The 115,343-nt window shown below is 48.1% G+C and carries 94 protein-coding genes, 3 tRNA genes and 2 pseudogenes (1 of these 99 only partly in view); 44 read left to right on the forward strand and 55 right to left on the reverse strand.

Annotated features, from left to right (window positions below; genetic code table 11):
- Positions 1-500, forward strand: a pseudogene (locus BQ8005_RS02105) (RHS repeat domain-containing protein); the annotation flags it as partial.
- Positions 501-618: 118 nt separating this feature from the next.
- Here the strand turns inward: BQ8005_RS02105 and spt are convergent.
- Positions 619-1,806, reverse strand: coding sequence for a serine palmitoyltransferase (spt, locus tag BQ8005_RS02110; protein WP_075316880.1), 1,188 nt, complete (start codon positions 1,804-1,806; stop codon positions 619-621).
- A 193-nt stretch (positions 1,807-1,999) separates the two neighbouring features.
- Here spt and BQ8005_RS02115 point away from each other — a divergent pair, with 193 nt between their 5' ends.
- Genes BQ8005_RS02115 through BQ8005_RS02125 form a run of 3 tightly spaced genes read left to right on the forward strand, consistent with a single transcriptional unit; the run spans position 2,000 to position 5,270 of the window.
- Positions 2,000-3,049 carry a diacylglycerol/lipid kinase family protein gene (locus BQ8005_RS02115; protein WP_075316881.1) on the forward strand — a complete coding sequence of 350 codons (1,050 nt, stop codon included), beginning with the start codon at positions 2,000-2,002 and terminating at the stop codon, positions 3,047-3,049.
- A gap of 58 nt (positions 3,050-3,107) precedes the next feature.
- On the forward strand, positions 3,108-4,865 hold the full coding sequence (gene aspS / locus BQ8005_RS02120; protein WP_021848492.1) for an aspartate--tRNA ligase: 1,758 nt from the start codon (positions 3,108-3,110) through the stop codon (positions 4,863-4,865).
- A gap of 24 nt (positions 4,866-4,889) precedes the next feature.
- Entirely contained in the window at positions 4,890-5,270 is a 381-nt protein-coding gene (locus BQ8005_RS02125; RefSeq protein WP_021848491.1) for a GtrA family protein, read from the forward strand.
- 25 nt (positions 5,271-5,295) lie between these two features.
- On the opposite strand, the gene BQ8005_RS02130 is transcribed toward BQ8005_RS02125, so the two are convergent.
- From BQ8005_RS02130 to BQ8005_RS02140, 3 genes are read right to left on the reverse strand one after another with little or no spacing between them, the layout of a single operon-like run.
- Positions 5,296-6,180: a carbon-nitrogen hydrolase gene (locus BQ8005_RS02130; protein WP_021848490.1), complete on the reverse strand. Its 885-nt coding sequence runs from the start codon at positions 6,178-6,180 to the stop codon at positions 5,296-5,298.
- Positions 6,181-6,214: 34 nt separating this feature from the next.
- Positions 6,215-7,246: an agmatine deiminase family protein gene (locus tag BQ8005_RS02135; RefSeq protein WP_075316882.1), complete on the reverse strand. Its 1,032-nt coding sequence runs from the start codon at positions 7,244-7,246 to the stop codon at positions 6,215-6,217.
- 2 nt (positions 7,247-7,248) lie between these two features.
- The gene (locus tag BQ8005_RS02140; protein ID WP_075316883.1) at positions 7,249-7,788 is read right to left on the reverse strand and encodes a ferredoxin domain-containing protein; all 540 of its coding nucleotides are present in this window, start codon (positions 7,786-7,788) and stop codon (positions 7,249-7,251) included.
- Positions 7,789-7,985: 197 nt separating this feature from the next.
- On the opposite strand from BQ8005_RS02140, the gene BQ8005_RS02145 reads away from it, so the two are divergent.
- Entirely contained in the window at positions 7,986-9,080 is a 1,095-nt protein-coding gene (locus tag BQ8005_RS02145; RefSeq protein WP_075316884.1) for a Nif3-like dinuclear metal center hexameric protein, read from the forward strand.
- A gap of 5 nt (positions 9,081-9,085) precedes the next feature.
- Positions 9,086-9,916, forward strand: coding sequence for a zinc ribbon domain-containing protein (locus BQ8005_RS02150; protein WP_075316885.1), 831 nt, complete (start codon positions 9,086-9,088; stop codon positions 9,914-9,916).
- A gap of 87 nt (positions 9,917-10,003) precedes the next feature.
- Here BQ8005_RS02150 and BQ8005_RS02155 read toward each other — a convergent pair whose 3' ends face one another.
- Both BQ8005_RS02155 and BQ8005_RS02160 read right to left on the reverse strand, forming a co-directional pair.
- The gene (locus tag BQ8005_RS02155) at positions 10,004-10,525 is read right to left on the reverse strand and encodes an FHA domain-containing protein (RefSeq protein ID WP_021848485.1); all 522 of its coding nucleotides are present in this window, start codon (positions 10,523-10,525) and stop codon (positions 10,004-10,006) included.
- 38 nt (positions 10,526-10,563) lie between these two features.
- On the reverse strand, positions 10,564-11,712 hold the full coding sequence (locus BQ8005_RS02160; RefSeq protein ID WP_075316886.1) for an HU domain-containing protein: 1,149 nt from the start codon (positions 11,710-11,712) through the stop codon (positions 10,564-10,566).
- 143 nt (positions 11,713-11,855) lie between these two features.
- Between BQ8005_RS02160 and BQ8005_RS02165 the strand changes: the two genes are divergently transcribed.
- On the forward strand, positions 11,856-13,280 hold the full coding sequence (locus tag BQ8005_RS02165) for a capsule assembly Wzi family protein (RefSeq protein ID WP_075318846.1): 1,425 nt from the start codon (positions 11,856-11,858) through the stop codon (positions 13,278-13,280).
- Between the two features lie 71 nt (positions 13,281-13,351).
- Here BQ8005_RS02165 and BQ8005_RS02170 read toward each other — a convergent pair whose 3' ends face one another.
- Positions 13,352-14,605 (reverse strand): DEAD/DEAH box helicase, encoded by a 1,254-nt coding sequence (locus BQ8005_RS02170; protein WP_075316887.1) that lies wholly within the window; start codon positions 14,603-14,605, stop codon positions 13,352-13,354.
- Between the two features lie 340 nt (positions 14,606-14,945).
- Here BQ8005_RS02170 and BQ8005_RS02180 point away from each other — a divergent pair, with 340 nt between their 5' ends.
- The gene (locus BQ8005_RS02180; RefSeq protein ID WP_021848481.1) at positions 14,946-15,440 is read left to right on the forward strand and encodes a TlpA disulfide reductase family protein; all 495 of its coding nucleotides are present in this window, start codon (positions 14,946-14,948) and stop codon (positions 15,438-15,440) included.
- A gap of 124 nt (positions 15,441-15,564) precedes the next feature.
- Here BQ8005_RS02180 and BQ8005_RS02185 read toward each other — a convergent pair whose 3' ends face one another.
- The 3 genes from BQ8005_RS02185 to lon are packed head-to-tail and all read right to left on the reverse strand — an operon-like array spanning position 15,565 to position 20,317.
- Positions 15,565-16,689, reverse strand: coding sequence for an LptF/LptG family permease (locus BQ8005_RS02185; protein WP_075318850.1), 1,125 nt, complete (start codon positions 16,687-16,689; stop codon positions 15,565-15,567).
- Positions 16,690-16,709: 20 nt separating this feature from the next.
- Positions 16,710-17,840 (reverse strand): tRNA guanosine(34) transglycosylase Tgt, encoded by a 1,131-nt coding sequence (gene tgt, locus BQ8005_RS02190; RefSeq protein ID WP_075316888.1) that lies wholly within the window; start codon positions 17,838-17,840, stop codon positions 16,710-16,712.
- Entirely contained in the window at positions 17,837-20,317 is a 2,481-nt protein-coding gene (lon, locus tag BQ8005_RS02195) for an endopeptidase La (RefSeq protein ID WP_075318848.1), read from the reverse strand. The genes tgt and lon overlap by 4 nt, the downstream gene beginning before the upstream one ends.
- Before the next feature lie 176 nt (positions 20,318-20,493).
- On the opposite strand from lon, the gene BQ8005_RS02200 reads away from it, so the two are divergent.
- The 4 genes from BQ8005_RS02200 to BQ8005_RS02215 all read left to right on the forward strand — a co-directional run bounded on the left by BQ8005_RS02200 (position 20,494) and on the right by BQ8005_RS02215 (position 24,500).
- On the forward strand, positions 20,494-21,201 hold the full coding sequence (locus tag BQ8005_RS02200; RefSeq protein ID WP_075316889.1) for a tRNA1(Val) (adenine(37)-N6)-methyltransferase: 708 nt from the start codon (positions 20,494-20,496) through the stop codon (positions 21,199-21,201).
- A gap of 320 nt (positions 21,202-21,521) precedes the next feature.
- Complete coding sequence (locus BQ8005_RS02205; protein ID WP_075316890.1) at positions 21,522-22,715, forward strand: AAA family ATPase; 1,194 nt, start codon at positions 21,522-21,524, stop codon at positions 22,713-22,715.
- Positions 22,712-23,350, forward strand: a complete 639-nt coding sequence (locus BQ8005_RS02210; protein ID WP_075316891.1) for an HNH endonuclease — start codon at positions 22,712-22,714, stop codon at positions 23,348-23,350. Before BQ8005_RS02205 ends, BQ8005_RS02210 begins: the two co-directional genes overlap by 4 nt.
- Before the next feature lie 322 nt (positions 23,351-23,672).
- A complete protein-coding gene (locus BQ8005_RS02215) occupies positions 23,673-24,500 on the forward strand; it encodes a GIY-YIG nuclease family protein (RefSeq protein ID WP_075316892.1) in 828 nt (275 codons plus the stop codon).
- Between the two features lie 102 nt (positions 24,501-24,602).
- Here BQ8005_RS02215 and BQ8005_RS17305 read toward each other — a convergent pair whose 3' ends face one another.
- Positions 24,603-24,704, reverse strand: coding sequence for a smalltalk protein (locus tag BQ8005_RS17305; protein ID WP_159436189.1), 102 nt, complete (start codon positions 24,702-24,704; stop codon positions 24,603-24,605).
- A 127-nt stretch (positions 24,705-24,831) separates the two neighbouring features.
- Positions 24,832-25,326, reverse strand: coding sequence for an HU family DNA-binding protein (locus BQ8005_RS02220; RefSeq protein WP_075316841.1), 495 nt, complete (start codon positions 25,324-25,326; stop codon positions 24,832-24,834).
- Between the two features lie 653 nt (positions 25,327-25,979).
- Here BQ8005_RS02220 and BQ8005_RS02225 point away from each other — a divergent pair.
- The 5 genes from BQ8005_RS02225 to BQ8005_RS02245 all read left to right on the forward strand — a co-directional run bounded on the left by BQ8005_RS02225 (position 25,980) and on the right by BQ8005_RS02245 (position 30,840).
- Entirely contained in the window at positions 25,980-27,071 is a 1,092-nt protein-coding gene (locus tag BQ8005_RS02225; RefSeq protein WP_075316840.1) for a hypothetical protein, read from the forward strand.
- An 8-nt stretch (positions 27,072-27,079) separates the two neighbouring features.
- Complete coding sequence (locus tag BQ8005_RS02230; protein ID WP_075316893.1) at positions 27,080-27,544, forward strand: hypothetical protein; 465 nt, start codon at positions 27,080-27,082, stop codon at positions 27,542-27,544.
- Between the two features lie 215 nt (positions 27,545-27,759).
- Positions 27,760-28,071, forward strand: coding sequence for a hypothetical protein (locus BQ8005_RS02235; RefSeq protein ID WP_075316894.1), 312 nt, complete (start codon positions 27,760-27,762; stop codon positions 28,069-28,071).
- Between the two features lie 41 nt (positions 28,072-28,112).
- Positions 28,113-30,458: a BT4734/BF3469 family protein gene (locus tag BQ8005_RS02240; protein ID WP_075316895.1), complete on the forward strand. Its 2,346-nt coding sequence runs from the start codon at positions 28,113-28,115 to the stop codon at positions 30,456-30,458.
- Positions 30,430-30,840, forward strand: a complete 411-nt coding sequence (locus BQ8005_RS02245; protein ID WP_075316896.1) for a DUF5675 family protein — start codon at positions 30,430-30,432, stop codon at positions 30,838-30,840. The genes BQ8005_RS02240 and BQ8005_RS02245 overlap by 29 nt, the downstream gene beginning before the upstream one ends.
- 140 nt (positions 30,841-30,980) lie before the next feature.
- On the opposite strand, the gene uxaC is transcribed toward BQ8005_RS02245, so the two are convergent.
- Positions 30,981-32,387, reverse strand: coding sequence for a glucuronate isomerase (gene uxaC / locus BQ8005_RS02250; RefSeq protein ID WP_075316897.1), 1,407 nt, complete (start codon positions 32,385-32,387; stop codon positions 30,981-30,983).
- Positions 32,388-32,620: 233 nt separating this feature from the next.
- Between uxaC and BQ8005_RS02255 the strand changes: the two genes are divergently transcribed.
- The 5 genes and pseudogenes from BQ8005_RS02255 to BQ8005_RS02275 all read left to right on the forward strand — a co-directional run bounded on the left by BQ8005_RS02255 (position 32,621) and on the right by BQ8005_RS02275 (position 41,014).
- Entirely contained in the window at positions 32,621-33,682 is a 1,062-nt protein-coding gene (locus tag BQ8005_RS02255) for a LacI family DNA-binding transcriptional regulator (RefSeq protein WP_021848098.1), read from the forward strand.
- A 39-nt stretch (positions 33,683-33,721) separates the two neighbouring features.
- Positions 33,722-35,200: a tagaturonate reductase gene (locus BQ8005_RS02260; RefSeq protein ID WP_075316898.1), complete on the forward strand. Its 1,479-nt coding sequence runs from the start codon at positions 33,722-33,724 to the stop codon at positions 35,198-35,200.
- 247 nt (positions 35,201-35,447) lie between these two features.
- Positions 35,448-37,755: pseudogene (locus BQ8005_RS02265) on the forward strand (ABC transporter permease).
- Between the two features lie 126 nt (positions 37,756-37,881).
- A complete protein-coding gene (locus tag BQ8005_RS02270; RefSeq protein ID WP_075316899.1) occupies positions 37,882-38,559 on the forward strand; it encodes an ABC transporter ATP-binding protein in 678 nt (225 codons plus the stop codon).
- Positions 38,560-38,692: 133 nt separating this feature from the next.
- Positions 38,693-41,014 carry an ABC transporter permease gene (locus BQ8005_RS02275; RefSeq protein ID WP_075316900.1) on the forward strand — a complete coding sequence of 774 codons (2,322 nt, stop codon included), beginning with the start codon at positions 38,693-38,695 and terminating at the stop codon, positions 41,012-41,014.
- Between the two features lie 99 nt (positions 41,015-41,113).
- Here BQ8005_RS02275 and BQ8005_RS02280 read toward each other — a convergent pair whose 3' ends face one another.
- Positions 41,114-42,469 carry an MATE family efflux transporter gene (locus tag BQ8005_RS02280; protein ID WP_075316901.1) on the reverse strand — a complete coding sequence of 452 codons (1,356 nt, stop codon included), beginning with the start codon at positions 42,467-42,469 and terminating at the stop codon, positions 41,114-41,116.
- Between the two features lie 179 nt (positions 42,470-42,648).
- Here BQ8005_RS02280 and BQ8005_RS02285 point away from each other — a divergent pair, with 179 nt between their 5' ends.
- The 3 genes from BQ8005_RS02285 to BQ8005_RS02295 all read left to right on the forward strand — a co-directional run bounded on the left by BQ8005_RS02285 (position 42,649) and on the right by BQ8005_RS02295 (position 45,147).
- Positions 42,649-43,302, forward strand: a complete 654-nt coding sequence (locus BQ8005_RS02285) for an HAD family hydrolase (RefSeq protein WP_075316902.1) — start codon at positions 42,649-42,651, stop codon at positions 43,300-43,302.
- Positions 43,303-43,364: 62 nt separating this feature from the next.
- Positions 43,365-44,186, forward strand: a complete 822-nt coding sequence (gene panB, locus BQ8005_RS02290) for a 3-methyl-2-oxobutanoate hydroxymethyltransferase (RefSeq protein ID WP_021848091.1) — start codon at positions 43,365-43,367, stop codon at positions 44,184-44,186.
- Complete coding sequence (locus BQ8005_RS02295; RefSeq protein WP_075316903.1) at positions 44,167-45,147, forward strand: MFS transporter; 981 nt, start codon at positions 44,167-44,169, stop codon at positions 45,145-45,147. The genes panB and BQ8005_RS02295 overlap by 20 nt, the downstream gene beginning before the upstream one ends.
- Here the strand turns inward: BQ8005_RS02295 and BQ8005_RS02300 are convergent.
- The 4 genes from BQ8005_RS02300 to BQ8005_RS02315 all read right to left on the reverse strand — a co-directional run bounded on the left by BQ8005_RS02300 (position 45,123) and on the right by BQ8005_RS02315 (position 48,880).
- Entirely contained in the window at positions 45,123-45,494 is a 372-nt protein-coding gene (locus tag BQ8005_RS02300) for a diacylglycerol kinase family protein (protein WP_075316904.1), read from the reverse strand. The two genes, BQ8005_RS02295 and BQ8005_RS02300, sit on opposite strands and share 25 nt — an antisense overlap.
- 8 nt (positions 45,495-45,502) lie before the next feature.
- Entirely contained in the window at positions 45,503-47,719 is a 2,217-nt protein-coding gene (locus tag BQ8005_RS02305; RefSeq protein WP_075316905.1) for a RelA/SpoT family protein, read from the reverse strand.
- 220 nt (positions 47,720-47,939) lie between these two features.
- A complete protein-coding gene (locus tag BQ8005_RS02310; protein ID WP_075316906.1) occupies positions 47,940-48,389 on the reverse strand; it encodes a type I restriction enzyme HsdR N-terminal domain-containing protein in 450 nt (149 codons plus the stop codon).
- 107 nt (positions 48,390-48,496) lie between these two features.
- Positions 48,497-48,880: a nuclear transport factor 2 family protein gene (locus BQ8005_RS02315; RefSeq protein ID WP_021848086.1), complete on the reverse strand. Its 384-nt coding sequence runs from the start codon at positions 48,878-48,880 to the stop codon at positions 48,497-48,499.
- A gap of 167 nt (positions 48,881-49,047) precedes the next feature.
- Between BQ8005_RS02315 and BQ8005_RS02320 the strand changes: the two genes are divergently transcribed.
- The gene (locus BQ8005_RS02320) at positions 49,048-49,413 is read left to right on the forward strand and encodes a winged helix-turn-helix transcriptional regulator (protein ID WP_075318852.1); all 366 of its coding nucleotides are present in this window, start codon (positions 49,048-49,050) and stop codon (positions 49,411-49,413) included.
- Positions 49,414-49,423: 10 nt separating this feature from the next.
- Here the strand turns inward: BQ8005_RS02320 and BQ8005_RS02325 are convergent, their stop codons facing one another.
- Positions 49,424-50,299 (reverse strand): radical SAM mobile pair protein B, encoded by an 876-nt coding sequence (locus BQ8005_RS02325; protein ID WP_021848084.1) that lies wholly within the window; start codon positions 50,297-50,299, stop codon positions 49,424-49,426.
- A gap of 164 nt (positions 50,300-50,463) precedes the next feature.
- On the opposite strand from BQ8005_RS02325, the gene BQ8005_RS02330 reads away from it, so the two are divergent.
- Positions 50,464-51,369: a helix-turn-helix domain-containing protein gene (locus BQ8005_RS02330; RefSeq protein WP_075316907.1), complete on the forward strand. Its 906-nt coding sequence runs from the start codon at positions 50,464-50,466 to the stop codon at positions 51,367-51,369.
- 76 nt (positions 51,370-51,445) lie between these two features.
- On the opposite strand, the gene BQ8005_RS02335 is transcribed toward BQ8005_RS02330, so the two are convergent.
- Positions 51,446-53,947, reverse strand: a complete 2,502-nt coding sequence (locus BQ8005_RS02335; protein ID WP_075318854.1) for a hypothetical protein — start codon at positions 53,945-53,947, stop codon at positions 51,446-51,448.
- 82 nt (positions 53,948-54,029) lie between these two features.
- Entirely contained in the window at positions 54,030-54,857 is an 828-nt protein-coding gene (locus tag BQ8005_RS02340) for a GLPGLI family protein (protein WP_075316908.1), read from the reverse strand.
- A 228-nt stretch (positions 54,858-55,085) separates the two neighbouring features.
- On the opposite strand from BQ8005_RS02340, the gene BQ8005_RS02345 reads away from it, so the two are divergent.
- From BQ8005_RS02345 to BQ8005_RS02380, 7 genes are all read left to right on the forward strand, one after another.
- Positions 55,086-56,528, forward strand: coding sequence for a sensor histidine kinase (locus tag BQ8005_RS02345; RefSeq protein WP_075316909.1), 1,443 nt, complete (start codon positions 55,086-55,088; stop codon positions 56,526-56,528).
- A 6-nt stretch (positions 56,529-56,534) separates the two neighbouring features.
- The gene (locus BQ8005_RS02350; protein ID WP_075316910.1) at positions 56,535-57,218 is read left to right on the forward strand and encodes a response regulator transcription factor; all 684 of its coding nucleotides are present in this window, start codon (positions 56,535-56,537) and stop codon (positions 57,216-57,218) included.
- A gap of 435 nt (positions 57,219-57,653) precedes the next feature.
- The gene (locus tag BQ8005_RS02355) at positions 57,654-58,430 is read left to right on the forward strand and encodes an AMP nucleosidase (RefSeq protein ID WP_075316911.1); all 777 of its coding nucleotides are present in this window, start codon (positions 57,654-57,656) and stop codon (positions 58,428-58,430) included.
- A 4-nt stretch (positions 58,431-58,434) separates the two neighbouring features.
- Entirely contained in the window at positions 58,435-59,457 is a 1,023-nt protein-coding gene (gene holA / locus BQ8005_RS02360) for a DNA polymerase III subunit delta (RefSeq protein ID WP_075316912.1), read from the forward strand.
- A 978-nt stretch (positions 59,458-60,435) separates the two neighbouring features.
- On the forward strand, positions 60,436-60,906 hold the full coding sequence (locus BQ8005_RS02370) for a helix-turn-helix domain-containing protein (RefSeq protein ID WP_021846461.1): 471 nt from the start codon (positions 60,436-60,438) through the stop codon (positions 60,904-60,906).
- Between the two features lie 123 nt (positions 60,907-61,029).
- A complete protein-coding gene (locus BQ8005_RS02375; RefSeq protein ID WP_075316914.1) occupies positions 61,030-61,809 on the forward strand; it encodes a dihydroorotate dehydrogenase electron transfer subunit in 780 nt (259 codons plus the stop codon).
- On the forward strand, positions 61,797-62,708 hold the full coding sequence (locus BQ8005_RS02380; protein ID WP_075316915.1) for a dihydroorotate dehydrogenase: 912 nt from the start codon (positions 61,797-61,799) through the stop codon (positions 62,706-62,708). The genes BQ8005_RS02375 and BQ8005_RS02380 overlap by 13 nt, the downstream gene beginning before the upstream one ends.
- A gap of 92 nt (positions 62,709-62,800) precedes the next feature.
- Here the strand turns inward: BQ8005_RS02380 and trmD are convergent, their stop codons facing one another.
- The gene (gene trmD / locus BQ8005_RS02385; protein ID WP_075316916.1) at positions 62,801-63,478 is read right to left on the reverse strand and encodes a tRNA (guanosine(37)-N1)-methyltransferase TrmD; all 678 of its coding nucleotides are present in this window, start codon (positions 63,476-63,478) and stop codon (positions 62,801-62,803) included.
- A 106-nt stretch (positions 63,479-63,584) separates the two neighbouring features.
- On the opposite strand from trmD, the gene ligA reads away from it, so the two are divergent.
- Both ligA and dapA read left to right on the forward strand, forming a co-directional pair.
- Positions 63,585-65,582, forward strand: a complete 1,998-nt coding sequence (gene ligA, locus BQ8005_RS02390; RefSeq protein WP_075316917.1) for an NAD-dependent DNA ligase LigA — start codon at positions 63,585-63,587, stop codon at positions 65,580-65,582.
- Between the two features lie 103 nt (positions 65,583-65,685).
- Positions 65,686-66,579, forward strand: a complete 894-nt coding sequence (gene dapA / locus BQ8005_RS02395) for a 4-hydroxy-tetrahydrodipicolinate synthase (RefSeq protein WP_075316918.1) — start codon at positions 65,686-65,688, stop codon at positions 66,577-66,579.
- 286 nt (positions 66,580-66,865) lie between these two features.
- Here dapA and BQ8005_RS02400 read toward each other — a convergent pair.
- The 8 genes from BQ8005_RS02400 to BQ8005_RS02435 all read right to left on the reverse strand — a co-directional run bounded on the left by BQ8005_RS02400 (position 66,866) and on the right by BQ8005_RS02435 (position 75,056).
- Positions 66,866-66,939: transfer RNA gene (locus BQ8005_RS02400), tRNA-Arg, on the reverse strand.
- A 25-nt stretch (positions 66,940-66,964) separates the two neighbouring features.
- Positions 66,965-67,038: transfer RNA gene (locus tag BQ8005_RS02405), tRNA-Arg, on the reverse strand.
- Positions 67,039-67,065: 27 nt separating this feature from the next.
- Positions 67,066-67,139: transfer RNA gene (locus BQ8005_RS02410), tRNA-Arg, on the reverse strand.
- A gap of 76 nt (positions 67,140-67,215) precedes the next feature.
- Positions 67,216-69,522 (reverse strand): patatin-like phospholipase family protein, encoded by a 2,307-nt coding sequence (locus BQ8005_RS02415; protein ID WP_075318855.1) that lies wholly within the window; start codon positions 69,520-69,522, stop codon positions 67,216-67,218.
- 20 nt (positions 69,523-69,542) lie between these two features.
- Positions 69,543-69,827, reverse strand: coding sequence for a hypothetical protein (locus tag BQ8005_RS02420; protein ID WP_021846454.1), 285 nt, complete (start codon positions 69,825-69,827; stop codon positions 69,543-69,545).
- A gap of 156 nt (positions 69,828-69,983) precedes the next feature.
- On the reverse strand, positions 69,984-72,032 hold the full coding sequence (gene htpG, locus BQ8005_RS02425; protein WP_075316919.1) for a molecular chaperone HtpG: 2,049 nt from the start codon (positions 72,030-72,032) through the stop codon (positions 69,984-69,986).
- Positions 72,033-72,146: 114 nt separating this feature from the next.
- The gene (locus BQ8005_RS02430) at positions 72,147-74,678 is read right to left on the reverse strand and encodes an ATP-dependent Clp protease ATP-binding subunit (RefSeq protein ID WP_075316920.1); all 2,532 of its coding nucleotides are present in this window, start codon (positions 74,676-74,678) and stop codon (positions 72,147-72,149) included.
- Between the two features lie 147 nt (positions 74,679-74,825).
- On the reverse strand, positions 74,826-75,056 hold the full coding sequence (locus BQ8005_RS02435) for a hypothetical protein (RefSeq protein ID WP_159436190.1): 231 nt from the start codon (positions 75,054-75,056) through the stop codon (positions 74,826-74,828).
- Positions 75,057-75,438: 382 nt separating this feature from the next.
- Between BQ8005_RS02435 and BQ8005_RS02440 the strand changes: the two genes are divergently transcribed.
- The 5 genes from BQ8005_RS02440 to BQ8005_RS02460 all read left to right on the forward strand — a co-directional run bounded on the left by BQ8005_RS02440 (position 75,439) and on the right by BQ8005_RS02460 (position 81,709).
- On the forward strand, positions 75,439-76,509 hold the full coding sequence (locus BQ8005_RS02440; protein WP_075316922.1) for an IS5 family transposase: 1,071 nt from the start codon (positions 75,439-75,441) through the stop codon (positions 76,507-76,509).
- A 264-nt stretch (positions 76,510-76,773) separates the two neighbouring features.
- Complete coding sequence (locus tag BQ8005_RS02445; protein ID WP_075316923.1) at positions 76,774-77,349, forward strand: hypothetical protein; 576 nt, start codon at positions 76,774-76,776, stop codon at positions 77,347-77,349.
- A 7-nt stretch (positions 77,350-77,356) separates the two neighbouring features.
- Positions 77,357-77,653 (forward strand): hypothetical protein, encoded by a 297-nt coding sequence (locus BQ8005_RS02450; protein ID WP_075316924.1) that lies wholly within the window; start codon positions 77,357-77,359, stop codon positions 77,651-77,653.
- Between the two features lie 203 nt (positions 77,654-77,856).
- Complete coding sequence (gene gyrA / locus BQ8005_RS02455; RefSeq protein ID WP_075316925.1) at positions 77,857-80,388, forward strand: DNA gyrase subunit A; 2,532 nt, start codon at positions 77,857-77,859, stop codon at positions 80,386-80,388.
- Positions 80,389-80,428: 40 nt separating this feature from the next.
- Positions 80,429-81,709: a tetratricopeptide repeat protein gene (locus BQ8005_RS02460; protein WP_111936049.1), complete on the forward strand. Its 1,281-nt coding sequence runs from the start codon at positions 80,429-80,431 to the stop codon at positions 81,707-81,709.
- Between the two features lie 222 nt (positions 81,710-81,931).
- On the opposite strand, the gene BQ8005_RS02465 is transcribed toward BQ8005_RS02460, so the two are convergent.
- The 19 genes from BQ8005_RS02465 to tsaD form a co-directional block, all read right to left on the reverse strand.
- Positions 81,932-83,062, reverse strand: coding sequence for a universal stress protein (locus tag BQ8005_RS02465; protein WP_075316927.1), 1,131 nt, complete (start codon positions 83,060-83,062; stop codon positions 81,932-81,934).
- Between the two features lie 112 nt (positions 83,063-83,174).
- On the reverse strand, positions 83,175-83,456 hold the full coding sequence (locus BQ8005_RS02470; protein ID WP_021846446.1) for a hypothetical protein: 282 nt from the start codon (positions 83,454-83,456) through the stop codon (positions 83,175-83,177).
- Between the two features lie 188 nt (positions 83,457-83,644).
- Positions 83,645-84,478 carry a tetratricopeptide repeat protein gene (locus BQ8005_RS02475; protein ID WP_075316928.1) on the reverse strand — a complete coding sequence of 278 codons (834 nt, stop codon included), beginning with the start codon at positions 84,476-84,478 and terminating at the stop codon, positions 83,645-83,647.
- 19 nt (positions 84,479-84,497) lie between these two features.
- The gene (locus tag BQ8005_RS02480; RefSeq protein WP_075316929.1) at positions 84,498-86,327 is read right to left on the reverse strand and encodes a BatD family protein; all 1,830 of its coding nucleotides are present in this window, start codon (positions 86,325-86,327) and stop codon (positions 84,498-84,500) included.
- Between the two features lie 22 nt (positions 86,328-86,349).
- A complete protein-coding gene (locus BQ8005_RS02485; protein WP_075316930.1) occupies positions 86,350-87,051 on the reverse strand; it encodes a tetratricopeptide repeat protein in 702 nt (233 codons plus the stop codon).
- A 2-nt stretch (positions 87,052-87,053) separates the two neighbouring features.
- Positions 87,054-88,091 (reverse strand): vWA domain-containing protein, encoded by a 1,038-nt coding sequence (locus tag BQ8005_RS02490; protein WP_075316931.1) that lies wholly within the window; start codon positions 88,089-88,091, stop codon positions 87,054-87,056.
- A gap of 61 nt (positions 88,092-88,152) precedes the next feature.
- Positions 88,153-89,136 carry a vWA domain-containing protein gene (locus BQ8005_RS02495; RefSeq protein ID WP_021846310.1) on the reverse strand — a complete coding sequence of 328 codons (984 nt, stop codon included), beginning with the start codon at positions 89,134-89,136 and terminating at the stop codon, positions 88,153-88,155.
- Between the two features lie 12 nt (positions 89,137-89,148).
- Positions 89,149-90,222, reverse strand: coding sequence for a hypothetical protein (locus BQ8005_RS02500; protein WP_075316932.1), 1,074 nt, complete (start codon positions 90,220-90,222; stop codon positions 89,149-89,151).
- Between the two features lie 27 nt (positions 90,223-90,249).
- Positions 90,250-91,119: a DUF58 domain-containing protein gene (locus tag BQ8005_RS02505; RefSeq protein ID WP_021846308.1), complete on the reverse strand. Its 870-nt coding sequence runs from the start codon at positions 91,117-91,119 to the stop codon at positions 90,250-90,252.
- A gap of 122 nt (positions 91,120-91,241) precedes the next feature.
- Positions 91,242-92,237 (reverse strand): AAA family ATPase, encoded by a 996-nt coding sequence (locus tag BQ8005_RS02510; RefSeq protein WP_021846307.1) that lies wholly within the window; start codon positions 92,235-92,237, stop codon positions 91,242-91,244.
- 560 nt (positions 92,238-92,797) lie between these two features.
- The gene (locus BQ8005_RS02515) at positions 92,798-93,961 is read right to left on the reverse strand and encodes an HU family DNA-binding protein (RefSeq protein ID WP_075316933.1); all 1,164 of its coding nucleotides are present in this window, start codon (positions 93,959-93,961) and stop codon (positions 92,798-92,800) included.
- A 33-nt stretch (positions 93,962-93,994) separates the two neighbouring features.
- Positions 93,995-94,267: an HU family DNA-binding protein gene (locus BQ8005_RS02520; RefSeq protein ID WP_021846303.1), complete on the reverse strand. Its 273-nt coding sequence runs from the start codon at positions 94,265-94,267 to the stop codon at positions 93,995-93,997.
- A gap of 80 nt (positions 94,268-94,347) precedes the next feature.
- Positions 94,348-95,646, reverse strand: a complete 1,299-nt coding sequence (rimO, locus tag BQ8005_RS02525) for a 30S ribosomal protein S12 methylthiotransferase RimO (RefSeq protein ID WP_075316934.1) — start codon at positions 95,644-95,646, stop codon at positions 94,348-94,350.
- Complete coding sequence (gene ftsY, locus BQ8005_RS02530) at positions 95,643-96,602, reverse strand: signal recognition particle-docking protein FtsY (protein WP_021846301.1); 960 nt, start codon at positions 96,600-96,602, stop codon at positions 95,643-95,645. Before ftsY ends, rimO begins: the two co-directional genes overlap by 4 nt.
- Positions 96,603-96,732: 130 nt before the next feature.
- Entirely contained in the window at positions 96,733-96,891 is a 159-nt protein-coding gene (locus BQ8005_RS02535; RefSeq protein WP_005777897.1) for a DUF4295 domain-containing protein, read from the reverse strand.
- 12 nt (positions 96,892-96,903) lie between these two features.
- Complete coding sequence (rpmG, locus tag BQ8005_RS02540) at positions 96,904-97,092, reverse strand: 50S ribosomal protein L33 (protein WP_002560155.1); 189 nt, start codon at positions 97,090-97,092, stop codon at positions 96,904-96,906.
- A gap of 19 nt (positions 97,093-97,111) precedes the next feature.
- Positions 97,112-97,372, reverse strand: a complete 261-nt coding sequence (rpmB, locus tag BQ8005_RS02545; protein WP_002560154.1) for a 50S ribosomal protein L28 — start codon at positions 97,370-97,372, stop codon at positions 97,112-97,114.
- Between the two features lie 122 nt (positions 97,373-97,494).
- Positions 97,495-97,962: a CinA family protein gene (locus tag BQ8005_RS02550; RefSeq protein ID WP_075316935.1), complete on the reverse strand. Its 468-nt coding sequence runs from the start codon at positions 97,960-97,962 to the stop codon at positions 97,495-97,497.
- 24 nt (positions 97,963-97,986) lie between these two features.
- Positions 97,987-99,009 (reverse strand): tRNA (adenosine(37)-N6)-threonylcarbamoyltransferase complex transferase subunit TsaD, encoded by a 1,023-nt coding sequence (tsaD, locus tag BQ8005_RS02555; RefSeq protein ID WP_021846298.1) that lies wholly within the window; start codon positions 99,007-99,009, stop codon positions 97,987-97,989.
- Positions 99,010-99,213: 204 nt separating this feature from the next.
- Between tsaD and BQ8005_RS02560 the strand changes: the two genes are divergently transcribed.
- Positions 99,214-103,686, forward strand: a complete 4,473-nt coding sequence (locus BQ8005_RS02560) for a translocation/assembly module TamB domain-containing protein (RefSeq protein ID WP_075316936.1) — start codon at positions 99,214-99,216, stop codon at positions 103,684-103,686.
- An 83-nt stretch (positions 103,687-103,769) separates the two neighbouring features.
- Here the strand turns inward: BQ8005_RS02560 and proS are convergent, their stop codons facing one another.
- Positions 103,770-105,263: a proline--tRNA ligase gene (gene proS, locus BQ8005_RS02565; protein WP_075316937.1), complete on the reverse strand. Its 1,494-nt coding sequence runs from the start codon at positions 105,261-105,263 to the stop codon at positions 103,770-103,772.
- Positions 105,264-105,481: 218 nt separating this feature from the next.
- Here proS and BQ8005_RS02570 point away from each other — a divergent pair, with 218 nt between their 5' ends.
- A complete protein-coding gene (locus BQ8005_RS02570; protein WP_075316938.1) occupies positions 105,482-105,949 on the forward strand; it encodes a nucleoside deaminase in 468 nt (155 codons plus the stop codon).
- A gap of 78 nt (positions 105,950-106,027) precedes the next feature.
- Here BQ8005_RS02570 and BQ8005_RS02575 read toward each other — a convergent pair whose 3' ends face one another.
- Together BQ8005_RS02575 and BQ8005_RS02580 are read right to left on the reverse strand one after the other, a co-directional pair.
- A complete protein-coding gene (locus BQ8005_RS02575) occupies positions 106,028-107,560 on the reverse strand; it encodes a carbon-nitrogen hydrolase family protein (RefSeq protein ID WP_021846294.1) in 1,533 nt (510 codons plus the stop codon).
- Between the two features lie 30 nt (positions 107,561-107,590).
- On the reverse strand, positions 107,591-108,616 hold the full coding sequence (locus BQ8005_RS02580; RefSeq protein WP_075316939.1) for a threonine aldolase family protein: 1,026 nt from the start codon (positions 108,614-108,616) through the stop codon (positions 107,591-107,593).
- A 411-nt stretch (positions 108,617-109,027) separates the two neighbouring features.
- Between BQ8005_RS02580 and BQ8005_RS02585 the strand changes: the two genes are divergently transcribed.
- Complete coding sequence (locus BQ8005_RS02585) at positions 109,028-110,545, forward strand: sulfatase (protein WP_075316940.1); 1,518 nt, start codon at positions 109,028-109,030, stop codon at positions 110,543-110,545.
- A 102-nt stretch (positions 110,546-110,647) separates the two neighbouring features.
- Here BQ8005_RS02585 and BQ8005_RS02590 read toward each other — a convergent pair whose 3' ends face one another.
- From BQ8005_RS02590 to xylA, 3 genes are all read right to left on the reverse strand, one after another.
- Positions 110,648-112,816, reverse strand: coding sequence for a glycoside hydrolase family 3 C-terminal domain-containing protein (locus BQ8005_RS02590; protein ID WP_075318857.1), 2,169 nt, complete (start codon positions 112,814-112,816; stop codon positions 110,648-110,650).
- A 24-nt stretch (positions 112,817-112,840) separates the two neighbouring features.
- Entirely contained in the window at positions 112,841-114,319 is a 1,479-nt protein-coding gene (gene xylE / locus BQ8005_RS02595) for a D-xylose transporter XylE (RefSeq protein ID WP_075316941.1), read from the reverse strand.
- A gap of 125 nt (positions 114,320-114,444) precedes the next feature.
- A protein-coding gene (xylA, locus tag BQ8005_RS02600; RefSeq protein ID WP_075316942.1) for a xylose isomerase crosses the window boundary here: on the reverse strand, positions 114,445-115,343 show its 3' portion. The gene runs 418 nt beyond the window's last position; the window shows 899 of its 1,317 coding nt (coding positions 419-1,317); the start codon falls outside the window, past its right edge; its stop codon occupies positions 114,445-114,447.

A 115,343-nucleotide genomic window follows, 5' to 3' on the forward strand; every position in this document is an offset into this window, starting at 1 on the left:
CCGCCGTGGTGAGCCACACGCACACGGCCGGCGGGAAGCCCACACTCACGGAGGTCACCGAGTACACCTACGACCACGCGGAGCGCCTGACGAAGGTGGAGCACACGCTGGGCGGCGTGACGGTGACGCTTGTCTCGAACACGTACGACGAGCTGGGCAGGCTGCAAAGCATGTCTCCGCACGGCAACGCCTCCCAGAAGCTGACCTATGCCTACAACCTGCGCGACTGGCTGACGGGGATCAGCGGGAGCAAGTTCTCACAGAACCTATATTACAACACCGGGAACGGTACTCCCTGCTACAACGGGAACATCAGCGGCATGACGTGGCAGGCGGGTAATGAGACAACGACCCGCGGCTACAAGTTCACCTACGACGGGCTGAACCGCCTGCTTGATGCGGTCTACGGGGAAGGTACTTCGCTAAGCAGCAACGCAGGCCGCTTCACCGAGAAGGTGACAAGTTACGACAAGAATGGGAACATCCTTGTCTTGATATAGCGGAAGTCCGCTGTAAGTTGCAAGGCTGCTCTATAGATGGGTTGGTAAAGTAAAGAAAAAGGCTGTATACATTTTATGTGCGCAGCCTTCTTTATATTTAGCAATATACTGTTATATGTTATTTTATGATATCCAGCTGTTTGAAGCATTTGGTTAACTTCTCAACTGCATAGTCAATCTGCTCCTTGGTGTGCGTGGCCATGAGGGCTACACGTACCAATGTATCCTGCGGAGCGCAGGCGGGCGGGATGACGGGATTGATGAAGATGCCTTCGTCGAAAGCCAGCTTGGTGACTGTGAAGGTCTTCTCCGTATCGCGAACGTAGAGGGGGATGATGGGTGACTCGGTGTCGCCAATCTCGAATCCGGCATTACGGAAAGCTTCCAATGCGTAGTTTGTGATGTCCCACAGGCGCTGGATGCGTTCGGGCTCGTTCTGAATAATGTGGAGCGCTTCGCGGGCTGCGGCTGTTGCAGCAGGCGTGTTGCTGGCCTGGAAGATGTAGGAACGGGCATTGTGGCGAAGCCAGTTGATGACTTCCTTGTCGCCAGCTACAAAACCACCGATAGAGGCCAGTGACTTGCTGAAGGTACCCATAATGAGGTCTACATCGTCGGTTACGCCGAAATGGTCGCAGACACCTCTTCCCTGACGGCCGAATACGCCCAAGCCATGTGCTTCGTCGACGTAAATGCTTGCATTGTATTTTTTCTTCAGGCGGACAATCTCAGGCAGGTTGGCCAGGTCGCCTTCCATGGAGAACACGCCGTCTACGACAATCAGTTTGACCGCATCGGGCTCGCATTTCTGGAGCTCTTTTTCGAGGTCTTCCATGTCGTTGTGTTTATACTTCAGCTGAGTGGCGAATGAAAGGCGGCGTCCGTCGACGATAGAAGCATGGTCGCGGTCGTCACAGATGATGTAGTCGCCTCGGCCTACCAGCTGGGGAATGACACCTTCGTTTACGGTAAATCCGGTGGAGAAGCAGAGGGCTTCGTCTTTTCCTACGAACTCGGCCAACTCTTTCTCCAGCTGTACGTGGATGTCGAGTGTACCGTTCAGTAGGCGTGAGCCGGCACATCCCGTGCCATATTTATCAGTGGCGGCTTTGGCCGCATCAATGATTCGCTTGTCATACGTCAGTCCCATATAGGCATTGGAGCCGAACATCAGGACTTTTTTGCCATCCATCAGTACCTCTGTATCCTGGTGGCTGTCGATTTCACGGAAATAAGGATATACGCCTTTGGCCATGAATTGTTGGGGCAGGTCGTATTTCGCAAATTTTTCTTGTAGTAAACTCATTGAATGTCTTATAATTAGTATGTTTTTTTTGCTCAAGTTTCAAAAACGGGGGCAAAGATAGCAATTTTAGTTCTTTTTTTGCATCGATTGGACTAAAAAAACTACTTATGATTGTTTTAGGGAGAAGTTTTTTGCCATTCTTCTAAGGATTTGTATTACTTTTGCAGGACATGAAAATCCCACTTATTTTGGAATGGACAATAAGGATAAGAAAAAAATAGTTTTTATTATAAATCCGGTATCGGGCACTCAGAGTAAAGAGCAAATCCTGGCATGGGTGAACGAAAGGTTGGACCAGGAATGCTATGATAAAGAGGTGGTCTATACCGAATATGCCGGACATGCTGTGGAGATTGCCGCACGGAAAGCTGCTGAAGGGGCTTTTGCGGTAGTGGCAATCGGAGGTGACGGCACTATCAACGAGATTGCCCGTTCGCTGGTTCATACGGAAACGGCGCTGGGGATTATTCCCTGCGGATCGGGCAACGGACTGGCACGCCATCTGCAGATCCCTATGGAGCCGAAAAAAGCGGTGGATATCATCAACGACGGGGTGACGGACATTATTGATTACGGTAAAATAAATAATGTACCTTTCTTCTGTACGTGTGGGGTGGGATTCGATGCTTTTGTCAGCCTGAAATTTTCGCAAGCCGGCAGAAGGGGACCTCTGACGTATCTGGAGCAGACGCTGCGCGAAAGCTTGAAATACCGTCCGGAAGTTTACGAACTGGAGATGGACGGAAATCCGTCGGCACGCTACAAAGCTTTCCTGATAGCCTGCGGCAATGCGTCACAGTATGGAAACAATGCTTATATTGCTCCGAAAGCTACCTTGAACGACGGATTGCTCGACGTAACGATTCTGGAACCGTTTACGGTACTCGACGTACCGGCATTGTCTTTTCAGCTGTTCAACAAGACCATTAACCAAAACAGCCGCATCAAGACTTTCCAGTGTAAGTCTCTGCGCATTCATCGTACAAAGCCGGGCGTAGTGCATTTTGACGGCGACCCCATGATGGCAGGAGAGGATGTGGAAGTGACTATTGTGCAGAAGGAATTGAAAGTCATCGTGCCCCGTAATGCCGGAAAAGGTTCTGTCAATGTGCTGCAACGTGCACAGGACTATATCAATGGTTTGAAGCAGCTCAACGAGACAATTGTAGAGGATATTTCGCACAAAAACCGTATGATTTTGGATAAAGGTAAAGAGCAGATTAAAAAGCTGACAAAAAAATAGAGAGAGTATTCCAAATATTCCGTACTTTTGCACTCATAAAATCAAAACTCAATAAAAAATGTATAGAACACATACTTGTGGAGAGCTTCGCATCTCCGATGTCAATAAGCAGGTGACGCTGGCCGGATGGGTGCAGCGCAGCCGTAAGATGGGAGGCATGACCTTCATCGACCTGCGCGACCGTTACGGCATCACCCAGTTAGTATTCAATGAGGAAGTGAATGCTGCTTTGTGCGAACAGGCCAATCACTTGGGACGTGAGTACGTTATTCAGGTGACTGGTACAGTAAACGAGCGTTTCAGCAAGAACAGCAACATTCCTACGGGTGACATTGAGATTATCGTGTCGGAACTGAATGTTCTGAACGCAGCTCTGACTCCTCCCTTCACCATCGAGGACAATACGGACGGTGGCGATGATATTCGCATGAAATACCGTTATCTGGACTTGCGCCGTACGGCTGTCCGCAAGAATCTGGAACTGCGCCACAAAATGACTATCGAGGTGCGCAAATATCTGGATAGCAAAGGTTTTATCGAGGTGGAAACTCCGTTGCTCATCGGTTCTACTCCTGAAGGCGCGCGCGACTTTGTCGTTCCTTCACGTATGAATCCGGGACAGTTCTATGCGTTGCCTCAGAGCCCGCAGACGCTGAAACAGCTGCTGATGGTATCAGGTTTCGACCGCTATTTCCAGATTGCCAAATGTTTCCGTGACGAGGACTTGCGTGCTGACCGTCAGCCGGAATTTACACAGATTGACTGCGAAATGTCGTTTGTGCAACAGGACGATGTGATCGAACTCTTCGAGGGAATGGCCAAGTATCTGTTCAAGGAATTGCGTGGCGTTGAGTTGACAGAACCTTTCCAACGCATGCCATGGGCAGACGCCATGAAGTATTATGGTAGTGACAAGCCCGACTTGCGTTTCGGCATGAAGTTTGTCGAACTGATGGACATCCTGAAGGGATATGGCTTCTCGGTATTCGACAATGCAGCTTACATCGGTGGTATTTGTGCCGAGGGTGCAGCCCACTATACACGCAAGCAACTCGATGCGTTGACTGAGTTTGTGAAACGTCCGCAGATCGGAGCCAAAGGCATGATTTACGCTCGTGTAGAGGCTGATGGTAACGTAAAGTCGAGTGTAGACAAATTCTATACGCAAGAGGTACTGCAACAGATGAAAGAAGCTTTTGGTGCCAAACCGGGTGACTTGATTCTGATCCTGAGTGGTGACGATGCAATGAAAACCCGCAAGCAGCTTTGTGAACTTCGTCTAGAAATGGGTAACCAACTGGGACTGCGCGACAAGAACAAATTTGCTCTTTTGTGGGTAGTAGACTTCCCGATGTTCGAGTGGAGCGAGGAAGAAGGCCGTTTGATGGCCATGCATCATCCGTTCACTCATCCGAAGGACGAAGATATCCCCTTGCTGGATACCGATCCGGCTGCTGTGCGTGCTGATGCCTATGACATGGTTTGCAACGGTATCGAAGTGGGAGGTGGTTCAATTCGTATCCACGATGCGAAGCTGCAGGCTAAGATGTTCGAAATCCTAGGCTTTACGCCAGAGAAGGCAGAGGAGCAGTTTGGCTTCCTGATGAATGCCTTCAAGTATGGTGCACCCCCTCATGGAGGTCTGGCTTATGGTCTCGACCGTTGGGTGAGCATCTTTGCCGGACTGGATAGCATCCGCGACTGCATTGCCTTCCCGAAGAACAATAGCGGACGCGACGTGATGCTTGACGCACCGGGCTTCCTCGATCAGAAACAGTTGGACGAACTGAATCTGATTGTAGATGTAAAAGAATAACTTTCTAATCACCTGGAACCGATAGTGAAAGAAACAACACGAATCATCCGCTTTGCGGTAATCGGCACGCTGAATGCACTGATTACTGCAGCGACCATCGGAATCATGATGGGCGTTTTGGGCATTCACTATCTGGCATCCAACGTGACGGCTTACGTGCTTGCACAGACGCATAACTTCATCTGGTGCAAGTACTGGATATTTCCTACAGACAAAAAGAGCAACACCTGGCGGCAGGTGCTGCTCTTTCTTATTGCTTTCGGAATGGCTTATGTTGCCCAATTCCTTTTTCTTATCGTACTGGTCGAACTGTGGGATTGTAACGAATATCTGGCTCAGTTCCTCGGCCTCTTTATCTATGGTACGGTAAACTTCCTGATGAATAAACGTGTTACTTTTCGTTGATCTTCAGTGGTTTACTTCATTTTTTTCAGTCGATAAATCTTTTTACAATACCTTCGTAAGCATCGATGCGGCGATCGCGAAGGAAAGGCCACCATCGGCGTACGTTTTCAGAACGTTCCATGTCGACTTCAACTACTAAATTTTCTGGACGGTCGTTGCTGGCTTGAGCCAAAAGTTCGCCTTGAGGACCTGCTACGAAACTGTTTCCCCAGAAAAGAATGCCATTGGTTTGTCCCGAAGGGTCAGGCTCATGACCGACACGGTTCACGGAAATGACAGGCAGCCCATTAGCTACGGCATGTCCACGCTGTGAAATAATCCAAGCATTCAACTGGCGAGCTTTTTCGTCGTCTGTATCGGTACTTTCCCATCCAATGGCAGTGGGGTAGATCAGCAGTTCAGCTCCCTTCAGTGCCATGAGGCGGGCAGCTTCAGGATACCATTGGTCCCAGCAGACAAGCACGCCTAGTTTGCCAAGCGAGGTCTGTATCGGTTCGAAGCCCAAATCACCTGGAGTGAAATAGAACTTTTCGTAGTATGCGGGATCGTCGGGGATGTGCATTTTGCGATACTTGCCTGCAATGCTTCCATCACGGTCGAAGACTACAGCTGTGTTGTGATATAGCCCTGGTGCACGTTTTTCGAAGAGCGAAGTCACAAGAACAATCCGGTTGGCAGCTGCCAGTTCGGAATAGAAACCTGTAGAAGGGCCAGGGATAGGTTCGGCCAAGTCGAAAAGTTGTGTATTCTCTGTTTGGCAGAAATAAAGTGAGTTGTGCAGCTCTTGCAGTACAACCAACTGTGCACCATGAGCAGCACATGCTTCAATGCTCTTGGCCAAATTCATCAGATTCATCCGCAGGTCAGCGGTATTGGCTTGTTGGATGATGCCTACTTTTATTTTTCTCATATTGTACTAATCTGTATTTTGTTATTTTTTAATTTTATCGTAAGACTCCTATAGGATACTGCATCGTTACACAATGTAGCGACCCGTGTTGGCAGATAAGGGCACGGCAGTCGATACCCACAATCTCGTAATCAGGAAAGGCCTGCTGAAGCACTTCGGCGGCACGGCGATCGTTGTCGGGCTGGTTGTAAGTGGGGTAGAGCACGGCTTCGTTCAGGATGAGAAAGTTGGCATAGGTAGCCGGCAGGCGTTCGCCATCTTCGATGATGGCATTGGCCATGGGCAAGGGGAGCAGACGATAGGGCTCGCCTTTCAAGGTTCGGAACGTTTTCAGTTGTTCTTCCATGAGGCGAAGGGCTTCGTAATGTTCGTCAGTTGTGTCGGTACATTGCACGTATACGATGGTGTCGTTGGGGCAAAGGCGTGCCAAGGTATCGATATGGCTATCTGTGTCGTCACCCGCCAGGTAACCGTGATCCAACCAGAGAACTTGTTGTACATGAAAAGTATTACGAAGGTATGTCTCTATCTCTTTCTGAGTCATTTGTCCGTTGCGATTGGGGGAAAGCAGACATTCTGATGTGGTGAGTAAAGTACCTTTACCATCGCTTTCGATGGAACCTCCTTCGAGAACAAAGCCCAGGCAATTGACATATCTGCCATGCAGTGCATTGGCATCTATCAATCGGCGGGTAATAAGATTGTCCTTATCTGAAGCAAATTTCAACCCCCAGCCGTTGAATTTGAAATCGAGCAGAACAGGTTCGTCAGCATCGAGTAGGGTAATGGCGCCATGGTCGCGTGCCCACGTATCGTTGGTTGCGCATTGTATGAGGCGTACGTTTTCCATATTGACCGTATCGGATATCTGACGTTTCACTTCTTCGGGTTCAGGAGTGACAATGAGAAGCAGTTCGCGAGCAGCTATTTCGCGGGAGATGTGGAGAAAACACGTCTGAACTTCATCGAGCATGTAGGCCCAGTCGGTAGCTGCATGTGGCCAAGTCAGCTGTACGCCACTTTGGCGTGTCCATTCTGCAGGAAGTATGGTTGCGGTTGTTTCCATCTTTATTTATTGGCATCTTTAGGTTTGCGGTCGAAAAATGGATTTTTGGAGGAAGCGCTGACAGGGATGGCGAATACGCTATGGCATTCGGGCAACCATTGCAAGCGTTGGGCAGCCAGGCCTGCAGAGAACATAACGCGGGTATCGACACGCATGTCGGCAGCCGTAGCACAGGCTGAACCGATGGCAATACCTACGTCGACAGTGTTCAAAGCACAAGGAACGCTTTTCGGACGTGCAGCACAGGTGGCATATCCGCAATGTCCACAGTTCAGCCCCTGAGGTTGTTCACGTGTACCTATTATAACCACGCATTCGGCTTGCAATATATTGTCGGCATCGCGCAGAAAGAATTTCATACCGGTTTCTTCTGAAATTTGCCGCATTTCAGCAGAGAGCTTTTGCAAATCTTCATCGGTCGCCATGGCAACTTCGATGGCATCGATACCTTTGCCTTTAGGGGCAGTGCGTGCAGCTGTCATCATTTGTCGGGCCACACTCAGTATGTGTTCGTGACGGACGTCTCTTTCGTTTGCTATCATAGTTGAATGTATTTTTTGAATGAATCAGTGAGACAAAGATACGATAAATATTTGGCTTCATCCGACAAATGACCTTTCTGCCTGCAAAAAAACGTGCTTTTCTACCTATGCCTGTCATTTTTTTGCCGAAAATATCAGATTTTATTTATCACATCCTTACTTTTTACTATCTTTGCATCCAAATTCTCTGTTTTATTATGAAAATAAAGGAGATCGTAAGCGCCCTTGAACGGTTCGCGCCTCTGCCATTGCAAGACGGATTTGATAATGCTGGCCTGCAAATAGGATTGACAGATGCGGAAGCAACAGGGGCTTTGTTGTGTCTTGACGTTACTGAAGCAGTGCTGGACGAGGCAATTGCACTTGGGTACAACCTGGTGATAGCCCATCATCCACTCCTGTTCAAAGGTTATAAATCGATAACGGGGCGTGACTACGTGGAACGTTGTATTTTGAAAGCTATCAAAAACGACATCGTTGTCTATGCCGCCCATACCAATCTGGATAATGCCTGGGGGGGAGTGAACTTCAAGATGGCTGAGAAACTTGGCTTGAAGAATCTGCGTGTATTGGAACCTAAAGAGAATGCGTTGCTCAAATTGGTTACTTTCGTTCCTGTAGCGCAAGCTTCAGAAGTAAGAAACGCTCTGTTTTCCGCAGGATGTGGCTGCATTGGGAATTATGATTCATGCAGTTACAATGTAGAGGGAAAAGGAACATTTCGTGCGCAGGAGGGAACGCATCCTTACTGTGGTACGATAGGTGAGTTGCATACCGAATCAGAAGTGCGTCTTGAGACAATCCTGCCAGCTTATAGGAAAGCAGAAGTGCTTCAGGCGCTGTTGGCTGTACATCCATATGAAGAGCCGGCATTCGACTTCTATCCATTGCAGAATACTTGGCAGCAGGCAGGTGCCGGCGTGATAGGCGAACTGTCGGAGCCAGAGACAGAGCTTGACTTCCTGAAAAAGGTGAAGAAGACTTTTGAAGTAGAATGTTTGCGTCATAACAAACTGATGGGTAGGGAAATACAGAAGGTTGCTTTATGTGGAGGTGCAGGTGCTTTCCTGATGCCGTTTGCCATCCGACAAGGAGCAGACGTGTTCATTACGGGTGAAATAAAGTATCATGAATATTTCGGACATGAGGGCGACATTCTGTTGGCCGAGATCGGGCATTATGAAAGTGAGCAATATACAAAAGAGATATTTTATACAATAATCAGGGAACTGTTCCCCAGTCTGGAAGTACAACAGACCAAGGTGAACACCAATCCCATAAAATACATGTAACAGAAATGGCTAAAGAAGCAAAAAAAGATCAGCAGGAACTAACTGTTGAGCAGAAGTTGAAGACCTTGTTCCAGTTGCAAACAACTCTTTCCAAGATTGATGAAATCAAGACTTTGAGAGGAGAACTCCCCTTGGAAGTACAAGACTTGGAAGACGAAATTGCAGGTTTGAGCACTCGTATCGAAAGAATTAAGACGGAAGTAACTGAACTGAAAACATCCATCGCAACCAAGAAGGTGGAAATCGAAACAGCTAAGGCTTCTGTAGCAAAGTATAAGGAACAGCAGGAGAATGTACGCAACAACCGCGAATATGACTTCTTGAGCAAGGAAATTGAGTTCCAGACTTTGGAGATCGAGTTGTGCGAAAAACGTATCCGCGAGTTTACAGAACAAGAAGCTGCGAAGTCGAAAGAGATGGAAGCCAGTGCAGCTCAGTTGGAAGAAAGAAAACAGGATCTGGAAGTAAAGAAAAACGAGCTGGACGAAATTATCTCAGAAACCAAACAAGAGGAAGAAAAGCTGAGAGACAAGGCAAAAGACTTGGAAACAAAAATCGAGCCCCGTCTGCTTCAGTCATTCAAGCGCATTCGTAAGAATTCTCGCAATGGTTTGGGTATCGTTTACGTACAGCGCGATGCTTGTGGTGGTTGTTTCAATAAGATTCCGCCTCAGAGACAATTGGATATTCGCTCTCGCAAGAAAGTAATCGTTTGCGAATACTGCGGACGTATCATGATCGACCCAGAGCTGGCTGGAGTAACTATAGAGCCCAAAGTAGATGCTACTAAGGAAAAGCCCGCCAGAAGAAGAAGACTTTCTTCGGAAGCTGAATAATAACTATAACAATCAATAAAAAGAAAACGCCTGAGGAATTGAACAGAAAGCCTCAGGCGTTTTTTATTTTATGGGAATCTTAGGGATTTACTCTCCTGCCCGTAATATGAACGTAGTGGCGCCAATGGTGACTATGGCTCCGTCTTCGATACGAACGCGGTCGCGATCGCCCAATATCTCGTTGTTCAGGAATGTTCCTGTCAGGCTGGGAGCATCACGCAGAGTATAGACTATTTCCCCCTGTTTGTTGCGCTTCACGTTGATGATGCAATGGCGACGGTCCATGCTCATGTCAGAAGTTTCAATAGGTACATTGATTTCTGTACCAATGCATCGGCGTCCTATGACGTTGTCGCCTTCCTGTAGCGGGAGTACCTGTTTGAAGCCGAAGACATTCTCAATTACAGTGATGCTACCAAAGGCGTTTTGAAATTCTTTCTCGTCCAGTTTTTCTTCTTTTCGCGGCGCCTGTACTTTGCTTTTGCCCAGTCGGATGCTGAACTGCTTTTTGCAATGGTCGCAAATGAAAACCAAAGACTGGCCTTCGGTATATTTGGTCTCATCGAAGGTTAGAAAATTCTCGCATTTGGGACAACGTACACGTTTCATGCTTGGTGATTGTTATGAGTTCTTCGAAATGATGTTTTTCAATACTTCAGTACCCATGCGTTCTGATAGGCTTTCTGCTCACGGATAACTTGCAAGCTACGATAAGCTTCTGCCTGAGTGGAGAAAGATTCGATGCTAACTCTCATTTTTCCATTGCCGATGATGGCTGAAGCGCCTTCATATCCTTCTTTTTTCAGCTGCTCGGCTGTTGCGCGCGCATCTTTCTCTGTACCTACACTGGCTACAATGATGTGATACGGCTTCTTGACATTCTTAGCTGCCTTAGCTGCAGGAGAAGCCTCGGCGACTGCCGGTTTGCTTTCAACTGGTTTGGTCGGTTGGGCAACTACAGGAGCTTTTTTAGTTTCTACCGTTTTAACTTTCACTTCGCGAACGGCTATCGGCTTCACCTCTTTAGATGTTTGAGCTTTGGCTGCTGCAGTTTGTTTGGCCTGCTGTTTGGCTTTCTGTTGCACCTTTGATGATTGGGGTGTAACGACGGGTGTGACAGCCAGCGATTGCTTTTCCAGCTGCTCGAATATTTCTGTGGGAAGCAAGCGGGCATAGTTGCCTTGAATGGTTTCGGTGTTTTCTATCGGAGTAGAGAACATGAAAAATAAGGCTATGGCAGCAATAAAGGCAACGGCATTGGACAGGTAGGAACGTTTTAACTTCCAATGGTAACTGCTTCTTCTGATACGTCTCGACGGTCTTGCTTCTATAGAAGGAGCATGCAGATGGTTGCGCACTTCTGCCTTATGCAGCGCGGCCAGCGGTTTTATTTCGAAGCTGTCCAGTCCATACAGGCCGGGAGTAGTCATTCGATTGTCATAAGGCGTAAAATTACAAGTGCCATGGACTGTATAGCTTATCTCGCCAATGTTGGGCAGTTCAACTTTGCCATTCTCGTGCAGGCAGGCTACCAGGTTTTGCACTTCCTTGTTTACCATACGGGTGGCGTCAGGGAAGTTGGTGCCATAGACAGCCATATACGATTGTACCAAAAGCCCGTCGTTCATTTTCAATTGCGAGTTGAAACCAATGGTACGGGTAGGGGGAAGGAAAATGTTTTCTTCCTCTATATAAGTAGCCGGATTGTAATGAGCGACAAAGCCTCCAAAATCGGGAACAATGACGCAATCATTCTCCAGTAGCAGTGTTTCTATGTGTCGGGACAATTCAATCATGGTGCAAAAATAGCAGAATTATTGGATAAACGAGTCAAAAGTTCCGTTTTTCTTATCAACAAAATATCAACGAAAGGGCATCTGACTGCTGGATTTTTCCTACTTTTGCACCGTCTTACATTAAAGCGTGCTTATTTATGTATATGAAAGTTGGCCTTTTAGCACTTCTGCTTGCTAGCGTTGGAAGTGCGACGGCACAAAAACAAAACAAGCTCAACTCTTTTGTAGAATATGGAGCTACTGTTCGCACAGGTGACAATACTCCTTTGTGGCAAGTGAGCAATCTGCAGGGATTGGCTTCTCTTGACAATAGTACCTATATCCGTGGTGGTGTCTTTTATAACGACCGATGGGGCAAGTGGGATGTAGAGGCTGGATTGGATGTGATTGCAGCCGCAGGTTTCAGCTCTGGCATCCAGCAGGCTTACGCTGATTTCAGATACAAATGGTTCGGCATTTTTGCTGGAAGCAAAGAGATGACAGCGCCGTTGATCAACAGCCGCCTGAGTAGTGGAGAACTTACCTGGTCGGGCAATTCCAGACCTATCCCACAAATCATGATAGGTATCCCTGAATACCTCTATCTGTTGCCGCGTCTGGCCATCAAGGGAGAAATCTCATACGGCTGGTTTACGGACAGCAATTGGCTGAAAGACCATGCCAACGTGGCTGGAGGAGCTTGGTATACCAAGAATATCAAATACCATCATAAAGAAGGATTTGTACGTATCGGAGTGCCTGACGGTAAATGGCAATTGGATTTTGGCATGACTTTGGATACAGAGTTTGGAGGTCAGAGGGTGACCAGCAGCGGAGAAGTCGATTTGGGAAACACTTTGAAGGACTACTTCCGCATATTTATCCCAGGATCGGCTGACGAAGACAAACCTGCTAACGATGCCTTGTTTTATCAGGGCAATTTTGTAGGGACCGAACAGATTCGTGGAACCTATCGTGGAAAAGACTTCTCGATCAGCGCCTATCTGGACAATTACTTTGAAGACTTCTCCGCCATGGGCAAGCAGAACGGATGGGACGGCCTTTGGGGTATAGAGTTGAAGTTCAACAACTTCCGTCCGATCAACAATGTTGTATTGGAGTTTCTGCAGACCACCAACCAAAGTGGTCCGCTCCATGGACTTCACGAACCTGAGGACGGACCTGTACATAAGACGGGAGGTAGTGACAACTATTACAACAACGGTTTGTACCATGGATGGGCCCATTGGGGAATGGCCAACGGCAATCCCTTGCTTCGTTCGCCCATTTACAATGAAGATGGGAGCATGTCGTTCAAGTACAATCGCGTAAAAGCCCTGCATGTGGGTTGGAGCGGCGAATTTTCCGACAAATGGAACTATATAGCCAAGATGTCCTTTAATCGCACGTGGGGTACACATGGGACGCCTACGCTCGATATCTTGGAAAACTTCTCAGCTTATGTCGCTTTCCAATACATGCCCGACAAGCAGAAGACATGGTTGATTCATGCCTCCCTAGGTCTGGATACAGGAGAGATTTATGGCGACAATCTAGGTTTCCAAATGAGGATACGCAAAGCCTTCTGAAAATAAAAATAGCCCGAGACAAGATGCCTTGGGCTATTTCTTTATTTATGGGATAAGATAAAAAGCAAAGATTATTCTTTATTCGTTTTTTTCCCTTTGTTGCCAGCGCCTTTTCGTCCGCCTCTATGCGATTTACCTCCTCCTCGTTTTCGTCCACCTTTTTCGTTGTTGCGCGGCTGGTATTCGGGCGCTTCACCCAGTTCGGCCGGAACAGGAATCTTATAGATATCCCTCTCAAGGAATTTCTCGATGGTGTGGAAGTTAGTCTGCTCCTTTTCGCTGACGAAGGTGATGGCCACACCGTCATTGTTGGCACGGGCAGTACGTCCGATACGATGCACATAGTCTTCGCAGTCGTGGGGTACGTCGAAGTTGATGACCAGGCGGATGTCGTCGATGTCGATGCCACGCGCCACGATGTCGGTCGCCACCAGGATGTTGATGCGCCCTGCCTTAAACTCGTGCATGACGGCTTCGCGTTGCGCCTGCTCCAGGTCGGAGTGCATTTCGCCTACGTTCAGTTTCATCTGCTTCAGGGCTTTTGTCACTTCTTTCACCTTGATTTTCGAGGAAGCGAAGATGATAACTCGCTCGGGGACCTCCTCTGCGAACAGGCTGCGTATGATGCCCAGCTTTTGGTTCTCATAGCAGACGTAGGCGGCCTGTATGATTTTGTCAGCAGGTTTGGATACGGCCAGTTTTACCTCTGCGGGGTTGTTCAGGATGTTTTTTGCCAGCTGCTGTATCTTGGCAGGCATGGTAGCGGAGAACATGATCGTCTGACGTTCCTTGGGGAGGTATTTCACAATCTGCATGATATCGTCGTAGAAACCCATGTCGAGCATGCGGTCGGCTTCGTCCAGAATGAAATAAGATACCTTCGAAAGGTCTACGTAACCCAAGTTCAGGTGGGCTATCAGGCGGCCTGGGGTTGCTATCACCACATCGGTTCCCAGCGTAAGCCCTTTCTTCTGCTGTTCGAACAAGATGCCATCGTTTCCTCCATATACAGCTACGCTGCTGACAGGCATGAAATAAGAAAAGCCTTCCATCTGTTGGTCTATCTGTTGGGCCAGTTCGCGTGTAGGCGCCATCACGATGCAGTTGATGGCATCTTCGGGATGTTCTTCTTCTGAAAGACGATTCAGTACGGGCAGCAGATAGGCAGCAGTTTTGCCTGTTCCCGTCTGTGCCACGGCTATCAGGTCTCTTCCTTCGAGTATTACTGGAATTGATTTTTCTTGTATAGGAGTACATTCTTCGAAGCGCATGGCGTCGAGCGCATCAAGAACGCTGTCGTTCAGGGGTAATTCAGAAAACTTCATGCTTCATCTCAATTTGGACGCAAAGATAATATAAATGTAGAAAAGAGGAAAAACAAGCTTACTTGATTTTTTTGTCGAGACGCATCCGTTTCCTTTTGCCCAAGCCTGTTTGTGGGGCAAAATATGCTAAATAACATAAAAAATGACCCTTAAAAAGTAAGAAAATTACTTGTTTGTTTGGATTATACTTTGAGAAATACGTACCTTTGCAGCCGATTTCAGATTAAAGGCTTTGACTATCAGAGCTCTTTTGGTAGGAGAGGCCTGAGAGACAATGTTCCGGGAAGAAATCACTGTCACGAACGACAGTCCCGGATAGTATTAACCAAAACCGTATTGCATGAGATATGTAAAATGGATTTTTGTTGTATTACTAGTTAGTTCCTTGACTTCTTTTGTATCAAAAGACAAACCTACGGGAGGTTTGAATGTGGGTGACATAGCCCCTGATTTTAAAATCCAATCTATGTCTGATGAACAACACGAACTTTCAAATCTGAAAGGCAAATACGTGTTATTGAGCTTTTGGGCCAGTTATGATGCGCAGTCCCGTATGCAAAACGCAAGTTTGAGCAATGTGCTTCGTGCGGCCTCCAATCAAAATGTGGAAATGGTTTCCGTTTCGTTCGATGAATATCGTTCCGTATTCGAAGAAACCATTCGTAAGGACCAAATAGTTACTCCCGTCTGTTTTGTAGAAACGGATGGTGAAAACTCCGACCTCTTTAAACAATACCGTTTAGGTCGTGGTTTTACAAACTATTTACTGGATGATAATGGTGTGATTATTGCCAAAAACATCTCTGCTGCTGAGCTTTCGTCCTATCTGAACTGATTGTTCCAATCGGTCTGACAGGAGGAGAGTGGTTGATAAGAGGAAATGAATACAACAAAAAAGCCCCTCCAGCGCTTGTGGCGACACAAGGACTGGAGGGGCTTCAATGTTTCTATACCTCTTTTTATTTAGGTGCTTTCTTATACAGATAGAATGCGATGAAGGCATACAGGATGTTGGGGATCCATACCGCGATCATGGGCGGCACATTGCCATTGACGGCAAATGTAGACGCAATGGTCTGGAACAGGATGTACGAGAAGCTTAGTCCCAATCCGATACCCAGATAAAGTCCCATACCCCCTTTGGTCTTCTTGGACGACAGGGAGACTCCAATCAATGTCAGGATGAAGGAGGCAAACGACATGGCGATGCGTTTGTGATACTCGATTTCGAACTCCTTGATATTGGCAAATCCTCGCTGCTTCTGTCGGTCGATGTATTCGCTCAGCTGCGGATTGGTCAGCATCTCCTGCTGGTTCTTCATGATGAGGAAGTCGGCAGGCTCCATGAAGAGCGTCGTGTCTATCCTGTCCCCATGCGTGATTTTTTCTTTCATTCCGTCCATTTCGCGTATCATATAGTCCTTGATGGTCCAGCGATGATAGGCAGTCGTGTCGTAGGTGATGCTGCGGGCCGTCAGGTGGGAAACCAGCTGCTTGTCCTTGAACTTGTCCAACGAGAAGCGGTAGCCCGTCTGACGATAGTTCTCGAAGCGGTCGATGTAGGCAATGACGCCCGTGTCCACCTCCAGCTGGATGTTTCGTGCCGAGTTTGCCTTTCGTGGCTTGTAATACTTGTCCTCGAAGTTGATGCGCGTCACGCTGCCCTTGGGAATGACGTATCCTCCCAGCCAGAAGGTGGCAACAGCAATGATGCCGGCCGAAACCATGTAGGGGCGCAAGATGCGCTTGAAGCTCATGCCCGAGGAAAACATGGCAATGATTTCCGAATTTTCTGTCAGCTTGGAGGTGAAGAAAATGACGGCAATGAACACGAACAGCGGGCTGAACAGGTTGGCAAAATAGGGGATGAAGTTCAGGTAATAGTCGAAGATGATGGCGTTCCAGGGAGCGTCGTGCGACATGAACTTGTCCTGCTTCTCGTTGAAGTCGAAAACGACCGCAATAGAGATGATCAGTGCGATGGCGAAAATGTACGTTCCCAAGAATTTCTTGATGATGTACATGTCCAGCCGCCGCAGAAATCCGCCTGTCAGCCTGGATATGCTGACATTCAGTTTCGGCATCCGTATGCCTTTCAGTTTTTTCATAATCTAGTAGATACTCGTTTGACCATCATGGGTTTCCAAGTCGCGAAGTCGCCTGCAATGATGTGCTTGCGTGCCTCGCCCACCAGCCACAGGTAGAAGGCCAGGTTGTGGATGGAGGCTATCTGCATGGCCAGCAGCTCCTGCGCGTGGAAGAGGTGGCGCAGGTAGGCCTTCGTGTAGAGCGTGTCCACGTAGGAGGCGCCGTCAGCCTCGATGGGCGAGAAGTCGGTCTCCCACTTCTTGTTGCGCATGTTGATGATACCGTCCTTTGTGAAGAGCATGCCGTTGCGACCGTTGCGGGTGGGCATCACGCAGTCGAACATATCCACGCCGCGCTCGATGCCCTCCAATATGTTGACGGGCGTACCCACACCCATCAGGTATCGGGGCTTGTCCTTGGGCAGGATGTCGTTCACCAGCTCGATCATCTCGTACATCTTCTCCACAGGCTCACCCACGGCCAGTCCGCCGATGGCGTTGCCTTCCGCCCCCTTCGAGGCGATGTACTCGGCCGAGCGCGTGCGCAGGTCGCGATACACACAGCCCTGCACGATGGGGAACAGCGCCTGGTGGTAGCCATACTTCGGCTCCGTCTCGTTGAAGCGCGCGATGCAGCGGTCCAGCCAGCGATGGGTCAGCTCCATCGACTTCTTGGCATAGTTGTAGTCGGCATCGCCAGGCGTACACTCGTCGAAGGCCATCATGATGTCCGCCCCGATGGTACGCTCGATGTCCATCACGCGTTCGGGCGTGAAGATGTGCTTGCTGCCGTCGATGTGCGAGCAAAACTCGGCTCCCTCTTCGCGCAGCTTGCGGATGCTCGAAAGGGAGAACACCTGGAAGCCACCGCTGTCGGTCAGCATCGGGCGGTCGAAGCCGTTGAACTTGTGCAGGCCGCCTGCCTTCTCCAGCACGTCGAGGCCCGGACGGAGGTACAGGTGGTAGGTGTTGCCCAGAATGATCTGCGCCTTGATGTCCTCCTTCAGCTCCGTCAGGTGCACACCTTTGACGGTGCCCACAGTGCCTACAGGCATGAAGATGGGAGTTTCGATCTGCCCGTGGTCGGTCGTTATCAGGCCTGCACGGGCATTGGTCTTGCTGTCGGTATATTGTAATTCGAATTTCATGCTTCTTCTTTTTGTTCCTTATCTTTCTTGACAGTCAGGTCGAGGGGATCGGCCACTTTTTCATCGGTCAGTGCGATGGCGAACACCTCTTTCACATCCTTCACGTAGTGGAAGGTGAGTCCCTTGAGGTAGATGTCCTGAATCTCGTCGATGTTCTTGCGGTTCTCCTCGCTCAGGATGATTTCCTTGATGCCTGCGCGCTTGGCAGCCAGGATCTTCTCCTTGATGCCTCCCACGGGCAGTACCCTGCCGCGCAGCGTTATTTCGCCCGTCATGGCCAGGTTGGCCTTCACCTTGCGCTGCGTCAGGGCCGAAGCCAGCGAAGTGGCCATCGTGATGCCTGCCGACGGTCCGTCCTTGGGTATGGCGCCTTCGGGCACGTGGATGTGTATGTTCCAGTTGTCGAAGATTTCCTCGTCCAGCCCCAGCAGCGAGGCATGTGCCTTGATATACTCCAGCGCCAGCATGGCCGACTCTTTCATCACGTCGCCCAGGTTACCCGTCAGCGTCAGGCGTCCGCCCTTGCCTCGGCTCAGGCTCGTCTCCACGAAGAGGATTTCGCCGCCCACGGCCGTCCATGCCAGGCCCGTCACCACGCCCGCATAGTCGTTGCCCTGATACTTGTCGCGTGTGTATTCGGCCACGCCCAGATAGTCGTACAGGTCCTCGGGCTTGATCTCCGCCTTTGGCAGCGTTCCCTCGGTGGCATACTGTCGGGCCACCTTGCGTAGTATCTTGCCTATCTTCTTCTCCAGCTCGCGCACGCCGCTCTCGCGTGTATATGATTCGATGATGGCTTCCAGCGTCTGTTTGGGCAGCTTCACGTCGGTCTTCTTCAGTCCGTTGTTCTCCAGCTCCTTGGGCACCAGGTGGCGTCGGGCAATCTCGATCTTCTCCTCCGTGATGTATCCGCTCACCTCGATCAGCTCCATGCGGTCCAGCAAGGGGCCGGGGATGGTGTTCAGGTTGTTGGCCGTGGCGATGAACATCACCTTCGACAGGTCGTAGTCCACGTCGAGGAAGTTGTCGTGGAAGGTCGAGTTCTGTTCAGGGTCGAGCACTTCGAGCAAGGCCGACGACGGGTCGCCCTGACGGTCGGCGCTCACCTTGTCTATCTCGTCGAGGATGAAGACAGGGTTCGACGATCCCGCCTTGATCAGGTTCTTGATGATGCGTCCCGGCATGGCGCCGATGTACGTGCGACGGTGTCCGCGTATCTCGGCCTCGTCGTGCACACCTCCCAGCGACATGCGCACGTACTTGCGCTTCAGCGCGGCGGCTATCGAGCGTCCCAGCGACGTCTTTCCCACGCCTGGAGGGCCATAGAGGCAGATGATGGGCGACTTCATGTCTCCCTTCAGCTTCAGCACGGCCAGGTGCTCCAGGATGCGTTCCTTCACCTTCTCCAGTCCGTAGTGGTCTTTGTTCAGCGTCTTTTCGGCGTTCTTCAGGTTGAGGTTGTCCGTCGTATAGATGCCCCACGGCAGGCTCAGCATCGTCTGCAGGTAGTTCAGCTGCACGCTGTAGTCGGGCGACTGCGGGTGTGTGCGCTCCAGCTTGTCCACCTCCTTCAGGAAGGTGGCCTTCACCTCGTCGCTCCACTTCACCGTCTCTGCCTTCTTGCGCATTTCGGCTATCTCCTGTTCCTGCGTGCTTCCGCCCAGCTCGTCCTGAATGGTCTTGATCTGCTGTTGCAGGAAGTATTCGCGCTGTTGCTGGTCGATGTCCTCGCGGGCACGCATCTGGATAGATGCCTTGATTTCGGCCAGCTGCACTTCGCGGTTCAGTATTTCCAGCAAGTGGTAGGCCCGTTCGCGCAGGGAGTTCATCCGCAGCAGTTCGATCTTCTCGTCCTTCTTGAGCTGCAGGTTGGTGCAGATGAAGTTGATGAGGAAGATGGGGTTGCTGATGTTCTTGATGGCGAATGAAGGGTCTTGCGAGAACATCTCCGACGTACGCATGTAGCGCACGATGAGGTCCTTGCAAGCCTCGACCAGTGCCTGGAATTCCTTGTCGTTCTTTTCGGGCAGCTCCTCGTTGATGGTGGTCACGTGTCCCTGCAGATAGGGCGTGGTCTCTACGATTTCCTTCAGCTGCATCCGCTTCGTTCCCTGTAGGATGACGGTGGTGCTCTGGTCGGGCATCTCCAGCACGCGGATCACCTTGGCCACCGTACCTATGTCGTGCAGGTCGTCCATCAGCGGGTTTTCCGTGTCGGCCACCTTCTGGCACACCACGCCGATGTACAGTCCCTTCTTTTCAGCGTCACGTATCAGTCGGAGCGACGACTTGCGGCCCACCGACACGGGCATGAGCACCCCTGGAAACAGCACCATGTTGCGTAGCGGCAGCACGGGCAATACGTTGTCGATATCGACATCCATAATCTGCTCTTCATTCCCTTCGAAGTCGGCAATGACGGAAAAGCCCTTTCCGCCCTGCGATTCGTCGTCACCCATATAAAATCTTTTCTTCATTTCTGTCATGTTAAGTTAGTACTCTCTTGTGGGAGTTCACAAAGCAGTTGCAAATTTACGCTATTTCTTTCTATTAATCGGCCCCTAATTCTTTAAAAAGACAAAAAACAGCCGCTTTCGCATGCATTATTCCTTCGTCTTTCACTAATTTTGGCCGCACAATAACCGCAACCGATATGTCCGACTCGTCTTTTTTGTTTAAACAATTTATTGTACACCACGACCGCTGCGCCATGAAGGTGGGCACCGACGGCGTGTTGTTGGGCGCGTGGGCGCCTGTGGACCAGGTACATACGGCGCTCGACGTAGGTACAGGCACGGGCCTTGTCGCCCTCCAGCTGGCCCAGCGCAACCCCCATCTGCGCGTGACGGCGGTCGAGATAGACGCCCCTGCCGCTGCGCAGGCGGCCGAGAACGTGGCCGGTTCGCCCTGGCCCGATCGGATAGAGGTGGTTTGTGCCGATTTCAACGATTTCCAGCCCGATGGCCGGTTCGATCTGATTGTTTCCAATCCTCCTTACTTCGTCGATGCCCTGCCGTGCCCCGACCGTCAGCGCAACACCGCCCGCCATGCCGGTGGCCTGAACTACGACCTGCTCTTCCGCCGTTCGGCCCGTCTGCTGAGCGAGGGCGGAGTGGTGAGCATCGTCATCCCCAGCGAGGTGGAGCGTGCGGCCGAAGACGCCGCCTGGATGCAGGGCCTGTATCCCCAGCGTCGCACGCACGTCTACACCAAGGCAGGCAAGCCCGCCCGCCGCGTGCTGGTCACCTACGGCCGACGGCTGGGCCCTGTGGCCGAAGATACGCTCTACATCCACCAGGCGGGTGGCGACTACTCCGACGACTACCGCCGCCTGACGGGCGAGTTCTACCTGAAGTTCTGAGGGGATGAGAGGGCAGGAGTGGGGAGGGGCGCGTCATTCTGAGTGCAGCGAAGAATCTTAAAATTCATTTTGGCTAACTGTAATTGTAATTTGTAATTGCGGAGAGCAGATAAGGACACGTTTTCAATAAAAAGGGAGCAATGTTGCAGGGCTTTTGAAAAAGTTTTCTAATTTTGCATTTCAACAACCTCCATAAAGAAGATAAGGACTATTCCAAGTGGAACAAATGCCCACGTTTTGCAGAGTGGATAAACGATATTATAGATAATTGTAAAGAATCGCATTTGTGATAACAATTGATGAATTAAAAGAATAGACGTATGAATTACTTCATTAAGAATATACATGTCAACGAATTGTTCCATCTGAAGGACTTCGATATACCCATTGCCGATGAACAGACGCCGCACTTGATGATAACGGGTAAGAATGGTAGTGGTAAAACGGTGTTGTTGAATGCGATAGCCAATCAGATGGAAGGAATAAAACGTAGTCCTGCGACATATTTGATGTTACTTAACCCACAAGAAGAACGATTTAGAAAATTTTTCCATTCTTCTTTGGCTAAATATGGAGGTATTGAGAACAGTATTCGCATTGACTTTGTTGACATCAGGGAATTTATCACCGATTTTTCCAAAGATGATTTTATAGTCGCATTCTATCAGGCCGCCCGAAAACCTCAAATGGTTGAACCTAAGAACCCTACTAAGCCAGTCTATAACACGCATGGTGGGGTAAGGGCTACAGTTACTGATCAATTCCTGAACTTCTTGTCCGACCTGAAGATTCAAGAAGCATTGGCCCGCAATGAAAATCAGATGGAAGATGCGGAAGAAATCAATCAATGGTTTATTGATTTTGGGGAACTTCTTTGCCAAATTTTCCAAGATAAAGATCTGCACTTGAAGTTCAACTATAAGGATTATAGTTTTCGTATCCTGACGGAAGGGAAGGAATTCAAGTTTACGGAAGTGTCCGATGGTTATGCCGCCATCTTGGATATTGTGGTCGATCTGATTCTGAAAATGCAGGCAAAAGACAGCTTGACGCGTGCCTATCAGAAGAAAGGAATCGTATTGATAGACGAAGTGGAAACTCATTTGCATCTGGAACTGCAAAAGATGATTATGCCTTTCCTGACGAAGGTGTTCCCCAACATACAGTTCATCATTACGACGCACTCGCCATTTGTACTCAATTCGTTGGACAACGCCGTGGCATTCGATTTGGAGCATAGGGAAACCATCAATGAATTGACCCAATACTCTTACGAGGCTTTGGCCGAAGGCTATTTCGGAGTATCCTCCGAGTCCAGCTATATGCAGATGCAGCTGGAGCGGCTGGAATCGCTGTTGCAGAAAACCGACCTGACCGATTCAGACAAATATGACATCAAGCAGCTTGTCGAAGATTTGGACAAAGTGCCGGAGTCGGTTTCGCCCAACTTGGTGGGGGCCTATATGATAATCAAAAACAGATATGCGTCGGTTCTTAAAACAGCGTTGGCATGATCAGGGTAAGAAAGAGCGAGAATGTTCCGTCCTCTTTGTTGACTACCTCCCAATATGATGGAGAGGACGTAAAGGCGCAATTACTGGAGGACCAACACGAGAAATGTTATATTTGTGAGCGCAAGTTGGGTACCGATTTTGAAATCGAACATTTGAGAAGTCAAGAAAAATATTCTAAGTTGCAAAAAGAATGGTCAAACTTATTCATGGCTTGCGGATATTGTAACAGAAAGAAATCCAGCTCGTTTGATGATAATCTGTATCCGCTCGATACGAATATAGAAGACGAAATAGAACAGCGGATAGACTTCAGCAGTAACAAGGCTTCCTTTGTCACAACGATTGATGACGTGCCCCATCAGAATACGGTAAGAATGTTGCACGTTTTCTATAATGGCAAAAAGAAAATGCGTGTCATCAAGGAAGAACGTTTCTTTGATGAAGCCAAGCAGAAGATGAACCGCTTCTTGGAGAAAGTCAACACATTCCTGATGGAGCCCACACCGGCCAATCGGGCTTTGGTGGCGGCCGAATTGTCCATCGAGCAAGAAATGTTGGGCTTCAAGTATTGGGTAATCCGCGACAATCATTTGGAGGCAGAGTTTAAAGATGAAATAGTGTGGAACAAGCATTGACTGCATTCTCCTTTCATCACTTTTCAGCTAACTGTAATTGTCATTTGTCATTGCGCAGCATATTGAGGATACGTTTTAATAAAAGGAGCGATTATTATAAGGCTCTTTGAAAAAAAGTTTTCTATTTTTGTTTGCACCTAACACGATAGCTCTGTGGCATATATGCAGATCTTGAGATTGTGAAAGATTTAATCGGAACAATCAAAGATGTGTTATAAACTGAAATATTATGGGATGCCTGTATCTGTTGCTGTCATCGGCATTTGCAGATGAAAATTCGCAATATTTATGGGATGAAATATTTATGTTATAGTAAAAATATATGGGTAAAACAGTAACCACCTACCTCATTGACGGCGACCCCAAGGGCACGCAATACTCGTTCATCAGCAACAAGATTTGTCAGATGTTTGTAGTGCCGCGCTCCAACCTGTCTTACCTGAACGAACAGGAGAAACTACAGAAGCCGGCTTTCTACATATTGATAGGAGAGGATGAAGCGACCAAGCCGCAGGCTTATATCGGCGAGACGGAGAACTTCAAGGAGCGCGTGAAGGACCACGACAGCAAGAAGGCGTTTTGGCAAAAGGCTCTCATCTTCGTTTCGAAGGACGAGGACATGACGAAGGCGGACGTGCAATATCTGGAGCACAAAGCCATCGCCGAGGCGAAAAAGGCGAATACGTTTGTCCTTGGCGAGAACAAGCAGATTCCCAAGGCACCCAACCTGCCCGAGCATCAGCGGGACGCTATGGACGAGTTTTTCGAGGATATCAAGTTCTTGGCTTCCTTTATGGGGTGCAACATCTTCGACATAGCCCAGCCCAAGGAAGAACATTTGTTCTACACGAAAGGGCGCGGATGCAACGCAAGGGGCTATTACCATTCGTCGGGCTTTACCGTCTTGAAGGGCAGTCTTGTGGCAAATGGTTGCGTTCCTTCTTTCAGTTGGAAGGAGAAGAGAGAGAAAATGGTGAAAGAATATGGGGTGGTGGAAAACGGAAACTATGTTATGGCGTCTGATATAACGTTTTCAAGTCCCAGTACGGCTGCCGATTTTTGTATTGGCAGTAACAATAATGGTTGGATAATCTGGAAGGATAAAGACGGAAATACGCTGGATTCGGTTTATCGGAAACAGTTGGAATAAAGCGAATTTTTCAGACGAATACAAACAAATCACCCGCCCCTCATCTCTGAGGCAGCGGGTGTTTTACTTCGTGCTTGTGTTGTCGTGGGCTGCGCGCTTCGTTTACAGCCCCATGCAGCTGGTGACGCCCAGCGTAGTTCCAATAGCGGTCAGGATGGTGACCAGCGTCTGGATAATGGTTTTCCAAATTGTTTTCTTGTCCATCTTCTTTAATTGAGAATTGAAAATTGAAAGTTGAAAATTAGATGCTTCGTAAGTTGAAAATAGAGAATTGATAATTAATTTCGGCCGCATTCTTAATTTTCAATTCTCCATGATCCATTCTCCATGATTACAGCGGGCTGCCTCCTTCTTCTTCGTCCTCGCCGCCGGGCTCGGGTTCAGGGGTAGTGTCTTCTTCAAGGGCGCCGCCGGCGGTGTAGACGGTCAGCTCGGTCAGGCGGGCGGACTTGCGCAACTCGGCGTTGCTCCAGGTCTTGGTGTTGCGCACGTTCAGGTGGACGCCCGTAATGAGGCTGGTGGTCCACGCCTCGGCCGTCTCGGCTCCCTTCGAGGAGATGCCTACGGAGAAGAGGCCCAGGTCGCCCAGGCGGACGCTCTTGCCGTCGAGCACCAGCTCCTTGAGGCAGGCGAGCATGTCGATGAGCACGCCGTGGATGACGCCGCGCGAGTAGGGCGAGTTGTGTTCAGAAATATGGGTGACGAAGTCTTCGAATTCTACCGTGCGGTCTTGCACGGCGCGGGCGTACCACTTGGCGGGTGCGTCGGGATCCTGCGGCGACTTGGCCGCGTAACGTCTGTACTTCAATGTTCCGATTGTTGACATAGCTTTGTTGTTTTAAATTGTGTTTAGTTAATTGAGAATTGAGAATGGATAATTGAAAATTGATCGTGCCCCGGCCGCTGGCAAATTCTTCATTCTTCGTTCTTCATTCCTCATTCACAAAGGCAAAGATAAGGGCTCTTTTCCGGCCGACCAAATAAAAACGACCGCTGGGAGGTGAAAATGTGTTAACGAAACGGGTGAATTGTGTTAATAATAATAATGCATTGATTTACAGTACATAAAACGATAATTTCGCGCGCGGAAAGCATTGTTTTTCTACAGATGGCATGATGTTCTCTTTCGTTTGCACTCTTTATGAAGTAGCATGAAAAGATTGTTTGGAAACTGTAATCTGTAATTCGTAAGGGCTGTTTTGAATCCAGGAAAAAGACAGCGTGCTATTACGAATTACAGATTACAGTAAGTGAATTTCGATTTGAAAGAGTGTGTACAGAATTTTATATTATATATATAAATATATATATATATAATATAACTGTATAAGTGGCGCGCACATTTCGATTTTAGCTAACTGTAATCTGTAATTCGTAATAGACTATTAAAATGTTGTGTTAAAAACCGCATTTAGCTTTGTTTACTTGAATAGGATTTGTATATTTGTTGACAAACATAAAATAAGGGAGGGCATAACTATGAAAGCATATCTTCAATATCGATCAATAGTCTGTCGTAAATTTGCAGACATCGACCACCTTATCGGTGACAACAAGTTGTGGAACGAAATTTATTCCATCTTCCGGACTTTAAAAGAAGAACATAAACTGTCCATCCCCGCCATAGAGGTTTTGAATGAAGTATACTTGCAGAGTATGCGGGCTTTTCTGGTGAAGCATGCTGACGAAGAAGATATCTGGGAGGGGTACGTCTTTCGGAGCAGGCACCTGAAGTCTGATTCTTCTGCCACCCAACTGTGTCTGTCGTTGGTCTATGCGGCGCTGTGCCTGATGAGAATACCCATCGAGCAGGCTGTGGAACATTTGCAGATATTGAGGGAAAAACATCTGATGGACGAGCACGGGAAGCCTTCTACATTCTTTCACAGCGTATTTGTCATTCTGTGGCAGAAAGAGAGAAAACGATCGAGACCTTGGTTTCTGGGTTTTCTGAGAGCGCCCGACTGGGATCATGTGTTCAACCTGGCAAGTTTCGATGTGGACGCTCCGCTGCCAGAGCCGGCTCATCATGTGTGTGCCGACATGACAACCGAGGACTGGATGCTGGCAACGGACCATTTCAACTGCGCATACATCAAGGAAATCATCTTCCGTTGGAACAAGAAAAACGAGCGGTTGCAGATATTGGAATGCATCGAGACATCCTACTGCAACCTGAGGGAAGAGTGTCCACCCGGTACATCTCCGTCGGGTGAAGCCGAAAAGCCGCAGGTGATGCCCGAAGATTTCGACCTCTGCCGGACGGAGATAGAGACAGCCGTGGAGGTGGAACCCGGGTCGAAGCTGATGGTCGCCTTGATAGACAGGGCGCTGGAGGTGTTCAGCAAAGCGGGGCTGGTGGCGCTCCTCTCGTGCCTGACAACCATGAAGTACTCGGAATGCGTCAAAGAGCATGTGGAACGGGTGGACAGGGCCATAAAGAAGCCTGTCGACCGGGCGCCACACACGCAGTACAACTACTACGAAGGCGCCAACCACTTCAGCGGAAACCAGATAAAGGGTGTCAGCATCCATGCGGAGCCTGCCAGCCAAAGTTTACCCCAAAATTGACAACAGACATGGAAGACAACAAGCAACAACAGACGGAAGTGAAGAACTTCTACGGTGGCATCTACTTCGACCGCTGCCAGATGACGGACATCAAGTTCCAGACCATCGTGCAGGGCGACATGCACGTGGAGGCAACGGAGGATGAAGGGAGGGACGCAGCTCTTGCCACACCACAGGAGGAGTACGACATGCCACCCCAGCTACAGACGCAGGAGGCGGAAGCCTTGCTGAAGAAACTGACAGCCGCCGGCATCGTGGACGAATGCTGGAGGCCGCTAGGGCTGTCGGGCTCGGAGAAGGGCGTACTGGCCTCCCTGCTGGCCGACCGGCTGCACTTGTCCACACCCTGGCAGACCTTCGGACGGTTGTGGAATATGAAGTCGGCAACCTTACGCACGGCGTATAACCAGGGAATGGGACAGCGCAAGACGACGGCGTTCATGGATCGGGTGAAGAGGGTAATGGAAGAGTGACGACACAGCTGCATCTAAAAAAACAGCCATTTATATACGTCTATCAATCAATGTTTTATATAAAATGTAGGTACTACGCCGTAGCACCTACGTAGTAGGTAAATCTGCTTCACCTACACTAACTTTGCTCCTGCAATCAAGGGAAAAACAATCCCCTTGGTTGCGGGAGATTTTTTATACAACCTATTCACAACATTTTAAAAATTGACACGACTATGAACGTAAAAATTCAGCTGAGCGACGAAGCTTACAAGACTTTAGTGAACGGAAACGGACGTCTGGAAGGCAGTCTGGGACTGGTGAGCCCCACGGAGGGAAACTTTAACGCCTACCGCCGCAGCGCGTCGAGGCCCGGCAACAAGTATATCAAACTGCCCCACGGACGGGCCAGCGTGGGCGACAGCCATGTGCGGCTGACCCTGCGCATCGCCTTGGACGAGGCGGATATCACGCCCGCAGACGCAATCATGGACGAAAGCCGACAGGCGAGTGACTTTGTGGATCGCGTGTTCGACACCGAGTTCTGAAAAATTATCCATTATCCATTATCAATTATCCATTAAGTGCAATGAAGTTCGGAATAAGCAATAACGTAAAAAGCCGGGTGGTGCGCGAATGCACCCCCGAGCTGTTCCACCAGGCGATGCGTTCGGAGCTGGTGGCGGAGGTCTGCGCCGAGATAGCGGACGGACTGGAGCGGCTGCGTCGCGGCGAGCTGACGAAGGAAGAGTATGACACAGTGAAAGCGGGGCTGAAGAAGCGGCTGCCCATCTTCACGCCGCACGCCACGTTTCGCAACGGGCGGCGACTGAACGCCGACGCCGTGCCCAGCGGCCTGTCGATGTACGACGTGGACCACCTGCCCAATCCCCGCGGCTACTGGGAGGAGAAGCGGCAGGAGCTGGAGGCCAGGGGTGTGATGCGCTACGTGGTGCTGGCCCACATCACGCCCAGCACCGAGGGGCTGCGGCTGTTCTTCATCATCCCCGCGGGGATGGACCTGGCCGAGGCGCAGCGGTGGATGTCCCAGCAGATGGGCGACGAAAACTATGACGTCAGTGTGAAGGACTATGCGCGCTCGTCGTTCGTGGTGCCAGAGGGGTATGTGCTCTACCTTGACGAGGAGAGGCTGTTTAATGAAGAATTAAGAATGAAGAATGAAGAATCTTTGGGAAATGAAGAATCTTTGGGAAATGAAGAACGAAAAATGAAGAATGAAGAATGGCCTGCGGATGGTGAAAATTCTTCATTCGGAGGCGAAGCCGACATTCTTCATTCTTCATTACCAAAGTTTAAGGGGATACCCTATTCGGAAATTATCGGACAATGGTTCAAGCTGGCAGGTGGTGAACCCGTGCAGGGCGAGCGCAACGACAAGCTCCATCGCCTGGCCTCGCACCTGCGCTACATCGTCGACAACGACGAGGCGCTGCTCCTGCAAGTGATGCCCCGCTACGGCCTCTCCGAAGAGGAGATGAAGGGACTGATACACTCCGCCTGCTCGGCCAGATGGTACGCGATGCCGAAGATGATGCGACAAGCGATTGAAAATGAAGAACGAAAAATGAAGAATGAAGAATGGCCTGCGGAGGATGAAAATTCTTCATTCGGAGGCGAAGCCGACATTCTTCATTCTTCATTACCCAAGCGCTTACCTGCTCTAATCAAACTATTGGTGAGCCGCACGCCCGATGTCTACAAGGCAGCCGTAGCGCATGCCGTCTTCCCCTCGCTGGGCGCGCACCTGCATCGCGTAAGGTTTAAATACATTGACAACGTGGAGCACGAAGCCACGCTGATGAATGTCCTCATGGCAGGCACAGGCGCGGGCAAGGATTGCATCTCGGAACCCATCAACCGTATCATGGCCGACATCCGCCGACGCGACGAGGACAACCTACGCCGTGAGCGGGAGTGGAAGAACGAAGTCACCTCGAAGGGCGCCAACAAGGACAAGCGCCAGCGACCCGAAGGCTTGATCATCCAAGAGATTGACGCGGACATGACGAACCCTGCCTTCGTGATGCGCATGGCTGAGGCCGACGGGCACTTCCTCTACACGAAGTTGAACGAGATTGACCAGTTCGACGCGCTTCGTGGAAGTGGACGGGGCGGCCAACAATTCCAAATCATGTGCCTGGCCTTCGACCCCGGCAACCGCTACGGACAGACGCGCGTGGGCGTGCAGAGCGTGACGGAGAAGGTGACTATCCGCTTCAACTGGAATGCTGCCACGACCATTCAGAAAGGTAAGCGCTATTTCAGTCGTGTGCTGACCGATGGGCCGATAAGTCGTATCAACTTCTGCACCATCCCCGAGCGCGAAATCGGCGCGGACATGCCCGTCTATGGCACGTATGACGCCGCCTTCGACGAGGAACTTCGCCCCTACATCGAGAACCTCGTCAAAGCGCAAGGGTTGATTGACTGCCCGCAGGCCTATAAGCTCGCGCAGAAGCTCAAGGAAGAGTGCGCCGACTTCGCCCGCCTCTCGCAGAGCCGCGTGTACGAGAACCTCTCGTTTCGCGCCAACGTCATCGCTTGGCTGAAGGCGTGCGTGCTCTATGTAGCCAACGGCTGCCAGTGGGACAAGACGTTCGAGGACTTCATCCGCTGGTCGTTGCAGTACGACCTGGCTTGCAAGATGGAGTTCTTCGGGGCCGCTATTGAAGAAGCGCAGGCGGCTAACCCCAACAAACAGAAGGGGCCGCGCAACCTGCTGGAGCTGCTGCCCGACAATTTTTCTTATAGGGAGGCCGTGGAGGTACGTCTGCAGGCGGGTATGGACGAGAAAGGTACGCAAAATATGCTGAACCAGTGGGGCTACCGAAACTATATTGCGAGAATTACGAATTACAATTACAGTAAACTAAAATTCAAAAAAGATGGAACTGACACTGACAAGAACTACTAAAAGGAAAGGCTGCACGCTGGGCGTGCTGGCTGTGGACGGAAAAGAGATGTGCGACACGATGGAACCCACGTGGCGCGACCTGAAGAAAGAACGCAAGGTGAAGGGCTGTACGGCCATCCCCGAAGGGCGCTATCCTGTGGTAATCACTCTTAGCCCCAAGTTCGGCAAGTGGCTGCCCCTGCTGCTGAACGTACCCTTCTTCGAGGGCATCCGCATCCATGCGGGCAACCTGCCTGCGGACACGGAGGGGTGTATCCTCGTGGGCGAGTACAACGAAGAAACGCGCCAGCTGGAGTGCTCCACGCTCTACGTCCGCCTGCTGAAGCAGCTCATCGTCGAAGCCAAGGAGCGGGGCGAAGGGGTGTGGATTACGGTGAAGTGAGAATGGAGAGTGAAATGAGCCGCGTTTCATAGAAAAAAGCACCACCGATTACACAGATGGACACAGATTCCTTTTCGGACGATGGGGGATAATCTGTGAAAATCCGAGTAATCGGTGGTGAAAAAAAGCGATGTCCGGCCTTAGAACTGGAAGTAGTTCTTTGCGTTGTTATAGCAGATGTCTTCGATCATCTGGTTGATGCGATCCATTTCGCTGACAGGCAGTTCGCCATTCTCGACATCGCGACCTACGAGGTTGCACAGCGTGCGGCGGAAGTATTCGTGGCGCGGGTAGGAGAGGAACGAGCGCGAGTCGGTGAGCATGCCCACAAAGCGGCTCAGCAAGCCCAGCAGTGACAGGGCGTTCATCTGCTTCTCCATGCCATCCTTTTGGTCGAGGAACCACCAGCCCGAACCAAACTGGATCTTGCCCGGCCACGTGCCGTCCTGGAAGTTGCCCAGCATGGTGGCGATCACTTCGTTGGCGCAGGGGTTGAGGTTGTAGAGGATGGTCTTGGTCAGCTTGCCTTCGGTGTTCAGGCGGTCGAGGAACTTGGCCATCTTCTTGGCAGTGGTGAACTCGCCGATGGAGTCGAAACCTGTGTCGGGGCCCAGGAGCTTGAACATCTTGGTGTTGTTGTTGCGGATGGCGCCGTAGTGGTATTGCTGTGCCCAGCCTTTCTCCCAGTCCATCTCGGCAAAGATGACGAGCATGGCCGACTTGAACTTCAGGATTTCTTCCTGCGTCAATTCCTTGCCGCCATACACCTTGTTGAAGATGGCCTTGATTTCGGCATCGGTATAGTCTTCGGCATAGAATTCCTCGATGCCGTGATCGGACAGACGGCAGCCTTGCTCGGCGAAGAAGTCGTGACGACGGCGCAGGGCGGCGATCATGTCGTCAAAAGTGGAGATGGCAACGCCGCTCACTTCGGCCAGCTTCTCTACATAGGCGCGGAAGTCGGCAGGCACCTCGACAGCCATGGCCTTATCAGGACGCCAAGCGGGCAGCATCTTGATTTCGAAGCCGCTCTCGCGCGTCTGGATGTGGTATTCGAGCGAGTCGACAGGGTCGTCTGTGGTGCAGACAGTCTCTACATGGTAGCGGCGCATCATGCCACGAGCAGAGTATTCGGGCTGTTTCAGCTTCTCGTTGCACTCGTCGTAGATTTCGCGGGCGGTCTGGGGATTGAGCACCTTGTCGATGCCGAAGGCGGTCTTCAGCTCGAGGTGGGTCCAGTGGTACAGCGGGTTGCGCATGGTATAGGGAACGGTTTCGGCCCATTTCTCGAACTTTTCCCAGTCGGTAGTGTCCTTGCCTGTACAGTAGCGTTCGTCTACGCCGTTGGTACGCATGGCGCGCCACTTGTAGTGGTCGCCTCCGAGCCAGATTTCGGTCAGCGAACGGAACTGGTAGTCGTCGGCCACCATCTTGGGGATGAGGTGGCAGTGGTAGTCGATAATCGGCATCTTGGCCGCATGTTCGTGGTAGAGCTTCTGTGCAGTTTCGGTCTGCAACAGGAAGTTTTCATCCATAAATTTCTTCATAACGTATGTGTTTTAAGTATCTAAAAATGTTACTTTCTCTCTATATACCTATATAGCTCTGATTGTAAATAGAATAGAGGTTGATTGTGATTTTAGTTTTATTAACCGTTATCGAACACAAAAGTAGATATTTTACTTGGAGAAACAAAATATTTCGTATCTTTGCGACGAATATTTATAATATTTAAGTTTTAGGCAAACCGCCCTTCATTCCTATAAAAAGCGAAGCAGAGATGGGAAACAAGAACTATACCATAAAAGACATCGCCCGCATGGCGGGTGTATCGGCCGGAACGGTGGACCGCGTGCTGCACAATCGTGGAGACGTGTCGGCGGCCAGCCTGGAGAAAGTACGCAAGGTGCTCGACGAGATCAGCTACCAGCCCAACATGTTTGCCATCGGCCTGGCGGCGAAGAAACGCTACAGCATTGTCTGCATCATACCTTATTATATAGCCTACGACTACTGGTATGCCGTGGCAGGAGGCATCGACCGCGCCGCGCAGGAGCTGGCGCCCTACAACGTGACGGTGAGCTACCTGCACTACCTGCACGCCGACGAGGCTTCTTACAGCCAGGCCTGTACGCAGGTGCTTGGCGAAGAATGTGACGCCGTGCTGCTGGCGCCCAACTTTCGCGAAGAGACCCTGAAGCTCACGTCTGCCCTCGAGCAGAAAGGTACGCCCTATGCCTTCATCGACTTCAACATCGAACAGACACATGCCCTGTGCTACATCGGACAGGACTCGCGCATGAGCGGATACATCGCCGCCAAGATACTGATGCAGCACTTCAAGCAGGGGCAGGAGCTGGCCCTCTTCCTGAACAACCAGAAGCAGAGCCCTGCCGAGATACAGATGCAGCGCAGGCTGGAGGGATTCATGCAATACCTGACTGAAAACCATGTGGGGCTTACCGTCCACGACGTGCTGCTCGACAAGAAAGATGCCGACGCCAACCGACGTACGCTCGACCGATTCTTCGACCAGTGCCCGCAGGCAGTGCTGGGCGTGGTGTTCAATTCGCGCGTCTATCAGGTGGCCGACTACCTGCACGCCACAGGCCGGCGCATGGAAGGGCTCGTGGGCTACGACCTGCTGAAGAAGAACGTGGAGCGGCTGAAGACAGGCGAGGTAGACTACCTGATAGGGCAACGACCTGCCATGCAGGGCTATTGCGGGGTGAAGGCTCTGTGTACGCACATGGTGTTCAAACGGCCTGTCACGACGACACAATACATGCCCATCGATGTGCTGATCAAGGAAAACATCGACTATTATTTCGAGTTCGAATAAAAAATATATATATCAAAACTTTTAAAATATACATTGAATATGAAAGCATTGAACAAGCTGACGGCTCCCAAGAGCGCAGCACCCGAAAGAATCATCCAGTTTGGCGAAGGTAACTTCCTCCGCGCGTTTGTAGACTGGATCATTTACAACATGAACCAGAAGACCGACTTCAACAGCAGTGTCGTAGTCGTGCAGCCCATCGAGAAGGGTATGGTAGAATGGCTCAACGGCCAGGACTGCCTCTATCACGTCAATCTGCAAGGACGCCTGAACGGCGAGGCTGTGAACTCCCTGACGCGCATAGACTGCATCAGCCGCGCCTTGAACCCCTATACGCAGAACGCCGCCTTCATGGCCCTGGCCGACCAGCCTGAAATCCGCTTCGTCATCTCCAACACGACCGAAGCCGGCATTGCTTTCGACCCCAACTGCAAGTTTACCGACGCGCCTGCCTCTTCCTATCCAGGCAAGCTGACCCAGCTGCTCTACCGCCGCTTCAAGACCTTCAAGGGCGACAAGACGAAGGGTCTTATCATCATGCCTTGCGAGCTGATCTTCCTGAACGGACACCACCTGAAGGAATGCATCTATCAGTACATCGAGCTGTGGAAGGACGACTTCGGCGCCGACTATGAGAAGTTCAAGACATGGTTCACGAAGTACTGCTACGTGTGCGCCACGCTTGTGGACCGCATCGTGCCGGGCTTCCCCCGCAAGGAGATTGCGCAAATCCAGAAAAAGATCTGCTACGCCGACAACCTCGTGGTGCAGGCCGAAATCTTCCACCTGTGGGTCATCGAGGCCGCCGAGAACCTCTCTCTGCGTCAGCTGGCCGCCGAGTTCCCCGCCGACAAGGCCGGCCTGAACGTGCTCTTCGTCAAGAGCGAGGCTCCCTACCATGAACGCAAGGTGACGTTGCTCAACGGCCCGCACACCGTCCTCTCGCCCGTGGCCTACCTGAGCGGCGTGAACATCGTGCGCGACGCCTGCAACCACCCCGTCATCGGCAAGTACATCCACAAGGTGCAGTTCGACGAGCTGATGCAGACACTCAACCTGCCCATGGACGAACTGAAGAAATTCGCCTCCGACGTGCTGGAGCGCTTCAACAACCCCTACGTGGACCATCAGGTGACGAGCATCATGCTGAACTCCTTCCCAAAATTCCAGACGCGCGACCTGCCTGGCTTGAAGACCTACCTCGAGCGCAAGGGCGAACTGCCGAAAGGCTTGGTATTGGGCTTGGCCGCCATCATCACCTACTACAAGGGCGGTGTACGTGCCGACGGTGCTGAAATCGTGCCCAACGACGCACCCGAAATCATGCAGCTGCTCAAGGACCTTTGGGCAACAGGCGACACCCGCCGCGTGGCCGAAGGCGTACTGGCTGCCAAGGACCTTATCTGGGGCGAGCATGGCGACCTGAACACCATCCCTGGCCTGACCGACATGGTGACTGCCTTCCTGAATTCTATTCAGGAGAAAGGTATGCTTGAGACAGTGAAAAGCATACTTTAAGGAGAAGAAAACCACACTTTTGTAAATTAATAGTTGAGAAGAGTGCAGCAAGTCGCTTTTGAGCGTGCTTTGCTGCACTTTTGTTTTTTGCGGCCGGGTTGTCTAATAATTAGACACCAGTGTCCAATAATTAGACACTCCGTTCCAAGCTAAAGAAAGCTTATCTGTTGATTGTCAGATGTATAACGTTTTTGGCACACTTTCTGCATTATAAATGGGTAGAAAACAACTAAAAAACGTTATACGCATGAGACAAATCCATTACGTCATCCAGACCCTGCTCAGAGGGAAGGGGAGCATTCCCTTCAAAGTCATCTCCCTCGGTCTGGGACTTGCCATGAGCATCCTGCTCTTTGCCCGCGTGGCCTACGAGCAGAGTTACGACACGTGCTTCCGCGACTACGACCGCATCTATCAGGTGTGGTCCATGTTCATCTTGAACAATGAGAAGAACGAACCGCAAAACATGAACATGGGGCCGCTGGCGGGCGCCATCTTCGAAAACTTTCCCAAAGAAGTGGAAATGGCGACCTGCACCAACCGCTACCTGGCGTCGTGGCCGCTCTACTATGGCAACCACCGCTTCAACGAGTCTAAAATCTGCGCCGACTCGCTCTTCTTCCAGACGATGGGCATCGAGGTGCTGAGCGGCAACCCTGTGCAGGACCTCCAGCAGCCCAACGTCATCTATCTGAGCAAGAGCCTGGCCGAAAGGATGTTCGGCGGTGAGGAACCCATCGGAAAGGTGATCAGCTACAACCACGAACGCGATCTGACCGTGCGGGGTACCTTTGCCGACCTGCCCGACAATACGACCGTGGGGGCCGATGCCGTCATCTCGCTGCCTCCCGCCTGGGCCGCCAAGCAGATGAACTATTCGTGGGACGGAGGCGACTCCTACTGTCAGTACGTGCGCCTGCGCCCTGGGGTGGATGTGGAAACCCTCAACGCCCGCATGAAGAAGATGACCGAGAAGTACCTGCCCGCCCGCGACAGCTGGAGCTACACGGCCTATGTGCAGCCCCTGCGCGACACCTTCCGCCAGCAGGACGACGTGCGCCGCATGTTCACCATCATGCTGACGCTGGGCCTGTCCATCCTCTTAATCACCGCCCTGAACTACGCCCTCATCTCCATCTCCTCGCTGAGCCGCAGGGCCAAGATGGTGGGCGTGCACAAGTGCAGCGGAGCCAGTGGCGGAGGCATCTTCGGCATGTTCATGCTGGAGACGCTGATGGTGGTGGCGCTGGCGCTGGGCGTCATGTTCCTCCTGCTGTGGAGCTTCCGCGACTTTGTGGAGGATACGGCCGCCACCAAGCTGACGAACCTCTTCGAGGGCAGCCGCCTGTGGGTGCCTGCCGCCACGGTGGGCGTGCTCCTGCTGGTGGGGGGCGTACTGCCGGGCCGCCTCTTTGCGCGCATCCCTGTGACGCAAGTATTCCGCCGCTACACGGAGGGCAAGAAGGGGTGGAAACGCCCCCTGCTGTTCGTGCAGTTTGCGGGCGTGGCCTTCATCTGCGGCCTGATGTGCATGGTGATGATGCAGTACCACTTCGTCATGAGCAAGGACATGGGCTTCAGCACGGAGCGCATCGTAGCCACCTACCTGCCATTCAAAACGGCTAAGGAGTGCGACAATGCCTACAACTTCTTCCGCAGCCTGCCCTATGTGGAAGACCTATCCTCCGCCTACGGCAATCCGCTGGATGGGTATAGCGGCTGCTTCATCACAGGGGAAAACGGCGAAAGCCTGTTCTCCGCCCGCTTCGACGCCTGCATGAGCAACTATTACGACCTGATGGGCATGAAGCTGAAGGAAGGCCGCCTGCCGCGCGACAACAGCGAGGTGGTGGTGAACGAAACCTTCGTCAACCTGATGAAGTGGGGGAAGGATGCCGTGGGCCATACTGTCCACACGATGGGCGAAACCTCTACCGTGACGGGTGTGCTGAAAGACTTTCAGATAAATGGCTTCTATGCCGAGCCGATGCCCTACATAGGCTTCATGTCCAGGCAGTTCAACAACGGCCTGCACTTCCTGCTGAAGGAGCCCTTCGCCGAGAACCTGCAACGCCTGACGAAAGATGCCGCCGAGGCCTTCCCCGACAAGACCATCGACTTCACTTCGATGGAAGAGGGGATGAATATGTTGTACAACCCCCGTCCGCGTGTTTCGCAACGCCACCGCCGTGGCGGGCGTGGTGATGTTCTTCATCATGCTCATGGGCCTGCTGGGCTACACGGCCGACGAGGTGCAGCGCCGAAGCAAGGAGATAGCCATCCGCAAGGTGAACGGCGCCGAGGCATCGTCCATCCTCCGCCTGCTGGGGCGCGACGTGCTCTATGTGGCCGTGCCTGCGGTGGTGATAGGGATCGCGGCATCGTGGTACGTCAACTCCCTGTGGATGGACATGTTCAGCGCGCAGGCGTCGATGTCGTCCGCTGTCTATGTGCTGATAGGCGTGGCCGTGCTGGCCGTCATCACCGGCTGCGTGCTATGGAAGTCGTGGCGCATCGCCAACGAGAACCCTGTGCTGAGCATCAAGAGCGAATAAAATTTATTTCAATGAAGAATGAAGAACGAAGAATGAAGAATTTGCCCTGCGGCACGAATCCTTCTTTCCTAAATCTTCATCCCCAATTCTTCATTCTTCATTCTTAATTCTTCATTTTATACCATTATGATCGAAATCAACAACCTTAGTAAAGTATTCCGCACGTCGGAAGTAGAAACCGTCGCATTGAACCAAGTGAACCTCCATGTAGACGAGGGCGAATTCGTAGCCATCATGGGCCCGTCGGGCTGTGGCAAGTCCACCCTGCTGAACATCCTCGGCCTGCTGGACAATCCCACCTCGGGCAGCTACAAGCTGCTGGGGCAGGAGGTGGCCAACCTGCACGAGAAGGACCGCACCCGCGTCCGCAAAGGCAAGATAGGCTTTGTCTTCCAGAGCTTCAACCTGATAGATGAGCTGAACGTCTTCGAGAACGTGGAGCTGCCGCTGACCTATCTGGGGCTTCGTGCCGCCGAACGCAAGCAGCGCGTGAACGACATCCTGAAGCGCATGGCCATCAGCCATCGGGCGCAGCACTTCCCCCAGCAGCTCTCGGGCGGACAGCAGCAGCGTGTGGCCATCGCCCGTGCCGTGGTAACCAACCCCAAGCTCATCCTCGCCGATGAGCCCACTGGTAACCTCGACTCGAAGAACGGCGCCGAGGTCATCAAGCTGCTGAGCGAACTGAACGGCGAGGGCACCACCATCATCATGGTGACCCACTCGCAACACGACGCCTCCTTTGCCCATCGGACGGTGCATCTGTTTGATGGCAGTGTGGTGGCAAGCAACAGAAACTTATAAATAAATGAAGAATGAAGAACGAAGAATGAAGAATTAGCCATGCGGTACCAATTCTTCATTCCTAATTCTTCATTCCTAATTCTTCATTCCTAATTCTTCATTCCTAATTCTTCATTCTTAATTCTTCATTAAAATGAGACACCTATACTACACCCTACAGACCCTTCTTCGCGGCCATGGAGGCACCGCGGAGAAAATCATCTCCCTCACGCTGGGACTGGCGATGGGCGTGCTGCTCTTCGCGCAGATAGCCTACGAGCTGAGCTACGACCGCTTCTATCCGAACCCCGACACGCTCGTCAGACTACGCATGAGAAACGTGAACAAGGGAGTGCCCGAAGCCGGATACAATTACTTCACCTACCGTCCCGCCGCGGCCGACCTCAGCGAGGCCTTCCCCGAGCTGGTGGAGAGCGCCTGCCTGACGTCCAACTTCTGGAGGCCCGCCTTCTACAAGGACGACAAGAAGCTGGACGACATCCAGACCCTCTTTGCCGACACGGCCTACTTCGCCACCACCGGCCTTCCCCTGCTGCAGGGCAACCCCAAGGACTTAGGGGTGCAGGGCAACGCCTTCATCTCCGAAAGCATGGCCCGCCGGCTCTATGGCGGCGAAAGCCCCATCGGCAAGGTGCTTTCCGTTGAGAAGCTGTTCGACGTCACCATCCGCGGCATCTATGCCGACGTGCCGCGCAACAGCATTATGCCCCACGACCTGCTGCTCCCCATGGCTGCCCTGGACTGGGCCTACGGGCGGGGCACGTGGAACATGAACAACCTCTACGGCGTGCTGTTCCGCCTGAAGCAGCCTGCCGACGTGGACGCGATGAACAGCCGCATCCAGCAGGCGGTGGAGCAATACACTGACCCACACCTGGGCGACGACGTGGTGACGGAATACAGCGTCCTGCCCATCCACAAGGTTTACCGTTCTTATCCCGACAGCACGCGGCGACTGGTCATCCTCGGCGTGCTGGGCTTCTCCATCTTCTTCGTGTCCATCCTGAACTACGTGCTGCGTGCCGTGGCCGCCATGAGCCGGCGAGCCAAGCTGGTGGGCGTGCACAAGTGCAGCGGCGCCGACGGCTGGCACATCCTCTCGATGTTCCTCTGGGAGACGGGGCTGCTGGTGACGGCCTCCATCCTTTGCGGCGGCGTACTGTTGTGGCTGCTGCGCGAGCAGGTGGAAGAGCTGTTGGGCAGCCGCCTGACCGACCTCTTCACCTGGCAGACGCTCTATGTGCCGCTGGGCACGGTGCTGCTGCTCTTCCTCATGGCGGGCGTGGTACCAGGGCGCATCTATGCCCGCATCCCTGTGACGCAAGTGTTCCGCCGCTACACCGACGGCAAGCGTTCGTGGAAGCGTGGATTGCTGACGGTGCAGTTCATCGGCGTGTCCTTCATCGGCGGTCTGCTGCTGACTACTGTGTGGCAGTATCACGACCTGATGACCCGCAGTGTGGGCTTCCATGCCGAAGGGCTGGCCGTGGGGACGGTGACGGGCGACATCCGACGGGCGCAGGGCGTGGCCGACGCCATCCGCCGCGAACCGTATGTGGAAGCCGTGGCGGGCAGTGGCTCCCATCTACTGGCCCACTTCAGCACCGATCGGCTGCTGGACAACCAGGGCAACTTCATCTGCCCCCTGCACTTCACGCAAATAGAGAAGGATTTCCCCCAGGTGACAGGCCTCCAGTTGCTGGAAGGCCATTGGCCGCAGCATCGGGGCGAAGCCGTGGTGGGCCGCAAGACAGTAGAGACGTTGAAGTGGGGCGACACCGCCATCGGCCGCAAGCTGCCCATCGATCCCTCATGGGCAGGACTGGAAGAACCAGCCATCGTGACAGGCGTGGTGGAGAATGTACGCAACATGGGCTTCTTCGCGAGCCAGACCTGCACCGCCTTCATCCTGAACGACCGCGTCCGCACCTTCAATGTCCGCCTGAAGGCCCCGCTGGACGATAACCTGAAGCGCCTGAACGCCTTCATCAAGTCTGCCTATCCCGACCTGTCGCTGGAGTTCACCACCTATCAGGACATCCGCCGCGAGCAGAACGCCAGCGTCTCCACCTTCCGCAACACCGTGTGGGTCACCACCGCCTGCATCATCCTTATCGTGCTGATGGGGCTCATCGGCTACGTCAGCGACGAGACGCAGCGCCGCAGCAAGGAGATAGCCGTCCGCAAGGTGAACGGCGCTGAAGCGTCCGACATCCTGCGCCTGCTCTCGCTGGACATTCTCAAGATAGCCGTCCTGGCCGTCGCGGCAGGCATGGCCGCGGCGTGGTACGTCTCCGGCCAGTGGATGCAGCAGTTTGCCGACAGCCGCCTGCTCTCGCCCGCGTGGTACGCCCTGCTGGCCCTCTTGCTGCTGGTGCTGATTGTGGCTATCGTAGTGCTGAAGGCCTGGCGCATCGCCAACGAGAACCCAGTGCTGAGCATCAAGAGCGAGTAAAAGCGAATAAAAAAGTTCTCCCTGCTTTTCTCTCCATGAGGGAAGGGCAGGGGGATTCGCTTATGCTAAGACACCCACCCATAAAACGAAAATGTGGTGTTATTGTATGGTTTGCGGATAGAACAGATGTTTCCGACGGACGTACCACAGAAGAATTAGTACAGCTGTGACGAAGGCGAAGAAGTCGCTCACGGGCATGCTCGTCCAAATGCCGTCCAGCCCCATGAACTGCGGGAACACCAGCAGGCAGGGCAGCAGGTAGAGCAGCTGGCGCGTCAGCGACATAAAGATGCTGATCTTGGCCATGCCGATGCTCTGGAAGAAGTTGCCGATGACAATCTGTGCCCCCACGAAGGGGAAGATAGCCACACAGATGCGCACGCCGCGGGCGGCCATGTTGATAAGCGCCTCGTCCGACGTGAAGACCGAAGCCACCGCGTGGGGAAAAAGCTCGCAGATGAGGAAACCGCTCGAGGTGATACACACACCCGCCGTGATGCCCAAGCGCAGCACCTGCTTCACACGGTCCAGCCGCCGTGCTCCGAAATTATAGCCCGTAATGGGCTGCATGCCCATCGTCAGCCCCATTACCACCATAACGTAGAGCATCAGCAGGCGGTTGATGATGCCATAGGCACCGATGGCCATGTCGCCCCCGTGGCGTTGCAGGCTGTTATTGATGATGATGACGATGGCACAGGCCGTGACGTTCATCAGGAACGGCGACATGCCGATGGAGAAGATACTGCCCACGATGCGCCGCTCCATGCGCTGGAAACCATGTCGCAGGCGGATGGGGTTGGAACGCTGGAGAAAGTGGTTGAGTACCCACAACATTCCGATGAATTGCGAAATGACCGTGGCCAGAGCCGCGCCCCGTATGCCCCAACCGAACTGGAAAATGAAGATGGGAGCGAGGATGATGTTGCACACCACGGTGGTGAGCGATGTCAGCATGGCCTTCTTCGGATGGCCAGTGGCGCGCATCACGTGGTTCAGCCCAATCATGGTGAAGGTGATGGGCGTGCCCAGCAGGATGACCTGCATGAAGTCGCGTGCATAGGGCAGCGTCTCGCCGCTGGCGCCGAAGAAGCGCAGGATGGCGTCGAGGAAGATGAACGTCAGTCCGCCGAACACCACGGCGTTGACGAGGCAGAGCATCAGCGTGTTGCCCAACACCTTGTTCACGCCCTCCATGTCCTTCTGCCCCAGGCGGATGGACGAGATGGTGGAGCCGCCCGCCGAAACGAGGTTGCAGAAGGCCGCCGTCAGGTTCATCAGCGGGAAGGTGATGGCCAGGCCCGCGATGGCCATGGGGCCCACACCGTGGCCGATGAAGATGCTGTCGATGATGTTGTAGAGCGACACGATGGTCATGCTGATAATGGCAGGGATGGAATACTGCACGAGCAACTTCCCGATGTGTTCGGTACCGAGTATGTGCGGATTGTTCATATGCTGTCGTATAAGGATTATTCGCAACAAAGATAGTATAAACCGAGCGAAGAACAAAGCCGAAAATGGGTTTTCGAGTTCTTACCTTTGAAACATAGCCTTATTTATTTAAAGTTAGAAAAACTTGCAGGATACGGATACTTTTCAGACCTTTGCGTCCGATTTTTGACGAAAAGTTTATGGATAACAACAAAACGAATACCGCTGTCCTCTTCGATTTTGATGGCGTGGTGATAGATACCGAAACGCAATATAGTGTCTTTTGGCACCGCATTGGTATAGACTATCTGGGTATGGCAGACCTCGAAACACGCATCAAGGGACAGACCTTAACTTACATTTACGAAACATTTTTACCCAACATGGCAGAACGGCAAAAAGAGATTACCGCTGCCCTCGATCAGTTCGAACAACAGATGACATTCGATTTTATTCCCGGTGTACTTGAGTTTATCGACGACTTGCGTCGTCATAACGTACCAATGGCTGTCGTCACCAGTTCCAACGATAAGAAAATGGCAGCCGTACGTCGCGTTCATCCAGACCTTGACTGTCTGATCGACCGCATTTTGACAGCAGAAATGTTTACAGCCTCAAAACCTGCACCCGACTGTTTTCTGCTGGGTATGCAAGTACTTGGATCCGAACCGGATACGACTTGGGTTTTCGAAGATTCATTCAATGGTTTACGAGCAGGAATGGCTTCAGGAGCTAACGTCATCGGGCTTGCTACGACCAATGCGTGTGAAGCCATCACTCCGCTGTGCCATGCTGTTATAGATGACTTCCGTGACTTTACTTATGAAAAGATGCTGAAAGTGAAGAAGCAATAAGAAAAAGCTGTAACTTTGTAATCGATTATTCAGAACAATAACCCTTTAAATATTAAGTAAAAATGGCTGGATACATTTCAGACGACACACGTAAAGTGACTACTCATCGCCTCATAGAAATGAAACAAAGAGGCGAAAAGATATCAATGTTGACATCATACGATTACACCATGGCACAGATTGTAGATGGTGCAGGTGTAGATGTTATTCTGGTGGGTGACTCTGCCTCTAACGTCATGGCAGGTAATGTAACAACACTACCTATCACACTGGACCAAATGATCTACCACGGGAAGTCAGTGGTACGCGGTGTGAAGCGTGCCATGGTGGTAGTGGACATGCCTTTCGGCTCCTATCAGGGCAACGAGCTCGAAGGTCTTGCCTCGGCTATTCGTATCATGAAAGAGAGCCATGCCGACGCCTTGAAACTGGAGGGCGGTGAAGAAATCATCGGCACAGTGAAACGTATCTTAAGTGCAGGCATTCCCTTGATGGGACATCTGGGTCTGATGCCACAGAGCATCAACAAGTACGGCACCTACACCGTCCGTGCCAAGGACGAAGCCGAAGCCGAGAAACTGGTACGCGACGCCCATCTGTTGGAAGAGGCAGGATGCTTCGCACTGGTACTGGAGAAGATTCCCGCCGCACTGGCTGCCCGCGTGGCTCACGAACTGACTATTCCCGTTATCGGCATTGGTGCCGGCGGTGAGGTGGATGGACAGGTATTGGTATGTCAGGATATGCTGGGCATGAACAATGGTTTCCGCCCACGCTTCCTGCGTCGTTATGCCGACCTGCACACGGTGATGACGGATGCCATTAGCCGCTACGTAAGCGATGTGAAGAACTTAGACTTTCCCAATGAGAAAGAACAATATTGATGGCCGTTTGTTGACGCATGGGCTTAGGGCTATGTGTGCCGCCAATTTCCTGCTGTATGCCGCGGTGTACATGCTGCTTGGCGTGCTTCCGATGGCTTTGGCTGACGATGCAACGTGCATTTATCCGGCTTTTTTAGCTGGGATGTTGCTCGTAGGTCCCTTTCATGCCTATCTGGCCGACGCCTTTAAGCGGAAACATATTTTGTTGCTATCATACACAGGAGTTGGCATAACCATGGCTGTGGCATCGTATATCTACGAAGCTCATTACGCATGGCTTGCCCTGCTTCAAGGAGCCTGCTTTGCCTTGGCATCGGGAGCGGGAACCACCATCAGCATCGATATCACCCTATCGGGCCATCGTACGTCAGGAAACATGCTCTTCGCCTTCTGCGGACGAGTAGGTATGGTTGCAGGACTGACAGCGGGAGCTTGGGGAATCGGCCATTATCCACTGGCGTGGCTGTCGTATGCATCTGCTCTGTTGTGTGCCATCGGCATCTTGCTATGTACTACGATATATGTATCTTTCCGTGCTCCTATCGGTTTGAAGCTATGTAGCTTGGATCGGTTTCTGCTGGGACGAGCTTGGCTGCCTGCACTCAATGTCGGTATATTGGCTTTTTCATTCGGTATTATTGGTTCATTTTTGACAGGCCTTTCTGCGTCCATAAGTTGGATATGGATGTTGCCCATGCTGGTACTTCCGCTGCTCACTCCGCTGTGGGTGAAAATGTTTGTCAAATTGTCTCACCATTGCCAGCGAGCTACAGGTAATATGACTTTCAACCTGCTGATGGATGGGGGACTAATAATTGGTACATGGACTATGTGCGTCATGAATAGCCAAGACAAAGTGCCGATAGGTGAAGACACACTGGCGATGAGTGCATTGGTACTGGCGATACTTATGTTCGTTTTCGCTACACGTCCTTATTATAAGAAGAAACGGGTAAGATAAGGTATAAAAATTATCACCCCGACGACAATCGCCGCCAGAGCGCACACCAACACCGCTCCGGCGGCGATGTCTTTTACCTGTCCTGCCATGGGATGGCGTTGCGGCGAAACAAAGTCTACCAACCGTTCGATGGCACTGTTGAAAAGCTCGGCAGCTATCACCATACCGATGCAAAGAACGATAGCAATCCACTCTCCCCGTGTGATGCAGAAGCACCAACCTGCCGTTACCACACAGACAGTGGTAATGAGGTGAAAACTGAGGTTCTGTTCTTTGCCTACGCAACTACGGATACCTTTCCAGGCATAGCCGAAGCTGCGTAGCTGTTTTTTGTAATCATAATGCATATAAGAAGTTAGTTTCTCTCCACTTGTTTTACTCCTTTTACTGTTCGCAGTTTCTTGATAAGTGCTTCAAGGCGTCCTGTATCGCCCACCATGACGGTCAGCGTGCCCGAGAAAAGACCATCGTTCGAGTTGATGCCGATGCTGCGCAACGTGATACCCGTTTCCTTCGAAATGATGGAAGTGATGTTGGTCACAATACCTATGTCGTCATGGCCTACCACACGAAGGGTAATGGGATATTGTGTGCCTTCGCCCTTGCCGGCCCAGCGTGCCTTCACGATACGGTAGCCGAAACGGGCATGAAGTTCGGCAGCATTGGGACAGTCACAACGGTGAATCTTAATACCACCTGTCACGCTGACGAAGCCAAACACATCATCGCCGTAGATAGGATTACAACACTTGGCAAGCTTGAAGTCAATGCCTTTCAGGTTCTGGTCGATAACGAGTACATCCTCCTTGACCGAACCGTCTTCCGGCGTCTGAGGTTGCAGATTATATTCTTCGGCGCTACGGTACTGTACTTCCTCGCGGATGTCGTTCTCGCGCTTCTGCAGTTCCAGATAGCGGTCGATGATGTCGTTTACATCCAATGCTCCATCGGCAATAGCCTGATAAAACTCAGTAACTACCTTGTAACCCATACGCTTGATGAGCCGCATCATTACGGCTTCATCATATTCTATCTTTCGGTTTTTGAATTTACGCTCCAGCGTTTCGCGTGCAAAGGCTGTCTGACGGGATGCCATTTCCTTCAAGGCCTGGCGTATCTTGGTACGCGCCTTTGAGGTAGTAACGATATTCAGCCAATCCTGCTTGGGCGTCTGCGTATTCGAAGTCATAATTTCCACCTGATCACCACTCTGAAGCACCTGCTTAAGCTGCACATTGCGTCCGTTTACCTTGGCACCGATACACTTGCACCCCAACTTGGTGTGGATATGGAAAGCGAAATCGAGTACCGTGGCACCCTTACCCAGCTTAAAGAGGTCACCCTTGGGCGTGAAGACAAACACCTCATCCTCATACAGATCCAGCTTGAAACGATCCATTGCCTCCAGGTCGCTATCCGAACTCTCGAGCGCTTCGCGTACCGAAGTCAGCCATTCGTCCAATCCACTCTCTCCTTTGATACCTTTGTAACGCCAGTGGGCGGCCAAACCTCGTTCGGCTATTTCATCCATGCGTTCGGTACGTATCTGCACCTCCACCCATTTACCTTCGGGGCCCATGACGGTGATGTGCAGCGACTCGTAGCCATTGCTTTTCGGTACGGAAAGCCAGTCGCGCAGGCGTTTAGGATTGGGTTGATACATGTCGGTTACGATGGAGTAAGCTTGCCAGCATTCCAGTTTCTCCTTCTCCAGCGGAGAGTCTAGGATGACACGGATGGCAAACAGATCGTACACGCCTTCGAAGGGGCACTTCTGTTTCTTCATCTTCTGGTAGATGGAGTGGATGGACTTGGTGCGTCCTTTGATGTGGAACTTTAGTCCCGCTTCCTCCAGTTTCTTCTGTACCGGTGCAATGAAAGCAGCTATATAACGGTCGCGTGCAGCCTTGGTGGCATTCAGCTTATCCTTGATATGGTAATAAACATCGTGTTCTGTATATTTCAGAGAAAGATCTTCCAGTTCAGATTTCAGTTTGTATAAACCCAGCTTATGGGCCAACGGCGCATACAGATAAGCAGCCTCGTTGGCAGCCCGGCGACGTGCTTCGTCATTCTCGGCATCTTTAATCTGCCGCATAATATTCACACGGTCGGCTATCATGATAAGAATAACGCGCATATCCTCGGCAAAAGAGAGGAGTAAATTGCGGAAATTCTCAGACTCAATGGTAGGACTTTTAGAATAAAGTTCATTTACACGAATCAGGCCACGAATAATGCCAGCCACGTCTTCACCATATTCGCGATGAATATCTTCAGCCGTACATTGCCCACTCCGTACGACCTCATGAAGCATCAGAGCCAGGATAGAGGCGCGTCGCATACCTATCTCTTCTGCTACAATCACAGCTGTCTGCATGTTTTTAATGACTGGATTCAACCCGAATACATCGCGTTGTAGGGCTTCTGTAGCGGCACAGGCCACAAGATGTGCTTTTAATTTACGGCAGTCGCCTGGTAGCAACGTGTCACCTGACAGTTGTAATAACTTGCGATAGAGGGGTATAAGCATCTGCTTTTCTTCCTTACTGAAGAAACGGTTTGTGTCCATAACGTGTTTTCTTTGATAGTTACAAGCGCAAAGTTAGTATTCTTTGTTTCAAATCATACGTTTTTCATACTAATTTTTAAAAGTTCTTCCTTGCAAAATCCTGCAAAAACAGGCAAACATAAAACCATCTCCGTACCTGCTCCGTACCAAGTCCACGTATAGGTACTTTCTCACGGAGAATGTACGGAGCAGATATGGAGCAGATCATGGGAAGATAGGGCTAAAGTTCGTTGTAAGCAGGCACATCGGGTAGGAACTGATATCCTCCATTAACATAGTCCATACGACAACAATAGTGCTGGAGACCATTACTGACAATCAGATAATCGACTTTCAATACCATATTGTAGCGTGTAATTTGGTCGAAAACAGCTTGAGTAATCTGTATTTCAGGTGCCTTATACTCTATAATCATGCGTGCTGACAGGTCACGACGGTAAAGTACGGTATCGCATCGCTTTCGTGTGCCGTTCAGTTGCACTTGTACTTCGTTGGCCATTAGTGCCTGAGGGTATCCTTTATGATTTATCAGGAAATGAACGAAGTGCTGGCGCACCCACTCCTCGGGAGTCAGGGCCACGTAACGGCGGCGAATGACGTCAAATATCACTCGTTTACCGTCGCGTACGGCAATCTTGGCATCGAATACGGGTAGGTTCAGTGAAGGCATGGGCAGTTTCTTTCCATTAATATACTATTCGTAGAGAAGACAAAAGTACAAAAAAGGACGGAATTCAATATTCCGTCCTTGAAAAATACGTCAGTGTTTCTTTTTATTTATTTCCGAACAGTATTGGAATTCTGATTATAAGCTTTGGCCACACACTTCCATTCTCCATCCATCTTCATCAGCAGCAGATAATCGGTAAAATCGATGCGTCCGCCCCATTTTTCTTCCAGCACACGGACAACGGCCAGCGTTTCTTCTACATCCACCACATCGATGCGCGCCTTGAAATCCTGTCCTGCACCTACGGTGTCCACGTTGTGATAGAATTGCTGAATACTGCCGTGCTCCAGTTTTCCGTCCAGATAGCCGAACAAGACGGCTTCGTCGATGAACAGTTCTTTGGCATAACTGCTGTTGCCTTCGGCTACACTTTTCACAAACTTCATGGCTGCCTTCTCCACAGCCTCATACTCTTCGATACTTGCTCTCATGATGACAATCGTTTTAACGGGTTAATAACTGCTGCAAAAGTACGGGGTAAGACCGGGCTGTGCAAGTACCGAAAAATTATTCATATACCGAAAATTTATTCGGTATATCCCAGTATAAGGGAGTTATCGCTATCTTTGTGTCCGAATCAATGATAGAGAACAAAATTATGTATGAAAGAAAAATTCCCGTTGACTTGGACTGCCCTTTACGCCTGACCATGAGTCTGATAGACTCCAAATGGAAATCGTGTATCCTGGACGAACTGCGTCATCGTCCTTTACGCCCCAGTGAGCTTCACAAACTTTTCCCCGAGGCTACTCCCCGTGTACTGGACATTCAGCTGAAGGAGCTGGTGGAGGACGGCTTGGTGTCCAAAAACATCTTTCCCGAGTTGCCGCCACGTTCCGAATATGCCATTACGCCGCTGGGGCAGACCCTCATCCCAATTATCGACGCCATGATAGAGTGGGGCAACCGGAATGCGGATCTGTTTGAGCGGAAGTATGGGAAGAAGGAAGAGAAAGGGCAATGAGTGCGGCATGTCATTTCCCCAACCGTATTTTTTCGTGATAGAAGTAATTGACCAGTACAGGCTTTCCCTTTTCCGAACGTCCGTAGGGCAGGTCGTTCACGCGGTAGGGATAGCCCTGCTCGGCGGCGTATGACGAGATTTCCTTCTCCAGGCTTTGCCAATACTCAGTCCGTTTCCGGTTGTAGATGTCTTCGTACAGGGGGACGAGTGACGGATGCTTTTCACGGATGTAGTCCATGATGACACCTTTGAACTGACCGCGCAGATTGAGGTTCTCCAGCCAAATGAGGTCGGCAAAATCCTTTACACGCTCTATGATGGCCTTGACATCGGTTATGCCGGGGAAGATGGGCGAAACAAAGCATACGGTGCGGATGCCTGCCTCGTACGTCCGGCGCATGGCTGTCAGTCTGCGTTCGATGCTCACGGCACGGTCCATGTCGCTGCGGAACTGCTCGTCGAGGGTGTTGACCGACCACGAAACGGTCACTTTGGGGAATCGCTTCAGCAGATCCAGATCGCGCAAGACCAGATCGGATTTTGTGCAGATCATGATTTCAGCCTGCGTTCCCTTCAGTTCTTCAAGCAGTCGGCGCGTGTTGCCGAACTCGGCTTCATAAGGATTGTACCCGTCCGTCACCGAACCGATGACAATCCGCTGGCCGTCATACTTATGCGGATTGCCGACGGGCTTCCAACGCTTGACGTCCAGAAACGTTCCCCAAGCTTCGGTGTGCCCCGTGAAGCGCTTCATGAACGATGCGTAACAATACTTGCAGGCGTGCGGGCAGCCCACATACGGATTGACCGAATATCCTCCGACTGGCAGCGATGACTTGGTCATGATGCTCTGTACATCGATTGTTCTGATAATTTCTGTAGTCATATTATTGTTATATCTGGTTGACCGGTATATTCACTTTTTCTTTAATACCGTTGCAAAGTTCGGAAAATTTCATTCATTCCTTTATGCCCTAAAATATGAAAGATATGCCATTTTGATAAATGGATTCCGTATCTTTGCCGACAACCTCATCCATCTCATTTATTATGCAAAAAAAGAAGAATATCAATCCGTCGAAACTGGTCAATGTACCTTTCAGCAAGACACAATGTGGTGTGGATTTCTATATCAATACTGGTAACGGGAAAGAAATTTGCGGTGTGCTGACCGAAAATACAACGTTCAAGACCGATTTTTTCGAGTTTTTCTTTTTCCGCCGGGCCGACGGATTCCTTTTGCTGAACTCCAAGCGGATAGAACTGCATGACGACATGGTACTGCTTCTCTCTCCACACCAGCGGCAGGAGTGGCATGTCGACGAACGGGCATTGCACTATACCTTTCTCATCTTTCGCGAAGACTTCATGCGTACGTTTATTGCCGACAAGTTTTTTGTCTACCGTCTGCTCTATTGCTATCAGACCGACACGCCACCCTATTTGTCAGTTTCCCAGGAAACCTTCGACGAATACATGAGGTTCTTGGGAAAAATCAAGCAGGAACTGCTCCATCCCACGGCAGATAGCTACAATCTGATAGTGGCCGTCCTGTATTATCTTCTGCTGGTCATCAACCGTGAATACGCTTCGGCCTACCACCTGCCGGTCGATGTACCCAAGAACAATTACGCCTATCAGTTCAAGGACTTGCTCGAACGGCATATCTACGACGTGCAGCGGGTTGCCGAATATGCCGAGATGATGCACGTCAGCCGCGTTACCCTGAACAATGCAGTGGTGGCCCAGTTCGGTGTTTCCGCCAATCACCTGCTGAAACAACGGCTGTTGGAAGCCCTGAAGAACGACTTGCTTTTCACAGACTGCACTGTCAGCCAGTTGGCCGACAAATTCCATTTTTCCGATCCGAGCCATCTGATGCGTTTCTTCAAGCAGCAGACCGGTAAAACCTGCTCCCAATACCAGTCGGACTATAAAAATGGGGTGTACGAATGATGTAAGACAATGCTGGGCGTAAATTGTACATGACTTTTATTTTCTACAGAAAAATGGATTTTCCATTGATAACGGATTACAGTGTCATTGCAAGCGTGAACAGTAGTTCACGTCCACGCAGTTTGTAATTATAGCTATAGGTATTGATAGAATTGTATATCGTATAGCTATATGAATCTTGGTTTAACGCGTTCTGCAAGCTCAGATTAAACCTGAAAGCCTTGAACAGCCAGGTTATGTCAAAATCAAGTAGGCCCGTCGTTTTACTCTGATTTTCGCTTAGATCCTTTTTCACGATGTCTGATGAAGCGGACAAGATGAGGGAGTGTATCGGTGTGACTTTTAATGAGATTTTATGTACCTGCGACCAATAACTTCTCTTGATGTCCTCATAGCTCAAGAAAGTTTTGCTTATTTCACCGGAATAATCCAATTCGACATATTTGCAGGGCTGTGAGGTCACTGTCGGGGAAATGCCGACACTTTGCCAAGAATAGGTTGTGAGCAAGTTGTTCTGCTCTGCCTGCTGCTGTCTCCATATATATAGTCCATTTAATGAAATTTTTGTCTTGATGGATTCAATTTGTTTGGTAATGCCGAGTTGTGCCGTTGTGTTATGGGTATTGTTGGGCATGTATAGGTAAGTCGACTGAATCAAGTCTGATGCTACCTTTTGGGATGTCAGCTGATTGCTGTGCTCACGTTGGTATATGATGTCAGCATTTACAAACCACATGTCCAATGGTATCTTATAGTCATAGTGCAGGTTTGCCATCAACGATTGATTGTCCTGCAGAATGCCGGAACTGATTTTTTGAGTTGTGTTGTCCGTCTGCACCGGGGATGTCAGGAAGTCCAGGATGTCCCCAAAGTTTCGTGTATAGGCTGCTTGCGTCCTGAAAGTAGAACGGCTGCTGAATTTATAGTTGAAATAAATTCCTGGGCATACGGAAAAGAAGCTGAATTTATCTTTTTCATTCTGTATGTGGTTTCTGTTGTAGATGTAATCCATCCGCACCGGTACGTCGGCCCGAAAGACATATATGCGTTTCGGATGGGTATATTCATACCGCGGAGCAAAAGCAACGCTCAATTGACCGGCTGTCATATCATTCTTATTGTTTGTATTCTCCCGGTAGGACCGTAAATCTGTTTGCATTTTATCTGCCGAATAGTTCAGTGACAGTGGAAGATAAAAACGTGAGTTCTTGAAATCATAAATCGCAGACAGGAGATTCTTGGTCTGAAAGCTCAAGCTGTTTGCACTTTGATGAATGTCGTTTCCTTCGTTTGTGACAGTCAGCCTGACTTGTGGCGTGTTGAATAACAACACGGATGATGACAGCCTCCAGCGCAGTTTCTTCCTGCGCCAGCTGTATGAAAAATTATTTCCAATATAGTAGTCACGCATGGACTGTTGCTGCATAAGTGCCTGGCCGTTTTCTGTAGTCGGCAAGTCGTTGCGTAGGAATGTGGCCTTGCCAAATAGAGAATTGTTAAGATAGCTTGTCGATGCATTGTTTTTATAAACGATGGAGAAACTGGGGGCATGACTGGCGGACAGCGAATTTATACTTTGGTCGATGATTATATTCTCATTCCCGTCGTAGAAGTTGCGTTGGATGTCATAATCATATTGGCTTTTGGAATAGCTGTAATCGACGTTTCCCCGCAAGGTAGCTGTTTCTGTTATTTTTTGGATAAAATTGACTGAAAACATGCGTTCGGCAGGTGAGGCATACCGATCTTGGTCCAGCGGTGGAGTGGAAGCCGATAGATTGCCCATCAGTTTTTCAGCCTTGGACTCTTCTTCGATTCCCCCGAAAAGGGAAGCCGCTTCATCTGAAGCGAATGAATGTACGTTCCCGATTTTCAATGTGGCAATGGTCTGGAACTTGGGCTTGAAAAGCATGCCGGCCCCGCTTGCCTGATATAGCCAGTCGTCACCATACCCGACAGAGCCTTCATACGTTCCAATGGGTTTAAAACGTGCGTTGTTGTTCATGTGGATGTTTATGGCCACGTCATCAGAAAAAATATCCTTATTCATGTTGACGGCCTGATGGTTGTTCAGCACTTGAACCGAATTTACATACGAGGCAGGTATATTGGTAGTCGCTATGTTATATTTCCCGCCAAGTAAATCCAGGCCGTCAATGTAAAAGTTTGAGATGTCTTTCCCCAGGTACTTGATGTTGCCTGATTTTTCCACGTCGATGCCCGGAAGTTTTTTCAGGGCGTCTTTCAATGTATAGTCACTTTGGGTGGTGTATGCAGAAAGATGAAAGGACAAGGTATCGCCGCGCTGGTAGATGGCGGGGGCCTTTACGACCACTTCTTTCAATTCCGTCGCTTTTTCTTTCATGGTAATGTTGCAGGTCTGGGACATATTCAAGATTTCGTTTTCCACAGATTCATATCCCATCGACTCGGCAATCAGCTTGACTTTTTTTGAGCCTGTATGAAAGGCAACATTAAAATGTCCCTTGTCAGAAATTGCATAGGCAATGACGGTGCTGTCCGCAGAAATTTTGATGATCGCACCGTCGATGCCTGCGCCGGAAATATCTCTAAGCATTCCTTCTACCCGGCTTTGAGAATAAGCGACACCTGTAATAACACCAAACAATATACTGAAGAATAAACGCATAGTCAAATTTTCATTCTAATTCCAAGGGAGTGTAACCATTGGGGCGAATCCGTAACTGTACACCGTTGATAAGGATGGAGCTTTTCCCTTCTTCGTCCTTTTGCACTGTCATATCACTGATTGATTCCAGTGGAATGTTTGTCATGGGATCCTCTTCAAATTTGTTCTTTCTTTTGACAAACTTGTCTCTTTCTACGGTCACTATGTTGGGTATATCCGGCAAAGCTATTGGCAATGTGCCCTTGCGGAAAGTGATGGCTTCAAAACGGTGTATGTTCTCCGTATCATGAGCCAGCATTACGAGCCCGGGAAGGCCACAAAATTTCCAAGGGCCGTAAGTGGTCGGTATTTCCGGTGCGTACCATACGACCCATTTCCTTCCACCGTATTCACCCGTTGCTTTTTTGCAAACGTAACCACAGACGGTATCGGTTTCATTGCCTAAGCTCCACTGTATCGGGCGAAGTTTTTCCTTGTACATATAATAGTCAGGCGGTATTACACTGTAAACAGACATTTCCCCTTGCGGATGGTTCTGTAATACCGTCTGGTCGAAAAACAAACTGTTTTTTATTTCCTGCATCCGGTATTTTTTTATATCGTCGGAAGCATGGGGACTGGCGTTGACAGAATCGGACTGGAATGCCGTGTAATCCATAAAACAGGAGCAATCACGTCCTATCTGTAAAATAGTCGTATAGGTGTCCGTAATGGATTTTGAATTTGTCACCCGATATTCGTAAAGACATTCATAATCTGTGGGGAACGTGTCGTTTTGTTGTGCGGACAATGACAAGGAAAGTTCCAGACCTGCACTGAGAATTAAAAGATGTTTCATATACAATAAGTTTTATGGGGTTAATATCTGTTTATGGTTATTTATATTGAACGTATTTTCATCAGAATATTCGCATTGCTATTTTTGTGCAAAGGTATCGGGGCTGTGACAGACTGGGAAAAATAATCATTATCCTATTCTTATGGAATTATTATTAAATTATTATAGCCGATCAATATTGCCCCGGCCATGCTGTCCATTCTATTCAAATTGCCATATATTTGCATCATGGAAAAAAGAATCAAGATACTGAATTATCTGACAGTCATTGTCATCGTGTTATTTGCCATCGTACAGGGAAAATGGCTTTATTCCCGATACAAGTACACGGTACAAACCTGTGCGGATACACTTTACAGCCGTGTATTTGAATCCGTTGATGAATACAACAGGGTGCGTCAGAGTGCGGTCAACAACGAAATGGCCGTTGAATATACGACCAGACGGTTTGTAAGAGGAGACACTGAGATGTTTTTGTTTGATATCTATACGGCAGATATGCGCCGGTGTTCAGCAATTGATTCACTTTCGGCTGATTTGTTTTCCCGAATATATGAAACGCAACACCCTGACTGGCTGGATAGAGAAGTGCAAGTGATTGTTGTCAAACAGGATCGGAAAGAATCGGAGGTTCTTGAGGCAATAGAACGCAGCTGTCTTAACAGACGGTTCCCTTTTTCAGTTGAGAAACTCGATACGGTGATGCGGTCCAACGATATCAGGCTCGATACCATTTTCACCGAGACGGCAGATTCGATAGTCTGGGAATCTTCCCGTACGGAATGGGGTTCGCTGTTCCATCCTGTACTCTCCATAACCTATCCCTACGACATTCTGGGTAAGAAGCTGGTACGGATGGATTGCCCGATTGCGTTGCCGCTGATTATAAGAGAAATGTCGGATATTCTGTTCTTTTCATTCGCCTTATCTGTTTTATTGGTTGTTTGCCTTGTTGCACAAATTGCCACGATCCGCAAACAGCGTAAAATAGAAAATCTCCGGTCAGACTTTATACAAACCATGATTCACGAGCTGAAACGTCCGATTGCAACGCTCAAGATGTGTGTCTCCTATATGGGCAATGAACGGCTTATGAAAGACATTGCGGGCCGGCAAATGGTCGTTGCAGATTCCCATACGGCATTGGACAGCCTGTCTGCTTTGTTTTCCAAACTGAGGGATCTGACTTTCAGCAAGTCAACCGAGATACCGCTTCATCTTTCAGCGTTCAGCCTGCGCGATTTGCTGGATGCGTGTATCCATAAACTGAATGTACCAGGCGACAAGCATGTTCGTATCCTTGTTCTTCCCCACGAGGATATGATTGTCACTGCTGACAGGATGCACATGATTAACATTATCGACAACCTGCTGGAGAATGCAGTAAAATATTCGCGCGAAAAGGTTGAAATCGAAATAGATTACCGGAAATGTGACAATGACCACGTCCGTATCTCAGTTAAAGACAATGGATTGGGCATTCCCAAATCGGAACAAGGACATGTTTTTGAAAAATTCTATCGTGGGCGGATTGGCGTTGAAAAAGATATAGCAGGCATGGGGCTCGGACTGGCTTATGTCCGTATGCTTGTTGAAGCACACCGGGGTAATATACGCATGGAAAGTGAGCTAAATCATGGAAGTACTTTTATTATAGAGTTACCACAATGAATAAAAATGAATAAAAATGAAATACATATTTTGCTGGTCGATGATGACAGGCAGAACTCATTGCTTTTGAAACGTTTCCTGGAACTCGAAGGGTATTCGGTGACCTACGCTTCCGATGGGGCTGCGGCATGGGAAATGTATAACCGGCAACATCCCGACTTGATATTGCTGGATGTGAACATGCCTGTAATGAACGGATTTGAACTTGCACAGAAAATCCGTGAAACGGATAGTGAGGTATTCCTGTTTTTCCTGACTGACCGTACGGAAAAGGCAGACCGGTTGAAGGGCTTCCACTTGAAAGGCAATGACTATATTCCCAAACCCTTTTATCCCGAAGAGCTGATTGCGAGAATTGACGAACGGTTTGAAAACAGGAAAGTTGATGTTCAATGCCGCTATGTGATTGGGAAAACATTATTTGACAGCCAGAATTCAACAGTCACATACGATGGGATCACCCGTAATCTATCGGCACGTCAGACGGATATTTTGGTTCTGCTGTCACGAAGTGTCGGCATACTGGTGACGCGGGATGAAATTCTGAATCAGGTATGGGGCGACATCAGCTATGCTAATTCCATGTCTTTGAATGTACAGATTACTTATTTACGACACATTCTTGCTCCTGATAATACCATAAATATTGTTTCTGTTAAGAAAAAGGGATATATCCTTCAGATACCATGACAGGCTGAAAACATAAGCCTACTGACATTGAATCCCACTTGTAAGAATACTGCTCAAGCGAGAAATAAACAGAATTTGTTTGTAAATGATTCTGACTGTCATTTGCAGATGCCCGAATCGTAGGTGATTTCCTGGCTGAAGCAGAAAAATCTTCTTCCACCATGAGTATACGACTGATCCTACATGAGTCGTATACTCATCCTACATCAGTCGTATACTCATGGTAGATGCCTTCAGGATGCTTGCAAGACGGGGGAAGCCGAAAAGGAGCGGGCAGGGGATCCCTGCTGAATTTGTCCGCAGATATGAACGAAATTCCGCCTTTTTCTTTTCCCGTCTCCCTAATTATTGTATTTTTGCGTTTGCGGAACGGCGGCCATGCAAGGACACCGTTCTGCAGACCATATCCTAATCCTTATAGATTAACGAAATCGTATGAAAACTAAAGAAGAAATTGTAGCCAACTGGTTGCCACGTTACACCAAACGCCCACTAGAAGACTTCGGCGAATACATCCTGCTGACCAACTTCAACAAGTATGTGGAGCTGTTTGCCGGGAAGTTCAATGTGCCCATCCTGGGACGTGACGCCAACATGATATCGGCCAGTGCCGAGGGCATCACCATCATCAACTTCGGTATGGGAAGTCCCAATGCCGCCATCATCATGGACCTGCTCAGCGCCATCCATCCCAAGGCCTGCCTGTTCCTGGGCAAGTGCGGAGGCATCGACAAGAAGAACAGGCTGGGGGACTTGATTCTTCCCATTGCGGCCATCCGCGGCGAAGGTACGTCGAACGACTATTTCCCGCCCGAAGTGCCTGCACTGCCGGCCTTCATGCTGCAGCGTGCCGTGTCGTCGTCCATCCGCGACCATGCCCGCGACTACTGGACCGGAACCGTCTATACCACCAACCGCCGCATCTGGGAGCACGACGACCAGTTCAAGGAATACCTCAAGAAGACGCGCGCCATGGCAGTGGACATGGAGACGGCCACCCTCTTCAGCTGCGGGTTTGCCAATCACATCCCTACAGGCGCCCTGCTGCTGGTGTCCGACCAGCCCATGATTCCCGAAGGAGTGAAGACCGACAAGAGCGACAGCATGGTGACGCAGAACTACGTGTCCGAGCATGTGGAAATCGGTATCGATTCGCTCCGCATGATTATCGACGAAAAGAAGACCGTAAAACACTTGAAATTCGACTGGTAAGACTATGGCAAAGCAGGAACTGACGTGCGACGACATCCTGAAGGAACTCCGGGCCAAGCAGTACCGCCCTGTCTATTATCTGATGGGAGAAGAGGACTATTACATAGACCTGATAGCCGGCTACATCGAAGCGAACGTGCTGACCGACGAGGAGAAGGAGTTCAACCAGACGGTGGTGTACGGGGCCGATGTGGACATTGCCTCCATCATCAATGCGGCCAAGCGCTATCCGATGATGGCCGAACACCAGGTCGTCATCGTCAGGGAGGCACAGGCCGTGCGGGGCATGGAGGAGCTGACTTACTACCTGCAAAAGCCGCTGCTGTCCACCATCCTCGTCCTCTGCCACAAGCATGGCGTGCTGGACCGGCGCAAGAAGCTGGCAGGCGAGATAGAAAAGGCAGGAGGCGTAGTCTTTGAATCAAAGAAAGTGCGCGAAGCCCAGCTGCCTGCCTTCATCAGTTCCTATCTGAAACGCAAGGGGGTGGACATCGAACCGAAGGCCTCGCAGATGGTAGCCGAATTCGTGGGTACCGACCTGAGCCGCCTGACGGGCGAGCTGGAAAAGTTGGTCATTACGCTGCCAAAAGGTTTGACAAGAGTGACACCCGAACAGGTGGAACGGAACATCGGAATCAGCAAGGACTATAACAACTTCGAACTTCGGGCCGCTTTGGTCGAAAAAGATGTGCTGAAAGCCAATCGGATAGTAAAATACTTTGAGGAAAATCCGAAAGGAAACCCCATACAGATGACTTTATCTTTACTTTTCAGTTTCTTCTCCAACCTGATGATGGCCTATTATGCCCCCGAAAAATCGGAGCATGGCATCGCTGCGTTTCTGGATTTGAAGTCGCCTTGGCAGGCTCGCGAATACCTGGCCGCCATGCGCCGCTACAGCGGAGTGAAGACCTTGCAGATTATCGGCGAGATACGCACGGCCGATGCACAGTCGAAAGGCGTGGAGAACAGTTCGATGAGCGATGGCGATATCCTGCGGGAACTGGTGTTTAAAATTCTGCATTAATGGGAGTGTAATCCAATCTGTTTTTTTCCAGAAAGAAATATGGATGGTATCGGAGCTGTGAACAGACATCCGGATACCATCCTCTTTTGTTGCCTTAATTTACAGCTCCAATCCACATCCATTGCCGCATCCTATACGCAAAAAATCCCCTGTTTACCTATGTTCGACTGCCATTTCTCTAGAATCTCCCAATTGACGAATGTAAAAATAGGGGTTAATGCGCTATATTACAAACGTTTATATCAAAATAAAACCTCTGAGAATGCGATATTTCCTCCAATTAGTCCATTTATACGGAAAAAAAGGCTGGAAATTACAATAATAAAAAGGAAAGAAGAAAATATCCAGCTATCCATAATAATGTACCACCAATCCGCTCACATAACCCTCCATTTCATCAAATCTGTCATATCCAAATGGTATATCAGGCTACTGAAATGGACAAAATAGTTGTAAATACAACAAGAAAGATTTTCATATGTAATGTATCGGTATATTCACCGATGTAATAGCTGCAACTATTATATTACACATATAATATTCACTATTGTTATATATACAAATATATGTATATTTATTGTGGTAAAGTAGGGGATTACATTCGTACTTTCCCAATGATTAAGCGTAAATATAGAATCTGTCAATTAACTATATACCAATAAAATACTATGATTTGATGCAAATATGCTTCCACAAACACCCCAAAAGGATATTTACTTATGTAAACATAGCCAAAAATCACAGAGCTATACATCATTACGCACTGATTATCAGATAGATATTTGGTTTTACTAAAGTTTAATATATGCATTATTTTTACTTACATCAGGTATATTTCGAATGTAATAATCGAAAATGAAATATAGGGAGTATTTCTGTAAAGTCGTTAAATTACATTCTTAAATTTGCTTTTGTAAACTATATTATTTACTTTTGTAACCAATAATAAAAGGGAATACTATTGTAATATCTACCTGTATGAGCATCAAAGACCGCTTTAAAATGATCATGGAACGGGAAAAGCTGACGGCCGGAGCTTTTGCCGAAAGTATTGGAGTGGCACAAGCTACCATCTCTCACATTCTGGGCCCCCGTAACAAATATCCCAGCACGGAAGTTATCCTCCGGCTTCACCAGCGTTATAGTGACATCAACCTCGAGTGGTTGCTCACGGGACAAGGCAGCATGAGTAACGATGCCGAGGCTTCCGCTTCTACCCCTGAAAACATCGGCGCAGACTATCCGCTATTCGCTGAGAATGCCGAAAATCCGGACAAAGGGACAGATGAACCGGAAAATCGCAAGGAAATGGCATTAGCAAAGCCATTAAACACGCCTAAAGAGATTGTAAAACAAGAGATTATCTATAAAGAAAGACCACCCAGGAAAATCACCGAAATAAGAATCTTCTTCGACGACAATACGTACGAGACTTTCAAGCCGGCGTGAAAGAGGATAAGACAGGCGACACCTCGGAAGTAAAAAGCCTGAAAACGTTGTTTTCAGCTTTTGTACTTCTCTCGGTTTGCACTATCTTTGCACAACGATTGAAATCCATTCTCTTTTATAGTAATGAAAAAATATATCTTAGATTTGACAGTCACGGAGAACGTCCGCCTGCATGCCCATTATGTGCTGCTGAAGCTGACGTCCCCCCAGATGGAACTGCCGGAGATGCTGCCGGGACAGTTCGCTGAAATCCGTGTGGACGGCTCGCCCACCACATTCCTGCGCCGCCCCATTTCCATCAATTATGTGGACAGACAACGCAACGAGGTGTGGTTCCTGATCCAGCTCGTAGGAGACGGAACAAAGCACCTGGGCGAAGCGAAAGCCGGCGATGTAATCAATGTAGTGCTTCCTTTGGGAAATGGCTTTACCATGCCTGAAAAGCCTTCAGACAAGCTGCTTTTGGTAGGTGGCGGCGTGGGTACGGCTCCGATGCTCTACCTGGGCGAACAATTGAAGCAACGGGGATGCAAGCCCACCTTCCTGCTGGGCGCCCGCAGCGACAAGGATCTGTTGCAGCTCGACCAGTTTGCCGCCTATGGCGAGGTGTATACGACGACCGAAGACGGTAGTCACGGCGAAAAGGGCTTTGTGACGCAGCATTCCATCCTGGAGCAGGTGAAGTTCGAACACATTTATACGTGCGGTCCCAAGCCGATGATGATGGCCGTGGCGCGCTATGCCAAAGCGAAGGGCATCGACTGCGAAGTGTCTCTGGAAAATAAGATGGCCTGTGGCGTAGGTGCCTGCCTCTGCTGCGTGGAAAACACCGATGAAGGCCACTTGTGTGTATGTAAAGAAGGTCCCGTATTTAATATAAACAAACTGTTATGGCAGATTTAAGTGTAAAGATTGGTGAATTACAAATGAAAAATCCCGTGATGACCGCTTCCGGGACTTTCGGATACGGCGAAGAATTTGCCGATTTCATCGATTTGGAGCGAATAGGCGGTATCATTGTAAAGGGAACCACCCTTCACAAACGTGAAGGCAACCCGTATCCGCGTATGGCGGAGACTCCTTCGGGCATGTTAAACGCTGTGGGACTGCAAAATAAGGGCGTACATTACTTTGTTGAACACATCTATCCCCGCATCAAGGACATCCGGACCAATATGATTGTGAATGTGTCGGGATCGGCCATCGAAGACTACGCCGAAACGGCCTCCATCATTAACGAACTTGACAAAATTCCTGCCATCGAATTGAACATTTCCTGCCCCAATGTAAAGCAGGGCGGCATGGCCTTCGGCGTGACTGCCAAAGGGGCCGAAGAAGTGGTCAAGGCAGTACGCCAGGTGTATAAAAAAACGCTCATCGTGAAGCTGTCGCCCAACGTGACAGACATTACAGAAATAGCACGTGCGGCCGAAAATGGTGGTGCCGACAGCGTTTCGCTCATCAACACCCTGCTGGGTATGGCTATCGACGCCGAAAAACGTCGTCCGTTGCTCTCCACAGTGACCGGAGGTATGTCTGGGGCAGCTGTGAAGCCCATTGCCCTGCGTATGGTATGGCAGGTGGCTAAGGCGGTAAAAATACCCGTCATCGGTCTGGGAGGCATCATGAACTGGCGAGATGCGGTGGAATTCCTGCTGGCAGGGGCTTCAGCCATCCAAATCGGTACGGCCAACTTCATCGATCCGACGGTTACAGTCAAGGTGGCCGAGGGTATCGACGACTACCTGAACCGACACGGATTTAAGTCTGTAACGGACATTATCGGTGCGCTTGAGGTATAACGTCTGACAAAGATACCCTCTTCGCAACTGAAGAGAATAAAAAAGGACATCAGCTGACTGATGTCCTTTTCTTTTATATTTACACGTCTGTTTTATTCTCCCAACAAGTCGGGACGCAATCGGCGGGTCCGTTCGATGGACTGCTGCAACTCCCATTCCTTAATCTTCGCCTCGTGACCTGAAAGTAAAATATCCGGAACTTTCCAGCCGTTATAATCGGCCGGACGGGTATAGACAGGAGCGGCCAGCAGATTATCCTGAAACGAGTCCGACAGAGCCGACTGCTCATCGGAAATCACACCGGGAATGATGCGCACGATGGCGTCGGCCATCACGGCAGCTGCCAGTTCGCCACCCGTCAGCACATAGTCGCCGATGCTCACCTCTTTCGTGATGAGATGCTCGCGGATGCGGTAGTCGATGCCCTTGAAGTGGCCGCACAGGATGATGAGGTTCTGCGCCAGCGACAGGGTGTTGGCCATGGGCTGGTTGAACTGCTCGCCGTCGGGCGTGGTGAAAATCACTTCATCGTACTCGCGTTCAGCCTTCAGGCTGTTGATGCAGCGTTCGATGGGCTCAATCTTCATCACCATACCGGCAAAGCCGCCGAAGGGGTAATCGTCCACGCGGCGGTACTTGTCCTGGGTGTAGTCGCGCAGGTTGTGGATATGTATCTCGGCCAGGCCCTTGTTCTGTGCCCGTTTCATGATGGAGCAGTTGAAGAAGCCTTCAATCATCTCCGGAAGAACGGTAATAATGTCTATGCGCATAACGTTTCTTGCAATTTTTCTGCAAAGATAGTATTTTGGCACGGATTACACGGATTTTCACGGAGAAACCCGTATTTTTGCATGCAAACTATCTGTAAGACGAACTATGACACCCAAAGAACGAATAGACTGGCTGCGTGCCGAGCTGCACCGCCACAACTACAACTACTACGTCATGAACGCTCCCGAAATCACGGACAAGGAGTTTGACGACCTGATGCGCGAACTACAGGACTTGGAGAAGGAGCACCCCGAATATGCGGACGAGAATTCGCCCACCATGCGTGTAGGCAGCGACCTGAACAAGAACTTCACGCAGGTAGCCCATAAATATCCCATGCTCTCGTTGGGCAACACCTACTCCGAAAGTGAGGTGACCGACTTCTACGAACGGGTGAAGAAGGCCCTGAACGAGGACTTCGAAATCTGTTGCGAGCTGAAGTACGACGGCACGTCCATCTCCCTGACCTACGAAGACGGCAAGCTGGTGCGCGCCGTGACCCGCGGTGACGGCGAGAAAGGTGACGACGTGACGGACAATGTAAAAACTATCCGTACCATCCCTCTCGTGCTGCACGGCGACTATCCCTCTACATTCGAGATACGCGGCGAGATTCTGATGCCGTGGGAGTCGTTCGAAGCCCTGAACCGCGAACGCGAAGCTCGCGAGGAACCGCTCTTTGCCAATCCGCGCAACGCCGCTTCGGGCACACTGAAATCGCAGAACTCCTCCGTAGTGGCCGCGCGCAAGCTCGACGCCTACCTCTACTACCTGTTGGGCGAAGACCTGCCCGCCGACGGCCACTACGAATGCCTGCAGAAGGCGGCGCAGTGGGGCTTCAAGATATCGGAGCACATGAAGAAGGCCCGCACCCTGCAGGAAGTGTTCGACTACATCAACTATTGGGACACGGAACGCAAGAACCTGCCCGTGGCCACCGACGGCATCGTGCTGAAGGTGAACAGCCTGCGCCAGCAGAAGAACCTGGGCTACACGGCCAAGTCGCCCCGCTGGGCCATCGCCTACAAGTTCCAGGCCGAACGCGCGCTGACACGGCTCAACAAGGTGAGCTACCAAGTGGGCCGTACGGGTGCCATCACGCCAGTGGCCAATCTGGACCCCGTGCAGCTGTCGGGAACCGTCGTAAAACGTGCCTCACTCCACAATTCCGACATCATCGAAGGCCTCGACTTGCACATCGGCGACATGGTCTATGTGGAGAAAGGCGGTGAAATCATCCCCAAGATAACGGGTGTGGACACCGATGCCCGCGGCATACTGCTGGGCGAGAAAGTGAAGTTCATCACCCGCTGCCCCGAGTGCGGCACGCCGCTGGTGCGGTTCGAAGGCGAAGCGGCCCACTACTGTCCCAACGAAACGGCCTGCCCGCCGCAGATCAAGGGCAAAATAGAGCACTTCATCAGCCGCCGGGCCATGAACATCGACGGACTGGGACCCGAGACCGTGGACATGTTCTATCGTCTGAAGCTTATAAAGGACGCTGCTGACCTTTACCGCCTCACGGTGGACGATATTAAGGATCTGGACCGAATGGGGCAGAAATCGGCTGAAAATATCGTTAACGGCATCGCTGCGAGCCGTAGCGTCCCTTTCGAGCGTGTTCTCTTCGCCCTGGGCATCCGCTTCGTAGGCGAAACGGTGGCCAAGAAGATTGCCCGTTCCTTCAAGAGCATCGACGAAGTGGAGCAGGCCAGCCTCGAAACGTTGATGAGTGTCGATGAAATCGGCGAAAAAATAGCCCAAAGCATCGTCAGCTACTTCGGCAACCCGCTGAACCGCAACCTGGTGGAACGACTGAAGGAAGCCGGCCTGCAGTTCAGCCGAAGCGAAGAAGACCTGAGTGGATATACCGACAAACTGGCAGGTCAGTCCATCGTCATCAGTGGTGTGTTCGAACACCATTCACGTGACGAATACAAGGAAATGATCGAGCGCAACGGTGGAAAGAACGTAGGAAGCATCTCGTCCAAAACGAGCTTCATCCTGGCCGGTGCCAACATGGGCCCCGCCAAGCTGGAGAAAGCACAGAAACTGGGTATCCGCATTATGTCCGAAAACGAGTTCCTGGACTTGCTTTCCTGACAAAATCACATAAAAACGTTTTTTATCTCGGATATTTGTAGCGCAAAACGAAAAAAATAGTACATTTGCGAACTGCTAAACCACAGATTATCTCATAAGACCCATGATAAAAACTAGATTGAAGGGAATGGGGGTTGCATTGATCACCCCGTTTAAAGAAGATGAAAGTGTAGACTACGATGCCCTGATGCGCATCGTGGACTACCTGATACAGAACAACGCAGATTTCCTGTGCGTGCTGGGAACTACAGCCGAAACCCCGACACTGACAGAAGAGGAAAAAAAGAAAATCAAGCGAATGGTGATAGAGCGCGTCAACGGACGTGTTCCCATTTTGCTGGGCGTGGGCGGCAACAACACACGTGCCATCGTCGACACACTGAAACATGACGATTTCACCGGTGTAGACGCCATCCTCTCCGTAGTGCCTTACTATAACAAACCTTCGCAAGAGGGCATCTACCAGCACTACAAAGCCATTGCCGAAGCCACAGAGCTACCCATCGTACTCTACAACGTGCCGGGTCGTACAGGCGTGAACATGACAGCTGAAACTACCTTGCGCATTGCCCGCGATTTCGAGAACGTGATCGCTATCAAAGAGGCTTCGGGCAACATCACACAAATGGACGATATCATTAAGAACAAGCCGGCTAACTTCGATGTTATTTCGGGTGACGACGGCATCACCTTCCCCCTCATCACACTGGGTGCCGTGGGTGTCATCTCAGTCATTGGTAATGCCTTCCCACGCGAGTTCAGCCGCATGGTGCGCCTGGCCCTACAGGGCGACTACGCCAATGCACTGACCATTCACCACAAGTTTGCCGAACTGTTCAAGCTGCTCTTCGTGGACGGTAATCCTGCCGGCGTGAAAGCCATGCTTAACGCCATGGGTATGGTGGAGAACAAGCTTCGCCTACCGCTGGTTCCTACACGTATCACCACGTTTGAGGCTATGCGCAAGATTCTGAGCGAGCTGAACATTAAGTGCTAAAACTTTATCAGAGAAGAGATATACTAATCAGAGAGTGTGTCACATCAGGAACAAAGGGCGGGTTGTTCCTGATGTAACACACTCTTTTTATAGGCTGCAACACAGTACTTCATGAGAGTATAACACAGTGCTCTATGAGGATGTAACAAAGCACTGTATGACATGCTTACAAAGCACTTCATGGAACCATCAGAAAGTGCTTCATGGCAGAACAAGAACCCAAATCAGGAAAATAGAAGGGCATATTAAACAAAAATCCCCACAAGAACAATCTTGCAGGGCTTTGTGATCGCGACAGGATTCAAACCTGTAACCGGCTGATCCGTAGTCAGCTACTCTATTCAGTTGAGCTACGCGACCATTTTTTATTTTCTATAGAAAGTAGTGACCGCGACAGGATTCAAACCTGTAACCGGCTGATCCGTAGTCAGCTACTCTATTCAGTTGAGCTACGCGGCCATTCATTTATGTCCTGTAAAAAAGTAGTGACCGCGACAGGATTCAAACCTGTAACCGGCTGATCCGTAGTCAGCTACTCTATTCAGTTGAGCTACGCGGCCTTATTTTTTTTACGGGTGCAAAGATACGGACATTTTCTGTTTCTGCAAACTTTTCACCGTTTTTTTTCGCAAAAAATCATTCGATAAATCGATAGTTAAACAATTGCCAACCCAAAGTCAATCCAACATTCCACTCGCCTTTAGGTGAACTATAGTGATTTACATACGCAGAGACAGCCCCGAACGACAATTTGCAGACTAAAGAAATTTCTCCCATATATTGGAATTCAGAAAAGGCTTTTCCATAATAAGCGTGATTATTTTCGTTCCTTTTTATCGGGAAAATAGGTGCAAACCCATAGAACTCGGTGCGAAGATGGAACATGTCATTGAATACGAAAATAGGCTTTATACCAGCAGCTATAAACTGATTGGCCCGAAAAGCCTCGTTATACATAATCTGACTGTGAGGAGTCGGTGCAAATTCTCCGGCCTGCATCATGGTGGCAGTGTAGTTTTCTGAGAAATTTCTCGATGAATACAATAATTCCGTCATCCAGCCTAACGTAAACAGAGGACTCAGCCGATGATAGGCGTCCTTCATATACGAGATTTGCAACCAGGCCTGATGCTTTTTTTCGACAGCCTTCGAGCTTCCGTCTTCAGAAGGTGTACCGGGGTTGAACCATTCGTGCCCGGTAAACACCTGGGCTATAAGACTTTCATGATACCCTCGTGTGGCATACTGACGGGAATCGGTCGTGCTGCCATAAAAGCCAATACTTCCCCCCAACAGTTTGTGGGTACTTTTGTCTGCACGGTCTTTGGTGAAGTCAATAGTGGTAGATTGATAATAATTGTCTGTCAATACGCCGTATCCAAATCCGAACTCCGCACGTTTGTTGGCCAAAAAGGGTAACGCGCACATGAGTTTCACAAACCGTTCATCCTTCGAATTGAAAGAAGGGCGGTCGTTTTTGGAGAAAAGCTTGTCTTTCTTGTAATAATCAAATGTGCTGATAGATCCCAACAAACGAAGAGAGATCGGAATACGGGTAGGCAAATCCAGCCTTCCCATCAGTTGAACGTTATTGTAAATTTTCCCAAGCTGCCCATCAAGCATGATTTCTTTGGAATAATAGTTTAAGTTTTGATATCCAATGCCCAGATAAATCTGATTGGAACTGGTGGTAGACACGCTTCCACCTATGCGGACAAAGAAATCTTTCTCCATCTTGACTTGAAGATGGAGTTCGTATAAATCGGACTCAGGATCATAAACTGCGTGAGGGATAATCTCCGAAATCATATTGTCTGCCAACAGTCGAAAATATCCCCTTTTTAAATCTTCATAAGTGAAGATCTGATGGTTGTCGCTATGAAATTCCTTTCTGATATACGACTGCTGGTGTTCGTTGGCTCCTTCAATATAGATATCACGAAAACGCAGTTGAGGCAAAGTGTTACGATAGGTCATGCGCCTCAGTCGGACGTTTTCAGCACTTTCGCGACGGGATATCCGCATTTTGATGGAGTCCATCAGACTGATGGTCCTGTTGTATCCAATATCGTGAAGTTCCTGCAGACGGTCAAAATCCAGCAGATTGACGTCGTTATATTTGAAAGTCATTACAATACCCAACGAATCGGGAATGGAATAATCCGTTTTCTGCATAATCATGTTCTCAAGCTGGCTCATGAGATTGCCTTCCTGAGGTTTTCCCGGATTGGCGGCAACTACGCTGCCGATAATGACATCGGGATGGAAATCCTTCATCATTACATCCGTAGGGAAGTTATTATAAATGCCACCATCATAAGCCAATACGCTGTCTATCTCAATGGGTTTAAATACGAAAGGAAAACTCATTGAGGCTCGCACTGCATCTCCTAAATCACCTTGACGCATGACCAAAGGGCGCTTGTTGTATACATCGGAAGCTACACAGCGGAAAGGAACAAACATTTTATCGAAATTCCCCCGACAAGCAGCCGTAGCCTGTGCAAACAGCTCCACAAATACAAGATTCATCTGAATAGGGCTCACAATGTTGGTCGGAAGGATTTGGGGACGAATATGAATGGAATCGCCAAAAGAAAAACGGATATTGGCAAACTCTGGTGTCGGTCTGCTCTGCTTGAAATAATATCCGTATTGCGACTCAACCTGCCCGGAATACCATCTTTTGAAATCTGGTGAACGAAGCAGGGCTTCCATATCGTCGGGTGAATAGCCCATGGCATAGAGCGATCCAATGATGGCACCCATAGATGTCCCTGCAATATAATCAATGGGGATATTGTTCTCTTCCAATGCACGGATAATACCAATGTGGGTCATACCCTTGGCACCGCCACCGCTCAATACAAGTCCTACCTTCTGCGCGTTCAAAGCGGAAAGCAGACAACAGCAACACAAGAGGAAGGTATATAGTTTTTTCATATTCTGTAAATAATCATGCTTCAATTCAACAGAAAGAGTATTACGCAGATTGTCAAAAGAGTACAGATCCCCATCACCAGATAGGCAAAAGTGACTTCTTGTTTCAAGTCCTGTTCTTGTTTGTCGGCAATCTGTTCCTGAGCCTGTTTCATATCATCGGCTGTGATTCCTTCCGACAAATGCAATTTCTTTCCGCAATACATTCGGTCGAGACGATCTTTACGACGTTCTCTTCCCAATTTCCGCAATTCACGGTTTTCCTTATCCCGTTGAATCATGTCATTGATACAGCCTAACGTTCCCATAATACCGAATGATTTTTTTCAAATATACGAATTTGTTTTGAACTGTATTCAATTTAGCGAAGAAAAAAAGATTTTTTCGATGAAAAGGGCAAAAAAAGAGGATGTACCATGAAGATACATCCTCTTTTGGAGAGTATAGAAAGTGTTGAAGGGGCTTTATTTAATCAGCTCGATGCTTCGTTTTACGAAGTTATTGAGTGCTTCGCCTTTCAGCATACCGTTTTGCAACAGAGCCAGATCGATGAGCTGGCGGACAACCGGATTCTGGGCGGCATAACCGGCCAGGACGGCTTCCTTCTTCGTCTTCAGTTCGTTCCATTTCTTGTCCAGTTCGCTGAGCTCGTCCTTCTCGGCTGTGGGGATTTCCTCGTCCTTTTTGCCTTCGTGGCTCTTCTTCAGCGCATTGCGACGGTTGTTGGTATCGTCCATAGAGAGCTGAATGGGCACGATGTCGGCTGCGCAGGCCTGTTCTTCACCAGCCAAGACCTCCTTAACCAACGGATGGTCGGCATTGAGTACGAGATTGAACATATCGGGCATGTCGCCATAGAAGCTCATACCGGCCTGAATATTGGCCATTTCCTTCATACGGCGCATGTATTCGCTCTGCGTGATCATGACCGGAGCGGCGCCTTCGCCCATGGCCTGTGCCACGACGTAGAATTCCGTCTTGTCCATCTTGGGCAGCTGGCTCTTGAACATGGCCGAAAGAGCTTCCTGTTTGGCTGCTTCGAGCACCTCGTTCTTCTTGTCTTCCTTCACGATGAGGTTGTCGATGATATCGCTGTCCACACGGGTGAAGCGAACTTTGTCGAACTTCTGCTCGAGCATGCTTACAACGGCAATATCCAGCTGGCCGTCCATCAGCAACACATTGTAGCCCTTATTCTTAGCAGCCTCGATGTAGCTGTACTGCTCGTCCTTGTTGTTGGCATACAGATAGATCAGGGTATTGTCCTTATCGGTCTGGTTGTCCTTGATGAGCGTCTTGTACTCGTCGAAGGTATATTGCTTGCCGTCGGTGTCGGTGAAGAGGGCAAAATCCTTAGCACGGTCGTAGAAATCTTCTTGCGTCAGCATACCGTAGTTGATGAAGATTTTCAGGTCGTTCCACTTCTCTTCGAACTGTTTGCGGTCGTTCTTGAAGATGGACTGCAGACGGTCGGACACCTTCTTGGTGATGTACGTCGAAATCTTCTTGACGTTGGAATCGCTTTGCAGGTACGAACGCGATACGTTCAACGGGATGTCGGGTGAATCAAGCACGCCGTGGAGCAACGTCAGGAAGTCGGGCACGATGCCTTCTACAGAATCCGTAACGTATACCTGGTTGCAGTAAAGCTGTATCTTGTTCTTGTTCAGCTCGATGTTGCTCTTCACTTTGGGGAAGTAGAGCACGCCAGTGAGGTGGAACGGATAGTCCACGTTCAGGTGAATCCAGAACAAAGGCTCGTCGGACATGGGATAGAGGTCACGATAGAAGGCTTTGTAGTCTTCGTCCTTCAGTTCGCTGGGCTTGCGTGTCCAAAGCGGAGTCGTTTCGTTGATGACGTTGTCTTCAGCGGTTTCTACCTGTTTGCCGTCTTTCCATTCCTTCTTCTTGCCGAAAGCTACGGGCACGGGCAGGAAGCTGCAGTACTTCTTCAGCAGCGTAGAGATGCGGGCTTCTTCGAGGAACTCCTTGCAATCATCGTCGATGTAGAGGACAATATCGGTACCGCGGTCGGCCTTGTCGCAATCCTCGATAGTAAACTCCGGACTGCCGTCGCAAGTCCATTTCACGGCCTGTGCGCCTTCCTTGCACGACTTGGTGATGATTTCCACCTTCTTGGCCACCATGAAGGCCGAGTAGAAGCCCAGACCGAAGTGGCCGATGATGGCGTTCGCGTCGTTCTTGTACTTCTCGAGGAAGTCGTTGGCGCCAGAGAAAGCTATCTGATTGATGTATTTGTCGATTTCTTCGGCGGTCAGACCAATACCGCGGTCGGACACGGTAATGGTGTCCTTGCCCAGGCTGACACGGACCGTCAGGTCGCCCAACTCGCCTTTGTACTCACCAATGGAGGCAAGAGTCTTCAGTTTCTGCGTAGCATCAACGGCGTTGGACACCAGTTCGCGCAGGAATATTTCGTGGTCACTGTACAAAAACTTTTTAATGACGGGGAAGATGTTTTCGGTCGTTACCCCAATGTTACCTTTTTGCATAATTCAAACAGTATATTATAGGTTTTACTTATTTTTTCTCTGACGGTAGGGATACAAAAAAAATGCCAGTCCGTCGGGGACTGACATTTTGTCTGTATGATGGCCGTTTTACGGTCAAAGTTTCTGCATCGTCAGCTCGTCCTTTCCGTCTTCGTGGGTCACGCTGACGGTATCGCCCGGCTGTACGCCGCCCGAAACGATGAGTTCGGACAGGCCGTCTTCCAGGTAGTTCTGGATGGCACGCTTCAGCGGACGGGCACCAAACTGTACGTCGTAGCCCTTCGTAGCAAGGAATTTCTTGGCCGCATCGTCCACCTGAAGATGGTAGCCAATGCCTTCAAGACGCTCATACAGCCCCTTCAACTCGATGTCGACGATGCGCGTAATGGCGTCGAGCGACAACTGGTCGAAGGTAATGATTTCGTCCAAACGGTTCAGGAACTCGGGCGAGAAAGTCTTGTTCAACGCTTTCTGGATGACGCCACGTGAGTACTCTTTGTCGTCCGTACGGTTCTGAGCGGCAAAGCCTACACCACGGCCAAACTCCTTGAGTTGGCGTGTACCGATGTTGGAGGTCATGATGATGACCGTATTCTTGAAGTCGATGGTGCGCCCCACGTTGTCGGTCAAACGACCTTCGTCGAGTACCTGCAAGAGGATGTTGAAGACGTCGGGATGAGCCTTTTCGATCTCGTCCAGCAGGACAATGGAGTAGGGTTTGCGGCGCACCTTCTCAGTGAGCTGTCCGCCTTCCTCGTAGCCCACGTAGCCGGGAGCGGCACCTATCATGCGCGACACGGTATATTTCTCCATATATTCGCTCATATCGATACGTATCAGTGCATCGTCCGAACCGAACATATAGCGCGCTAACTGCTTGGCCAGATGCGTTTTACCCACACCTGTCGGCCCCAGGAACATGAACGTGCCGATAGGACGGTTGGGGTCTTTCAGCCCCACACGGCTGCGTACAATAGCCTTCACCAACTTCTCGATGGCTACGTCCTGAGCAATGACCTTTTGCTGGAGTTCTTCCTTCATGCCGGCCAGCTTCAGTCCTTCGGCCTGTGCCATACGCTGTACGGGCACACCCGACATCATGGACACCACAGAGGCTATTTCTTCCTCGTCCACCGTCTGACGCTGCTCCTTGAGCTGCGCCTCCCAGTCGGCTTTCATCTGCTCCAGTTGCGTCGTGAGCTCTTTCTCGCGGTCGCGGTAGCCGGCAGCCAATTCAAAATTCTGCGCCTTCACAGCTTCGGTCTTTTGCAGGCGGGCGTTCTCTATCAGGCGTTCCTGCTCTTCGATTTCCTTGGGGGCGCTGATGTTGGTCAGGTGCACACGCGAGCCGGCTTCGTCGAGGGCATCGATGGCCTTGTCAGGGAAATTGCGGTCGTTGATATAACGGGCTGACAACTTGACACACGCCTCGAGGGCAGCATCGGTGTAGCGCACGTTGTGGTGGTCTTCGTATTTTTCCTTGATGTTCTTCAATATCTGCAACGTCTCTTCAGCAGTAGTGGGCTCCACAATAACCTTTTGGAAACGACGCTCCAGCGCACCGTCTTTTTCGATGCTCTTGCGATACTCGTCCAGTGTAGTGGCGCCGATGCACTGTATCTCACCACGCGCCAGGGCGGGCTTCAGCATGTTGGCGGCATCCATGGTGCCTGCGGCGGCTCCTGCACCGACGATGGTATGTATCTCGTCGATGAAAAGGATGACATTGGGGTTCTTCTGCAACTCGTTGATAATGGAGCGGATGCGCTCTTCGAACTGGCCGCGGTACTTGGTGCCTGCCACGACGGACGACATGTCGAGCATGATGACGCGCTTGTCGAAGAGTATGCGCGACACCTTGCGCTGCGTGATGCGCAGGGCCAATCCTTCGACGATGGCCGACTTGCCCACGCCAGGTTCGCCTATCAGCACAGGATTGTTTTTCTTGCGACGGCTCAGAATTTGTGCCAGACGCTCAATCTCGCGTTCACGGCCTACAACAGGATCCAGCTTGCCCTCGGCAGCGGCACGAGTGATGTCGGTACCGAAGTTATCGAGTACGGGCGTGTCGTTGGCAGGGCGGCGCGTAGCCGTCTGTGCCGAGGCAGACGAACTGCCCATATTGCCACGCCCGCTTTCCTGCCCGGAGCGCGAAGGGCCGACTTCCTCTTCTTCGTCATCGTCTTCGGTAAAGCCCATGCCTGCATTCGGATTGGCCGATTTCATCGTAAGAACGTCGTACACATCCTGATAGGTAATACCATTGTCTACCAGCACTGTAGATGCCACACTGTTGCCATCTTTCAGGATAGCCAGCAGCAAATGCTCCGTGTCGGCCAGTTCGCTCTTCAGCAAGCGGGCTTCGAGCATGCATATTTTAAGGATTCGGGTAGCAGTAAGCGAGAGGGGTACTTCTGCCTCAGGCAAGAAATCACCTTCCGACTCTATGCTCTCCTCCAGGTTTCTTTTGATTCGATTTACGTCCGCATCAAGTTTCATGAGCACTTCCATAGCTTTTCCACCGCCATCGCGCAAAATGCCAAGCAGCAGATGTTCAGGGGCTATAAGGCTGCAACCCAGCCGATTGGCCTCTTCCTTGCTATAGGTCAGTACGTCCGAAACTCTTTGTGAAAATTGACTGTTCATTGATTTACTCCTTTTGTTTGGGTTATAATCCGGGGCAAAGATACGCATTTTTAGCGGCTTTGCCACGATGTTTCAAGTAATAATCAGCAAATCCTGTGCCAAAAAGAGCAAAGCTGTCTTTTCTTCATTTGCCTACATAACAAAGTGTCACTCATTTTTGCAAAATATATACTTTTCGAAACAGAAAAAGGCAGCATGCTGACTCGTCCGTTTTTCTATCGACACGAAATAGAAAGAAAAAAGCCTGTAAAATGCTGCTTGGCAAGCAAAAAGGGGCATGTCGCGAGGCATTATATTGCTTTTTCTGAAGGAAAACATCGCTTTTTCACGATGAAAACATTGCTTTTCATGCGAAAAAACACCGTATTTTTCATCCATAAACATCTACTTTAGCCCGCTAAAGTCTTACTTTGGCTTCGAAAAGTAGGGGATAGAGGGGTAGAAAGCCTTGTTTTTACCCTATTATTTCTCTCGTTGTAATGTAAAGATTTCGCTATCAAGCTGAGAGCGAGACAATAAGCTGCTTTACGCTTTAAAATTTGCCATCAACCTTTACCTCGGGGCGAAAGAAGCGATTCTCAGCACATTAAGAAAGCAAAATGTCAGATTGTCAAAGTGAAAAGGCAAGTAGTTCAAAAAGGTTAAGTCAAAGTAAAACATTTAAGGGATGTTCTATAAATTAATGATTTGAGAATCAGTCTACAAGTTGCCTGTTTGCATAAAAAGTTGTACATTTACCGCATATTAATCAGTTTGATTCATGAAGAAAAACAATATATACCGCCAGCCCATGCAGGAGAGCCTTTTCGAGGAAGAGCTATCCCTTGAGGCTCTTTCCGCAATGGGCAACCCACTGGAACAGGTGTCAGCCCTTGTTGATTTCGAGTTGTTCCGTCCGAGCTTGGAGAAAGCCCTCCTTTGCGAGCAACGCAAATCCCCGGCCGGTCGCAAGCCGATAGATGTGGTCCTCATGTTTAAGGTCATATTCCTTCAACGTTATTATGGTTTGGGCGACCACCAGATAGAATACCAAATTATCGACCGCACCAGCTTCCGCAAGTTCCTAGGCATTCGCACGGTGCATGAGGTTCCGGACGAGAAGACAGTTTGGGCATGCAAGGACAAGCTGGCCAAGGCGGGTGTCTTTGACAGCTTGTTCGATGATTTCCGCAGGATGTTGGATGCCAAGGGCCTCAGTTTCAATGAGGGCAAGATTATAGATGCCACATTCGTGGAGGCACCCAGGCAACGCAACACCCGCGTGGAAAATGCCGCCATCAAAGAGGGCAATGGCGATTCGCTCTGGAATGACAACCTTCATAAGAAAAGCCACAAGGACATAGACGCCCGCTGGACGAAGAAGCGCAACGAAGACCACTACGGTTACAAGGGCCATGCCAAGGTCGACAGGAAGACAAAACTTGTCGAAAGCCATCACACGACCGACGCCAGCGTGCATGATTCGAACGTCATCAAACCACTCATCACGGAGAAGGATAAAGGGCAGCGCCTGTATCTTGATGCCGGCTACGCAGGCAAGGAAGAGGAGGTCAAGGCCTGTGGAATGCGCCCTGTCATCTGCGAGAAGGGACGCCGCAACCACCCCTTGACAAGGAAGCAGAAGAAACGCTACCGAAAAAAGTCAAGGAGGAGATGTCTTGTGGAACATGTCTTCGGCTTTATCGAGGGAGCCATGCACGGTTCATTCGTGAGATCCATCGGTATCGTGAAGGCGGCTGCAAACTTCGCGCTCACTTGCTTGGTATACAACATCTTCAGATACATTCAAATCAACAAATACCAGTCACTACTCCTTTCTTGCAAGGGATGATTGTGCCTTGCCGACAAAAAAGCATGTCAAATGAGCGGATAAACCATCTATGCAATAACCGGAACCTCCAATGAGGGGCTCACTCCACAAAATTGAACTTTGAAGGAGAAGCATCCAAGCAAAATATCGAATTTATAGAACTTACCTTAAATAAGTTAAATAAGCAAGCCGGAAACAGAAAAACAATTGAGGAAGATTGTTTATTCATAAAAAAGTACTATATTTACAATGACACACTTTTAAAACTAATTCAATAAAAGGCTTATGAAAAGAATTACTTTACTCGGAATCATTTCATTATTGTTTATCTTTGCATGTTATGAAGATAATCATCCAACTAACAACACTGAAAATGAAAATGTTCAAATAGAAAAGTTTATGAAAGAAATAGAGGAAATGCGCCTCTATATAGGAACACTTTCTATATCAGAATTGCAAGTCTTGCACCAAGAATGTCTTAACTATTTAAATGCGAGCGAATCGAAAAAAGAAGAGATGTATGCTGACATACAACAAATTTTACATTTAAATTCTAATTTGTCAATAGAAATAAAAACGGAGAGTGTACGAAATAAAGCTTATCAGGAATTGAATAAATTCTTATTCCCCAATATTGAAGAAATAACAACAAAGGGAAGTGAAGATTGTGCATCTGTAAGAGATAGAAAATTGAACTCGCTTGCTAACAAATACGCAATTGAATTTACCGGAGCATGCTTGGCTGGTCCACTTACAGGAGGTATTGGAACAGCTATTTCCATAGCAGTAATTACAGCTGTTACAGAAATTGAAAGAAGAGAAATTTGGGCTGAATATGATGATTGTGTAAAAAACTCATAAATAAATTATGGAACGAAAAGCATCTATTATTCATTACAACTGGAAAATTCTTTTAATCTATTTGACGTTTTTTTTGGTTGTAGTTGTGCGTCTGTGTACAATGGACGCTTCGGAAAGTATCATACCTGGCATAGAAAAATTATCTACAGAGGCATTGTGGATTATTGTAGCCATACTGCTGTTGGCTTTTTCAGCATATATTGGCCGAAGAGTCTATAAGGTTTGGTTGGAAGGGCGGAAGTTGGAGGCAGTGATTATCTTGGTTGTGAACTTCGCCTTGATGGCGGTGATATTACTCTGGTGAGCACACCTCTAATTATATAAGGCCTGCCGAGGTTCTGCCTTAGGCGGGCTTTCTTGTGCTATTCCTTAGACCGTGCCTAGCCATCCCCGGACACATCGCTCCTTGAAACTTTCTTTCCGAAATGTTTTCGTATGTCGTAAAAAAGCAGTACTTTAGCGTGGTTTTTCACGAACCATGCAATGTATAATTAATAATCTTTTTAAATGCTTGAACAAGACAGAATTATAAAGATTAACATCGAGGAGGAAATGAAGTCATCGTACATTGACTACTCCATGTCGGTCATTGTTTCGCGTGCCCTTCCGGATGTTAGAGATGGTTTTAAGCCTGTTCACCGAAGAATTCTTTTCGGCATGATGGGGCTGGGAAATACGTCGGACAAACCTTATAAGAAATCGGCCAGAGTAGTAGGTGAAGTGTTGGGTAAGTACCACCCGCACGGCGACTCGTCCGTCTACGGCGCATTGGTACGTATGGCACAACCGTGGGCCATGCGCTACATGCTGGTAGACGGCCAAGGTAACTACGGCTCGGTAGACGGCGACAATGCAGCGGCCATGCGTTACACGGAATGCCGCCTGCAGAAGATTGGTGAAGACATGATGCAGGACCTCGACAAGGAAACCGTCGACATGCAGAACAACTTCGACGACTCCCTCCAGGAGCCCACCGTGATGCCTACACGCATCCCGAACCTGCTGGTAAACGGTGCTTCAGGTATCGCCGTCGGTATGGCCACCAATATGCCTACACATAACCTCTCGGAGGTGATCGATGCTTGTGTAGCCTACATTGACAACAACGATATCGAAATTGAGGAGCTGATGAACTACGTCAAGGCTCCTGACTTCCCCACAGGAGGTTACATCTATGGTATGAGCGGTGTACGCGAAGCCTATCTGACGGGCCGTGGTCGCGTAGTGATGCGTGCCAAGGCCGAGATTGAAACTGGGCAGACGCATGACAAGATTGTCGTTACCGAAATACCTTATGGCGTAAACAAGGCTGAGCTCATCAAGAGTATCGCCGACCTGGCCAACGAGAAGAAAATCGAAGGCATCACAAACGCCAACGACGAATCCGACCGCGAAGGTATGCGCATCGTCATCGACGTGAAGCGCGATGCCAACGCCAGCGTAGTGCTGAACAAGCTCTACAAGATGACTATGCTCCAGACGTCGTTTGGCGTGAACAACGTGGCACTGGTACACGGACGTCCGCGCCTGCTGAACCTGAAAGAGCTCATCAAATACTTCGTAGAGCATCGTCACGACGTTGTTATCCGCCGCACGCAGTTCGACCTGCGCAAGGCTAAGGAGCGTGCTCACATTCTGGAAGGTTTGATCATCGCTTCGGACAATATCGACGAAGTAATCCGCATCATCCGTGCCGCCAAGACGCCCGCTGATGCCATCACGGGCCTGATGGAGCGTTTCCAACTGACTGAGATACAGAGCCGTGCCATCGTCGAGATGCGTCTGCGCCAACTCACCGGCCTGATGCAAGACCAACTGCACGCCGAATACGAGGAAATCAAGAAACAGATTGCCTACTTGGAGGAAATCCTGGTGAACGACGAGCTTTGCCGCAAGGTCATCAAGGACGAACTCATCGAGGTGAAAGAAAAATACGGCGACGAGCGCCGCTCCGAAATTGTGTATTCTTCCGAGGAATTCAACCCCGAAGACTTCTACGCCGACGACGAGATGATTATCACCATTTCGCACATGGGCTACATCAAGCGTACGCCGCTGAGCGAATTCCGTGCACAGAACCGTGGTGGGGTAGGCTCCAAAGGTTCCGAAACCCGCGATGAGGACTTCGTAGAGCATATCTATCCGGCCACGATGCACAACACCATGATGTTCTTCACCCAAAAGGGCAAGTGCTACTGGCTGAAAGTGTACGAAATACCCGAAGGTTCGAAAAACTCGAAGGGACGAGCCATCCAGAATCTGTTGAACATCGACTCCGACGATGCTGTTAACGCCTACCTGCGCGTGAAGAACCTGAACGATCAGGAATTCATCAACAGCCACTACGTGCTGTTCTGTACCAAGAACGGTGTCATCAAGAAGACTTTGCTCGAACAGTATTCTCGTCCACGCCAAAACGGTGTGAACGCCATCACCATCCGCGAAGACGACCGCGTCATCGAAGTTCGCATGACCAATGGTGACAATGAAATCATCATCGCCAACCGCAACGGACGCGCCATCCGCTTCCACGAAAGTGCCGTACGTGTCATGGGCCGTACCGCAACAGGTGTACGCGGCATGACCCTCGACGAAGACGGACAGGACGAAGTTGTCGGCATGATCTGCATCAAAGACCCTGAGGCAGAAACCATTATGGTCGTTTCTGAGCAGGGATACGGCAAACGTTCGGACATCGAGGACTACCGCAAGACCAACCGTGGTGGCAAGGGTGTGAAAACCATCAGTATCACTGAGAAAACAGGTAAGCTTGTGGCAATCAAGTCTGTGACGGATGAGAACGACCTGATGATCATCAACAAGTCAGGTATCACCATTCGTCTGAAAGTAGCCGACGTACGTATCATGGGCCGTGCTACGCAGGGAGTACGTCTTATCAATCTGGAGAAACGAAATGATGAAATTGGCTCCGTTTGTAAGGTAACTTCAGAAACAGAGGAAGATGAACCACAGGACGATAACCTGCCAGAGAATGAAAACAACGTTGAAAACGCTGAAAATGAAACTAATAATGAATAAGAATAGACAACATAGTTCTAATTTAAACTTTTCTACAATCATGAAAAAAGTATTATTTACAGCTGCTTTGCTGTTTGTTGCAGGCTTTACCTTTGCCCAAGAGAAGTCAGTAAAAGAAGCTAAAAAGATGGCAAGTGCAGTACAACCTGATTTTGCCAAAGCAGAAGAACTGATCAATCAAGCTTTAACCAATCCTGAAACAAAGGATCAGGCTGAAACTTGGAATGTAGCTGGTTTCATCCAGAAGAGAAGAAGCGAAAAGGAAATGGAAAATGCTTACCTGAGAAAGCCGTATGACACACTTCAGGTGTACAACAGCGCATTGAACATGTGCCAGTACTATTTCAAGTGTGATGAATTGGCACAGATTCCCAATGAAAAGGGTAAGATCAAGAACAAGTACAGAAAAGCCAATTCAAGTGCTATCTTGGCAGAACGTGGTAATCTGATTAACGGTGGTATTCAGTACTACAACATGTATCTGGGAAATGAAAACAAAGAAGACGGAAAAAAAGCATTAAGTTTCTTCGGTACATATGTAGATATCGCCGGCAATCCTATGTTTGCTGAAAACGAGGCAGTTAAGGCTGACACTTTGCTGCCGCAGATCGCATATTACGCAGCTATGGTAGCCACTCGTTTGGAAGATTATCCCAGCGTATTGAAATATGCTCCGTACGCAAAAGAAGATAAAGAAGTTGGTAAGTATGCCATGGAATTTATCTCTTCAGCATTGAAAGCTCAAGGTGAAACAGACAAATGGGTAGCTTCACTGCAAGAAGGTGTGCAGAAATATCCTGACCATCAGTTCTTCTTTGGTAATCTGATTGATTACTACAGCAATAACAACAAATATGATGAAGCTATGAAGTTTGCTGATGATATGCTGGCTAAGGATCCGAATAACACATTCTATCTGTACGTAAAGGGTTATCTGTATCACAATCAGTATAATACTTTAAAAGAACAGAAGAAAGATGCTGAAGCTGCTGCAGCTTTGGAGAAAGCCATTGAATTCTATCAGAAGACCACAGAAATTGATCCTAATTATGCAGAAGCATATTCTAACTTAGGTTTGGTTTACTGTCTGCAAGCTCAAGACTTTTCTGAGAAGTCTACAACTGACGTAAACGATCCGAAGTATAGAGAAGATCAAGAAGCATTAAAAGTCTTCTATGAAAAAGCAAAACCTTGCTACGAGAAAGCAAGACAATTACAACCCGAAAGAAAAGAACTGTGGCTGAACGGTCTTTACAGAGTTTATTACAATCTGCAAATGGGTGCTGAATTTGAAGAAATCGAGAAGCTTGGTAATTTCTAAAATTTGCTTTGATTTGTAACAGCAATTAATTTATATAATAGAATAGCCCTAAACAAAATTCAGTTTAGGGCTATTTCTTTTTTAGAATTCTCTTATCTCAGATCTTTCGGAAAAGAGTAATTAAGGCTAATATGAGTATGTAATCACCTTATAATGAGCATTCCTTTATTTTATATTAAACATAATCATGATTATATCTCAAACGAGAACGCTTTATTTTGATTAATTCGGTTTGCTGTATACAACCATAAGCGGCGTATCAGAATGAAAAATCATTTTCCTGGCAATACTTGGATTAAATAATCTGGAAAAGATATTTCTTTTGTAAGAAGTCAACGTTATTATATCAATATGTTTACTTTTTATATAATGATCTAAATTAATTAGGAAATTATCATCTTGGACAACATCATAATATATTTCTAAATTCGGATATTGTTTCTGGAAATATTCCTTAATACCTCCAAGTTTTATTTCATTCCATGTATCCTTGACTTCTGCTAAGTGAATTAAAGACACAGCAAATTTAAAATCCTTCAGACTATTATGGATAAGTGAATCAAAAGCAATTAAGTCTCTTTGATCAAAATTCGTAATGAAAGCAATACGCTTAACCTCTGATAACTGCTCGATAAGTGTTCTTTCTGGTATAGCTAAAACTGTAGTATGTGCTCTTTCTATTACTTCAGCTGTTACACTTCCTATTAAGTCAATATCTTTTTGATCCTTACCACGTGTACCCATGATAATCATACGGGGATGAATTTCCTTTGCATATCGAATAATTTCTTCCTCAGGAATACCTTCTCTCAGTATGCATGAATATTTAATATCAGGCAAATACCCCGAATTAATTTTTTCCTTTATTTTATCTGAGAATACAGTGACTTCATTATGGGCTTTTTGAAGTATATTCCGAGTATTTTCCTCATCACCATGAAGATTGAAAATGTCGCTATATGGTAAAGAAGTAGCATAAATTGGAGTAAAATAAACATGTAATAACAATACTTCTGCACCAGCATTCTGTGCAAAATGGAAGCCGAATTCGCAGGCTTTCAATGAATAATTAGAGAAATCGACAGGAATTAGGATTTTATTTGTTGACTTGTCAATATGAGGTGACTTACCTTCTACAACTTCTTCGGACAACCATGCGGAACTTTCTGTTATTTTCAGTGCACGAGGCAAATCACTTTCTTTAATACGAACTCTTACTCCCGATGAAACCACCGGTTGTATCTGGTTTATATTATGAATACACGTCTCAATTCCCTCATTCTCAAGCACGTTTTTCAAAATTTGAGCCTTCGCATATGTTAATATGGCTAAGGTTACTAATTTGTCTTCCATGATAGTCAAAAGTCTAAATAATGAAATAAAGATATATATACAAATTCGTCTAAAAGAAAAATCCCAATTGTCTTTCTTCATGATGCAACAATTGGGATTTCCTACAGACTTTTTATTCTTCAGAGACTTGCTTATGTTCGTTTGCTATTTCATCTAAGATTTCTAATGCCCTATCAAGCACCGTGGTATCATCAATCATTACCAATCCACCATCAGGACCCGGTTCTAAATGTATACCTACACTTTTACCTTCTTTGAAATTATGTCCACCGAAGAAATTCCTAACTGTATCTACACTTAAGCCTAATTCATCGGCAATTCTATGCATGCTTCCTGTGGGTAAAGAGTCTTTGATCTTACGTAATTCGTTGAAAGTTATTGTTCTCATATTCATAAACTTAATGGTTAATACTCTATTTTTTAATTATCACGCTATAAACTTAAGGAAAAAAAAAGATAAAACAAACTTTTTTGCCTCCTTTTTTATCTTTTTGTCAGGAACAAAGGTTAATATGGAAAAAGAAAGTCCGAACCATCTGTTATATGTGATTCGGACTTTCGAAAAAGATTATCTTTAGATTCTCAAATTACTTCTATCGAAGAGGAAGGCACCCACCCTACTTTACCATCTTCTAAACGTATTTCTTTCCATTCACGCATACTATTATCTTTAATCTCTACCTTACGCCCTTCATGTAGAACAAAGAGGCTGGTACCGCTCTCACTTGGAGTGCTACGTACTGTCACGCTTGGTGATAAAATAATAGCATCATTACGATTGGTCAAATAACTTTTTTGCTGTGATGCGAATAGATTGGAAAGAACAGTTACTATTAAAAATAATATTGCAGCAGAAAATCCTATTTTTTTCCACTTAATATGTTGGGTAAAGAAAAAGATAGCAAGGGATACTAACAATAGTAAGAAAGAAACAATACCCGTTCTTGCCCATGCATCAGAACTCTGAGAATTGACTAATGACTTTATCCATGTTATAAAAAAGATTTCAGGCACAGGTGTAACTTTATCAATAGCTTTAGAACGAGCTATTTCCAAATTGGCACGTATATCGGCATTTCCTGGACTTAATAATAAAGCACGTTCATAATTGAGGATGGCACGTGCAATATCATCCGTTTTATAATAGCAGTTACCTAAATTATAATATATTTCCGGTGCTTCTCCTTGTTGCAACAAGCTCTCATAAATTTGTATGGCAGACGCAAAGTCATTCTTAATGTATGCACTGTCTCCTTCAGCTTTAGTTGCATTTACAATCTGTTTAGCTGCAGAAAAAGCAGAAGCATCTGACTTCGTCAAAGAATCTGAGCTGACAGAATCATTGAGGACGGCATCTTGACCAAACAATGTTACCGATGCCATTAATATAATAGTTAAAACCCATATTTTTTTCATGCTATATATTCTCCTCTTTTTAATGTTTGATTGAATTTTCCATTTTACTGATCACTTCAAATGATTCTGTATAGACCTTATCCATAGCCTGATTGGCATCTCCTGGAGCAAAGCGGGCAAATTCACAGCTGTTCAATGCATTGAGGAATTCCTTTATCAAATCGTCAGATACGCCGTATTTGAGCAATTCTTCTTCAATGTTGTCTTTAGACAAGCGCGAAACTGGAATATTAAGTTTATCACTAATATAACCCCACAAAGCTTTCAGTACCTCATCATAGAATTCATCCTTTTTATTAGCGGCAAGCAATTTTTCAGCTTGTTTCATGCGTTTCACTGCCACTTTATTGGCTTTCTTCGTACGAACTCTTGCCACATTGGCGTTTGCTGCAATCTGCTTACGGTAAAGGACAAAACAAGTGATAAACAAAATGCCAGGAATAAGATAGAATAACCAATAGGTTGTCGAGCCATAGAAATATTCTCCTTTGGGCATTAGTTTCACATCATTCTGCTTGATAAAGCGGATATCCTCATTCAGTACTTTCAGATCTTCCTTATTGGTAAAGTTTGCAATAGTCTGCGTTGCATTTCCTGCACCTTTAGCTACTTGAACGACATATTCTTCAGTGGTCAAAGTCTTGTACGAACGTGACTTGATATCAAAATAGCTAAACTTGATAGGAGGAATCTTATAGGTTCCTGCATTACGTGGAATGGCCAAGTATTCTATCACTTTATTTCCGGACAGGCCGGCATTGGTCAGACGGAACTTGTTGTCAACTTTTGGATCATATACTTCAAAATCTTCGGGAAACTTGACTTCCGGATCTGATACCAATTTCAGATTTCCTGTTCCAGAAATGACAAGCTTTATCGTAATGGCATCGTTCGTCTTCACATCCGTGCTGTTGATAGAAGAAGATATAGTAAACTCTCCTACTCCTCCGCTAAAGTCTGTCGGTTTACCAGCCGGCAAAGATTTGACATCAACCGTCAGTTTGGGAGTCATCAAAGTTTTCTTTATCTGTATACTTCCGCCACCTCCATTGAAGAAAGCTTCAAATGGATCAACGACTTCTTCCATTTTCTCAACCGAAGCATCAAATCGAGCTGCATCAATAGTCAATTTTCCGGACTGTTGTGGGAAAAGCACAAACTGACGATAGATTGTTGAGTGATAATTGCGGCCTTTATAATGTTCTAATCCCCACCGTCTGTCATTGGGTAATTCTACCTCTTGAGAATGAAATCCTTTAAAATCAGGGAGCTTTACATTATCAAATCCACGAAGATCAACTACTGTATATATTTTATATGTCAACAGAATGGCTTCCTGTTCATAAACATTAGTCTTGCTAAGTGTAGCCGTAATGAACAAATCGTTATTGGAAATAGAAGTACCGCTTGATGAAGATGAGCTTCTTCCTCCTTGTCCACTTCCTGCACCTTGTGCATTCGACGATTGGTCAGCTGGCAACACTTTGATCTTCACAGAATTGGATAAGTATTGATCCTTTCCCACCGAAAGTGTAGCACCAGGAATCGTATATTCGCCCTCTGCCTTGGCCAATAAAATATAAGTATAGGTAAGATTTTCCGTAACATTCCCATTAAAATTTTGTCTGCTATAGGAACGGCTAGGTCCCATCAGTACATCAAATCCTTTGATAGACGGAACTCGAAAATCTTTCACCTTTTGCGTGTTTACTGTATATGATAGCCTGAGTTGATCTCCCACAGCTACAACATCAGGAGCTGCTGATGCTGTGAATGTCACTTTGTCATCGGCATAACTGCACAAAGCCGTGGCAAACAATGCCATCCATAAGAAAACAATTTTTCTCATATATTATTTGTTGTTATTTAATTTACCAATCTTTCTCCAAGCGATTACCTTTGATAACCTGCTGTTGTTTTTTCACTTTATCTTGTACGTCTTTCTCATCCAGCATTACGGAGTTCAACAACTGTTCAGCATTCTCCTTAGACATCTGATTGTCCTGTTTCTGTTGCTGAGGAGGTTCCTGCTGTTGATCATTATTTTGATTCTGTTGCTGATTTTGTTGCTGATCTTGCTTCTCTTCCTGCTTCTGTTGGTTTTGCTGATTATCCTGATTTTGCTGATCTTGTTGTTGATCTTTCAGCAATTTCTGCGCCAAAGCCAGATTATAACGTGTCTCATCATCCTTCGGATTATTACGAAGCGATTCTTTATATGCCTCTATTGCCTTTGCATAATCTTTCTGTGATTGGAAAATGACACCCATATTATGGTAAATCTGTGCCAGATTAGGTTTCTCTTTTTCCACTTTGGCTGCACCGGCAAATTGCTCCATAGCCTCCTGCAGTTTATTCTGTTGCATCAGCGTATTTGCCAAATTGTACATGGCAACAGTTGATTTCGGATTAATCTCCAAAGCTTTCCTGTAATTAACTTCAGCATTTTCATACACACTGTCGTTATACATACGATTCCCTTTTCGTATGAGATCACGCTCTGCTTTTTGTGCATGTACGGTCGTAGCTGCTATTAACAGAAAAAACAAACCTATATATTTCTGATAACACATACTCATTGCTCCTTTTTCTTAGTTGAAAATAAATGGATATTGCGGAACAGTGGATTCTTACGTTCCAATATCAGCATTTCAGCCAACAGAAGAATTAAAATAATCCATGCCACTGCTTGAAACTGTTCATTATACTCAGTGTAAACCTTGGTTTCCACATCCGCCTTGGCCATCTTGTCTATCTCACTGATAATTGCTTTTTGCGCATTATTCGTATTATCCACACGAACATAAATGCCATTACCCGTCTTGGCTATTTCCTGACACATCTGTTCGTTCAGGCGCGTCACGATAACGTTACCTTCACGGTCGCGGCGATAGTCATTGGTTCCCTCCACAGGAATAGGAGCTCCATCTGGTAAACCAACTCCCAACACATTGACCTGAATACCTTTTTCCGTAGCAGCCTTAACAGCTTCCATGGCCCCACCTTCATGGTTTTCACCATCGGTAATCAAAATAATGGCACGACCTACACCTTCCTGAGGTGTAAAACTGCGAGTGGCCAAATTGATTGCAGTTCCGATAGCAGTTCCTTGCTTGGATATTAATGAAGGATCAATTGTTTCCAAAAACATCTTGGCCGAAATATAATCATTCGTGATAGGAAGTTGAGTAAAGGCATCACCTGCAAACACAATCATCCCCACTTTGTCATTCTGCATCTTGTCCACGAGTCGAGCCATCAATCGTTTAGCCTTTTCCAATCGGCTAGGCTGCACGTCTTGTGCCAACATTGAATTTGAGATATCCAACGCTACCATCACTTCTACGCCTTGTCTCTTGACTGTTTCAAGTTTTGATCCGAACTGAGGGCGGGCCAGCAATACAGAAAAAAAGCCAATAGCAACCCATACAAACCAAAACTTTACATCAGGACGATATCGTGAAACATCCGGCATTAACTGGGCCATCAATATCGGATCGCCAAATTTCTGGATTTCCTTACGTCTGCGATAGTTGGAATACAAATAAAATGCAATCAACAATGGCAACAGTATCAGCAAATATAAATATGCAGGTTCTTCAAAGCGAAACATATCTTTATATACTCTAATTACAAATTATACTTCATATACACTTGCTGTTCCCTTCCAACTATTATGGAATTTTTTTCAGAATAGTATTGCGTAACAGCACTTCAAGCAATACACACAAGAATGCACCTAGAGCAAACCAGCGATATTCTTCCTGTCGCTTACTGAACTCCTTGACACTGAGTTTGGTTTTCTCCAATTTGTCGATTTCTTCATATACCTCTTTCAGCTTGGAATTGCTTGTAGCACGAAAATAGTTACCGTCTGTAGTGCCTGCTATTTGCGTCAAAGTCTTCTCGTCTATCTCTACAGGCATATTGACATACTGTACCGTACCTCCTACCGGATAAGGATAGGGAGCCATTCCGTTTGTACCCACACCAATGGTATAAACGCGAATACCGAAGCTCTTGGCTATCTCGGCTGCCGTCAGAGGCGAGATGTCTCCCCTGTTGTTCGTTCCATCAGTAAGAAGGATGATGACTTTGGACTTAGCCTTGCTGTCTTTCAGTCGGGTAACCGCATTGGCTATACCCATGCCCACAGCTGTACCATCCTCAATCACACCACATTTGATGTCCTTTATCAAATTCAGCAATACTGCATGGTCTACTGTCAGTGGACATTGTGTGAAACTCTCACCTGCAAAGAGTGTGATACCGATATTATCATTGGGGCGACCATTGATAAACTGAGCAGCCACATCTTTCGCTGCCTCCAATCGGTTAGGTTTCAAATCTTCTGCCAGCATACTGGTAGAAACGTCGACAGCCATCATGATGTCTATACCTTCTATCTCACTATTTTGCCAGCTGTCCGTAGTCTGAGGACGTGCCAATACCAAAATAAGCAGTACCAAACTGATGATACGCAGAACAAACGGTGCATGAAGCAGATAGTTCTTATAACTTTTAGGAGTATGGGCATAAACACGTGCATCAGAAATCTGAAGGGTTGCCTCGTTATTTCTGCGCTTCATGATATACCATACTATATAAGGTATAAGCAAAAGCAATAGAAATAGATATTCAATATTAGCAAAAACCATTGTTTCTACGTTTTAAGCAAAGTAATTATACAACTCTTTACATATATAGACTACTGCCCAAATAAAGGCTGCAGCAGCCAGGACAGCTCCCACTCCCAATAAAATTTTAGTTTGCAGGGAACGCTTCTCTACAATCGTTATTTCGGTAGGTTGCGGTTTAGCGTTTTCGTCTTCTTTCTCTTTGGTCTCATTAATGAAATCTACCGCATTAATCAGGTTAGCATCATTTTCATTCATCAGCGGATTGTGTTTGGCAAATTTCACCAAATCGGCTGTCTGAAATAATATGCGCAGATCAGATAAAGCCTCTTTATCATTTGTTTCCAACAACTTTTCGATAATCTCAGTGGAAGTCATTTCTAACGCATTGAAACCAAAACGCTCTTTGATATAGGTGCGAAGAGTGTCTGTTAATTCCGTATAGTACTCCTTCGGTTGTCCTTTCTGCCATACTTTCTCTTGTTTGATGCGCTCAATTTCCTGCATAGCTACTTGGTGTGGCGGTAACTTGGGCTCCACTTTCACTTTACGGATAATGGGCTTGTTGTCGCGAATTCGCTTCACCAGATAGATGGCAGCCAACAAGAAGGGAGCCAGCAACAGTACGCAAGCTATAAACAAATACCAGTCTGCCCACACAAAAGGAGCGTTCATCACTGTTTTAGGACCAAAAAACTGGTCAGGATGCAACGTATCCACAGGAATAGAATAGACTTTCAGTGCCAATGCCTTTGACCGGTAGGGTTTATTGTCTACCAAGACTTCCATCGGTGGGAGATAATAAAGTGCAGAATCGAAAGACGTGATGGTATATTCCTGAGTAATCAAGGTACGCTTCCCGTCGTTCAACAGCTGTGTATCGGGTTTTGCCACATCAACGATTTCCACTCCACGTACCAGCGTATCTCTGTATGCCGGAAATATGGCCCGTTTGTTGGCGTCAAGCGACACTTCCAGTTTAATTTTTGCCTGCTCACCAATCAATATTTGCAAAGAGTCGATACTCGCATCCACCGTTACGGATTGAGCATACCCTTTACCCATAAAAATCAGTGCCAGAGCTATAGAAAACAAATATCTTTTCATCATTCAAACGATCTTTTCTTTACGACATCAGTTCCTCTTTGCAAACAGTGTCATCAAGGCTTTCACATAGTCTTGGTCGGTACGCACTGAAACATTGTCCACATTACTTTTAGTAAATGTTTCATTCAGTTCAGCCTGCTTATTCACCCACCATTCGTGATGAGCTTTGCGCACTGCACGCGATGACGTATCTATCCACTGCTCGTGCCCCGTTTCAGCATCCTTTATTTTCATCAGGCCGATGGCCGGAAGTTCTTCCACACGTCGGTCATACACCTGTATGGCCACCACGTCATGCTTGCGGTTGGCAATGGTCATAGCATTCTTGAAACTCTCCTGGTCGATGAAATCAGAAAGGACAAAAGCCGTGCACCGACGTTTCATGACATTTGTCAGGTATTCCAGCCCCATACGAATATTCGTACGTCGACTTTCTGCATGGAAATCAATCAATTCTCTGATGATATACAAGATGTGCTTACGTCCCTTCTTGGGAGGAATGAATTTTTCTATCCGGTCAGAGAAAAAGATGACTCCAATCTTATCATTGTTCTGAATGGCCGAAAAAGCCAATGTGGCAGCAATTTCGGTCACCATATCCTTCTTCATCTGCTTCACCGTACCAAATTCCAAACTACCGGAAACATCGACCAGCAACATCACCGTCAATTCACGTTCTTCTTCGAAGACCTTAACATAAGGTTTATTAAAACGTGCCGTTACATTCCAGTCGATATCACGAATGTCATCGCCAAACTGATATTCGCGCACTTCGGAAAAAGCCATTCCCCTACCCTTGAAGGCCGAATGGTATTGTCCTGCAAAAATATTGCTGGACAAGCCGTGTGTTTTAATTTCTATTTGGCGAACTTTCTTTAATAGTTCAGTGGTTTCCATCTGCAAGTTTCAAAAATAAACTATCAGAGTCCCGCATACAAGGGACTTAAATATACCAATTATAATCTACAACTTTTCAGAAATATTTCCGCTTACCGCGGAATATCCCTTTTGTTGATGCATCAAGGCACTTCTACCTTGTTCAGGATGCGACTTACAATCTCATCCGAAGTCAAGTTGCTGGCTTCAGCCTCGTAAGTCAGACCGATACGATGACGCAATACGTCATGAGCAACGGCACGCACATCTTCAGGAATAACGTAACCACGACGTTTGATGAAAGCATAACTGCGTGCAGCCAGTGCCAAATTGATGGAAGCACGTGGAGAGCCGCCGAATCCTATCATCTCCTTCAAATCCTTCAGATCATATTTTTCAGGATAACGGGTTGCGAAAACAATATCTACAATGTATTTTTCGATTTTCTCATCCAAATACACCTGACGTACCACCTTACGTGCTTCGATAATTTCTTCAGCCTTCAGAATAGGACGTACGTTTGCTTTTTCTCCGTTTATATTCTGACGGATAATCAACTTTTCTTCTTCCAGTTTCGGATAATCAATGATGACCTTCAACATAAAACGGTCCACCTGAGCTTCGGGAAGCGGGTAAGTACCTTCCTGCTCAATCGGATTTTGAGTTGCCATTACCAGGAAAGGTTCGGGCAACCTGAATGTTTCTTTTCCGATAGTCACTTGGCGCTCCTGCATCGCCTCGAGCAATGCACTCTGTACCTTGGCAGGAGCACGGTTAATTTCATCAGCCAATACAAAATTGGCAAAAACGGGACCTTTCTTTACCTGAAAACTCTCGTCCTTTTGACTATAAACCATGGTACCGATAACATCGGCCGGCAACAAGTCCGGTGTAAACTGGATACGGCTGTATTTGGCATCGATCAAAGAAGCCAGTGTCTTGATCGCCAAAGTCTTCGCCAAGCCCGGCACACCTTCCAATAATACATGTCCGTCGGAAAGCAAACCGATCAACAAAGATTCTACCAAATGTTTTTGTCCTACGATGACCTGGTCCATTCCAGCAGTCAGATTGGTAATGAAAGCACTTTGTCTTTCAATCCGCTCATTCAGTTCACGGATATCAATAGTTTCAGCCATAAATCAATATTTTTTAAGTTCTATTTTTCTGTTTTTATTGCATCGGCGCAAGCCTTTCTTTTTTTGCTCCCCAAAAGTACAGGAAATTCATTAACCATACCAACTAATTTTTATTAAAAATAGAGGCCAAACCTTTAGATTAAACTAAATTCACTCCCGCATCAAATATTTACGCCCTTCCTTTCAACAATTTTTGGAATGATAACGTATCTGTAGAAAAGTTCCCGGCCATCATATACCGTGAAACTTTGATTTCACCGCATCTCGTTATTTCATAAGTACTTATACTGAAATTGAAAGCATGAAAGAATTGATACCAAATCTGATTTTAGATAGGTATTTGCAAAGTATACCAGTATCTTTCACTTTGAAAGATGACATGAAAGAGTTCCTTTCACAGAAAAAGATATTGTAGGATGTCAAAACAATGCTTCCCAAAAGAACAAACAAAGTCCTTGTTTTAGCTACATAAAGTTCCTCTTTAGTTTTCTAAAGTGGCACTTTACAAGGCTAAAGTTGATGTTTACAGAAACTATAATGGACATATAGTTTGCCTATCGTTACTGTTTTTTGATCAATTTCGGAATTTTAAGTGTGGTACCAGAAGTCACATTATTCGGATTCTTCAACACATCTGCATTATGCTTCACAATGTAAGGCCATAAAGCCTTTGTTCCGTAAAACCGTAAAGAAATCCGTGTCAACGTTTCTCCTTCTTTTACTGTATATGTCGTCTCTGTCCCCACTATTTCATAATTAACAGAATCCGGATTTACAGGCTGCGACTTGACTGTTGCTTTTTTGACAACTTTTTGAGGCTCCTCAGGAACAACTTTTTTCTCCACTTGCTGTCTTGAAGCTGGATTTTCCTCTGCAATAGTCGGTTGTGGAATTCGAAGTGTATCTTCGGTTCTTTTGAAAGAGTCTTCCTGGATAGAATCCTGCTGTAAACCCATTGTAACAGTTGAATAAGTGTATTCCCCCTCAGACGATACTGGGATCGATTCCTCTTGCAAATCGGGATAATAAAGATAGAAAACAATGCCTGCACAAGCCAAGAGAACACATGCCAGTGCAATCATAAACCATTTCAAACCATTATCCTTATTTTCCTTTATATCCGTTTGCTGCAGAACGCCCTCATACGTATCCTCCTTTTGTTGCGAGTTTTTCAGTGTTTCTTCTGTTGTAGAGATTTTGCCTTCCTCTTCCTGTTGTTCATCAGCATCCTCTTCCTTAGCAACTTTTTCAGTCGCAATAACCGATTCAATGAGTGGAGAAGCAGGCTCAGAAGGAATTTCCGATATCGTATCCAACTCATCTGCGACATTTTGCCCAATAGAAACATCTTCTAACTCATCCTCGCCAGCCTTTTCTATCGGTGTATCTTCCAAGACAGTATTCTCATTTAAGATTACAGTTTCAAAATGTCCAAACGGCCTGTTTATTAATTCTTTAAGTGCTGAATCAGGCGTAAAGGAGACTTTTGTATGCCCTTGTATCTCGATTCGTTCTCCAGTATTGACATCGATGCTTCCACGACTTTCGACACCAATCAGCTTGAACGTACCCAATCCTTTTATTTTAACATACTTGTCTTGCTCCAGCCCTTCCTCTATTACTGCAAAGAAAGTCTTTACGAATTCCTCCGCTTCTTTGGGAGTAATACGATGCTTTTCAACAAGCAGTTCTATCAAGTTCTGTATGTTCACTTTTTCATTCATAGCAGCAAATCACCCAAGGTCTAGAGGAAGATTTTATTTAAACTTTTCTTTCAACAGAGTACTAGGCCGGTATGTAAGTACCAACTTAGGAGGAACCAGCATGCGTTGCTTGGTTGTAGGGCTCACAGAAATACGCTCTGCTTTTTTCCTTACTTCAAAAGTTCCAAATCCTTGAATAGCCACAACGTTTCCTTCTTCCAGCTGTTGAGTCATGCCAGAAAGTAAGGAAGATATTAATTCCGAAGTGTCTTTCAAGGTATATCCCAGCCTTTTTGATAACTCTGACGTAAAATCTTTATTGTTCACTCGTCTTTTTCTGTTTTATATTTTACGGATGCTATATTAGCAAAATTCCGTCACATGAGCAATATGTTTTTGAAAAAACTTTAGATAATGCGTCCATAAAGGTCGAAATCATCGGAATTTACAATCTCTACCTGATAAAAATTACCGATAATCAGTTGTTTTCCGTTTCTTTCAATCAATACTTCCGGATCCACTTCAGGAGAGTCAAACTCAGTACGCCCTATATAGTAATCGCCTTCTACACGATCGATAATGACTTTCATCTGTCGACCAATTTTTGCTGCACTAAGTTCTGATGAAATCTCCTGCTGAATAGCCATCAATTCATCCAAACGTACTTGTTTTACTTCCTGAGAAATGTTGTCTTCGTAATTATTGGCTGCAAAAGTTCCCTCTTCTTCCGAGTATGCAAAAGCTCCCATTCGATCGAAACGAACCTTACGCACAAACTCCTTCAACTCTTCAAAATCCGCTTCCGTTTCTCCAGGATGACCTACCATCAGAGTAGTGCGTAAATGAATACCCGGTACTTCTTTTCGGAAGTTTTCTATCAATTGATAAGTCTGTTCTTTGGTAACATGCCTGCGCATCTTTTGCAACATGTTGTCACTAATATGCTGCAAGGCAATGTCCATATATTTACACACATTGGGACGTTCACGCATTACGCGGAAGAGGTCAGTCGGGAAATGTGCCGGATAGGCATAATGTAACCGTATCCACTCTACTCCAGGTATGTCAGCGATACGCTCCACTAATTCCGGAAGCATTTGTTTATGATACAGATCCACACCATAATAGGTCAATTCCTGTGCAATGATCTGAAATTCTTTTACGCCACGATCGACCAGATACCGAACCTCCTGCAATATTTCTTCCATCGGCCGTGAAACGTGACGCCCTGTGATGATAGGAATAGCACAATAGGAACACTTCCGATCACATCCTTCAGATATTTTCAGATAAGCGTAATGAGCGGGAGTTGTAAGAACTCGTTCATTGTGAAGTTCTTCCTGATAATTCTTTCCTAAATCATGCAAGAGTTCTTTCCAGTTGAATTTACCGTAGAATTTGTCCACTTGAGGAATTTCAATAGCCAGTTCCTTCAGATAGCGTTCGGAAAGACATCCCATGACATAGAGTTTCTTGAGCAATCCCTCTTCTTTTGCCTGAGCAAATTCCAAAATCATGTTGATGGACTCCTCTTTGGCATCACCAATGAAGCCACATGTATTGATAACTGCAATTTCCCCTTGAGGACGTTCTGCGTCATGGGTTACGTGATAACCAGCTTCCTCAAGCTGGCGCATTAAATGTTCTGAATCAACCAGATTTTTAGAGCAACCTAAAGTAATGATGTCTATTGTATTCTTTTTCATCTGTTCTCACCAAACAACGAATCTACGAACTCTCTTCTATTGAAAACTTGCAAGTCTTCCATTCCTTCACCCAATCCGATATATTTTACCGGTATCTTGAACTGATCAGATATGCCAATAACAACTCCACCTTTGGCTGTTCCGTCCAACTTGGTTACCGCCATAGCCGTCACTTCTGTTGCCAGAGTAAACTGCTTGGCTTGCTCAAAAGCATTTTGACCGGTAGAGCCATCCAATACTAACAATACTTCATTGGGAACATCTGGATTTATCTTCTTCATGACGTTCTTTATCTTCGTCAATTCGTTCATTAAGCCCACCTTGTTATGCAGTCGTCCTGCAGTATCAATGATAACCACATCAGCATCATTGGCCATAGCAGACTTTAATGTATCAAAGGCTACAGAAGCTGGATCAGAGCCCATTTTCTGCTTGATAACAGGAACGCCAACCCTTTCACCCCATATCACAAGCTGCTCAACAGCTGCAGCACGGAACGTATCGGCTGCTCCTAGATAAACAGATTTTCCGGCTTTCTTGAACTGATAAGCCAGTTTTCCGATCGTAGTCGTCTTTCCCACTCCATTTACACCTACCACCATAATTACGTATGGCTTCTTTGCAATAGGTGCATCAAAGTCATTGGCATCATCTGTATTATTTTCTGTAAGCAGCATCGAAATTTCATCACGCAGGATATGGTTCAGTTCCTGTGTATTCATGTATTTTTCAGATGCAGCCCTCTTCTCTATCCTTTCAATGATTTTGAGTGTAGTCTCTACACCAACATCCGAAGTGATAAGTATTTCTTCAAGGTTATCCAGCACTTCGTCATCTACTTTCGTTTTTCCAGCTATAACACGTGCTATCTTTCCAAAAAAACTTTCTTTGGTTTTGGACAAACCTTTATCCAATGTTTCCTTTTTCTCTTTTGAAAAAAAACTAAAGAATCCCATATACTTTATTATAATGCATTATTGCACAAAGATAGTGAAAAAAAACGATTAACAATTGGTCTACAAAAAGAAATCCTCTTGACAGACTGGCTGACAAGAGGATTTTTATCAAAAGTGATTACTCAGAATCTTATTTTTTGAAAAAGTCTTGAACCTTTTCATTAGGAACCATTTGCTCATCAAAGATGTAAGCACCAGTCTTAGGCGACTTAACCATCTTGATAACCTTTGTATAAGCACGACCTTCTTTAGAACCTTCGTGCAAACTTGCTACTGTTTTCTTTGCCATGGGTTATACGTATTATTTGATTTCTTTGTGTACTGTCACTCTCTTCAAGATAGGATTGTACTTCTTCAGTTCCAATCTCTCAGTGGTGTTCTTTCTGTTCTTCGTCGTGATATAACGAGAAGTACCCGGCATACCACTATCTTTGTGTTCTGTGCATTCCAGAATTACCTGCACTCTGTTACCTTTAGCTTTCTTTGCCATATTCTAAATCTCCTCTTTTTTAACCAATTACTTTAATGGTTTTCCAATCACAATAACCTTTAGCTACAGCATCATTCAAGGCAGCGTCCAGTCCTTTCTTGTTGATAATGCGCAGACCAGCAGCACACAAGCTCAAGCTAATCCAGCAATCTTGTTCTACATAGTAGAATTTCTTGTTAAACAAGTTCAAATCAAAGGTTCTTTTGGTTCTTCTCTTTGAGTGTGAAACATTGTTGCCAATCATGGCCTTCTTTCCGGTAATTTGACAAATCTTCGACATTTCTATCTCTATTTTTATAGTTTTTACCTATACTTATTTCAAACAGAGCGCAAAGTAAGCACTTTTATCGTTAACAAACAAGCTTTTCAGGAAATAATTCATTGTATAATAGCATTTTTTCGCTATTTCAAAATTTCAATAAGCAGATCCATGGCGTTTTGTATTGCATTCTGCACATTTTTTACCCGGCCGTTATCCCCTGTTTGCATGACAGTCACAATTTCATTTTTATAGGCAACCGCTATCCAAATTGTCCCTACAGGTTTTTCCAGACTTCCACCTCCCGGCCCTGCAATGCCCGAAGTTGCGATAGCGCAATCTGTTTTCAACGTATTCATCGCTCCTGCGGCCATTTCCATAACCGTTTCCCGACTAACCGCTCCGTATTTTTCCAGAGTCTCAGAAGAGACATGTAGTAAGCTGATTTTCACATCATTCGAATAGGCCACAATACCTCCCATGAAATACTCTGAACTACCCGCCACCGATGTAATAGCAGCAGCGACCCCTCCACCCGTACAGCTTTCTGCGGTGGAAAGGGACAGTTTTTTCGATTTGAGCAAATTGCCCAATTCCTCTTCTGCCTTCACAAAAATCCCCTTTCTTCTATTATTTTATTTTAAAGTAACACGCGAATAAGCAGGCGCTTCCATCGGGCAAAAATCCTTGTCCTGATACTTGAAGTATCCTGTAATAGCAATCATAGCAGCATTGTCTGTCGTATAGCTGAATTTAGGTATAAAGATTTTCCATCCATACTTTTCAGCATGTTCACGGAAAGCATTTCTTAAGCCATTGTTTGCCGAAACGCCTCCAGCTACAGCTACTTCTTTAATATTATACTGCTTGGCCGCCTTGCGGAGCTTGTCCATCAAAATATCTACAATAGTCGCTTCCAGCGATGCTGCCAAATCGGTTTTGTGGTGCTCTATGAAATCGGGGTCATCTTTTATCCAATCGCGAAGGGAATACAAAAACGATGTTTTCAGTCCGCTAAAACTATAATCTAGCCCAGGAATATGCGGCTTACTGAAACTAAAAGCTTTTGGATTGCCTTGGCGTGCCAGTTTATCGATAATGGGTCCTCCTGGATACCCCAACCCCATTACTTTTGAACATTTATCAATTGCTTCACCTGCAGCATCATCAATAGTTTGTCCCAGAATCTCCATATCATTATAGGCTCTTACCAGAATGATTTGCGAGTTTCCTCCTGAAACCAGCAAGCAAAGGAATGGGAAATTAGGTTGTATATTCTCTTCACCTTCTGCTTTAATGAAATGAGCTAACACATGTCCAGTCAAATGATTAACATCTATCATCGGTATTCCTAATGAACGTGCAAATCCTTTAGCAAAAGACACTCCGACCAACAATGAACCCATCAGACCGGGTCCTCTGGTAAAAGCAACAGCACTCAATTCTTCCTTGGTTACTCCCGCACGTTTCAAAGCCTCGTGTACAACCGGCACAATGTTTTGCTGATGGGCACGAGAGGCCAATTCGGGCACAACCCCACCGTATGATTCGTGTACAGCTTGACTGGCCACAACATTCGATAACAGGAAACCATCTTTGATTACAGCTGCCGAAGTATCGTCACACGAACTTTCTATCCCTAATATTATTGTACTCATAGTGTTTATTTACGTTTAAGCTCTGCAAAAGTAGTGATAAAAGTAGTATGGATAATGTATTATTTCATATTTTTGTGTGGCAAAATATAAATTAACGATATTATCAAAGGACTGAAACAAACATTACGTTGGATTATCGGTATAATTATAATATCTTATATCGGTATAGCATTGTTGCTGAATATCCCCTACATTCAGCGCAAAATGTCTATGTTTATAGCCGATGAATTAGAAAACCTGTTAGACACCAGACTAACTTTAGGACGTATCCATCTTGGACTTCTGAACCGCATCGTCATCGAGGATCTTATGCTGGACGACCGTTCAGGAAAGGAAATGCTTAAGGTCACACGTTTTTCTGCAAAATTCGATATTCTCCCACTTTTTCAAGGACGCATTTCCATCAACAACATTCAATTGTTCGGCTTTACTGCCAACCTTGAGAAAGCCACTCCGCAATCTGATCCGAATTTTCAGTTTATAGTCGACACATTTGCATCTAAAGATACCGTCCCAAAACAGACAAATCTCAATTTAAGAATCAATTCTCTCCTGCTTCGTCGAGGGAGAGTCTCATATAATGTCTTGTCGGAAAAAGAAACTCCTGGAAAGTTCAATGTTAATCATATCAACCTACGCAATATCATTGCCAGCATTTCGTTGAAAGCCCTTCAAAATGATTCCATCAACGCATCTATCAAGCGAATGAGCCTTGAGGAACACTCTTCTGGCTTTAAACTAGACAAACTGGGACTAAAGATAACTGGCAATGAGCAAAAAATGCAAATAGCAGGCTTTTGCATCGAGATGCCTCATACCAATCTGCGAATGGATACCATCCACATGGAATATGACAGCCTGAAAGCTATGGAAGATTTTGTCCATAACGTTCGTTTTTCTTGTCATATGCTTCCATCGGATATCACTTTATGCGATTTATCAGCATTTGTACCAGCTTTTTCATCTTTTAAAGACTCACTACAGATAGAAGCAGAAGTAAACGGTACGATAGACCAACTGAATTGCCCACGATTAATGATATCGTCTGGTAAGCAGTTTTTGCTAAGAGGAGATGTTTCGTTTCAAGATTTATCTCATTTTCAAGATGCTTACGTATTTGGAAATTTGTCTCATTTGCATGCTAATCCTGATGGAGTTGCATTCTTTATCAAAAATTTCAGTAAGAACTACAAAGGAGTCCCCCCAATGCTTCAACGATTGGGTACCATCAGCTTTCAGGGAGAAATATCCGGCTATTTCACTGATTTAGTTACCTACGGACGCTTGCGTACCAATATTGGCAGCCTGAGCACTGATATAAAATTCAGTTCAGACAAGGAAAAAGAATCAATATCCTATTCAGGTTCCATGGCAACATCCGATTTTGAACTTGGAAAACTGACCGACAATCCTAAATGGGGAAAAATAACGTTCAACATGGGAGTACAGGGACGTCATACCTCCCATAGCTATCCGTCCATCGAAGCCAAAGGACTCATCTCTTCCTTTGACTACAGTGGCTATACGTATGAAAACATAACTTTAGACGGTGAATACAAACAAGGAGGTTTTACAGGCAGCATTGTGTTAGATGATGAAAATGCCTCCCTGAATCTAAACGGAACGATTAATATAGCCAGCAAAATACCGACTTTCAATTTCTTGGCTGAAGCCAAGCATGTACGTCCTCATACATTGAACCTAACACCCAAATATAAGGATGCAGAATTTTCCGTCAAACTAAAGGCAGACTTTACAGGTGGCTCCATCGACGAAATGAATGGTGAAATCAATATTGACAGCCTGCAATTTATATCTCCAGAACAATCATATTTGATGGATAACTTCAAGTTGACAGCTACACAACAAGCCGAATCCAAACGACTTGATATCCATTCCGCATTTTTGCGGGGAAGTATCGTTGGCGATTATTCCTATCATACATTACCAACCAGCTTTTTGAACATCCTGCATAAATACATTCCTGCATTACTGCCTCTCAATACACAAAAAACGATCAATACCGAAAACAATTTTGGTTTTGATCTGCATATCTACAATACAGAATTATTTTCAAAAGTTTTTGGACTTCCACTTACTGTCTATACCCACTCCACATTAAAAGGATACTTCAATGACAAAGCTCAGCGTATGCGTGTGGAAGGCTATTTTCCGCATTTACGGTATAACAATAAGTTTATTGAATCCGGATTGATCTTGTGTGAAAATCCAAGCGATCATTTTCATGCCCGTATCCGTTTCACTCATAGAAAAGCTGAAAGTTCCGTCAACTTAGCCATAGAAGCGTTAGCAAAAAACGATAGCATTCAAACCATATTAAACTGGGGGAATAGTAGTAAAATCACTTACAGTGGACAACTTTCCAGTACAGCCCGCTTTATGAGGCAACAGCTAGAGACACAAGCTCAATTACCTCGTCGACAAGCAAAACGCAACCATTTCCCAAAACAGTCTCCCCTAAAAATGGTGGTTGATATTCATCCTACAGACATCATTTTGAATGACACATTATGGAATATTCATCCAGCACAAGTTGTACTTGATTCGGGCAAGGTGTATGTGCATAATTTCAATTTTACCAATCAAAAACGTTTTCTTCGCATCAATGGAGTCTTGTCTGATCAGCCTGAAGACACAGTACATCTGGACCTTCAACAAATCAATATCGGATATGTATTTGATATAGCTGATTTAGGAGTCAATTTCCAGGGTGAAGCCACTGGACCCGCATATGCAACCGGTGTTTTCAAAAAGCCCGTCATGAGCACAGATCTGTTTATTCGCAATTTAGGGATCAACAACGGTCTACTCGGTGATGCCAATATACATGGAGAATGGCATCACGATATCAAAGGGATTTATTTGGATGCACGTATTCGTGAAGCAGATATTGCACGAACACATGTTCATGGATTTATTTACCCCATTAAACCTACCAGTTCACTCGACTTACAAATCGAAGCAGATGGCACGAACTTGAAGTTCATACATTATTATATGAAAGACATCACTCCTGAATTTGCAGGACGTGCCAAGGGGAATGTACATTTCTATGGAAAGTTTAAGGCATTAACAATGGAAGGGCAAGTGTATGGAGACGCTTCCATGAAAGTAGATGTGCTAAACACAACTTTTTTTGTAAAAGACAGCATCTACATTGAACCTGGCGGGTTAACCTTCAAAAGCAACCGAATCTCTGACATGTATGGGAATCAAGGAACCATGAATGGCTACTTACATTATACTCATTTTAAGAATCTAAGCTATCGTTTTAATTTCAATGTAAATAATATGCTGCTTATGAACACCAAGGAATCTGTTGATTTCCCGTTTTACGGCACTGTCTATGGCACGGGAAATGCCAGTATAGCCGGCAACGCAGCAGAAGGTGTGAACATTGACGTAGCTATGACAACCAACCGGAATACCAATTTTACCTATATCAAAGACAATGTGACTACAGCAACCAGTAATCAGTTCATCCATTTTGTTGATAAAACACCAAGGCGCACAGTCCAAAATGATATTCTGCTTTCTACTTACGAAATAGCCCAAAAAGATCTAGAAAAAGAAGAGCAAGAACAAGATATAGATACCGATATCCGGCTTAATCTCATCATAGACGCAACCCCCGATGCAACCATGCGTATTATTATGGATCCGATAGCTGGTGATTACATTAGTGGACGAGGAACAGGTAATATCCGCACGGAATTCTACAACAAAGGAGACGTCAAACTCTTTGGGAATTACCGTATCAGCCAAGGTATATATAAATTCAGCCTACAGGAAGTCATCCGCAAGGATTTCATTATCAAAGATGGAAGTACTATCACCTTCAATGGAAATCCTGCTAATGCCAATCTGGACATACAGGCCAATTATACAGTCAATTCGGCATCGCTCAACGATTTGATTTCTGATGCAAGCGACTTCGTCAATCAAACCAACGTAAAAGTAAACTGCGTGATGAACCTGAGTGGACACCTTACTTCGCCCACCATTAAGCTGGATTTGGAACTGCCTAACGAGCGCGATGAGATAGAAGCTCTGGTGCGGAACTATATCCCCACCGACGAACAGATGAATATGCAGATATTGTATTTGCTCAGCATCGGAAAATTCTATCCTTCGGAAACCTTCGGAACAGGGCAGAATTCAGATATGATGTCCAGCGTACTGTCTTCCACACTTTCAGGACAATTGAATAATGCACTGTCGCAAATCATAGACAACAACAATTGGAATGTAGGTACCAACTTCAGTACTGGTGAAAAGGGCTGGACTGACATGGAGTTTGAAGGAATGCTGTCCGGACAACTACTCAACAACCGCCTCCTTATAAACGGAAACTTCGGGTATCGGGAAAACCCGATGGCAAACACCAACTTCGTTGGAGACTTCCAGGCTGAATGGCTTGTTACCCGTTCCGGAGAAATACGCCTCAAAGCTTATAATGAGACAAACGATCGCTATTATACTCAAACGAATCTTACCACTCAAGGCATAGGTATCATATTCCAAAAAGACTTTGAAAAGTGGAATGAATTGCTATTCTGGAAAAAGTGGAAACTTTTACAACTAAAAAGACTAAGAGCTAAAAAGGAAAAATCGGAAAATAAAACAGAAGTTCAAACAGATTCCTCATCAAAATAATACGCAAAAAATGAGCCTTGCTGATTTTGTGTTTGCAGCAAAAATCCAGCAAGGCTCAAAATATTTTAAATGATTCTAATCCATTAATATGAACGGGCAAAAATAACACGGCAAGCCGAAGGTTTACCTGTTACCATACATTTACCCGGATCCTTATCACCAGGAACCAATGAATCAAACGGAATACAACGGATAGTAGCCTTGGTTTCCTCCTTAATCTTTTCTTCTGTTTCGGTAGTGCCGTCCCAGTGTGCCAAGATGAAACCACCCTCTTCGATCTTCTCCTTGAACTCGTCGTAGCTGTCTACTGTCGTAATGCGGCTGTTACGATAATTCAAGGCTTTCTGATAGATATTGTTCTGAATATCTTCCAACAGATTCTTTACATACTCTTCGATACCGTCGCACGAACGGGTTTCTTTCTCCAAAGTATCGCGACGCATCACTTCCACCGTATTGTTTTCCAGGTCGCGGCCTCCCATTACAAGACGTACGGGAACTCCCTTTACTTCGTAATCAGCAAACTTAAAGCCCGGACGTTTGTTATCAGCGTTGTCATACTTCACGGAAAGACCCATCGCCTTCAGCTTGGCAACGATGCCGGCTACCTTCTCGTCGATCTTTTGCAACATCTCCATATTCTTATAGATAGGAACAATGACTACCTGGATCGGAGCCAGATGCGGCGGTAGTACCAGACCGTTGTCATCGGAGTGTGTCATGATCAACGCACCCATCAGACGCGTAGATACGCCCCATGAAGTAGCCCAAACATATTCCAGCTTGTTCTCCTTATTGACAAACTGAACGTCAAACGCTTTAGCGAAATTCTGTCCCAAGAAATGAGACGTACCGCTCTGTAATGCTTTACCATCCTGCATCATCGCCTCAATGGTATAAGTATTGAGTGCACCAGCAAAGCGTTCGTTAGCAGATTTTACACCTTTCACAACGGGCACTGCCATATACTTTTCCGCAAAGTCGGCATAGACATTCAGCATCTTAACTGCTTCTGCCTCGGCCTCTTCTTTAGTTGCATGAGCCGTATGTCCTTCCTGCCACAGGAATTCTGCCGTGCGCAGGAACAAGCGGGTACGCATCTCCCAACGGAACACGTTGGCCCACTGATTGCACAAGATAGGCAGATCGCGATAGGAGTTTATCCAATTTTTATATGTATTCCAGATAATGGTTTCTGATGTCGGACGAATAATCAGTTCTTCTTCCAATTTAGCAGCCGGATCGACAACCACTCCACCACCATTCGGATCGTTCTTCAATCGATAGTGAGTTACAACTGCACATTCTTTAGCGAAGCCTTCTACATGTTCTGCTTCGCGACTAAGAAAGGATTTAGGAATCAAAAGCGGGAAATACGCATTTACGTGTCCTGTCTCTTTGAACATGTCGTCCAGCTGACGTTGCATTTTCTCCCATATAGCGTATCCATACGGTTTGATAACCATACATCCACGCACTGCCGACTGTTCGGCCAAGTCGGCCTTGACAACCAATTCATTGTACCACTGCGAGTAGTTCTCACTGCGTTTGGTCAGGTCTTTCAGTTCTACTGCCATTTCTATCTATATTTAAGTTCGTTTTCTATCGTTTCAAATGAAGCGCAAAATTACGAATTTCTGGTGAAAAACGAAGTATCTGATTTCAGATTTTTCATGTAGGATGAAAAGAGAACAAAGTAAATGAAACGGTCTGAAGTTTTGGAAAATGAAGAATATCGCGTATCTTTACGCTAGAAATGACGACTACGTCACTGATATAATCCTATTAAGAAAGTATGAAAAAGGAAGATTTTATGCGGAAAGCCATTGAGCTTTCCATCGAGAACGTGAAGAACGGCGGAGGGCCGTTCGGGGCCGTCATCGTAAAAGACGGCGAAATCGTAGCCACAGGCGTGAACCGCGTGACGGCCAACCACGATCCTACGGCTCATGCTGAAGTTAGTGCTATCCGTGTCGCCTGCCAAAAGCTGGGCACCTTCGACCTTAGCGGATGCGAAATTTATACCTCATGCGAACCTTGCCCCATGTGTCTGGGAGCCATCTACTGGGCACACTTGGACAAAATCTATTACGGCAACAACAAGACCGACGCCGCCCGCATCGGCTTCGACGACTCGTTCATCTACGACGAACTGGCCCTGAAGCGCGAGGACCGCAACAAGGCCATGGAAGAACTCCTGCCCGACGAAGCCATCGCTGCCTTCCAGGCATGGGAGGAAAAAGCCGACAAGGTGGAATATTAAACGAGAAATCTCATCGACGGCTTGTCTGAACACTTGGACGAGACATCGATGAGATTTCTGAGCTCTCCTCCGTCTTCTCTATTTTTTCATTTTTACCTCATACAGGTCGCTGCGGCGATCTTTCAGATTGCGCACGCTGCCATAGGTGTGCAGCTCGTTCAGCAAATCCAAATCGACATCCGAAACCAGTATCATCTCCGTGTTGGGCGTAGCCTCGGCGCGCTTGCCGTCCGTGGGGAAGGTGAAATCACAAGGCGTGAAGACACCCGACTGGGCATACTGGATGTCCATGTTGTGTACACGCGGCAGGTTACCGACGCTACCTGCGATGACCACGAAGCATTCGTTCTCGATGGCGCGGGCATGGGCGCAGACCTTGACACGGCTATAGGCGTTCTGCGTGTCGGTCATGAAGGGGACGAACAGAATCTGCATGCCCTGGTCGGCCATGATACGCGACAACTCGGGGAACTCCACGTCGTAACAGATCAGGACGCCAATCTTGGCACAATCCGTATCAAACGTCTTCAGTGCCTTGCCTCCGCTCAGACCCCAACTCTTGATTTCGTCGGGCGTGACGTGTATCTTCTCGTACATCTCGTACGTGCCGTCGCGGCGGCAGAGGAAGCCTACGTTGTACAGGCGTCCGTCTTCCTTGATGAGCGGCATACTACCCGTGATGATGTTGATGTTGTAGCTGATGGCCAGCTTGATGAAGCGCTCGCGTATCTCGTCGGTATAGGCAGCCAGTCCACGGATGGCTTCAGATTCGCCCTCGTTGTTGAAACGGGCCATAAGAGGCGCGTTGAAGTATTCGGGAAAGAGGACGAAGTCGCTCTTGTAGTCGGACACGGCATCGACGAAGAACTCCACTTGCTCGAAGAGGTCGTCCAACGACGTGTAGTTACGCATCTGCCATTGCACGAGGCCCACGCGGACGGTGGTCTTCGGGCTGATATATTCCTGCGTGGGCGGCTGGTAATAGATGTTATCCCACTGGAGTAGACAGGCATAGTGCTTGGACTCTTCGTCGTTGGGCAAGTAGTTGCGCATCACCTTGCGCACGTGGAAGTCGTTGGAGAGCTGGAAGGTGAGCACGGGGTCGTAGATTTCCTTCTGGCGCACCTTGTCGATGTATTCCTTGGGGCGCATCTGGTCGGCATACTTATGGTAATTGGGGATGCGGCCGCCGAACATGATGGCCTTCAGGTTCAGCTCCTCGCACAACTCCTTACGGTATTCGTACATGCGTCGGGCCAGACGAAGTCCGCGGTATTGCGGATGGATGAAGACCTCGATACCATAAAGAATGTTGCCCTTGGGGTTGTGGGTGTTGAAGGTTTCCTTACCCGTCACCTGGGCATAGGTGTGATCGTTCTTCACATCGTCGTAGTTGACAATGATGGAGAGGGCGCAACCCACAATCTTCTCGTCGACCACCGTCACGATCTGTCCCTCGGGGAAGATGCGTATCAGTTTCTCTATCTGTTTGTGTGTCCAGAAGACATCGCTTCCGTCCGTGTAGACACGGGTGAACGACTGGGCCAGCTGGTCGTAGTCTTCAATCTGCAGATTACGTATCTGCACTTTGTTGATTTTGATGGAATCCATTGTGTATCGTTCGTTTTAAATCTGTTTTCATTAAAGCAAGGCAATCAGTTTGTCCACGTCTTCCTCGCGCGTGGCCCAGCTGGTGACGAAGCGCACCACCGTCTCCGTTTCGCCGCGGGGGCCCCACAGCTCGAAGGTGGCTTCACGCTTCAGGCGGTCGATGGTCTCGTTGGGCAGGCAGACGAACTGCTGGTTGGTGGGCGAATCGAGGTGAAGCTTGTAGCCCTTCTCCACAAAGGCCTGCTTCAGCTTCAGGGCCAGGCGGATGGCATGGGCGCCGATGCGCTGGTAGAGGCCGTCGGTAAAGAGCGTGCCAAACTGGATGCCCAACAGACGCCCCTTGGCCAGCAACGCGCCGTGCTGCTTGACGAGGGAGAAGAAATGGGGCAATCGCTCAGGGCGGGCAGCCACCACCGCTTCACCAAAGAGGGCACCTACTTTGGTACCACCAATATAAAAGACATCGCACAGGCGGGCAATGTCTTTCAACGTGACATCCGTTCCCTCGGCCGCCAGTCCGTAGCCCAGACGGGCGCCGTCCATATATAAAGGAATGTTCGCCTCGCGGCACACGCGACTCAGGTCTTCCAGCTCACGTAGGGTATAGAGCGTGCCCAGTTCCGTGGGGTGCGAGATGTAGAGCATGCCCGGCGCCACCATGTGTTCGTAGGTCTCGTCGCGGTAGAAGTTGCGGATGTAGGCCTCCACGTCGGCAGCCTTCACCTTGCCGTCGTATTGGGGCAGCGTCAGCACCTTGTGCCCCGTGGCCTCGATGGCGCCCGCTTCGTGCACATTAATGTGGGCCGACTCAGCACCCAGCACGCCTTCGTGGCGGGCCAGCAGGGCGTCGATAACGGTAGCATTCGTCTGCGTGCCGCCCACCAGGAACTGGACGGCAGCCTGCGGCTGGCCGCAAGCCTCGCGAATCAAGTCCTTGGCACGGGCCGTATAGTCATCACAACCATATCCGGGTGTCTGCTCCAGATTGGTTTCCACCAGGCGGCGCATCACTTCGGGGTGCGCGCCTTCCATATAGTCGGTATCGAAATGTATCATGGTTCGGATGTTTTTAGTAAATCGGGGGCAAAGTTACGGTTTATTTCAGCTCGCGGTTCGACGACGGGCATCTTTTTATGAAGGGGCATTCAGCTCTTTTAACAACAACTCACTAGGACATTGATTATCAGCAATAAATGAGTTTATTTTAATTTATCAGCAATAAACTGTCAGTTTATCCATATTAAACTGGGAGTTTAAAGCCATTAAACTGGTAGTTTAAACGGAGTAAACTGGCAGTACAAAGCCTGTAAACTGGCAGTACAAAATCTGTAAACAGATGGTACATCCATTGAAATCGGTTCGGTTGCCGCCTTCTTTTGGAAATAATTAGGTATCTTTGCCGTCAAGGAGAGCAAACTGCACAGCTCCTTTTCCATTGATTCAAATCATTGCTTAAACAGATATCTCATGAAAAAACAACTTTTCGCCTCACTGGCCGCCTTCTCGACCGCCGCTACGCTGGCTGCTCAAGAGCGCCCCAACATCGTAGTCTTCCTGGTGGACGACATGGGACTGATGGATACCTCCGTCCCCTTTATCACCGACCGAAACGGACAACCCGAACGCCAGCCGCTGAACGACTGGTATCGCACGCCCAACATGGAACGGCTGGCCGCGCAAGGAACATGTTTCTCCACCTTCTACGCCCAAAGTGTCAGCTCGCCTTCGCGCACGTCCATCATGACAGGACAGAACGCGGCACGCCACCGCACCACCAACTGGATAAACGCCGAAAGCAACAACCGCGACCAATTCGGTCCTTACGAATGGAACTGGCAGGGTCTGAAGGCCGATGCACAAATCTATCCTGCCGTACTGAAAGCAGCCGGATACAAGACCATCCACGTGGGCAAGGCACACTTCGGATGCAAGGACAGCGAAGGCGAAGACCCTACCCGACTGGGCTTTGACGTCAACATCGCCGGCTCGTCCATCGGCCATCCGGGCAGCTACCACGGCGAGAACGGATACGGATGGATCAAAGGGCAGCGTGCACGGGCTGTACCCGACCTGGAGCAGTATCACGGCACCTCCACCTTCCTGTCCGACGCATTGACGCTGGAGGCCGAAAAGGAGATAGACAAAGCCATCGCCGAGGGCAAACCTTTCTACCTGAACATGGCCCACTACGCCGTACACGCCCCCTTCGAGACAGACGAACGCTTCATCGGCCACTATCAGAACAGCGACAAGCCCCAGCAGGCAAAGGCCTTTGCCACGCTGATAGAGGGCATGGACAAGTCGCTGGGCGACCTGCTGGACAAGCTCGAGGAAGCCGGTGTGGCCGAGAATACACTGGTCATCTTCCTGGGCGACAATGGCGGTGACGCTCCACTGGGAGGAGCAGCCGACTACGGCTCGTCGGCACCGCTCAAGGGAAAGAAAGGTTCGGAATACGAAGGCGGTGTACGGGTGCCCTTCATCGCCGCCTGGGCCAAGCCCAATGCTTCAAACAAGTTCCAGAAGGCTTATCCCATTGCCCAAGGCTGTATGCAAACCCAGATGGGTACGGTGATGGACCTCTATCCCACCATCCTGTCTGTAGCTGGTGTCAAGGCTCCGAAGGGACACGTGCTGGATGGCTCCGACCTGAAGAAATTGCTGGCAGGCAAGGCCGACAAGAAGCATCGCGACGACTTCCTGATGCACTTCCCACACCAGCACCGCGGCAGCTATTTCACCACCTACCGCAAGGGCGACTGGAAGCTGATCTACTACTACAATCCCGAAACCGACGGCAAGCCCACCTACAAGCTGTTCAACCTGGCCGACGATCCGTTCGAGAAGAACGACCTGGCACAGACGGAGCGCAAGAAAGTGCATGAACTCTGCCAACTGATGATCGAAAGGCTGGAGCAGGAAAAGGCACTCTACCCCATCGACAAGGAGAACAAGACGCTCTATCCCGTGGTTCCGGAGGTATAATTAAGCAACTGAACTGTTTTATCGAAATAAAGACAAACCCCTGTCCAGCTATGAAGCCGGGCAGGGGTTTATTATAACCGATAAACGTCCTTACTACGGATATCAGAACTCGTACATCATCGTCTGCAAGGCACGGTCGTCCGAACTTCCTCCGTAAAGCAGCTTATAGCTGCCCTTCAGAGGATGAACCGTATTGGTCGCCGTATCCCACCAGTTGAAGGTTTCCTCCGTCAGCGGCAAGCTGACCGTGCGGGTAGCTCCGGCAGGAATGTGCACACGCTTGAAGGCACGCAGTGTCTTACGCGGCCCGCCGGCATCGTCAGGACGGTTCAGGTAAAGCTGAACCACTTCATCTCCGTCCATACGACCTGTATTAGTGACGGGCACCAGCAAACATCCATCCTTCACCTCGGCCTTACCGTAGGCAAAGGTCGTATAGCTCAGTCCGTGTCCGAAGAGGAAGAGCGGCGTACCTTCGAAGTAACGGTACGTGCGTCCCTTCATGCTGTAATCCTCGTAGTCGGGCAGCTGACCCACATTCTTGTAGAAGGTGACGGGCAGACGTCCGGCCGGATTGTAGTCGCCATAGAGCACATCGGCCACGGCAGTACCACCAGCCTCGCCGGGATACCATGCCTGCAGGATGGCATCGCACGTCTGCGTCTCGGGTTCCAGTCCCACGGCACTACCCGAAAAGTTGACGAAGACCACTTTCTTTCCGGCAACCTTCAACGCCTTGAGCAACTGACGCTGGATGGCAGGCAGCTCAATGTCTGTACGGTCGCCACCCTTAAAGCCCTGTACATTGACTTTCATTTCCTCGCCTTCCAACAGAGGAGAGATACCTCCGGCAAAGACCACGACATCCGCACGACCGACTTGCTTCAACAGAGAGGCTGCGTCCAACGGTTTCATCTGTTCCATCTCGTCTTTCTTGTGTTTCGGCACAAAATCTTCTGCATAAAGGGCACCGGGTACATAAATCAGCTGTTCTTCAGGCAGACGTTTACGCAGAGCCTCAAGCAGCGTCACGGTATGGCCGGGGAAACCGTTGTAATTACCCCACTGCATTACCGAGTCATTGGCATTGGGGCCGACGAGGGCAACCGTCATACCAGCCTTCAACGGCAACAGATTATTCTTGTTCTGGAGCAGGGTCATACTCTCACGCGCCATGCGTAGAGCCAGTGCCTGGTGTGCATGACAATTGACAACCGAGTCGGGAATAGCATCCCAAGGCGTAGTCTCGTCCATCTCGCCCAGTTCGAAACGAGCCTTCAGCAGACGGGCCACGGAGCGGTCCAAATCTTCTTCTTTAATCTTGCCCTGACGCACGGCATCGGCCAGCGACTTGTAGGCATCGCCGCATTCCAGGTCCGTCCCTGACAAAACAGCAGCCGACGAAGCATCCGCTTTATCCTTGTGCGTCCCGTGGCGGCCTTCCTCGAAGAAGTCGTAAATAGCACCGCAATCACTTACCACCAGTCCTTCGTATCCCCATTCATCACGCAAGATTTGCATCAGCAACCGATCACTGTTACAACAGGGCGAGCCTTCGAAGCGGTTGTAGGCACACATTACTTCCTTCACACCAGCCTTCTGCACCAAGTCCTTGAAAGCGGGCAGATAGGTTTCCCACAAGTCACGTGGATCAATGTCTTCAGTGTTGAAGCTATGACGGTTCCACTCGGGACCAGAGTGGACGGCATAATGCTTGGCACAGGCATGCGCCTTGTCATATTGACTGTCTTCAGGGCCTTGCAGACCTCTAACGACGGCCATACCCAGCTGGCTCGTTAAGTACGGATCTTCACCATAGGTCTCTTGCCCACGTCCCCAACGCGGATCACGGAAAATGTTGATGTTAGGCGTCCAGAAAGTCAAGCCCTGATATATTTTATAGCTACTGTCACGTCGAGCAATATGGTTTTTGGCACGTGCTTCGTCACTTACAGCAGTGAACACCACGTGGAGTAACGAATCGTTGAAGGCAGCACCCATACCGATGGCTTGCGGAAAGACGGTAGCCCGACCGTTGCGGGCCACACCATGCAAAGCCTCGTTCCACCAGTTATAGGGCTTGATCCCCAAACGTGGCACAGCGGATGAATTGTTCTGCATCAACGAGACTTTCTCTTCCAGCGTCAGACGCTGCACCAAATCGGCCGCACGCTCTTCAGGTGGAAGAGAAGTATTCTGGTAGGAAAGTTTCTGCTGGCAGGCTGACATCAAGGCGCCAAACAACAGAATAGGAATTATAATCTTTTTCATAAGCATTCTTATCTATTTATTTCCTTATTTCTTTTTCCAAAGCCGCGTCATATCCTCCAGTGTCTTGCCTGTGGTTTCGGGCACGAGCTTCCACACGAAGACGGCAGCCACCACACAGATGACGCCATAGAGAGCGTAGGCGAACATGTGACCGAACTTGTCACCCATCTCACCCAACTGCATGTTGTACATCGGCACGAAAGTGGAGGACACAATGAAATTGAAGATCCATTGAAAAGCTACAGCCACCGCTACGGCCGCACCACGGATGGTGTTAGGGAATATCTCAGCAATTAGTACCCAGCAAATGGGCCCCCAGCTAAACATGAACGAAGCACTATAGACCATGATGCTCACTACGGAAACCAGGGCAGGAAGACCGATCACCACGTTACACAACGCCACGCCAAAGGCTCCGACAGCCATACCTATCGAGCCCGAAATGAGCAGCGGCTTGCGTCCCCAACGCTCTACGGTGAACACAGCTAAGAGCGTGAAGAGAATGTTAATGATGCCCATGATCACAGTCTGCATCATCGGATTGCCCATACCCATGCTCTCGAAAATACGCGGAGCAAAGTAAAGCACAGCATTGATACCCACCGCCTGCTGGAATACACTCAGCATGATGCCGATGAAAATCACCATCCAACCATAGGTGAAGAGGCGCTCGGTCTTCTCATGCGCCGTAGCTTTGATGTCAGCCAGAATGGCACGTGCCTGTGAAGCACCGTTGATACGTCCCAAGACGGCCAATGCCTTGTCGTCGCGTCCGCAGAGAGCCAGATAACGCGGCGTTTCGGGCACAAGCAGCACCAACAGGGTGAACAGTCCGGCCGGTACAGCCTCGCTGACAAACATCAGTCGCCACCCCGTTTCGATGGTCCAGGCGGCAGCATCAGGATTCAGTATCTGATTCACACCCTCCACCGCACGAATGACGGGGTTGATGTTATCGCCCAAGATGAGGAAATTGACGAAGTAAACCACAAGTTGGCCGAAGATAATGGCAAACTGGTTCCATGACACCAGCGTGCCACGGATATTGCTCGGTGCAATCTCGGCGATGTACATGGGGCAGATGGCCGACGCCAGTCCGACACCCACACCGCCCAGCACGCGGTAGAAATTGAAAGCGAGAAGCAGCGAATAGCTCGACTCGCCGTAGCCGAAAAACAGGAATTCAGGATAGTAGGAACCCAAAGCCGAAAGAAAGAACAGGACACCAGCCAGGAAAAGCGACTTCTTGCGTCCCAGGCGGGAGGCGCAGAGTCCCGAAATGGCACTGCCGATAATACAGCCGATAAGTGCACTCGACGATGTAATGCCATGCCATGTGTCAGTGTAAGTAAAGTCCGGTGCTCCCATGAAGAAGGCCTGGAGGCCCTTCTCGGCACCCGAGATGACGGCAGTGTCGTAACCGAAGAGCAGCCCTCCCAGCACAGCCACCAGTACAATGGAGAAGAGGTAAGCTTTGCTACCGTTTTCTGTTTGGTTTGTCATGATATTAGGAAATTAAGAATGAAGAATGATGAATGAAGAATAAACCTATGGGCGAGAAATCATACACATCGGCCTCACACATAGCTGAAATTCTTCATTCTTCGTTCTTCATTCCCCATTAATTATTAAGCGTACATATTCACAATGGCTTCATACAGTTCCTGCTTGCCGCTGGTCTGTTTCGGTTCACCATTCTGCTTGGCGTATGCCACGACATCTTCCAGTGTCAGCTTGCCGTCTTCGAAGTCCTTGCCAAGGCCACTGTCGAAAGAGGCATAACGCTGGGTCAGCATCTGCTTGTAAGGTGACTCCTCGAGGAGCTTGGCAGCGCTCTCCAGCGCACGGGCCATGGCGTCCATACCGGCAATGTGGGCAATGAAGATATCCTCCAAGTCGGTAGAGTTACGGCGCGTTTTGGCATCGAAGTTCGTACCGCCGTCCTTGAAGCCACCACCACGGATAATCTGCATCATGGCCTGGATGAGCTCAAAGTTGTCGATGGGGAACTGGTCGGTATCCCATCCGTTCTGATAGTCACCACGGTTGGCATCAATGGAACCCAGCATGCCGTTGTCCACAGCCACAGCCAGTTCGTGTTCGAAAGTATGTCCGGCCAGGGTAGCGTGGTTCACCTCGATATTCACCTTGAAGTCCTTATCCAGCCCGTGTGCACGTAGGAAACCGATGACAGTTTCCGTATCGACGTCATACTGATGCTTGGTGGGCTCCATAGGCTTCGGCTCCACAAGGAAGGTACCCTTAAAGCCACGGGCACGGGCATAGTCGCGGGCCATGCGCAGCATCGTGGCCAGGTGTTCCTTCTCGCGTTTCTGGTCGGTGTTGAGCAGGCTCATGTAGCCCTCACGGCCACCCCAGAAGACGTAGTTCGATCCGCCCAGCTCGATGGTGGCGTCAATGGCATTCTTGATCTGCACGGCGGCACGGGCTACGACGTCGAAGTCGGGGTTCGTGGCGGCGCCGTTCATGTAGCGCTTGTGGCCGAAGACATTGGCCGTCCCCCACA

The sequence above is a fragment of the Bacteroides togonis genome, from assembly GCF_900130135.1.
Lineage (GTDB): Bacteria > Bacteroidota > Bacteroidia > Bacteroidales > Bacteroidaceae > Bacteroides > Bacteroides pullorum.

Coding starts and splice junctions, on each gene's coding strand:
- BQ8005_RS02535 (WP_005777897.1), bottom strand. CDS start 96,891: ATGGCAAAGAAAACAGTAGCAAGTTTGCACGAAGGTTCTAAAGAAGGT.
- uxaC (WP_075316897.1), bottom strand. CDS start 32,387: ATGAAGAAATTTATGGATGAAAACTTCCTGTTGCAGACCGAAACTGCA.
- BQ8005_RS02310 (WP_075316906.1), bottom strand. CDS start 48,389: ATGCCTTCACTGAACCTACCCGTATTCGATGCCAAGATTGCCGTACGC.
- rpmB (WP_002560154.1), bottom strand. CDS start 97,372: ATGTCGAAGATTTGTCAAATTACCGGAAAGAAGGCCATGATTGGCAAC.
- BQ8005_RS02135 (WP_075316882.1), bottom strand. CDS start 7,246: ATGGAAACAACCGCAACCATACTTCCTGCAGAATGGACACGCCAAAGT.
- BQ8005_RS02255 (WP_021848098.1), top strand. CDS start 32,621: ATGGGAAACAAGAACTATACCATAAAAGACATCGCCCGCATGGCGGGT.
- BQ8005_RS02305 (WP_075316905.1), bottom strand. CDS start 47,719: ATGGACACAAACCGTTTCTTCAGTAAGGAAGAAAAGCAGATGCTTATA.
- BQ8005_RS02380 (WP_075316915.1), top strand. CDS start 61,797: ATGGCAGATTTAAGTGTAAAGATTGGTGAATTACAAATGAAAAATCCC.
- lon (WP_075318848.1), bottom strand. CDS start 20,317: ATGAAGAAAAGATTTTATATGGGTGACGACGAATCGCAGGGCGGAAAG.
- BQ8005_RS02495 (WP_021846310.1), bottom strand. CDS start 89,136: ATGGTTTTTGCTAATATTGAATATCTATTTCTATTGCTTTTGCTTATA.
- BQ8005_RS02205 (WP_075316890.1), top strand. CDS start 21,522: ATGAATTACTTCATTAAGAATATACATGTCAACGAATTGTTCCATCTG.
- BQ8005_RS02235 (WP_075316894.1), top strand. CDS start 27,760: ATGAACGTAAAAATTCAGCTGAGCGACGAAGCTTACAAGACTTTAGTG.
- BQ8005_RS02300 (WP_075316904.1), bottom strand. CDS start 45,494: ATGCATTATGATTACAAAAAACAGCTACGCAGCTTCGGCTATGCCTGG.
- gyrA (WP_075316925.1), top strand. CDS start 77,857: ATGCTTGAACAAGACAGAATTATAAAGATTAACATCGAGGAGGAAATG.
- BQ8005_RS02515 (WP_075316933.1), bottom strand. CDS start 93,961: ATGAATGAAAAAGTGAACATACAGAACTTGATAGAACTGCTTGTTGAA.
- BQ8005_RS02145 (WP_075316884.1), top strand. CDS start 7,986: ATGAAAATAAAGGAGATCGTAAGCGCCCTTGAACGGTTCGCGCCTCTG.
- BQ8005_RS02260 (WP_075316898.1), top strand. CDS start 33,722: ATGAAAGCATTGAACAAGCTGACGGCTCCCAAGAGCGCAGCACCCGAA.
- rpmG (WP_002560155.1), bottom strand. CDS start 97,092: ATGGCAAAGAAAGCTAAAGGTAACAGAGTGCAGGTAATTCTGGAATGC.
- BQ8005_RS02570 (WP_075316938.1), top strand. CDS start 105,482: ATGAAAAAGGAAGATTTTATGCGGAAAGCCATTGAGCTTTCCATCGAG.
- BQ8005_RS02330 (WP_075316907.1), top strand. CDS start 50,464: ATGCAAAAAAAGAAGAATATCAATCCGTCGAAACTGGTCAATGTACCT.
- BQ8005_RS02435 (WP_159436190.1), bottom strand. CDS start 75,056: ATGGATGAAAAATACGGTGTTTTTTCGCATGAAAAGCAATGTTTTCAT.
- ligA (WP_075316917.1), top strand. CDS start 63,585: ATGACACCCAAAGAACGAATAGACTGGCTGCGTGCCGAGCTGCACCGC.
- BQ8005_RS02465 (WP_075316927.1), bottom strand. CDS start 83,062: ATGGAAGACAAATTAGTAACCTTAGCCATATTAACATATGCGAAGGCT.
- htpG (WP_075316919.1), bottom strand. CDS start 72,032: ATGCAAAAAGGTAACATTGGGGTAACGACCGAAAACATCTTCCCCGTC.
- BQ8005_RS02350 (WP_075316910.1), top strand. CDS start 56,535: ATGAATAAAAATGAAATACATATTTTGCTGGTCGATGATGACAGGCAG.
- BQ8005_RS02580 (WP_075316939.1), bottom strand. CDS start 108,616: ATGATACATTTCGATACCGACTATATGGAAGGCGCGCACCCCGAAGTG.
- BQ8005_RS02335 (WP_075318854.1), bottom strand. CDS start 53,947: ATGCTTAGAGATATTTCCGGCGCAGGCATCGACGGTGCGATCATCAAA.
- BQ8005_RS02285 (WP_075316902.1), top strand. CDS start 42,649: ATGGATAACAACAAAACGAATACCGCTGTCCTCTTCGATTTTGATGGC.
- BQ8005_RS02165 (WP_075318846.1), top strand. CDS start 11,856: ATGAAAGTTGGCCTTTTAGCACTTCTGCTTGCTAGCGTTGGAAGTGCG.
- BQ8005_RS02375 (WP_075316914.1), top strand. CDS start 61,030: ATGAAAAAATATATCTTAGATTTGACAGTCACGGAGAACGTCCGCCTG.
- proS (WP_075316937.1), bottom strand. CDS start 105,263: ATGGCAGTAGAACTGAAAGACCTGACCAAACGCAGTGAGAACTACTCG.
- BQ8005_RS02140 (WP_075316883.1), bottom strand. CDS start 7,788: ATGATAGCAAACGAAAGAGACGTCCGTCACGAACACATACTGAGTGTG.
- aspS (WP_021848492.1), top strand. CDS start 3,108: ATGTATAGAACACATACTTGTGGAGAGCTTCGCATCTCCGATGTCAAT.
- BQ8005_RS02240 (WP_075316895.1), top strand. CDS start 28,113: ATGAAGTTCGGAATAAGCAATAACGTAAAAAGCCGGGTGGTGCGCGAA.
- BQ8005_RS02445 (WP_075316923.1), top strand. CDS start 76,774: ATGAAAAGAATTACTTTACTCGGAATCATTTCATTATTGTTTATCTTT.
- BQ8005_RS02470 (WP_021846446.1), bottom strand. CDS start 83,456: ATGAATATGAGAACAATAACTTTCAACGAATTACGTAAGATCAAAGAC.
- BQ8005_RS02230 (WP_075316893.1), top strand. CDS start 27,080: ATGGAAGACAACAAGCAACAACAGACGGAAGTGAAGAACTTCTACGGT.
- BQ8005_RS02245 (WP_075316896.1), top strand. CDS start 30,430: ATGGAACTGACACTGACAAGAACTACTAAAAGGAAAGGCTGCACGCTG.
- BQ8005_RS02490 (WP_075316931.1), bottom strand. CDS start 88,091: ATGTTTCGCTTTGAAGAACCTGCATATTTATATTTGCTGATACTGTTG.
- BQ8005_RS02480 (WP_075316929.1), bottom strand. CDS start 86,327: ATGAGAAAAATTGTTTTCTTATGGATGGCATTGTTTGCCACGGCTTTG.
- BQ8005_RS02315 (WP_021848086.1), bottom strand. CDS start 48,880: ATGAGAGCAAGTATCGAAGAGTATGAGGCTGTGGAGAAGGCAGCCATG.
- BQ8005_RS02200 (WP_075316889.1), top strand. CDS start 20,494: ATGTCCGACTCGTCTTTTTTGTTTAAACAATTTATTGTACACCACGAC.
- rimO (WP_075316934.1), bottom strand. CDS start 95,646: ATGAAAAAGAATACAATAGACATCATTACTTTAGGTTGCTCTAAAAAT.
- BQ8005_RS02225 (WP_075316840.1), top strand. CDS start 25,980: ATGAAAGCATATCTTCAATATCGATCAATAGTCTGTCGTAAATTTGCA.
- BQ8005_RS02485 (WP_075316930.1), bottom strand. CDS start 87,051: ATGTGTTATCAGAAATATATAGGTTTGTTTTTTCTGTTAATAGCAGCT.
- BQ8005_RS02130 (WP_021848490.1), bottom strand. CDS start 6,180: ATGAGAAAAATAAAAGTAGGCATCATCCAACAAGCCAATACCGCTGAC.
- BQ8005_RS02430 (WP_075316920.1), bottom strand. CDS start 74,678: ATGAACAGTCAATTTTCACAAAGAGTTTCGGACGTACTGACCTATAGC.
- BQ8005_RS02280 (WP_075316901.1), bottom strand. CDS start 42,469: ATGAACAATCCGCACATACTCGGTACCGAACACATCGGGAAGTTGCTC.
- BQ8005_RS02210 (WP_075316891.1), top strand. CDS start 22,712: ATGATCAGGGTAAGAAAGAGCGAGAATGTTCCGTCCTCTTTGTTGACT.
- BQ8005_RS02340 (WP_075316908.1), bottom strand. CDS start 54,857: ATGAAACATCTTTTAATTCTCAGTGCAGGTCTGGAACTTTCCTTGTCA.
- BQ8005_RS02460 (WP_111936049.1), top strand. CDS start 80,429: ATGAAAAAAGTATTATTTACAGCTGCTTTGCTGTTTGTTGCAGGCTTT.
- BQ8005_RS02170 (WP_075316887.1), bottom strand. CDS start 14,605: ATGAAGTTTTCTGAATTACCCCTGAACGACAGCGTTCTTGATGCGCTC.
- BQ8005_RS02270 (WP_075316899.1), top strand. CDS start 37,882: ATGATCGAAATCAACAACCTTAGTAAAGTATTCCGCACGTCGGAAGTA.
- BQ8005_RS02440 (WP_075316922.1), top strand. CDS start 75,439: ATGAAGAAAAACAATATATACCGCCAGCCCATGCAGGAGAGCCTTTTC.
- panB (WP_021848091.1), top strand. CDS start 43,365: ATGGCTGGATACATTTCAGACGACACACGTAAAGTGACTACTCATCGC.
- tgt (WP_075316888.1), bottom strand. CDS start 17,840: ATGAAATTCGAATTACAATATACCGACAGCAAGACCAATGCCCGTGCA.
- BQ8005_RS02295 (WP_075316903.1), top strand. CDS start 44,167: ATGAGAAAGAACAATATTGATGGCCGTTTGTTGACGCATGGGCTTAGG.
- trmD (WP_075316916.1), bottom strand. CDS start 63,478: ATGCGCATAGACATTATTACCGTTCTTCCGGAGATGATTGAAGGCTTC.
- spt (WP_075316880.1), bottom strand. CDS start 1,806: ATGAGTTTACTACAAGAAAAATTTGCGAAATACGACCTGCCCCAACAA.
- BQ8005_RS02505 (WP_021846308.1), bottom strand. CDS start 91,119: ATGGAAACCACTGAACTATTAAAGAAAGTTCGCCAAATAGAAATTAAA.
- BQ8005_RS02320 (WP_075318852.1), top strand. CDS start 49,048: ATGTATGAAAGAAAAATTCCCGTTGACTTGGACTGCCCTTTACGCCTG.
- tsaD (WP_021846298.1), bottom strand. CDS start 99,009: ATGAGTACAATAATATTAGGGATAGAAAGTTCGTGTGACGATACTTCG.
- BQ8005_RS02275 (WP_075316900.1), top strand. CDS start 38,693: ATGAGACACCTATACTACACCCTACAGACCCTTCTTCGCGGCCATGGA.
- ftsY (WP_021846301.1), bottom strand. CDS start 96,602: ATGGGATTCTTTAGTTTTTTTTCAAAAGAGAAAAAGGAAACATTGGAT.
- BQ8005_RS02220 (WP_075316841.1), bottom strand. CDS start 25,326: ATGTCAACAATCGGAACATTGAAGTACAGACGTTACGCGGCCAAGTCG.
- BQ8005_RS02560 (WP_075316936.1), top strand. CDS start 99,214: ATGTCTATGTTTATAGCCGATGAATTAGAAAACCTGTTAGACACCAGA.
- BQ8005_RS02180 (WP_021848481.1), top strand. CDS start 14,946: ATGAGATATGTAAAATGGATTTTTGTTGTATTACTAGTTAGTTCCTTG.
- BQ8005_RS17305 (WP_159436189.1), bottom strand. CDS start 24,704: ATGGACAAGAAAACAATTTGGAAAACCATTATCCAGACGCTGGTCACC.
- BQ8005_RS02585 (WP_075316940.1), top strand. CDS start 109,028: ATGAAAAAACAACTTTTCGCCTCACTGGCCGCCTTCTCGACCGCCGCT.
- BQ8005_RS02355 (WP_075316911.1), top strand. CDS start 57,654: ATGAAAACTAAAGAAGAAATTGTAGCCAACTGGTTGCCACGTTACACC.
- BQ8005_RS02510 (WP_021846307.1), bottom strand. CDS start 92,237: ATGGCTGAAACTATTGATATCCGTGAACTGAATGAGCGGATTGAAAGA.
- BQ8005_RS02450 (WP_075316924.1), top strand. CDS start 77,357: ATGGAACGAAAAGCATCTATTATTCATTACAACTGGAAAATTCTTTTA.
- BQ8005_RS02155 (WP_021848485.1), bottom strand. CDS start 10,525: ATGAAACGTGTACGTTGTCCCAAATGCGAGAATTTTCTAACCTTCGAT.
- BQ8005_RS02500 (WP_075316932.1), bottom strand. CDS start 90,222: ATGAAAAGATATTTGTTTTCTATAGCTCTGGCACTGATTTTTATGGGT.
- BQ8005_RS02150 (WP_075316885.1), top strand. CDS start 9,086: ATGGCTAAAGAAGCAAAAAAAGATCAGCAGGAACTAACTGTTGAGCAG.
- BQ8005_RS02420 (WP_021846454.1), bottom strand. CDS start 69,827: ATGGGAACGTTAGGCTGTATCAATGACATGATTCAACGGGATAAGGAA.
- xylE (WP_075316941.1), bottom strand. CDS start 114,319: ATGACAAACCAAACAGAAAACGGTAGCAAAGCTTACCTCTTCTCCATT.
- BQ8005_RS02345 (WP_075316909.1), top strand. CDS start 55,086: ATGGAAAAAAGAATCAAGATACTGAATTATCTGACAGTCATTGTCATC.
- BQ8005_RS02370 (WP_021846461.1), top strand. CDS start 60,436: ATGAGCATCAAAGACCGCTTTAAAATGATCATGGAACGGGAAAAGCTG.
- BQ8005_RS02185 (WP_075318850.1), bottom strand. CDS start 16,689: ATGCCGAAACTGAATGTCAGCATATCCAGGCTGACAGGCGGATTTCTG.
- holA (WP_075316912.1), top strand. CDS start 58,435: ATGGCAAAGCAGGAACTGACGTGCGACGACATCCTGAAGGAACTCCGG.
- BQ8005_RS02415 (WP_075318855.1), bottom strand. CDS start 69,522: ATGAAAAAACTATATACCTTCCTCTTGTGTTGCTGTTGTCTGCTTTCC.
- BQ8005_RS02475 (WP_075316928.1), bottom strand. CDS start 84,478: ATGAAAAAAATATGGGTTTTAACTATTATATTAATGGCATCGGTAACA.
- BQ8005_RS02590 (WP_075318857.1), bottom strand. CDS start 112,816: ATGAAAAAGATTATAATTCCTATTCTGTTGTTTGGCGCCTTGATGTCA.
- dapA (WP_075316918.1), top strand. CDS start 65,686: ATGATAAAAACTAGATTGAAGGGAATGGGGGTTGCATTGATCACCCCG.
- BQ8005_RS02215 (WP_075316892.1), top strand. CDS start 23,673: ATGGGTAAAACAGTAACCACCTACCTCATTGACGGCGACCCCAAGGGC.
- BQ8005_RS02115 (WP_075316881.1), top strand. CDS start 2,000: ATGGACAATAAGGATAAGAAAAAAATAGTTTTTATTATAAATCCGGTA.
- BQ8005_RS02325 (WP_021848084.1), bottom strand. CDS start 50,299: ATGACTACAGAAATTATCAGAACAATCGATGTACAGAGCATCATGACC.
- BQ8005_RS02575 (WP_021846294.1), bottom strand. CDS start 107,560: ATGGATTCCATCAAAATCAACAAAGTGCAGATACGTAATCTGCAGATT.
- BQ8005_RS02160 (WP_075316886.1), bottom strand. CDS start 11,712: ATGATTGAATTGTCCCGACACATAGAAACACTGCTACTGGAGAATGAT.